The organism is Halovenus amylolytica, from assembly GCA_004015825.1.
Classification (GTDB): Archaea; Halobacteriota; Halobacteria; order Halobacteriales; family Haloarculaceae; genus Halovenus; species Halovenus amylolytica.
The window spans coordinates 1-92,330 of the sequence record SAYS01000019.1 but is presented as its reverse complement, the minus strand read 5'-3'; the positions used below and the strand labels follow the sequence as shown (position 1 = coordinate 92,330).

General features: G+C 60.6%; 94 protein-coding genes, 1 tRNA gene and 1 pseudogene. 47 read left to right on the top strand and 49 right to left on the bottom strand.

Annotated elements, in window-relative coordinates:
• Positions 1-124, top strand: a pseudogene (locus EOW68_RS15060) (IS1595-like element ISHti5 family transposase); the annotation flags it as partial.
• A gap of 49 nt (positions 125-173) precedes the next feature.
• Entirely contained in the window at positions 174-1,238 is a 1,065-nt protein-coding gene (locus tag EOW68_RS15055; protein ID WP_128225984.1) for an A24 family peptidase, read from the top strand.
• On the opposite strand, the gene EOW68_RS15050 is transcribed toward EOW68_RS15055, so the two are convergent.
• The 6 genes from EOW68_RS15050 to EOW68_RS15025 all read right to left on the bottom strand — a co-directional run bounded on the left by EOW68_RS15050 (position 1,134) and on the right by EOW68_RS15025 (position 6,042).
• Positions 1,134-2,906, bottom strand: a complete 1,773-nt coding sequence (locus EOW68_RS15050) for a sensor histidine kinase (protein ID WP_431358965.1) — start codon at positions 2,904-2,906, stop codon at positions 1,134-1,136. The genes EOW68_RS15055 and EOW68_RS15050 overlap by 105 nt on opposite strands.
• 80 nt (positions 2,907-2,986) lie before the next feature.
• Positions 2,987-3,385, bottom strand: coding sequence for an Hsp20/alpha crystallin family protein (locus EOW68_RS15045; RefSeq protein WP_128225983.1), 399 nt, complete (start codon positions 3,383-3,385; stop codon positions 2,987-2,989).
• Between the two features lie 489 nt (positions 3,386-3,874).
• Positions 3,875-4,423: a KH domain-containing protein gene (locus tag EOW68_RS15040; protein ID WP_128225982.1), complete on the bottom strand. Its 549-nt coding sequence runs from the start codon at positions 4,421-4,423 to the stop codon at positions 3,875-3,877.
• 181 nt (positions 4,424-4,604) lie between these two features.
• Positions 4,605-5,084, bottom strand: a complete 480-nt coding sequence (locus tag EOW68_RS18880; protein WP_431358964.1) for a type IV pilin domain-containing protein — start codon at positions 5,082-5,084, stop codon at positions 4,605-4,607.
• Between the two features lie 14 nt (positions 5,085-5,098).
• Positions 5,099-5,560 carry a type IV pilin domain-containing protein gene (locus EOW68_RS15030; RefSeq protein ID WP_128225981.1) on the bottom strand — a complete coding sequence of 154 codons (462 nt, stop codon included), beginning with the start codon at positions 5,558-5,560 and terminating at the stop codon, positions 5,099-5,101.
• Positions 5,561-5,568: 8 nt separating this feature from the next.
• The gene (locus EOW68_RS15025; RefSeq protein ID WP_128225980.1) at positions 5,569-6,042 is read right to left on the bottom strand and encodes a type IV pilin domain-containing protein; all 474 of its coding nucleotides are present in this window, start codon (positions 6,040-6,042) and stop codon (positions 5,569-5,571) included.
• Between the two features lie 380 nt (positions 6,043-6,422).
• On the opposite strand from EOW68_RS15025, the gene EOW68_RS15020 reads away from it, so the two are divergent.
• Positions 6,423-6,842, top strand: a complete 420-nt coding sequence (locus tag EOW68_RS15020; RefSeq protein ID WP_128225979.1) for an SRPBCC family protein — start codon at positions 6,423-6,425, stop codon at positions 6,840-6,842.
• Between the two features lie 199 nt (positions 6,843-7,041).
• A complete protein-coding gene (locus EOW68_RS15015) occupies positions 7,042-9,375 on the top strand; it encodes an alpha-amylase family glycosyl hydrolase (protein ID WP_128225978.1) in 2,334 nt (777 codons plus the stop codon).
• Here EOW68_RS15015 and EOW68_RS15010 read toward each other — a convergent pair whose 3' ends face one another.
• From EOW68_RS15010 to EOW68_RS14985, 6 genes are read right to left on the bottom strand one after another with little or no spacing between them, the layout of a single operon-like run.
• Positions 9,376-10,383: a PhoU domain-containing protein gene (locus EOW68_RS15010; protein ID WP_128225977.1), complete on the bottom strand. Its 1,008-nt coding sequence runs from the start codon at positions 10,381-10,383 to the stop codon at positions 9,376-9,378.
• On the bottom strand, positions 10,383-11,045 hold the full coding sequence (gene phoU / locus EOW68_RS15005) for a phosphate signaling complex protein PhoU (RefSeq protein WP_128225976.1): 663 nt from the start codon (positions 11,043-11,045) through the stop codon (positions 10,383-10,385). The genes EOW68_RS15010 and phoU overlap by 1 nt, the downstream gene beginning before the upstream one ends.
• Positions 11,045-11,911: a phosphate ABC transporter ATP-binding protein PstB gene (gene pstB / locus EOW68_RS15000; RefSeq protein WP_128225975.1), complete on the bottom strand. Its 867-nt coding sequence runs from the start codon at positions 11,909-11,911 to the stop codon at positions 11,045-11,047. The genes phoU and pstB overlap by 1 nt, the downstream gene beginning before the upstream one ends.
• A 5-nt stretch (positions 11,912-11,916) precedes the next feature.
• Positions 11,917-13,635 carry a phosphate ABC transporter permease PstA gene (gene pstA, locus EOW68_RS14995; protein ID WP_431358963.1) on the bottom strand — a complete coding sequence of 573 codons (1,719 nt, stop codon included), beginning with the start codon at positions 13,633-13,635 and terminating at the stop codon, positions 11,917-11,919.
• A gap of 33 nt (positions 13,636-13,668) precedes the next feature.
• Positions 13,669-14,631, bottom strand: a complete 963-nt coding sequence (gene pstC, locus EOW68_RS14990; RefSeq protein WP_128225974.1) for a phosphate ABC transporter permease subunit PstC — start codon at positions 14,629-14,631, stop codon at positions 13,669-13,671.
• Between the two features lie 19 nt (positions 14,632-14,650).
• Positions 14,651-15,682, bottom strand: a complete 1,032-nt coding sequence (locus EOW68_RS14985) for a PstS family phosphate ABC transporter substrate-binding protein (RefSeq protein ID WP_128225973.1) — start codon at positions 15,680-15,682, stop codon at positions 14,651-14,653.
• Positions 15,683-15,865: 183 nt separating this feature from the next.
• Here EOW68_RS14985 and EOW68_RS14980 point away from each other — a divergent pair, with 183 nt between their 5' ends.
• Both EOW68_RS14980 and EOW68_RS14975 read left to right on the top strand, forming a co-directional pair.
• Positions 15,866-16,321: an arsenate-mycothiol transferase ArsC gene (locus EOW68_RS14980; protein WP_128225972.1), complete on the top strand. Its 456-nt coding sequence runs from the start codon at positions 15,866-15,868 to the stop codon at positions 16,319-16,321.
• Positions 16,321-16,671, top strand: coding sequence for a hypothetical protein (locus tag EOW68_RS14975; protein WP_128225971.1), 351 nt, complete (start codon positions 16,321-16,323; stop codon positions 16,669-16,671). Before EOW68_RS14980 ends, EOW68_RS14975 begins: the two co-directional genes overlap by 1 nt.
• Positions 16,672-16,675: 4 nt before the next feature.
• Here the strand turns inward: EOW68_RS14975 and EOW68_RS14970 are convergent, their stop codons facing one another.
• Positions 16,676-17,674: a metallophosphoesterase family protein gene (locus tag EOW68_RS14970; RefSeq protein WP_128225970.1), complete on the bottom strand. Its 999-nt coding sequence runs from the start codon at positions 17,672-17,674 to the stop codon at positions 16,676-16,678.
• Positions 17,675-17,987: 313 nt separating this feature from the next.
• On the opposite strand from EOW68_RS14970, the gene EOW68_RS14965 reads away from it, so the two are divergent.
• Positions 17,988-19,094: a DUF7282 domain-containing protein gene (locus EOW68_RS14965; protein ID WP_431358962.1), complete on the top strand. Its 1,107-nt coding sequence runs from the start codon at positions 17,988-17,990 to the stop codon at positions 19,092-19,094.
• A 96-nt stretch (positions 19,095-19,190) separates the two neighbouring features.
• Here EOW68_RS14965 and EOW68_RS14960 read toward each other — a convergent pair whose 3' ends face one another.
• Together EOW68_RS14960 and EOW68_RS14955 are read right to left on the bottom strand one after the other, a co-directional pair.
• Positions 19,191-19,883 carry an SDR family NAD(P)-dependent oxidoreductase gene (locus EOW68_RS14960; protein ID WP_128225969.1) on the bottom strand — a complete coding sequence of 231 codons (693 nt, stop codon included), beginning with the start codon at positions 19,881-19,883 and terminating at the stop codon, positions 19,191-19,193.
• A 40-nt stretch (positions 19,884-19,923) separates the two neighbouring features.
• Complete coding sequence (locus EOW68_RS14955) at positions 19,924-20,583, bottom strand: class I SAM-dependent methyltransferase (protein WP_128225968.1); 660 nt, start codon at positions 20,581-20,583, stop codon at positions 19,924-19,926.
• 119 nt (positions 20,584-20,702) lie between these two features.
• On the opposite strand from EOW68_RS14955, the gene EOW68_RS14950 reads away from it, so the two are divergent.
• Positions 20,703-21,911, top strand: coding sequence for a PKD domain-containing protein (locus EOW68_RS14950; RefSeq protein ID WP_431358961.1), 1,209 nt, complete (start codon positions 20,703-20,705; stop codon positions 21,909-21,911).
• Positions 21,912-22,027: 116 nt separating this feature from the next.
• Here the strand turns inward: EOW68_RS14950 and EOW68_RS14945 are convergent, their stop codons facing one another.
• Positions 22,028-23,173 carry a hypothetical protein gene (locus tag EOW68_RS14945; protein WP_152035121.1) on the bottom strand — a complete coding sequence of 382 codons (1,146 nt, stop codon included), beginning with the start codon at positions 23,171-23,173 and terminating at the stop codon, positions 22,028-22,030.
• Positions 23,174-23,293: 120 nt separating this feature from the next.
• On the opposite strand from EOW68_RS14945, the gene EOW68_RS14940 reads away from it, so the two are divergent.
• Both EOW68_RS14940 and larE read left to right on the top strand, forming a co-directional pair.
• Positions 23,294-23,899 (top strand): IMP cyclohydrolase, encoded by a 606-nt coding sequence (locus EOW68_RS14940; RefSeq protein ID WP_128225965.1) that lies wholly within the window; start codon positions 23,294-23,296, stop codon positions 23,897-23,899.
• A gap of 284 nt (positions 23,900-24,183) precedes the next feature.
• Positions 24,184-25,038, top strand: coding sequence for an ATP-dependent sacrificial sulfur transferase LarE (gene larE, locus EOW68_RS14935; protein ID WP_128225964.1), 855 nt, complete (start codon positions 24,184-24,186; stop codon positions 25,036-25,038).
• A gap of 141 nt (positions 25,039-25,179) precedes the next feature.
• On the opposite strand, the gene EOW68_RS14930 is transcribed toward larE, so the two are convergent.
• A complete protein-coding gene (locus EOW68_RS14930; protein WP_431358960.1) occupies positions 25,180-25,809 on the bottom strand; it encodes a histidine phosphatase family protein in 630 nt (209 codons plus the stop codon).
• A gap of 85 nt (positions 25,810-25,894) precedes the next feature.
• Between EOW68_RS14930 and EOW68_RS14925 the strand changes: the two genes are divergently transcribed.
• The 3 genes from EOW68_RS14925 to ptsP all read left to right on the top strand — a co-directional run bounded on the left by EOW68_RS14925 (position 25,895) and on the right by ptsP (position 28,387).
• Positions 25,895-26,146 (top strand): DUF8001 family protein, encoded by a 252-nt coding sequence (locus tag EOW68_RS14925; RefSeq protein ID WP_128225962.1) that lies wholly within the window; start codon positions 25,895-25,897, stop codon positions 26,144-26,146.
• Positions 26,147-26,212: 66 nt separating this feature from the next.
• On the top strand, positions 26,213-26,599 hold the full coding sequence (locus EOW68_RS14920) for a helix-turn-helix domain-containing protein (protein ID WP_128225961.1): 387 nt from the start codon (positions 26,213-26,215) through the stop codon (positions 26,597-26,599).
• Positions 26,600-26,680: 81 nt separating this feature from the next.
• Positions 26,681-28,387 (top strand): phosphoenolpyruvate--protein phosphotransferase, encoded by a 1,707-nt coding sequence (gene ptsP / locus EOW68_RS14915; RefSeq protein ID WP_128225960.1) that lies wholly within the window; start codon positions 26,681-26,683, stop codon positions 28,385-28,387.
• Here the strand turns inward: ptsP and EOW68_RS14910 are convergent.
• The 4 genes from EOW68_RS14910 to EOW68_RS14895 all read right to left on the bottom strand — a co-directional run bounded on the left by EOW68_RS14910 (position 28,384) and on the right by EOW68_RS14895 (position 31,357).
• Positions 28,384-28,737, bottom strand: coding sequence for a VOC family protein (locus tag EOW68_RS14910; RefSeq protein ID WP_128225959.1), 354 nt, complete (start codon positions 28,735-28,737; stop codon positions 28,384-28,386). The genes ptsP and EOW68_RS14910 overlap by 4 nt on opposite strands.
• 4 nt (positions 28,738-28,741) lie before the next feature.
• Positions 28,742-29,047, bottom strand: coding sequence for a DUF5779 family protein (locus tag EOW68_RS14905; protein WP_128225958.1), 306 nt, complete (start codon positions 29,045-29,047; stop codon positions 28,742-28,744).
• A gap of 46 nt (positions 29,048-29,093) precedes the next feature.
• Positions 29,094-30,440 (bottom strand): alkaline phosphatase family protein, encoded by a 1,347-nt coding sequence (locus tag EOW68_RS14900; protein ID WP_128225957.1) that lies wholly within the window; start codon positions 30,438-30,440, stop codon positions 29,094-29,096.
• A 383-nt stretch (positions 30,441-30,823) separates the two neighbouring features.
• Positions 30,824-31,357 carry an inorganic diphosphatase gene (locus EOW68_RS14895; protein WP_128225956.1) on the bottom strand — a complete coding sequence of 178 codons (534 nt, stop codon included), beginning with the start codon at positions 31,355-31,357 and terminating at the stop codon, positions 30,824-30,826.
• Positions 31,358-31,567: 210 nt separating this feature from the next.
• Here EOW68_RS14895 and EOW68_RS14890 point away from each other — a divergent pair, with 210 nt between their 5' ends.
• Positions 31,568-31,927, top strand: coding sequence for a PadR family transcriptional regulator (locus EOW68_RS14890; RefSeq protein WP_128225955.1), 360 nt, complete (start codon positions 31,568-31,570; stop codon positions 31,925-31,927).
• On the opposite strand, the gene EOW68_RS14885 is transcribed toward EOW68_RS14890, so the two are convergent.
• Together EOW68_RS14885 and rnhA are read right to left on the bottom strand one after the other, a co-directional pair.
• Positions 31,908-32,528, bottom strand: coding sequence for a DUF7108 family protein (locus EOW68_RS14885; RefSeq protein WP_431358959.1), 621 nt, complete (start codon positions 32,526-32,528; stop codon positions 31,908-31,910). The genes EOW68_RS14890 and EOW68_RS14885 overlap by 20 nt on opposite strands.
• Entirely contained in the window at positions 32,521-33,114 is a 594-nt protein-coding gene (gene rnhA, locus EOW68_RS14880; RefSeq protein WP_128225954.1) for a ribonuclease HI, read from the bottom strand. The genes EOW68_RS14885 and rnhA overlap by 8 nt, the downstream gene beginning before the upstream one ends.
• Before the next feature lie 176 nt (positions 33,115-33,290).
• Between rnhA and EOW68_RS14875 the strand changes: the two genes are divergently transcribed.
• Together EOW68_RS14875 and nreA are read left to right on the top strand one after the other, a co-directional pair.
• Positions 33,291-34,259 carry a transcription initiation factor IIB gene (locus EOW68_RS14875; protein ID WP_128225953.1) on the top strand — a complete coding sequence of 323 codons (969 nt, stop codon included), beginning with the start codon at positions 33,291-33,293 and terminating at the stop codon, positions 34,257-34,259.
• A 168-nt stretch (positions 34,260-34,427) separates the two neighbouring features.
• A complete protein-coding gene (gene nreA, locus EOW68_RS14870; RefSeq protein WP_128225952.1) occupies positions 34,428-35,684 on the top strand; it encodes a DNA repair protein NreA in 1,257 nt (418 codons plus the stop codon).
• A gap of 12 nt (positions 35,685-35,696) precedes the next feature.
• Here the strand turns inward: nreA and EOW68_RS14865 are convergent, their stop codons facing one another.
• Positions 35,697-36,770 (bottom strand): hypothetical protein, encoded by a 1,074-nt coding sequence (locus tag EOW68_RS14865; RefSeq protein WP_128225951.1) that lies wholly within the window; start codon positions 36,768-36,770, stop codon positions 35,697-35,699.
• A 121-nt stretch (positions 36,771-36,891) separates the two neighbouring features.
• On the opposite strand from EOW68_RS14865, the gene EOW68_RS14860 reads away from it, so the two are divergent.
• The 4 genes from EOW68_RS14860 to EOW68_RS14845 all read left to right on the top strand — a co-directional run bounded on the left by EOW68_RS14860 (position 36,892) and on the right by EOW68_RS14845 (position 40,241).
• Positions 36,892-38,271, top strand: a complete 1,380-nt coding sequence (locus EOW68_RS14860) for a geranylgeranyl reductase family protein (protein ID WP_128225950.1) — start codon at positions 36,892-36,894, stop codon at positions 38,269-38,271.
• Between the two features lie 45 nt (positions 38,272-38,316).
• On the top strand, positions 38,317-39,132 hold the full coding sequence (locus EOW68_RS14855; protein WP_431358958.1) for an aldo/keto reductase: 816 nt from the start codon (positions 38,317-38,319) through the stop codon (positions 39,130-39,132).
• Positions 39,133-39,257: 125 nt separating this feature from the next.
• Positions 39,258-39,998: a hypothetical protein gene (locus EOW68_RS14850; RefSeq protein WP_128225949.1), complete on the top strand. Its 741-nt coding sequence runs from the start codon at positions 39,258-39,260 to the stop codon at positions 39,996-39,998.
• A gap of 45 nt (positions 39,999-40,043) precedes the next feature.
• Complete coding sequence (locus EOW68_RS14845; protein ID WP_128225948.1) at positions 40,044-40,241, top strand: DUF7333 family protein; 198 nt, start codon at positions 40,044-40,046, stop codon at positions 40,239-40,241.
• On the opposite strand, the gene EOW68_RS14840 is transcribed toward EOW68_RS14845, so the two are convergent.
• From EOW68_RS14840 to EOW68_RS14830, 3 genes are all read right to left on the bottom strand, one after another.
• Positions 40,207-41,004: an acyl-CoA synthetase family protein gene (locus tag EOW68_RS14840; protein ID WP_128225947.1), complete on the bottom strand. Its 798-nt coding sequence runs from the start codon at positions 41,002-41,004 to the stop codon at positions 40,207-40,209. The two genes, EOW68_RS14845 and EOW68_RS14840, sit on opposite strands and share 35 nt — an antisense overlap.
• Before the next feature lie 2 nt (positions 41,005-41,006).
• Entirely contained in the window at positions 41,007-42,158 is a 1,152-nt protein-coding gene (dnaJ, locus tag EOW68_RS14835; RefSeq protein ID WP_128225946.1) for a molecular chaperone DnaJ, read from the bottom strand.
• Positions 42,159-42,564: 406 nt separating this feature from the next.
• Entirely contained in the window at positions 42,565-42,999 is a 435-nt protein-coding gene (locus tag EOW68_RS14830) for a Rieske (2Fe-2S) protein (protein WP_128225945.1), read from the bottom strand.
• A gap of 107 nt (positions 43,000-43,106) precedes the next feature.
• On the opposite strand from EOW68_RS14830, the gene EOW68_RS14825 reads away from it, so the two are divergent.
• The gene (locus tag EOW68_RS14825; RefSeq protein ID WP_128225944.1) at positions 43,107-44,843 is read left to right on the top strand and encodes a Rieske (2Fe-2S) protein; all 1,737 of its coding nucleotides are present in this window, start codon (positions 43,107-43,109) and stop codon (positions 44,841-44,843) included.
• A 54-nt stretch (positions 44,844-44,897) separates the two neighbouring features.
• Here EOW68_RS14825 and EOW68_RS14820 read toward each other — a convergent pair whose 3' ends face one another.
• From EOW68_RS14820 to EOW68_RS14795, 6 genes are all read right to left on the bottom strand, one after another.
• Complete coding sequence (locus tag EOW68_RS14820) at positions 44,898-45,347, bottom strand: DoxX family protein (protein WP_431358957.1); 450 nt, start codon at positions 45,345-45,347, stop codon at positions 44,898-44,900.
• 155 nt (positions 45,348-45,502) lie between these two features.
• A complete protein-coding gene (locus EOW68_RS14815; RefSeq protein ID WP_431358956.1) occupies positions 45,503-47,263 on the bottom strand; it encodes an amidase in 1,761 nt (586 codons plus the stop codon).
• A gap of 271 nt (positions 47,264-47,534) precedes the next feature.
• A complete protein-coding gene (locus tag EOW68_RS14810; protein WP_128225943.1) occupies positions 47,535-47,822 on the bottom strand; it encodes an amphi-Trp domain-containing protein in 288 nt (95 codons plus the stop codon).
• 56 nt (positions 47,823-47,878) lie between these two features.
• A complete protein-coding gene (locus EOW68_RS14805) occupies positions 47,879-48,316 on the bottom strand; it encodes a methylglyoxal synthase (protein WP_431358955.1) in 438 nt (145 codons plus the stop codon).
• 119 nt (positions 48,317-48,435) lie between these two features.
• Entirely contained in the window at positions 48,436-50,367 is a 1,932-nt protein-coding gene (gene dnaK, locus EOW68_RS14800; RefSeq protein WP_128225942.1) for a molecular chaperone DnaK, read from the bottom strand.
• 180 nt (positions 50,368-50,547) lie between these two features.
• Positions 50,548-51,318, bottom strand: a complete 771-nt coding sequence (locus EOW68_RS14795) for a nucleotide exchange factor GrpE (RefSeq protein WP_128225941.1) — start codon at positions 51,316-51,318, stop codon at positions 50,548-50,550.
• A 147-nt stretch (positions 51,319-51,465) separates the two neighbouring features.
• Here EOW68_RS14795 and EOW68_RS14790 point away from each other — a divergent pair, with 147 nt between their 5' ends.
• Positions 51,466-51,861 carry an ArsR/SmtB family transcription factor gene (locus tag EOW68_RS14790; protein WP_128225940.1) on the top strand — a complete coding sequence of 132 codons (396 nt, stop codon included), beginning with the start codon at positions 51,466-51,468 and terminating at the stop codon, positions 51,859-51,861.
• 137 nt (positions 51,862-51,998) lie between these two features.
• On the opposite strand, the gene EOW68_RS14785 is transcribed toward EOW68_RS14790, so the two are convergent.
• The 3 genes from EOW68_RS14785 to EOW68_RS14775 form a co-directional block, all read right to left on the bottom strand.
• A tRNA-Asp gene (locus EOW68_RS14785) sits at positions 51,999-52,071 on the bottom strand.
• Positions 52,072-52,161: 90 nt separating this feature from the next.
• Positions 52,162-53,472 (bottom strand): plastocyanin/azurin family copper-binding protein, encoded by a 1,311-nt coding sequence (locus EOW68_RS14780; RefSeq protein ID WP_128225939.1) that lies wholly within the window; start codon positions 53,470-53,472, stop codon positions 52,162-52,164.
• Complete coding sequence (locus EOW68_RS14775) at positions 53,469-54,455, bottom strand: S49 family peptidase (RefSeq protein ID WP_431358954.1); 987 nt, start codon at positions 54,453-54,455, stop codon at positions 53,469-53,471. The genes EOW68_RS14780 and EOW68_RS14775 overlap by 4 nt, the downstream gene beginning before the upstream one ends.
• Before the next feature lie 266 nt (positions 54,456-54,721).
• Here EOW68_RS14775 and EOW68_RS14770 point away from each other — a divergent pair, with 266 nt between their 5' ends.
• The 6 genes from EOW68_RS14770 to EOW68_RS14745 are packed head-to-tail and all read left to right on the top strand — an operon-like array spanning position 54,722 to position 62,888.
• Complete coding sequence (locus tag EOW68_RS14770; protein ID WP_128225937.1) at positions 54,722-54,949, top strand: DNA-directed RNA polymerase subunit H; 228 nt, start codon at positions 54,722-54,724, stop codon at positions 54,947-54,949.
• Positions 54,949-56,511, top strand: a complete 1,563-nt coding sequence (locus tag EOW68_RS14765; protein ID WP_128225936.1) for a DNA-directed RNA polymerase subunit B'' — start codon at positions 54,949-54,951, stop codon at positions 56,509-56,511. Before EOW68_RS14770 ends, EOW68_RS14765 begins: the two co-directional genes overlap by 1 nt.
• Before the next feature lies 1 nt (position 56,512).
• Entirely contained in the window at positions 56,513-58,342 is a 1,830-nt protein-coding gene (rpoB, locus tag EOW68_RS14760; RefSeq protein WP_128225935.1) for a DNA-directed RNA polymerase subunit B, read from the top strand.
• Positions 58,343-61,252 (top strand): DNA-directed RNA polymerase subunit A', encoded by a 2,910-nt coding sequence (locus EOW68_RS14755; protein WP_128225934.1) that lies wholly within the window; start codon positions 58,343-58,345, stop codon positions 61,250-61,252.
• A gap of 12 nt (positions 61,253-61,264) precedes the next feature.
• On the top strand, positions 61,265-62,458 hold the full coding sequence (rpoA2, locus tag EOW68_RS14750) for a DNA-directed RNA polymerase subunit A'' (RefSeq protein ID WP_128225933.1): 1,194 nt from the start codon (positions 61,265-61,267) through the stop codon (positions 62,456-62,458).
• Between the two features lie 4 nt (positions 62,459-62,462).
• Entirely contained in the window at positions 62,463-62,888 is a 426-nt protein-coding gene (locus EOW68_RS14745) for a NusA-like transcription termination signal-binding factor (protein ID WP_128225932.1), read from the top strand.
• 39 nt (positions 62,889-62,927) lie between these two features.
• On the opposite strand, the gene EOW68_RS14740 is transcribed toward EOW68_RS14745, so the two are convergent.
• Complete coding sequence (locus tag EOW68_RS14740; protein ID WP_128225931.1) at positions 62,928-63,350, bottom strand: DUF2391 family protein; 423 nt, start codon at positions 63,348-63,350, stop codon at positions 62,928-62,930.
• 89 nt (positions 63,351-63,439) lie between these two features.
• Between EOW68_RS14740 and EOW68_RS14735 the strand changes: the two genes are divergently transcribed.
• From EOW68_RS14735 to EOW68_RS14690, 10 genes are all read left to right on the top strand, one after another.
• Entirely contained in the window at positions 63,440-64,783 is a 1,344-nt protein-coding gene (locus EOW68_RS14735) for a hemolysin family protein (protein ID WP_128225930.1), read from the top strand.
• Between the two features lie 230 nt (positions 64,784-65,013).
• A complete protein-coding gene (locus EOW68_RS14730) occupies positions 65,014-66,072 on the top strand; it encodes a PAS domain-containing sensor histidine kinase (RefSeq protein ID WP_128225929.1) in 1,059 nt (352 codons plus the stop codon).
• 81 nt (positions 66,073-66,153) lie between these two features.
• Entirely contained in the window at positions 66,154-66,390 is a 237-nt protein-coding gene (locus tag EOW68_RS14725) for a DUF8106 domain-containing protein (protein ID WP_128225928.1), read from the top strand.
• A 77-nt stretch (positions 66,391-66,467) separates the two neighbouring features.
• A complete protein-coding gene (locus EOW68_RS14720) occupies positions 66,468-66,896 on the top strand; it encodes a 30S ribosomal protein S12 (RefSeq protein ID WP_128225927.1) in 429 nt (142 codons plus the stop codon).
• Between the two features lies 1 nt (position 66,897).
• Positions 66,898-67,503, top strand: coding sequence for a 30S ribosomal protein S7 (locus tag EOW68_RS14715; protein ID WP_128225926.1), 606 nt, complete (start codon positions 66,898-66,900; stop codon positions 67,501-67,503).
• 184 nt (positions 67,504-67,687) lie between these two features.
• The gene (locus EOW68_RS14710) at positions 67,688-68,272 is read left to right on the top strand and encodes a biotin transporter BioY (RefSeq protein WP_128225925.1); all 585 of its coding nucleotides are present in this window, start codon (positions 67,688-67,690) and stop codon (positions 68,270-68,272) included.
• Positions 68,269-68,982 carry an energy-coupling factor ABC transporter ATP-binding protein gene (locus EOW68_RS14705; RefSeq protein ID WP_128225924.1) on the top strand — a complete coding sequence of 238 codons (714 nt, stop codon included), beginning with the start codon at positions 68,269-68,271 and terminating at the stop codon, positions 68,980-68,982. The genes EOW68_RS14710 and EOW68_RS14705 overlap by 4 nt, the downstream gene beginning before the upstream one ends.
• A gap of 3 nt (positions 68,983-68,985) precedes the next feature.
• Positions 68,986-69,696, top strand: a complete 711-nt coding sequence (locus tag EOW68_RS14700; RefSeq protein WP_128225923.1) for an energy-coupling factor transporter transmembrane component T family protein — start codon at positions 68,986-68,988, stop codon at positions 69,694-69,696.
• 82 nt (positions 69,697-69,778) lie between these two features.
• Positions 69,779-71,527, top strand: coding sequence for an archaeosine synthase subunit alpha (gene arcS / locus EOW68_RS14695; RefSeq protein WP_128225985.1), 1,749 nt, complete (start codon positions 69,779-69,781; stop codon positions 71,525-71,527).
• 62 nt (positions 71,528-71,589) lie between these two features.
• The gene (locus EOW68_RS14690; protein WP_128225922.1) at positions 71,590-72,291 is read left to right on the top strand and encodes a class I SAM-dependent methyltransferase; all 702 of its coding nucleotides are present in this window, start codon (positions 71,590-71,592) and stop codon (positions 72,289-72,291) included.
• A 22-nt stretch (positions 72,292-72,313) separates the two neighbouring features.
• On the opposite strand, the gene EOW68_RS14685 is transcribed toward EOW68_RS14690, so the two are convergent.
• Both EOW68_RS14685 and EOW68_RS14680 read right to left on the bottom strand, forming a co-directional pair.
• A complete protein-coding gene (locus EOW68_RS14685) occupies positions 72,314-73,141 on the bottom strand; it encodes an ABC transporter permease (RefSeq protein WP_128225921.1) in 828 nt (275 codons plus the stop codon).
• Positions 73,138-74,064: an ABC transporter ATP-binding protein gene (locus EOW68_RS14680; RefSeq protein WP_128225920.1), complete on the bottom strand. Its 927-nt coding sequence runs from the start codon at positions 74,062-74,064 to the stop codon at positions 73,138-73,140. The genes EOW68_RS14685 and EOW68_RS14680 overlap by 4 nt, the downstream gene beginning before the upstream one ends.
• Before the next feature lie 168 nt (positions 74,065-74,232).
• On the opposite strand from EOW68_RS14680, the gene EOW68_RS14675 reads away from it, so the two are divergent.
• The gene (locus EOW68_RS14675; protein ID WP_128225919.1) at positions 74,233-75,033 is read left to right on the top strand and encodes an inositol monophosphatase family protein; all 801 of its coding nucleotides are present in this window, start codon (positions 74,233-74,235) and stop codon (positions 75,031-75,033) included.
• Positions 75,034-75,070: 37 nt separating this feature from the next.
• On the opposite strand, the gene EOW68_RS14670 is transcribed toward EOW68_RS14675, so the two are convergent.
• The 5 genes from EOW68_RS14670 to EOW68_RS14650 all read right to left on the bottom strand — a co-directional run bounded on the left by EOW68_RS14670 (position 75,071) and on the right by EOW68_RS14650 (position 81,867).
• Positions 75,071-76,393 (bottom strand): ABC transporter ATP-binding protein, encoded by a 1,323-nt coding sequence (locus EOW68_RS14670; protein ID WP_128225918.1) that lies wholly within the window; start codon positions 76,391-76,393, stop codon positions 75,071-75,073.
• Positions 76,390-77,412 carry an ABC transporter ATP-binding protein gene (locus EOW68_RS14665; protein ID WP_128225917.1) on the bottom strand — a complete coding sequence of 341 codons (1,023 nt, stop codon included), beginning with the start codon at positions 77,410-77,412 and terminating at the stop codon, positions 76,390-76,392. Before EOW68_RS14665 ends, EOW68_RS14670 begins: the two co-directional genes overlap by 4 nt.
• A complete protein-coding gene (locus EOW68_RS14660) occupies positions 77,409-78,872 on the bottom strand; it encodes an ABC transporter permease (RefSeq protein WP_128225916.1) in 1,464 nt (487 codons plus the stop codon). The genes EOW68_RS14665 and EOW68_RS14660 overlap by 4 nt, the downstream gene beginning before the upstream one ends.
• A gap of 1 nt (position 78,873) precedes the next feature.
• Positions 78,874-79,899 carry an ABC transporter permease gene (locus tag EOW68_RS14655; protein WP_128225915.1) on the bottom strand — a complete coding sequence of 342 codons (1,026 nt, stop codon included), beginning with the start codon at positions 79,897-79,899 and terminating at the stop codon, positions 78,874-78,876.
• A gap of 90 nt (positions 79,900-79,989) precedes the next feature.
• Positions 79,990-81,867: an ABC transporter substrate-binding protein gene (locus EOW68_RS14650; RefSeq protein WP_128225914.1), complete on the bottom strand. Its 1,878-nt coding sequence runs from the start codon at positions 81,865-81,867 to the stop codon at positions 79,990-79,992.
• A gap of 150 nt (positions 81,868-82,017) precedes the next feature.
• On the opposite strand from EOW68_RS14650, the gene EOW68_RS14645 reads away from it, so the two are divergent.
• From EOW68_RS14645 to EOW68_RS14620, 6 genes are all read left to right on the top strand, one after another.
• A complete protein-coding gene (locus EOW68_RS14645) occupies positions 82,018-82,491 on the top strand; it encodes a DUF7529 family protein (protein WP_128225913.1) in 474 nt (157 codons plus the stop codon).
• Positions 82,488-83,438, top strand: a complete 951-nt coding sequence (locus tag EOW68_RS14640; RefSeq protein WP_128225912.1) for a metallophosphoesterase family protein — start codon at positions 82,488-82,490, stop codon at positions 83,436-83,438. The genes EOW68_RS14645 and EOW68_RS14640 overlap by 4 nt, the downstream gene beginning before the upstream one ends.
• 117 nt (positions 83,439-83,555) lie before the next feature.
• Positions 83,556-84,341, top strand: a complete 786-nt coding sequence (locus EOW68_RS14635) for a DUF7260 family protein (protein WP_128225911.1) — start codon at positions 83,556-83,558, stop codon at positions 84,339-84,341.
• 93 nt (positions 84,342-84,434) lie between these two features.
• Positions 84,435-84,986 (top strand): AAA family ATPase, encoded by a 552-nt coding sequence (locus tag EOW68_RS14630; RefSeq protein ID WP_128225910.1) that lies wholly within the window; start codon positions 84,435-84,437, stop codon positions 84,984-84,986.
• Positions 84,983-85,390, top strand: coding sequence for an RNA-binding domain-containing protein (locus tag EOW68_RS14625; RefSeq protein WP_128225909.1), 408 nt, complete (start codon positions 84,983-84,985; stop codon positions 85,388-85,390). The genes EOW68_RS14630 and EOW68_RS14625 overlap by 4 nt, the downstream gene beginning before the upstream one ends.
• 57 nt (positions 85,391-85,447) lie before the next feature.
• Entirely contained in the window at positions 85,448-86,341 is an 894-nt protein-coding gene (locus tag EOW68_RS14620; RefSeq protein ID WP_128225908.1) for a CBS domain-containing protein, read from the top strand.
• 18 nt (positions 86,342-86,359) lie between these two features.
• Here EOW68_RS14620 and EOW68_RS14615 read toward each other — a convergent pair whose 3' ends face one another.
• The 3 genes from EOW68_RS14615 to EOW68_RS14605 all read right to left on the bottom strand — a co-directional run bounded on the left by EOW68_RS14615 (position 86,360) and on the right by EOW68_RS14605 (position 90,012).
• The gene (locus EOW68_RS14615; RefSeq protein WP_128225907.1) at positions 86,360-87,766 is read right to left on the bottom strand and encodes a signal recognition particle protein Srp54; all 1,407 of its coding nucleotides are present in this window, start codon (positions 87,764-87,766) and stop codon (positions 86,360-86,362) included.
• Between the two features lie 506 nt (positions 87,767-88,272).
• The gene (locus EOW68_RS14610; RefSeq protein ID WP_128225906.1) at positions 88,273-88,548 is read right to left on the bottom strand and encodes a PadR family transcriptional regulator; all 276 of its coding nucleotides are present in this window, start codon (positions 88,546-88,548) and stop codon (positions 88,273-88,275) included.
• Positions 88,549-88,941: 393 nt separating this feature from the next.
• Positions 88,942-90,012 (bottom strand): asparagine synthase C-terminal domain-containing protein, encoded by a 1,071-nt coding sequence (locus tag EOW68_RS14605; protein ID WP_128225905.1) that lies wholly within the window; start codon positions 90,010-90,012, stop codon positions 88,942-88,944.
• A gap of 195 nt (positions 90,013-90,207) precedes the next feature.
• Here EOW68_RS14605 and EOW68_RS14600 point away from each other — a divergent pair, with 195 nt between their 5' ends.
• The gene (locus tag EOW68_RS14600) at positions 90,208-90,585 is read left to right on the top strand and encodes a helix-turn-helix domain-containing protein (RefSeq protein WP_128225904.1); all 378 of its coding nucleotides are present in this window, start codon (positions 90,208-90,210) and stop codon (positions 90,583-90,585) included.
• The gene (locus tag EOW68_RS14595) at positions 90,582-90,869 is read left to right on the top strand and encodes a DUF7521 family protein (protein WP_128225903.1); all 288 of its coding nucleotides are present in this window, start codon (positions 90,582-90,584) and stop codon (positions 90,867-90,869) included. The genes EOW68_RS14600 and EOW68_RS14595 overlap by 4 nt, the downstream gene beginning before the upstream one ends.
• Before the next feature lie 3 nt (positions 90,870-90,872).
• Here EOW68_RS14595 and EOW68_RS14590 read toward each other — a convergent pair whose 3' ends face one another.
• Complete coding sequence (locus EOW68_RS14590; RefSeq protein WP_128225902.1) at positions 90,873-91,337, bottom strand: transporter; 465 nt, start codon at positions 91,335-91,337, stop codon at positions 90,873-90,875.
• Between the two features lie 69 nt (positions 91,338-91,406).
• On the bottom strand, positions 91,407-92,063 hold the full coding sequence (locus EOW68_RS14585; RefSeq protein WP_128225901.1) for a chemotaxis protein CheC: 657 nt from the start codon (positions 92,061-92,063) through the stop codon (positions 91,407-91,409).
• Between the last annotated feature and the right edge of the window lie 267 nt (positions 92,064-92,330).

Here is a 92,330-nt window from a genome sequence, read left to right as displayed (position 1 = left end):
CTGGTTGCGAAGGTTCCGAGGTGTCTCAAAACACCACTTACAGGGCTATCTGAACTTCCTCAGCCTCACACTCAACACAGACCAGTGGTTCGAGAAAATCCTAAGTACTGACTTCTACAGATGAGCGCAGGCTATTAGTAACAGTTACGTAAGCCCGAGGCGCAACGGCGAATGTGCTCGACGTTGCAACGGTGCCCGATCTCCTGCGGCTTCTCGTCCTCCCGTTTTTCGGCTACGTGGCCTGGCGGGATATCGAAACGCGACGCGTTCCCGACAAAACCTGGCTGCCACTGGCCGCTCTCGCTGTCGTCTTGCTCGTCTGGGAAACGATCGCCATCGTGACTGGCGACGCGACGAGCATCGAGCGCCAGCGGTACTACATCCGTGTTGGGCTCTCGCTTGGATTTATCATCCCGCTGTCGTATCTGTTCTGGCTGATGGGCGGGTTCGGCGGCGCCGACGCGAAGGCATTTTTCATCATCGCTGCGCTGTTTCCGACCTATCCGGAGTACACGCTCGCCGAGATCGGTATCGAAGGAACGTTCGCAACGCTCCCGATCGTCCAGACCACGATTGGGGTGTTCGCACTGACCATCCTGTCGAATACGGTGCTCGCGGGGCTTGGCTACCCGGTCGGACTCGCGATCAAAAACGCGCTCACTGGCTACGTCTCGCCGGGGATGTTCATCGCGAAACCGATCCAGTCCGGAGACGCAATCGAAGAGTACGGCTCCGTTCTCGAATTTCCCGACCGGGGACTGCTCGACGACCTCTCGCTGTCGGGACTGCGGTCGTACTTCTCCTGGCGAGGGCTCGATCTCGACGCGCTCCGGATGTATCTCCAGTGGCGGGGCTGTTCGTTCGCCGAACTGACGGCGGACCCAGCAGCGTTCCGGGACCCTGACTCGCTTCCAGCGGAGCCGAACCCGCCGGGTGATGGCTCCTTCGTCGTCGGTGAGGGCGGCGGCCACTTCGCAACGGATGGCGGGACGGATATCGAGGAAAGGGAGTTCGACGATCCCTGGGGTGCGGCGGCGTTTCTGGACGATATCGAGGGGACGGCCTACGGAACGACGCCAGAGGATCTTCGGGACGGACTCGACCAGCTCACGTCTTCGGATGTCGTCTGGATCTCACCGGGGATTCCATTCCTCGTCCCGCTGTTTGTCGGGCTGCTCGTCTCCTTTAGCTACGGAGATCTGCTCTTTTCCATCCTGGGCGCGGTGGGGCTGGCCTGAGCTGGACGACGCTGTTTCTGGCGGGTGCTGTGTGCGTTCGATGCTCGCATCACGGACAACGACTCGAACACCACCATCGTACGCTGTATCGATCTCGATCGACCAGCCGTGTGCCCGGGCGAACGTCTTCGCACTCGGGAGTTTCATCCCGGCCTCTGCGGAGGGGATCGACTCGCCGAAGGCCAGATAGCCCGCCGGATTCTCTCCCAGTGGTTCACCGTCGCCCCCGACGGCAAAGCCATCGTCCAGCAGTTCGACTGTGACCGTCCTCGCGCCGTTGAGTCGTGAAAAGACGAAGACGTTGCGGAGCAGTTCCTGCAGTCGACCGGCGTCTGCCTCGATGGTTCCCTCGCCGTCGATGAGCAGTTCCATCTCGTCGGGCTCGGCACCGCGCCATGCATCCTCGACTGCCGGCCCGAATTCGACGGGTTCTAGCCGCTCGACTGTCTGTCCGTACTTCGCCAGTGTGGTGAAGTCGTCGACGAGGCCAGTCAATCGCTTACTCGCCTCGTCGGCTTTCCGGATAGATTCGTTCGTTACGGACCCCGGATCGGTCCGCTGTTTGGCGATTCCGAGTCGCCAGTCGATGATCTGCAGCATGTTCCGCAGTTCGTGTGCCAGGGCGGTTGCGAAGCCTTCGAGTTGCTGGTTGTGGCGAGCCAGTTCCCGGCGGCGCTGTTCTGCACTCGTGATATCCGAGAGGAGGAGGACAGTCCCGGCAGAGTCGCCGAGTGTGACTGTACTCCGGCTCGTGAGCAGGTACCGTTGCTGACCGTCGGACTCGTATTCGAGGATCTGTGACTCGCTGTCGGTGATCTCGGCGACGGCGGGGAGGACCGAGTGGAGTGGCTGTCCGCCGGCACCGTCGAGTTCGGGGAAAAATGCGGCTGCTGCCGGGGTGTAATCCCGGACCCGGTCCTCGGCGTCGAGAAAGATCGCCGCGTCGTCGGTCTCACCGGTCGACTGGATGGCGAGAAACCGCCGTTCGTAGACGTAGAGGGCGCCGATGGTGAAGGCTGCGACGCCGAGTGGTGCGTAGATGACGTCGATGACTGCGCCGGTGACAACAGCGAAGATGTCGAGGAGTACGGGTACGCCCAGCAGGACAGTCAGGGCGGCGAGTGGCCGTGTATCGTAGCCCGATTCGGCGTACAGCTCGAACAGCATAAACAGGCCAGTCGTCGCGAGTACGTAGGAGAGCCCGGTCACAGTCCAGTGAAAGACACCGTGCTGGATTGCGAGATACTCGAAGGGCGTCGAGGCGGAGGTTGCCTCGAAGTAGAGCCCGTGGATCGGGTTGGTGAGTTTGACGGCGACGATGCCGAGAAAGATGCCAGCGCCGAGCCGTCGGAGTGTCGTATTCCGGTGGTAGCTCCGGCCAGTGTAGGCCGAACAGAAGTACAGCCAGGCCCAGACTGTCGCGAAGCCGAAGACGAGCCCGACGAGATAGGTTGGGCGTTTGAACGGCTGCGGGAACAGGAAGTAGCCGACTTTGAACAGCGCCCAGAGGCCGGTCGTCGCAAGCAGCCAGACGAGTCCGCGACGGACGTCAGGCGCTTCGATCTGTGTGGCCCGTCCCACTGCGAGAAAACAGACGAGCGCAGCGAAGAGGAATGGGGCCCAGTAGCCGATTGCGACGGGTTCGAACTGCAGTAGCCCGTTGATCATCGGTACAGTGCTCTATTCGAACCATCGGTTCTGACGACTTCAATTTGCCGGTCAATCGGTCTTCGTACAGTGGTTTTCTGTTAGTTCACTGGGATATCTGTGCCCTCGGCCTCGCCCCGGAGTTTCTGGAGGCGGACGGTGAGGACGCCGCGGTCGTAGCTGGCCTCGGTTTCGCCCTCGTCGACGGCGGCAGGCAACGAGACCGATCGGCTGGCCTGCTCCTGGCTTCGCTCGCGGGTCACGTATCGACCCTCGGCAGTATGCTCATCACGCTGGGCCTCTATTTCGAGAGTCTCGTTTTCCGTTAGCTGGACAGAGATGTGGTCGGGGTTGCGGCCCGGAAGGTCGGCGTGAACGACGATCTCATCGCCGGTATCGACGACATCGACGGGCACGTCGCCGGCGAGTGGGCCACCGAGTTCGGAGAACTGTTCGAACACCTTTTCGATCTCACCGAATGGATCGGTTCGTTCTGGCATGTGTGTCAGTTGGATTGCATTGGGTTTAAGAAGTGGTGGTTCAGGGTGGCGTAGGCTGAGCGGGTAGAGTGATCAAGAAGAAAGTCCTCCCGAGATGACGGAGTTGAGAATTCTGCAACGACCAACAAGAAGGCCCCGCGAGACGGCGAAATTGAGAACGCTGCAACAAACAGCAAGAAAGCCCCGGCTGGCTCCAGTCGGGGGACTCGCTGCGCTCCTCGCTACGCTGCGGTGCTTGCATCGTCCTCCTTCCCGGAGCCAGCCGCCCCTTTCAGTCCCGCCCGGCCTGGAAAGTCACGTCGGGCGGGACTGAAAGGGGCCGGTCGCTTGATCCGGCCCGGGCGACGTAAGCACTGGACCGAACGCAGTGAGGGAGGCGCGCAACGAGCCCCGGACGGTCAAGCGACCGGGGGGCTTTCTTGCTGTTCGTACTCACAACTCAAGACCTATATCCACAGTCGAAAACAGCACCCGATCCAAATTGAACTGCTAGCCCTGATACGGGTGGTACTCCATTCCCTTGTGTTTGAGTTCGTCGCGTTTGTCTTCGAGGAAGGAGTAGACAGTGCCGTGGGGAGCACCTTCGAGTAGCATCTCCGCGGCCTCGCGGACGGTCTCGACCTGTCGTGGGCCGCCGATGATGCCGAGTGTAGAGCCGTAGATCGCCACGTTCGCGCCGGAGAGTTCCTCCATGAGTTCGCGTGTACGGCCGCCCTCGCCGATCAGCCGCCCCTTCAGGCGGCGGAGATCGTTCTGGTTACGCGAGGCGGCGTCGATGTCGACGAGATCGAACATCATCATATCCTCGTCGAGGAGTCGCAGCGCAACCTCTGGGGAGAAGCCGCGGCCAATCGCCTTGACGATATCCGGGCCTTTCAGGCCCAGCACTGGGTCGCCAACCTTTTCGATCGTTACTTTACCCGACTCGGAGTCGATATCCAGACGGACCTCCGCCCGGTCCTCGATCTCTCGCATCGTCTCGCCGCCACGACCGATCAGAACGCCGATCCGGTCGTCGGGAACCTTCACGTGCTGCATAATATGTCCATAGGTAGGTGTCAGGGCAGTTAAAATGCTTCGGGTCTGGTAGAGGTATCTTCAGTATTGGTCTGGTGGTGGGTGTCGGATTTGATTGAGTCCTTCGAGAGAACGGCACCCTAGCTTCAGTTGTAACTACCAGATTAGCGCCATAAAAAACGAAGAAATTAGTTATCGAACGCTATGGTTCGGGAATCGTGAATGTCTCAAGTTGATCTGATGTACTATCAGTCTCGAAGACAATGACGATTTCGTCACCGGGACGGAGATCATTACCTCCTCCGAGGTCAATATCAACACCTGTGGCGTTTGCTCCACCGACTCTTACAGATTCACCAGCAGATATCTCTGAAACACTTCCCCAAGTTTCATCGATATTTCCTTCATCGTAGCTACCTCGGATGTAGATGTTATCAGCGTCTGCATCTGCGTCTGCAGTGTTAATTGAAATGACGGTATTATTAGCGTTGGTACTGTAATCACTGATGTTGTAGTCAGCGTCGAACTGAATGTTCGGGCTCACGTCGTCGGTCTGGTCACCCAGCCCGAGGACGAACGATGCGATCACGGCCGCGAGGATCACCGTAATCGCGACCATGAGGATAACCCCGATCACGGGGCTGACTGCGCTATCGTCGTTACGGAATTTTTCGAGTATCATCGATTATACTGAGTTTATGGGATTGTGAATGAATCGAGTTGATCCGATGTGCTATCGGTCTCGAAGACAAGAATGATTTCATCACCACTCTGAAGACTATCTGCCTGGAATGTGCCCGTGGCAGATCCTTCATACAACGTTATAGACTCCCCAGCAGCTATTTCTCTCCCACTATCTCCCCACGTTTCGTTATTACTAGAATCAAGTGGCGCTACATCCCCTCGGATGTAAATGTTATCAGCATCAGTATCGCTGTCGGCGGTACCAATACTGATTGTGGTAGTATTATCACTCGCACTGATATTATAATCCGCGTTGAACTGAATGTTCGGGCTCACGTCGTCGGTCTGGTCACCCAGCCCGAGGACGAACGATGCGATCACGGCCGCGAGGATCACCGTAATCGCGACCATGAGGATAACCCCGATCACGGGGCTGACTGCACTGTCATCGTCACGGAATTTTTCGAATATCATTGTTTATATTACGGCTCTGGAATCGTGAACGAATCCAGTTCGTCTGATGTACTGTCCGTTTCGAACACTATGACAATCTCATTTCCTGGGTTGATGTCAGCGTATTCGACATCACCCGATGCGCCTGACTCATTAATTATCACCGATTCACCAGCAGCGATGTCTGCACCAGCCGCCTCCCAACTACCATCAGTGTTATTCGCGGACACATCACCTCTGATGTAAATATTGCTCGGATCAGCATCACTATCGGCAGTTCCTATGCTGATCTCAACGGAGTCGTTGGCGCCAGCAGTGGTAACATTATAGTCTGCGTCGAACTGAATGTTCGGACTCACGTCGTCGGTCTGGTCACCCAGCCCGAGGACGAACGATGCGATCACGGCCGCGAGGATCACTGTAATCGCGACCATGAGGATAACCCCGATCACGGGGCTGACTGCACTGTCGTCGTCGTGGATTAGTGTTTTGAGTCGCTCCATATCCAATCGGATGCAATGATATACCGTTATATAAATCCCCATGACTGATTTTAAAATTAGATAATTAAACAGCGAGCAGAACCGATTTCTCCGGCTCAGAAAATGATAGCTGGGCACTTTCACAGCGAGAAAACACCCCACTGTCTCGTATTTTCGGGGTATTGAGAGTCTGTAAAGAATGATTTGTGAGCAGCATCTATAATCGCCGATATCAGCCGTAAAAATCAATCCTGAAAACGGAATTGCGGCCCATCCAGTCGGCAGCCGAGATTCTCAAAAATTATCCCGGCCACCCGATTTAGCCGATTTCCCACGCTGGACCGCTCTGAGACTGTAATTACGGACAACAGCGCTTTGTGTTGTCCGCCCGAAGGCAGAATGTGCCCCGACCGAGCGTTGCCCGCACGCGGGATGGCTACCGACTGGAGATCAGCCGTGATATCGACGCCGAGCCGATAGCAGCCTGGGAGCTGCTGGTCGAACCCCGGCGGTGGCCCGAGTGGGGCCCCAGCGTCCGGGCCGTCGACTGCGACGACGATCGCATCCAGGCCGGTTCGACGGGGAGAGTCCGGCTCCCCGGCGGCCTCTGGCTCCCGTTCGAGATCGAAGCGTACACCGAGCTGGCGGGTGAGCAGCCAGGCCACTGGAGGTGGCGTGTGGCGAAGATCCCCGCGACGGGCCACCGGGTCGAATCGAGCGGTGTGAAAACTCGTGTCGTCTTCGAGATCCCCCTCGCTGCGGCTGGCTACGCCCCAGTCTGTCACCGCGCACTGGACCGGATCGAGTCGATAGTTGGCTGAGTCGGGGATTTTGTTGGCTCTGGAACTGCAAACTGGTTTTTCGACAGCAAGAAGCCCCCATCACACGACGGAGTTTACAGAAAACTACATCGTAAACTGCGAGAAGAATGCGACAACCAGTAAAGTTGACAGAAACTGTCACACACGCAACCGCGGGCCGCTGGACTCTTGGCTGCTGGGAGCAATCTAGTAGTATCAAATGCAGGCACCTGAACACGAGAGAGCGGGCCGTGCTGACACGCACCACCCCGGACATCCCCGGTTCGTGGAGGTCGGGGAGGCGATTCTGAATCCAGCCCACGTCGGTGAGTACGGTGTCTTCGGCGTGCGGGACAATCTCGCGCCACGGATACCAGATCCTGAAGCTGATCCAGAGAACTACGAGGCAGATGCCTTCCAGTGGTCCCTGATCGACCGCCCCGCCGACAGCGAGGCCGAACTCCAGTACGCCCAGTCGATCCCCGACGGACGCCCCCGGTGGGACTCCGGTGCCCGGAATACCGCGGATTTCGTCGCAGACACTCCGGGACGGTACGTCTTCGAACTCGACGCGCCGGATGGCACCCACGAGTGGACCTTCCACGCCTTCCCGAACGGCGAGGGCCCACCACCGAGACTCACACTCGATGGCCACTACGAGGAGGCCACAGAGACGTTCCACATCGAAGCCGACGCGAGACTTGCCCCCGATCGAAACGAATCGAACGCAACAGTCGAAACGGTCTATCTCGCCGACGACCGCGACGCACTGTCGACGGTTGCAATCGACACTGACGGACTCGATGCAGAGATTCCAGTCGCGGCACTCGACGGTGAGTCTGCACGCGTCCACGCAGCGGCATGGGACGGACAGCGCCGGAGCATGATGGACACTGTCGAACTCCACCCCGACGGCAGCATCTCCTTGCCGAACCGACCGCCGGAGTGGGCAAAAGACGGTGTCCTCTACCAGCTCTTCCCGCGGTCGTGGGCCGGCGAGCGCGGCGAAACCACGATGGACGATCTAATCGCAGGTGTCGACTATCTCGACGATCTCGGCATCGACATGGTCTGGCTGACGCCAGTCGTCCCCGACGAGGCGACCGCTCGCCAGTTCGACCAGTCACTCGTCCCCGACAGCTACCGCGAAGCGGGAACACTCTCCGGCGGCGGTCCCCACGGCTACGGAACACTGGGCTATTTCGGCATCGCACCGGATCTCGTCCCCGAAGGTGACGACCCGGTCGAGGCCTACCAGGCCTTTGTCGAGGCGTGTCACGACCGGGAGATCAAGGTCGTCTTCGATCTCGTCATCAGCCACTCCGGGCGGAGTCATCCCTTCTTTCAGGATACGATTGCGTCGGAGGGGCGCGATACTCCGACCCCGTTTCTCCGCTATCCGGGGGTGACAGCCTGGAACCGCGACTCGAAGTATTTCGACTGGTACGACCGGATCGATCTGGTCAGAGCAAAAAAGGGACTCGCAATCGAAGCGAGACCGTACGCGACCGGATTCTTCGGTGGCCGGTCACTGCCGAATTTCAACTACAACAACGTCGCAGTCCGTGAGCACATGCTCGCCGTGGCGGATTTCTGGTCCGGCGTCGTCGGCGTGGATGGATTCCGGTGTGATATCGCCTGGGGTGTCCCGATCAGCTTCTGGTCGGAGCTGCGCGACCTCGTCAGAGCCAACGACAGCGAATTTCTCATGCTCGACGAAACCATCCCGAACGATCCGCGGATGGCCGAGAACGCCTTCGATATGCATTTCGACACGAAGGGATTCACCGATCACAGCCAGCGCGTCGCGACTGGAGAGGCGAGCCCGGACGCACTCGTCGACGTCATCAAAGCACGCGCGAACGACGGGATACCCCCACACTCGCTCGTGCTCAACATGACCGAAAACCACGACGAACACCGACTCCTCAACCAGGCTGTCGTTGACCTCTCCGAGCCGAACCACGACGAGGTGACAGACGAACAGTGGGACCGGGGAGCGCGCAGACAGCGACTCTGCTGGGCGGCCGGCCTCCTCTTGCCCGGCGTCCCGGGGATCTACTACGGCCAGGAACGCCAGATCAGCCGCTTCGGCGAGGGACGCCACCTGGGACGCGGAGATCCGAGAGGCAACGGTGACACCGTCGATAGCGGCGCCGATGTCCGCCCAGGTGGTCGCCAGCGTGCCTTTATGAACTGGGAAGCATACTCCGAATCCCACCTGGCATTGTACAGGAATCTCATCACACTCTATCACGACCTGGACGTGCTCAAACCCGACGCAAAACTGCACGAGGTGCGAACCACCGGGACAGACGGCCTGCTCGTGTTCGGTCGGGACGCGGGCCATCTCGACGGCGTGAAGGGGCCGGAGCAGGTAGTCGTCTTCCTCAATTTCAGGAACCATCCTGTCGAAGTAGCCGTCCCGCCATCGGTCGGCGACACCGATCTGGTGACCGGCAACAGTGTGAGGACACAGGCCGAAAACGAGTGGGGGACACTGGTCGAAGTCGAGGGCGTCCTCGTCCTCGAAACGTCCGGGCTCTTCTCCTGACTAATCGCTGTGTTCCGTTCGGTAGTGGGCCTGGAGCGCCGACTCGGCGATGTTCACACCGTACTGTGTCGTCCTGACGATACTGTCGAGTACGACACCGAGGAGATAGCTATCCTCGTGGTCAGTGTGATACAGTTCCTCGTCGAACGCTTCGAACTCGGCGAGCAACTCGTCTGCATCGGCGATGACCGATGCGGGCTCTGGAGAGTCCTCGAACATCCCGGACAGGCTGTCTTCGACGATTTCGCGGGCGTCTCGACCGTAGGATTCGAGCGAGTCAGCGATCGGCTCCGGCGGCGGGGATTCGAGTCGCCCGGCAATCTCTGCAATTTTCTCGGCGTGGTCGGCGACTCGTTCGAGCTGTCTGGCTGCCATGTAGTACTCGAACGATCGCAGCCCGTTTCGAGACATCCCGACGCCCGGATCGACCAGCGAGCGCTGGAAGCCACGCGAGATCAGCGAGAAGAGTCGGTCGACAGTTTCGTCCTGGCGAGCGATCCGGTCACCGAGATCCCCGTCCGTTTCGATCACTGCGGTGATCGCATCCGCGTGCATCTCCATCGTCGTTCGTTCGAGCTGTGCGAGCGTCTGCTCCGGCGAGAGATCGGCAGCGTCGAGCATCGTCCGCGCCGTCAGGCTCCGCTCGTCTTCGGTCATCACTTCCAGTCCGACGAACCGCCGGACTGCCCGCGTCACTGCACGTCGTTCGGTCGTGCTCTCGAATCCGTCGAAGCTAATCTCGTCACAGCCGGCGACGTAGGCGGCACCGACGTCGAGCGCGAGTGTCGCTGGATCACGATCCGCGGCGTCGATCGATGTACTGCGGCTGGTCGTGCTCGCCGACTCGCCGCGAGTGACGACCAGTTTGTCGTCTCGGACGTAGAGTGTGACCGGTGAGCCGGGCTCGATCTGCTGGTCGTTCGCCCACTGCTTTGGCAGTGAGACGGTGTAGGTCGAACCGCCTGTCAACTGCACTTTCCGTTCGATCGGGTCGTGTCTGGTTGTCATCAGTAGATGAGGTCGTCGTCGTTTTCGATCATGTACTGCGTGCGCGCGGCGATGTTGACCGCGTGATCACCGACGCGTTCGATATCCCGAATCGTCACGAGCAGTCGAGAGACGCGCTGGAGGCGCTGGTCGATCGGTTCGGCCCCCACACCGTCGGTCACGAGTTGTCGGACGATCGTCTCACTTGCACGCTTGCACTGTCCGTCTAGCTGTTCGTCCCGTACAACAACCGACCGCGCAGTGTCGGCGTCCGCCGTCGTGTACGCCGCCATCGCCGCCTCGACCATCTCACCTGCCAGCCGAGCGATCGGTTCGACATCGACGTCGGTCGTTCCGCCCAGTTCTCGCCCGTACTCCGCCAGATTACAGGCCAGATCACCGATCCGCTCCAGATCGGTGACGATCTTGAACGACGAGGCGACGAATCTGAGATCGCTCGCGAGTGGCTGCTGGAGCGCGATCAGATCGATACACTCCCGTTCGATGTCGAGATACCAGTCGTTCAACTCCGTATCACCGTCGATGATCCGCTGGGCCTGCTGTGGGTCGCCCGACTCCAACACTTCGACTGCCTCCCAGTACCGGTCGAGAGTTAGATCCGCCATCGCGCCCACCTCACCGCGCAGTGTCGCGAGCTCGTCCTGGTAACTGGTACGGGGCATTATCCGAATTTGCCGGTGATGTAATCCTCGACGCGCGGATCGGCGGGGTTCTCGAAGATCGTCTGTGTGTCGTCGAACTCGACGAGTTCACCACCCGTCAGGAAGACCGCCGTCTTGTCGGAGATCCGGGCGGCCTGTTGCATGTTGTGGGTGACGATGATGACGGTGTACTCCTCGGCGAGGTCGTCGATCAGATCCTCGATTTTCGAGGTCGCGACCGGGTCGAGCGCCGAGGCCGGCTCGTCCATCAGGATAACTTCGGGGTCGGGCGCGATCGCACGCGCGATACAGAGTCGTTGCTGCTGACCGCCGGAGAGTTCCAGCCCCGACTTGTCGAGCTGGTCTTTGACTTCGTCCCACAGCGCTGCGCTGCGGAGTGCCCGTTCGACTTCCGCGTCCAGATCGATATCGTCGGCTTTCCCCTGGACGCGAAGCCCGTAGGCGACGTTGTCGTAGATGCTCTTCGGGAACGGGTTCGGCTCCTGAAAGACCATTCCGATCCGCCGGCGGAGGGCAACAGGATCGACGTCGTCGTCGTAGACGTTCTGACCCAGTAGTTCGACCGTGCCATCGACACGGGCGGCATCAATGAGATCGTTCATCCGGTTGAGACAGCGCAGGAACGTCGATTTGCCACACCCCGAGGGGCCGATGAGTGCGGTAACCTGGCGTTCCGGAATCTCCATCGAGACTGACCGTAACGCCTGGTCGTCGTGGTAGTACACACTCAAATCCCCAACGTCGATGATCGTCGATGCGCCAGCGGGCTGTGTCACCGTTTCGGAAACTGAGACCTCTGTTTCGATGAGTCTGTCGTCCGATTCGGCCGTTTCTTCGGTCGCGGAGTCTGTTGTTGGCTGTGACATTGGTACTACTCTCGTTGATATTTATTTCGGAGCACGATTGCGGTGCCGTTCATGACGAGCAAGACCACGAGGAGCGTGATCACCCCGGCGGCCATGACACCAGTTCGGAACTCCGGTGCCAGTTCGCTCTTCCACGAGAAGATCTGTGCTGGCATCGCGGCAGCGATATCGAAAAAGCCGTCGGGTACCGAGCGAACGCTGTCGGCGACACCGATCATGAGAAGCGGTGCCGTCTCACCGATCGCACGGCCCATCGCGAGAATCGTGCCAGTCAGAATCCCGGGGAATGCCTCCGGCAAGACGACGTGCCGGATCGTCTGCCAGCGGGTCGCGCCCATCCCGTAGGATGCCTCTCGACGTGAATCCGGGACCGCCTTGATCGCCTCCTGTGATGAGATGATGACGATCGGGAGAATCAACAGTCCGATCGTGAGACCGGCGACGATGACGATCCCGTCGCGCAGTCCGACCCCGTTGACGAAGAGTGCGAGCCCGAGTAGTCCGTAGACGATAGAGGGGACACCTGCGAGATTCCCGATGTTGACCTCAAGGAAGTCAACGAAGCGGCCGAGTCGGCCCGAGTCCGGTGCGTACTCTTCGAGATAGATGGCTGCACCGACACCGACCGGAAACGCACTCATTGCGATGACGATGACGATCAGAATAGAGCCAACCAGCGGTGGGTACATACCGGCGTCTTCGGGAGTGCGTGAGGGAGCACTCGTCAGGAACGACCAGTCGAGCCAGGGGTCGGGGCTCGCGAATCCGAGGCTGGTCGCCAGAACCGCTCCCACGAATGTCCCGCCGACGAGAACGACCGGGAACGCAAGTCCCGCGAATCCCTCGCGTCGACGGACCACGCCCTCAAGATAGGTCAGAGTCGGAACGAGAAGCGCCGTCGTGACAAGGATCGTACCTTCCGCGGAGAGGCCGACGAGCGGGCCGATATTCGCCGCGATCGCGACAACAGTGACGGCGACAGCAACGAGTTCGAGCCGTCCGCGCTCGTCATCGCGGCGGGCGGCGATCAGCCGTCCAAAGCCGTAGGCTAGCGGCGCCGTGACTGTCCCGAGCAGCAGTATCCAGCCAGCCGGCAGAATCGGCAGTACAAAGAGGAGTTCACGGACACTCGGCAACAGTGCGGGCGTCGAAAAAGAGAGTGTGAACAGTTCCGTACCCGTAAGCGGCGTCGTAATCGCTCGATCCACCGAGAGAGCCGGAATGCCGTAGAGTGTCAGAATCGGCGTCAGGAACAGAACGAGGAGTCGCTCGAAAGTCGCTTGCGGGCGGTAGCGCTGGTGGGCGCTGATGATTGCGCCTGCAACCACGAGCGCGAAAACGAGTGCCAGCCACTCCTGGGGATCGATCAGCTCCGTGAATACGATGACGAGTCCACCCGCCACGAGGATGCCGATGACGGGAATCCCCGTCGCTGCGTAGGCAACGCTGCCTGCGGCACGGTCACGGACCGCAAAGTACCCGGCCATGCCGAGTGACGGCACTACAAGCGTCCAGAAGAAAACCAGATACCAGCCCGGATCCGCCGCACCCAGCCGGAGCGCATCTCTGGCGACGTAGACCAGCATCCCCATCACGACTGTGATACCGAAGATGGTCGCGCCGGCAGAGATAAGTTCGAAGATCCGACCACGAAGCTGGCTGATCGACATGGTCAGCGTGGGACGGTCAGAAGCAGTACCGCCGTCTGTCGGTTCACTCGCCATTTCTCACCCTCCGTTCGGTACGGTCTGTCCAGATCATTGATACTCCTCCCGGTAGCGGTTTGCGATACGGTTGCTAAGGAAGTTCATAGCGAAGGTCATCACGAACAGCGTCAGTCCGAGCGCGAACAGACTCTGGCCGACGACCGGAGAGACGGCAGCGTCGGCCTCTACAGCCTGAATCATCGCAGAAGTCATCGTCTGTCCCGAGGTTGTCACCGTCTCCATCGGCTGGATGTACGGGATTCCGAACGGACCCGTGGCCGTCGAAGGCATCCGTGGCCGGAGGCCCATCGCCATGGCGACGACCATGGTCTCGCCGATTGCTCGCGACAGCGCGAGGATAAACGACGCGAAGATCCCCGATGCTGCCGCCGGGATGACGACTCCGATCGTCACGTCGAATTTCGTCGCGCCCAGCCCGTAACTCGCCTCACGAAGTGAGTCGGGCACCGAACTCATGGCGTCCTCCGAGAGCGACGACACCATCGGGATAATCAGTATACCGACGAGAATCGACGCACTCAAGATATTGAACGTCCCGGCGTTGATCCCCAGCGTGCGAAGAAATGGCGTGAAATAGACCAGTGCGAGATAGCCGTAGACGACAGTCGGGATGCCGGCGAGAATCTCGAGACCAGGTTTGAGGATCGCGCGTGTACGAGCACTCGCGTACTCGCTAAGATAGGCTGCAGCGAGGACACCAGTTGGAATCGCGACGAGTGCAGAGATCACAGTCACCGCGAGCGTCCCGAAGACGAGAGGCAACACACCGAACTCCCCTCTGCTGACCCGCCAGGTGGTGCCGGTCAGGAAATCGACCGGCGGAACTGTACTGAAGAACTTGACTGCATCCACTGTGAGCGTGACGAAAATTCCGGTCGTGATGAAGACAGTCAACGCTGCACAGCTCAAAAAGATGTACCGATACAGCCGCTCCCGGGCCTTGCGACTCTGTTCCCCACCCGCAAGTTGCAGATCGGTCGACTCGTTACTCATTAGAGATTACTCCGTCGAGTTATCTGCCTGCCGCTTCATCGAGTTTCTGGAGGTTCTCCTCAACCATATCGGCGTTCGACGGAACGTATCCGATTTCCGAGACGAGATCTTTCTCTGCTTCCTCGAGATAGAACCGCATGAACTCGTAGAACTCATCACGCTGGAGTTGCTCCTCGTTCGCGTAGATGAAAAGCGGGCGTGCCATCGGGTAGGTTCCTTCTTTGGCCGTATCGAGTCCAGGAGAGCCACACGGATCGTCTTCGGAGGCTCGTACGTCGAGGGCTTTCACTTCTTCCTCGTTAGAGCTGTAGTAGGCGTATCCGAAATATCCCATCCCGGCGACGTTGTCCCGGATACCCTGGACGATGAGGTCGTCTTCTTCGGTTGGCTCGTGGTTGGTCGTGTGACCGTACTCCTCGCCGATGACGTTCGCATTGAACCAGTCGTATGTCCCGGAGGTGTCGGCCGGCCCGTAGAGTTCGAACGGTTCGTCGGGGAACTCGTCGCGGATATCGGACCAGTTCTCGACACCGTCTTCGCGCCAGATCTGGGACATCTCGTCGAAGGTCATACAGTCGACCCAGTCGTTATCGTTGTTGACCGCCATCGTCAACGCGTCCTGCGCGATCTCGAACTCGACCGGTTGGACGTCGTTGGAGGTACACTGTTCGGTCTCCTGGTCAGAAATCGGGCGAGAGGCACCGTTGAGATCGGATTGTCCGGGACAGAAGTGGTTGTCGAACCCACCACCGCTCCCGGTCGAATCCACGGTCACGTTCACGTCGGGATGCTCGTCCATGAAGTTCTCGGCCATCGTATCCGAAACCGGGAACACCGTACTGCTTCCTGTGATTTCGACAACTCCAGACAGGGAATCGCCACCGTTCGTACTGCCGCCATCGGAACTACTGCCATCGTCGGAACCACTGTCATCGTCGTCACTGCTACTTTCGGTACAGCCAGCCAGTGCAAGTGCACCAGTGCTGCCAGCCACAGTCAAAAATTTGCGCCGCGTTGCACCTGAAACCACCTCGGAGTTTTGGTCTGCCATCACATGCAACAAACGAAGAGATGTATAAATACTGTGCTAATTGATATATATTCCGGATACAAGGTATATATCGAAATATGTAGTACTACGTTCGGATATATAAATCAATCATGAAGGTATTATTCTATTCTGTTACAGTCAGCACATAGAAACAATGAAGCCCAGAACAGCTGTAATGAGCGTATGCGAATTGCCTTTGTCTGTGTGCAGAACGCCGGACGCTCACAGATGTCGACGGCGTTTGCCGAACAGGAACGAAGCGAACGCAGCCTCGACGGTGTCGAGATCGTCAGCGGTGGGACCGATCCAGCCGACGAGGTTCACCCCGAAGTCGTCGAGACCATGCAGCAACTCGGCATCGACCTCTCCGATCGGACACCACAGGCGGTGTCGACCGAGGAGCTCGAAGCCTGTGATATCGTGCTCACGATGGGCTGTTCGACACTTTCGCTCGACGCAGACACAGACGTCCGGGACTGGGCGCTGCCCGACCCCGACGGCGAGTCACCGGAGCGTGTCCGGGAGATCCGCGACCAGATTCGCGAGCGCGTGTGCGAACTGTTCGACGAGATCAGTCAGCAACCGACGAGATCAGTCAGCAACACGACGAGAGTAGCCAGCAACAGTCGGCCTGAATGATGGTCGACACACCAGCGATGCTCCGACTCCGGAGTGCCGGTGTGGGGGTCGTCGTCGGTGGCGTCACACTCGCAGTACTCGGTACTGGACTCTCCTTTTCGCTCGCCGCCGGAGTACTCGTCGTCCTCGCTGTCGCCGGAGCGATCGCGAGTTACGACCGTGAGAGCTGGCTCGTCCAGCTGTTTGTCGGCATCGGTGCACTCGGTGTAATCGGGCTCATCGAAGCGACGACGGCCGCTGGGCTCGGCCTGGGGGCCCAGCAGTTGGGCGGTGCCGCCGTCGTCTTCGGCTTCGTCGATATCGTCGCTGGCTCTGTGATCCATCGGTGGCAGGGCCAGCCCGAAAACTAGTCCGTTACTGTGGCGTCCCGGTCGAGTGAAGGGCCGGTGTGTCGGCAGGGGCCATCGTCTGCTGATCGACGAGCGGAAACTCCCCAAAATAGCCGTCTCTGACTACCTGCTGGATCAAGGACCCACGCAGGTCGTCGTCGAGTGCGTACTCGTAGGCCTCTGCAACTCCATTCGCCCCGGCAAGTGGAACGAGCGAGACAGTCGTCCCCGCCGGGCTGACGTGGACCAGCAGATACGCGGGCGGGAACGAGGCACACCCCGGCGCACCGACGACATTCAGCCCACGGTACTCGGTTGCATAGGGCCAGTGGAGATGACCCGTGAGAACCAGCTCGATCCCCGAATCGGCGAGCACGTCGGCAGTCGAAGCCGGGTTCTCGACACGGTAGTCGACAGCCGCGAGTTCCGACCGGAAGGGCCGTGGAACAGCAGCCAGGGGATGGTGCATCACCGCGATCTGTGGGGCTGCGATCCGCTCTCCGTCGAGTGTCTGGAGGGTCTCGGAACCGACACGACCGCTCCGTGCAGCGGGAGCAGTGGTGTCGAACGCGCGAACCACAAGCGAGTCTAGCGGGTGTGACTGCGGGTAGCTACTGGCTCCCTGCCACGTGGCAAACTCCTCGCCGGAGTCGAAGCCAGTCTCGCCGGCCGGGGTGACGTCGTGGTTCCCCGGCACCGTGACTGTCGGCCGGGGGGCGATCCCCAGCAGATCCCGCGCCAGCGCACGTTCCCTGTCCGTGCCGGCTTTCGTGAGATCCCCGGCAACGACGAAGGCGTCGACGTCGAGTCGATGGGCATCGGCAACTGCCATCTGGAACCGCTGTTTTGCCCGGTGGTACATCTTGAGTGTTCCGTGGGCGGTCGCGGACAGATGTGGATCTGACACGACCATGAGGGTGGTCCCTGTTCCAGTCGGGCGGTCGAAGCGGGCGAGTGTCACACCGTCGGACGGAAACACACCAGCGGAGCCAGCACCGGACTCGGTGCGGTTCTCGGTTGCCATCTGTACGTCCGGGAAGACGGCGACTACGCAAATACTTATATAATTCTCAACAGTTCCGGTACGGCCAGTTATGTGCAGCTATGGAGTCCTGTGGACCCTATCATATGTGGTGATCGACGGTCGAAACAGTGCGCCAGGCGCTATTATTTTCACCAGCCCTGTAGCTGTACGGAGAACGTATCACGAAGGCGCAGTAGCTGTATCGTGCCAATGAGCCACAAACATAGAATTTGATGACTATCCCGATCGGTCACATAAATGACGTTCATGTGACACCCTTTTATATCTCAGTGACACTATATACTGGAATGTAATGCAAGAGCCAGAAAGTCCCCGTCGGCGCAGAGTACTCGCAGGAATCAGCGCGGGAGTCGTCGCAACCAGTCTCGGGATGACCACGGCAGCAGCACAGGAGGGAACGGCGACAGTCGAGTTCAGCGACCAGTCGACAGACGGAACCACTGTCGTCGTCGACTCGACGAGCCTTCCCGAGGGCGGTTTTATTACGATCCACGACAGCAGTCTCGCTGATGGCGACGCTATCGGGAGTGTTCGCGGCACGAGTGAGTACCTCGAAAGCGGCGATCACGAAGGGATCGAGGTCGAACTCGACGATCCGCTGGTCGAGGACGATACGCTCATCGCGATGCCCCACCGCGACACGAACGACAACCAGACCTACGATTTTGTCGACGCTGAAGGGGAGGAAGACGGGCCGTACACGGCAGATGGCGGGCCGGTAACCGACGACGCTGCAGTCCAGGTCGAGGGCGACGCGGCAGTCCTGATGAGCGATCAGGAAACCGCAGGCCAGTCGGTCACGGTCGATTTCGTCCGGATGGCCGACGGCGGCTTCGTCACGATCCACGACAGCAGTTTGTTGGATGGGGAGACGATCCCGAGTGTCGTCGGTGTCTCCGACTATCTCGAAGCTGGCACGAACGAGGATATCGAGATCCAACTCGACGAGGAACTCACAGAAGACGACACCCTCATCGCGATGCCCCACCGGGATTCGAACGACAACGAGACCTACGATTTCGTCGAGACCGAGGGTCAAGAGGACGGACCATACACCACAGAAGAGGGCGCTGTCACCAACAGTGCCTCGGTAACGGTCGCAGACGACGGAATGGACGACGGCGAGATGGACGATAGTGGGAACGAAACTACGGACGACGGAACTGCGGACAACGAGACTGATGACGGTACCATGGACGATGGGACCATGGACAACGAAACCACGGACGACAACGAAAGTGATGACGAGTCAGCCGACGACGGCGGTCCCGGATTCGGTCCGATTGCGGGTGTCGCGGGACTCGGCGGACTGGCAACGTACGCCTACAGACGGCTGAATCTCGACAGTGAACCCCCGGCGCCTGCCGACGACGACCTGGACGAGAAAGCCGAAAAGTAGTCGGGAACGTATACCGGTCGACAGAAATATTGATAACTCATCAGCGACCGCAGATCCGTCGCTGGAAGTATCAAACGTTCTGTCGACCGCTATAGCTTAGCGCGTTGCGCGCCGCCACGCTTTCCGGTCGACGACCTCACCGTCGATCGTCTCCACCGGTGCTTCGGTCGCGGCCCACCGGAACTGTTCGGCGACGTCCGCAGGATCGTGTCCCTCCCCACCCGACAGATCGGTTGCGACCTGTCCGGGATCGACCACGGCGACGACGTTGTCGATATCGGCACCGAAGCCGCGCGCGACTGCTTCTGCGGCCGCTTTGGAGACGGCGTAGGAGCCGTAGCCGGGGTATGGCTCGCGGGCGACCGAGCCGGATGCGACGAGGACGCGTCCGTCGGCATCGAGATGGGGCAACGCTTCACGGATCGTCGCGAAGGTCCCGCGAGCGTTCGTCCGCATGTGGTCGTCGAACGCCGAGTAACTCTCCGCCGACAGCGGTGTCGAGCCAGTTTCGCCGTGATAGACCGCCGCGTTCGCGATGACGTAATCAATCGTCCCACCGATCGCGGCGGCTTTCTCCATCAGTCGCTCGACGTCGAACTGATCGCGAACGTCTGCTCGTGTCGCGGTTGCCTTCCCACCGTTCGCTTCGATCTCGGCTGCGACAGCCTCGATCGCGTCGCCGTCCCGCGCACAGATGACGACGTGTGCGCCCGCCTCCGCGAAGGCGTGTGCGACAGCGTGTCCGATCCCCCTGCTCGCTCCCGTAACGACGGCTGTCTGTCCGTCCATACATCGATCTGGGGGTGGCTACCTCTTAACTCCGATCCCGCTACCAGACCGGCACCCAGTCGAGTATCCAGCGATATAGCTGTGACTCGGGGCGCCGTTCGAGGGTCCCGCGAATCATCGGCATGGTGCGCCCGGACAGCTGGCTGTAATCGACGAGTTCGAACCGCTCGTCTGTTCGGAACATCGTGCCGGTTTCGCGGTTCAGATGACACCCCCCCGCCACGGTGTGCCAGGCCGGTGCGAGCAGATCGTGCAGTTCTCCGACGACCCCGTCGGCTCGCACGTGTTCGAGAAACCGGAACTCACCACCGGGTTTGAGCACGCGCGCTACCTCCGAGAGCGCGGCGGCCGGATCGGGGATCGTACAGAAAACGTAGGAGGCGACGACCGCGTCGAAAGAATCGTCCTCGTAGGGGAGTGACTCGCCACCGGCATCCGAGATCTCGACTGGGAGGCCGAGTGAGTGGGCTTTCGATTCGGCCTGTCGGCGCATCCCGGGGTCAGGTTCGATCGCGTGCAGTTCGATCTCCGGGTGGCCAGCAAAGTAGGGGAACATAGCGCCCGTGCCAGCACCGAGATCGAGAACCCTCCCCGAGAGATCTGCGACGAGATACTCGCGGTGTTCGGGCAACATGGTCCGTTCGGGAATCGCCATAACTGGATCGTACAGACGGGAGACGATGGGGTGGGCGCCGCTCATACTGAACTGTTTGGTCGACGTACAAAAATGACTGCCGGAGAGCCAGCGGTGGTCCGCGCGCCCGCCAGTCGGTCGAAATGCCGAACTTTTTATTCGATGAGAGAGCAATCGCCGGTGAGATGAAGTGCAGACGTGTCGTCATCTTGCTGGTCGTCTGTCTTGGCGTCACTGCCGGGACAGTCGGCGTCGCCGCCGGAACAGCGGAGGAGCCGCTCGCAGACGCCGGGCTGGATCAATCTGTCAAGCAGGGTACCACCGTCTATCTCGATGCCGGCGGCTCGGTTTCCCCCGACAGCGAGATCGTCGGCTTCGAGTGGGAGATCGAACGGCCCGACGGGACCACCACCACGCCAGCGTGTCGCAGCTGCGAGCGGACGAACTTCCGGCCCACAAGAACGGGCATCTATAACGCCACTGTCACCGTCACCGACGAGGAGGGGCGCTCTGCGACCGACACGCTGCGGGTCACCGTCACCGAGTCCGAGCCGCCGGAAGTGACGATTTCGGGGCCAGAGATAGTGCTCGTCGGCGACCGCCCGACGATCAACCTGACCGCCAGCGCTGGTGACGAGCCACTTTCTTCGCTCACCTGGTTCGTCGACGGCCAGCAGTACGACGCCACATTCGTCGACGGCAACCTGACCACGGATGCGATTACGCCGGCAGTGAACGAGCCAGGCGAGGTCGTCGTCGAGGCGCGGGTGACCGACCAGCGAGGGCGAAGCAGAATCGACGAACACACACTCACGGTCGAAGACGGCCAGTTCGGTGTAAATAACGGAACCGTCCGAACACGGTCCGGAGAGTACGATCTGAATTCGCTCGCCGTGGAGTTTACCGGCACGACGTCTGGACTAGAGTCGACGTCAACCGGAGACAAATGGATACGAGCCGGCAAGAGATTCAGCTACTCCATTGGATTACGCACCTACGAAGAAACGACCGGAAAGACAGTTATCAGCCACCCATTCACACAGAGTACTGCCGAATTTCCACACCTGGCACTTGAGAGTGACCCACATGAGTACGGCTGGTGGGGAAGAGAACCAGAAGGGATTGATACTATCTCTATGAGGTCCACAGGAGGGACTGTCGAAGCAACCAACCCGGTCAGCTCCACGTCACTCTCCTTCTGGACGACCGGTACTGGAGAAACGCGAATCTATGGTGCACACACCAAATTTGAAGTCCGCGCAAATCGAGATGAGGGGCCAACAAGAGGGAGTGATGGGAGAAATAGGAAGGATAATAATGAGAGGAATAAAGATGAGAAATCCAATGGTACCAATAGGAGAGGAAATAGTGACGCCGGCCGTATCGCACCTTGAAGACTATTATTTAAAAATCGACTCTTGAATAGAAGGGGAGCATGAATGCCGAGAGCCCGGTAGCTTAGCGACCTCCCGTCCATTCTTAAAAGAGATTATCTACAATTCAAGACAGATTACGGTGGCTCCAGATCCATATCATCTCTCGAAATATCGATTTCCTTTTCGAAGTCATAGAATTCGTAAATCACGTGTCCTGCATTATGATACCAGTCGCTCCCTGCACGGCCATCTGCAAATACGATGCCATCGCTTTCAACCCGAACCACGTAGCCCGTCTGTGAATCAACGTATGCTACAGCATTATTATATAAATTCCCTGCATCGTCCTCTGAATAGTGGCTACTGAGATTTACTTCATACATATCAAGCGTCCGGCCTGCAGTTCTCTCTGTGAGGAATTGTCGCCTTCTGTTCTCCCCTATTTTGATCCTTTTTACGAATGTCCGTTCCTCATACTGATCAAGCCCTTTGAAAACGGGATCGTTGGCTTGAAAATCCACATATCCCCATCCTGGATGATCAAGTTCATTTTCTCCGGTATTACTCAACCCGTAAGTCGTCCGATCCGGTGCTACGTAGTATTCTACTTCTGCTGCATCGCTGCCATCATCGTTCAAAAACTGTACGTAGTAGACTGCTTCTCCATTATCGTACAGTCCCTTCGTTTCGTGCTTTTCACTATTTAGTTCAGTGAGATTCACATAGGCAGAGTACCCGAAAGAGTCGGCACTCCGGAACTCGTAGCCGACGACCACATCCTCCTCGTGATTTTCGCTGGCAGTAAACTCGACCGTCTTTGCGGGCCAGTTCTCGGCTTTCGCACTGATGGTGTAGTTTTCGTCGTAGCTGAGATCCTCGAACGTCGTCGAACTGATTCCGGTGAGACTCTTATTTTCGACTACGCCACCTGACGCATTACGGAGCGAGAGACTGGAGTACAGCAACCGATCGCCGACCGCCTGCTCCCAGAGATCGACCTCGACATCGACCCTCGACGGTGGATCGTCTCTACTGGAATTATCCGGGTCGCTGTCTTCGTCGCCGCCGTCTGCTGGCGGTTCAGTATCCGACCCGTCACCACCCGTTGCTGTCGGTTCCTCAGACCCCCCGTCAGTGAGAACACCGCCGAAAAGGAGAAATCCAACAGCAGCGACGAGTCCGACCGCGAGCAGACCTACCAGGAACGTCCGACCTACTGCACGGGAATCGTCAGCAAGCGATCTCCTCGATGTCATTAGTTGATATCTATCGGAACACAAAACTAACAACGTAAAATTATTTTCGAAAGCAACGCTGGGACGGAACCAGAAACCGCCTGGTGACCCCGTTCCAGCATCGTATCGACACCTACATGCTCACAGACGCGGGAGATTCCCAGCATGTACGTTGGACGCTTTATCGTCGTCAGCCCCGAGGTAGGCGCCTACCGCGTCTCCTCGCGGTCGTTCCCGAACAGGAAGGCAACCACACGCGACGGGACGATCACCGTCGGACCGACTGCCGACGCGCCGGAGACGGACAACCCCTACATCTCCTACAACTGCGTTCGACTCACCGACCGCGGCGCAGTGCTCGGGAACGGCTCGCACGTCGATCCGATTGCCGAGAAACTCGCGCTGGGCTACCCCGCCAAGGACGCACTGGCCGAGCCACTGCTCGCACTGGATTTCGAGAAAGACGACTACGACACGCCGCGGATTGCCGGCATCGTCGGTCTCGAAGACGATCCATCAGCGACTGCAGATGGATCGTCGGCATTCATCGGTACTGTCCGGCGGGATGCACTGCTCGTCGAGGAGGTGGACGAGCCGACGCTCGTCGCAACCTACGAGCGAGATAGCCCCGGAGCGTTCGATCTGGAGGCGACGGATGCCGCTGGAGCGGCCCGTGAGCTGTACGACCACGAGTTCGAACACCAGGTCTGTGCCGCTGGCGTTGCGGCGACGGAGGACGGATTCGAGACGGCAGTCGTCAACGAAGAGTAGTCTGTATCGGGTGGCGTTTGCTTATTTGAAATGATGGTGAGGTGCCTCTGAAGCAGCAAGAAAGTCCTACCCAGTGTGACTTTCCAGGCCGGGTGGGACTGAAAGGGGCGGGACGCTGAACGAAAGCGGACGCCGCAAGCACCTACCGGAGCGCAGCAAGTCCCCCGAGTTCAGCGTCTCGGGGCTTTCTTGCTGTTCTTAACTCGACCAGATATTTCACTCGAAACTCCGAACGATCATCCAGAGTGCGACGTACTTTTGCTCGCCGAGCGGAAAGAAAATCCATGGTCGACGCGAAACTCGACGCCGCCCGGGCAGACCTCGCCGAGAAAGATGGAGTGTTGATCGCCTTCTCCGGCGGTGTGGATTCGAGCATCGTCGCCGCGATTGCACACGACGTGCTCGGCTCGGATGCCGTCGCCTGTACGGCACGCAGCGAGACACTCCCGGCCGAGGAACTGGCCGACGCGAAGCGAGTCGCCGAGGAGATCGGCATCCGCCACGACATCGTCGAGTTCAGCGAACTCGATAGCGAGGCATTCATCGAAAACGACGACAAGCGATGCTACCACTGCCGATCGATGCGACTCGGCGCGATGTTCGACCGGGCCGAAGAACTCGGCATCGAGACGGTCTGTGACGGCACGAACGCCTCGGACCCCGGCGAGGGTCACCGACCGGGGCTGCAGGCCGTCGACGAGCTCGACGCCTACTCGCCGCTGCTGGCCCACGACATCACCAAACAGGAGGTCCGCGAGATCGCAAACCAGTACGACCTCTCCGTCGCAGACAAACCGTCGATGGCCTGTCTCTCCTCGCGGATTCCAACGGGACTCGAAGTGACCGAGGAGCGACTGACCCGCATCGAGAAGGCGGAGCGGCTGCTCCGGACCTGGGGGTTCGAACAGTTTCGTGTGCGCGACCACGACGGCCTCGCACGCATCGAAGTCGGCGAGTCGGAACTCGACGTGGCGCTCGATCCCGAATTCGTCCGGGCAGCGCGGGATCACATCTCCGATCTCGGCTTCGATCACGTCACACTCGATTTATACGGCTATCAGACCGGGAGCGTGAGTCCGGCAGAAACAGACGAAGAGAGTGGCCCCGACCCCCTCGGCGCAGAGTATCCGACCGACTGATAGTGGTTATTGCGAGTCTGTCCCGCCGGGAGATGAACGCTCCCGAGCAGACGGCCGATGGCCGTCGGCGCTCTGGTAACGCAAACTGTGAGTTAGACGCTGTGACACGCCGAGATCTGTGACTCGATCACAATAATCACTTTACGAATCGGACGGATTGTCGAACGGCTGCACGTTCTCTCGGAGAATGTCGTTTTTTGCTGGGCGGACAGCAGTCACAGAGCAGTTCGAAATGTGATGTTCCTCGACAGCAGTAATCAGATCCTGCCCTTTGAGCGCCGCCAGAACGACCGTGATCGGACCGCCGTGTGTGACGACGACGACCGTCTCGCTGTCGGCGTCGTCACAGAGCTGTGACCAGCCAGTCTGAATGCGGTCGTACAGTTCCCCGAACGCTTCGCCGCCCTCGGGAGTTTCTTCGAGGGCAACCGCACCGTTTTCGATCGCGAACGAGGGGAACCGGGCGTGGAGGTCTTCGCGGGTAAATCCCTGGTAGATACCCATGTGGCGTTCGCGCCACGAGCGGTCGAAGACGGGAGTAGCATCGACGCCACCCTGACGGATCTGGGCGGTCGTCTCGCGGGTCCGGGAGAGATCCGACGAGACGAGTCGGTCGATGTCGTACTCGGCAGCCAGCACCTGTCCGAGCCGAGATGCCTGTTGTCGGCCGCGGTCCGTGAGCCGTGTCGGTGCCCAGCCCTGTATCCGGCCGGCGCGGTTCCAGGGGGTCTCGCCGTGGCGGACGAGCAAGATCGTGGTCTCCGCAGTCACACCCGTACCGTGGTCGGCAACAAAGTTTACTCCACCGGCTCCGGGAAGCGGGCCACTGAAATAGGACGTCACACAAAAGGAGAGTATGACTGACCCGCTCGTGATTTCGGCTGGAGAGATGCAGATAAACGAACTCATCGAGGCGATCAACGAGGGTCGCCGCGTCGTCGTCCGAACCGAGTTCCTCGGTTCGGAGCACGAGGTTACGCTCCGCCACGACGGGGAGACGTACTACTGCGATACACCGGCCCGCCTGCACAAACACAGCTCCGAAGCGGAGATGCGGGAGTGTCTTCGCCAGCAGGGGTACGCCAGCACCGATAGCGCGGAGAACTGATCGGGCGCTCCAGGATCCGAACGGCAATATGCGGGTCTTTATTCGGGATGGGGTTCTATGGCGTGTATGGTCGACGCTGATCCCTCACCCGCGCAGTTTCGCGAACTCATGCTGGGCGAGGAGCCGGAACTCGAAGAGGTTCTTGTCTGCGTGTTCAATATCCAGCGCCACGAGGCCCGGACCTACGAGGCACTCCTGACCCAGCCAAACAGCACTGTCGCCGAGCTCGCCGGCGAGCTGGACCGCGACAGGAGCAACGTCAACCGCTCGCTGTCGACGCTCCGGGAGAAGGAGCTGGCGACACGCGAACGACGGCTCCTCGACGGTGGCGGTCACATCTACCAGTATGCCCCCACACCGCTGCCCGAGGCCCGGGAGTTGATGCACGACACACTCGATGCCTGGACCGAGTACGTCCACGGCCGGATCGACGAGTTCGGACAGGATGAATAACAGCCGCGACAGCGCCGGATTTCTTTCGTTCGAGTGGTAAATAACTGCTTTACTCGCTCGCCTCCTACACCGATGTAGACGATGTCATCTGACCAGCCATCGGCACACTTCGAGGGGACGGGGGCAACACCGCTCGCCGGCGTCGGCACTGTTCGCTGGTACGAGCCCGGCAGGGATCTCTCACTCGGGGAGCCACCCGCGGAGTCGGAGACGGACACAGCGACCGAAATGGAGCGATTCGAGACCGCCCGCGAGCAGGCCCGGACGGAACTGGAAACCGAACGTGAGCGCACTGCCGAGGCCATCGGCGAAGAGGAGGCCGCAGTGTTCGACGCGCACAAACAGTTCGTCGACGACCCACAGATTGTCGAGAGCGTCGAAGAAGCGATCGACGGTGGGCTTCCGGCGGAGTACGCCGTCGGGGAAGCCTTCGAGGATCCGATCGCCCAGTTCGAGGGGATGGACGGCCGGATGAGCGAGCGGGCCGACGACCTCAGGGATGTCAGAGACCGACTGCTCCGCCTGCTGACGAGCGGTGAGCGAGTCGATCTCGCCGAACTGCCGGCGGGAACGATCCTGCTCGCCGAACGCCTGACGCCGAGCGAGACGGCACAGCTCGACCCCGACCGCGTCGCCGGATTCGCGACGGTTGTCGGCGGTCGGACCTCCCATGCAGCGATCTTCGCACGCTCACTCGGCATCCCGGCAGTCGTCGGCGTCGGCGACGCACTCGAAACGATCGAGGAGGGCGCGACAGTACTCGTCGACGGCGAAGCTGGGACTGTGACCGTCGATCCGACGGACGCTCAGCGCGAACAGGCAGCGACGAGTCGTGACGTCGAGATCCGAGAACAGCCAGTGGCAACGGCGGACGGCAAAGAAATCGAGGTGGCAGCGAACGTCGGCACACTCGCCGAAGTGGAGGCCGCTGTCCAGCAGGGGGCAGACGGAGTCGGGCTCTTCCGGACCGAGTATCTCTTCCTCGAACGGGACTCGCCGCCGACAGAAGACGAGCAGTTCGAGACCTACCGCGATGCACTCGCGGCGTTTCCCGACGGTCGCGTGGTCGTTCGTACGCTGGATATCGGCGGCGACAAGCAGGTGCCTTACCTCGATCTGCCCGAGGAGGAGAACCCATTTCTCGGGGAGCGGGGAATCCGGCGCTCGCTGGGTCCCGACAGCGACCTCTTCGAGAGCCAACTCCGGGCCTTGCTCCGGGCCGGCGCTGCCGAGGACGGGCGGCTGTCGGTGATGTTCCCGATGGTCGCGACGGTGCCGGAACTGGAGGCCGCTCTCGAAATGGTCGAGTCGGTCGCCGCGGAGCTCGAACGCGAGGGTATCGAGTACGAACTGCCGGAGCTCGGGGTGATGATAGAGACACCGAGTGCAGTCTTTCTCGCCGAAGCGTTCGCCGAGCGGGTCGACTTCCTCTCTATCGGGACCAACGATCTCACCCAGTACGTGATGGCGGCAGACCGGGAGAACGAACGCGTCGCGACGCTGCACGAACCGACCGAGCCAGCAGTGCTCCGGGCGATCGCCCGAACTGTCGAGGCGGGCCACGCCGGTAACGCCTGGGTCGGGATGTGTGGAGAGATGGCCGGCAACCCGGCGTACACCGAGTTACTGGTCGGGCTTGGACTCGACGAGTTCAGCATGAGCGCGGTCACGATTCCAGCAGTCAAAGAGCAGATTACTGCGATCGAAACGGACGACGCCGAAGCGCTCGCAGATCGAATACTGGAAGAAACGACTGTCGACGCGGTACGTGAGCACCTCGAAAACTAGACTGGCGGCGTCGAGTGCAGGAACGTCTGGATCTCGACGGTGCGACCGTCCGGATCCGTCGCGAAGAACTGGTAGATATCGAACGCCTCGTTTTCGTGGGGCTCGTCTGCTGCCACGTCTTCGAGCTCCTCGAACAGCGTGTCCACAGCGTCGCGGTCGTCGACGACGACGGTGACGATACCCTCGGTTTCGGTCGTGTCGCCGTCGCAGAACCCAAGCAGGAGATTGTCTCGTTCGAGGATCGTACACCCCCCGTCCTGTTCGAGCCACTCCTCGAAGTCGAGTCGCTCGGTGTAGAATGCACAGACATCCGTTCGGCTGTCGGTCCGGAAGAAGACGATCCCAGCCATGCAGCTACTCCAGCCGGTCGGTGTCGATCCGAACCCCTGGCGGCGTGACGATGAGAAAGCCTCGGAAATGCATGAGATTCCCGCCGGCTTGGCTCACGTCGCGAGCGAAACCCGAGCCGAGTTCGTTCAGATCACCCTCGACGTTGAGGACGAGCACGGCACCGGAGTCGACCAGATCGACCCACTCTTCTGGGGGTGTAGTTCCATCGAGCACGCCGAGCACGACTTCGTTGCTCCCGCCGGAGCCCTCACCGGGATCGGACAGCTGGTCCTCGACCGACTGGAGATCGAGGCCGTCGAAGTTACCCATGCTCTAGCTCTCTGGCGGAATCGGCAAAAATCTGCTGGGTGTATCGTTATTTCACGAGATTCGCACCGTCGAAGGAGCCGCGGTCGTAGTCGACGTCGAGCAAGGAGAGAATCGTCGGCGCGACGTCGTACAGATCCGCGTCCGTAACCCGTGCATCGGGATCGTCGATATATAGACAGGCGTTGTCGAAGCTGTGCATCCCGTTGCGTGGCCCCTTGCCGAAGACGTCCCCATCGTGGCCGAAGCCGGCCTTGAGATCGAAGCCGTGGTTCGGAATGACGACCAGATCCGGCGCGATATCCTCGTGGTCGCCACGGAAGGCGTTCTCCTTGGTCTCGACTCGCTCTGCGACCGGTTCTCCGTCGGGCCCGGTGAGCGATTCGAGTTCCTCCTTGAGTTCGGCCCGGACCTCGTCGTATTCCTCCTGTGGGACGGAGCCACGTGGCTCTCGACCTTCGAGGTTGAGGTAGAACCGGCCTGGGATAAGTGAGTACGCACGCGTGTCGTCAGAGATATCACCGAGTTCGTCCGGTTCGTCACTGTCGTAGGACAGCCAGCCCTCGTTTTCCAGCCACTGGTTGAAGTGAACCTCGTATTCGAGGGTGGTAAAGCCGTGATCCGAGGCAACCATCAGCGTGACGTCGTCGTCGAGTTGCTGTCGGATCTGGCCGATGTAGTCGTCGAGTTTCCGGTAGAAATCCATGAACTCTTCTTTGTACTCGCCGTCTTTCTCGTAGTCCTCGAACAGGAAGTGGTTCACGCGATCTGTCGTCATGAAGACGCCGAAGAACAGATCCCAGTCGTCCTCGTCGAGGTAGTGTGAGAAGGCCTCGAACCGTTTGTCGATCGTCTCGTGGGCGTCCTCGACGAAGTTGGATTTGTCGTCGTCGTGTCCGAGTTTCGCGTTGACGTCGATCTTGTAGTCGATCCCCTGGAGATACTCACGGATCTCGTCGGGGTACGCCGCCTTGTCGACACCCGGCGAGAGAAAGCCCGAGACCATCCGCTGGATCTCCCGGTCCGGTGGGAAGGTCACGGGGACGTTCATCACCGTCGCCTCGCGGCCGGCGTCGTCGACGCGCGACCAGAGGCGTTTGGCCTGGACATCCTGTCCCATCGGGACGTAGGTGTCGTAGGAGCCAATTTCCCGGTCCTGAAAGCCGTAGACACCGGTCTGTCCAGGATTGACACCCGTCGTCAGTGCCGGCCAGCAGGCACTCGATTCTGGCGGAACGATACTATCGATCGCGTTTGCACTCCCCTCACTGGCGAGTGCGTTGAAGTTCTCGAACTCGTCGGGGTGGTCAGCCAACAGGCTATACGGCACACCGTCGATACCAATGAAGGCAACCCGTGGGCCGCCGTCACCGCGAATCCGATCGAACAGACCCATACCTTCGTTACTCATGTGGGCCACAAGAAGCTTCTTCTTGTGGATGGGGGAAGGTAGCCGCTGTAGACGGTGTCAGAAGAATCGGTAATATCTGTCACTCCGAGTCGTCGGCTGTCTCCTCGGACTCCGACCCAGCCGCAGCCGGCTCGAAGTTCTCCGGAACGATCGTCGTGTGGTCGACACCCAGTGGCTGGTTGCTTGCTGCCATCACGGTTATTGATACGGAAGGAACACTGAAATAATTACCCATGCTCATAACTAATCGGCAACAGTTGCCGACATGAGCGAGAGACATATCCGGTTTGTGCTGGTCGATTCGTCCGACAGAAGTCGCTGTCAGAGCGGTGTGGACACACGTCCACAAAAAGCGGAGAAGCGGAGCGTTAGCCGAACTGCTCTTCGTACAGTTCCTGTGCGTGTTCGATTGCGTCCATCGCTTCCTGTTTGCCGACCCAGCCGAGCGTCTCGGTCTGTTTGCCTTCTTCGAGGTTCTTGTAGGTCTCGAAGAACTCGCTGATCTCGGCTTTGGTCTGGTCGGTGAGATCGTCGACGTCCTCGATGTGATCGTAGCGTGGATCCTCGATCGGGACGGCGATGACCTTGTCGTCTTGCTCGCCGTCGTCGTCCATCTTCATCATCGCGACGGGTCGTGCTTCGATCACACAGCCCGGGAACGTCTGATCCTCGACCAGCACCATGACGTCGAATGGATCGCCATCGTCGTAGTACGACTGCGGAAGGAATCCGTAATCAGAGGGGTAGTGGACGTTGGAGTGAAGGACACGATCCAACTGTACACCTGGGATCTCCTTGTTGTACTCGTATTTGTTTCGCTCACCTTTGAGACACTCCACGACCGCGTAGATCTCTTCCGGCGGATTTGGTCCCGTTTCGATATCTTCCCAGAGATTTACCATCGTTATCGGATATGATTTTTCGGCCAAAAACTACTTTCGGTATACCTCGTAACCTCGGCGTAGGCACAGTCCGATTCGATACGCTCCCGCTGTACGAGTGTATCTGGTGAGACAGATACATCTCTACCCCGCCACTGTCTTGCGGTTTCCTAATATCAAAAATGGATATGTTTGGCAAGGGTTAAGTACATAGATGACATTCATCCAAGTATGTCAGAGGCACAAGCAGTTCCTGACACACCCGGTATCGCACGAGAACTAACCGCGTTCCAGCAGAATATCCTCACCATTCTGGCAGAGGAGCCCCGCTACGGTCTTGCGATCAAGCGGGAGCTGGAGACGTACTACGACTCCGAAGTAAACCACGGTCGACTCTACCCCAACCTCGACGAACTCGTCGAGATGGGTCTCGTCGAGAAAAGTGAGCTTGATAAACGGACGAACCAGTACTCGCTGACTGAAGACGGCTACCAGGCTGTCCTCGACCAGCTCGACTGGACGTTCGACAAGATCGTGACCGACGGCGACCGCGCCGGCGACCTCGAAGAGCTCATCGCTCGCGCCCGGTAACGCGCCGCGCACGCTCGACGGTCAGTCGAACCGACTCCTCGACGACCGCTTTCTGGTCGTCAGAGGGCCACACATTCCGTTTATAATACTCCGTCAGAAACTCCGTTAGCTCGTCGTCCGTCGCGTCCTCGATGGGTTTGGCGTAGTGGTTGGAGAGAAACGTCGCGAGTTCCCGCGCATTCGCCCCGTGGTCCGGGCCGTGTTCGGCAGCGATCTCCTCGGCGATCGCATCGTTGTGCTCGCCGACGACCTCCCAGTCGGCCGGATCGGCAGGCCCCTCCAGCGGCCGCTCGATTCCGCGGTCGATATCCGCGATGCGCTCCGGGCGGACAGTGCCGTCTTCGACCCACTCCGCCGGGTACAGGACGAGTACTGCACGCTCGTCGTCACGGATGCGAGCGGTAAAGTCCTGTTCCGCGAGTAGCTCGTCGCGGGCCTGCCGGTAGGCCGCCGCCTCATTTTCGTCGACGGCCCGCCGTGCTCGCCGGGTGAGTGTCTCTGCCTCCTCTATGATGTCGGCCGGAAGCTCCGCGTCGTCTGCATCGGTCGTCTCCTCCTGGTCGGCATCTTCCGCAGTCGGGGAATCGTGCTCGTTAGCCATCCTCGAACGCCTCGTTTGCCAGTTTATCAGCGCGCTCGTTTATGTCACGCGGTACGTGCGACAGTGACCACTCCTCGAACCGGTCGAGCAGTTCGCGAACCCGAACACGGTACTCACGCAGTTCGGGGTTGTTCGTGTCGTACTCGCCACGCACCTGTTTGACGATGAGTTCGGAATCGCCGCGCACGTCCACCTCGTCGAAGCCGTACTCGTCGGCGATTTCCAGTGCGCGGACGAGTGCCTCGTACTCGGCACGGTTGTTCGTGGTTTTCCCGATCCGGTCGTTACCCTCGGTGACGATCCCGTCGCTGGTGACGATGATCCAGCCGATCGCGGCCGGACCTGGGTTACCGCGCGCGGCACCGTCGAAGTAGACGTGTGCCCGGCCGTTCTCGGAGCCAAGCAATGCCTCCAGCTTCCCGGTATCACCCCCCTGGACGACGACTTTGTCGTCGTAAGCGACGGCCGTTGCTCCACCGTATTCGGCCCGCCAGCGTTCGTGTTCGGTGTTTCCTTCGATGATCTCGACGCCCGCCTCCGCGAGGTGGGCGCGAGCCTGGTCGACGTCGCAGTTCAGTACCGGCATTCACCGAGTACTCACCGGCGAGTGACTGATACAGTTTCGGATACACCCGATAATATACGCCGATAAATGATTAAAAATAGAGCTCCGTCTCCCGGTTTTCCGATCCTGTCGAGACAGCGGCCACAAAATTCTTACCAAGGGTTTAAGTTTGTCGATCCTACTACTATAAAAATGCGATGACACGGTCTAGCCGCCAGCGGGAGCGCGAGCGCGAGTCTACAACTAATCAAGAGACCGAGGAGGAGGGGATCCGGGAGTGTTCGGAGTGCGGCTCGGAGAACCTGATCAAAAGCTCGGACCGGGGAGAGCTCATCTGTGACGACTGTGGTCTCGTCGTCGAGGAGGGGAACATCGATCCAGGGCCCGAGTGGCGTGCGTTCAACCACCAGGAACGCCAGGAGAAGTCACGCGTCGGGGCGCCGACGACGCAGACGATGCACGACAAGGGGTTGACGACGACGATCGACTGGAAGGATAAAGACGCCTACGGTCGGTCGATCTCGTCGAAGAAGCGAAGCCAGATGCATCGGCTGCGCAAGTGGCAGGAACGGATCAGAACCAAGGACGCAGGCGAACGGAACCTGCAGTTTGCCCTCTCCGAGATCGATCGGATGGCATCCGCGCTCGGGGTGCCACGCTCGGTGCGCGAGGTCGCGTCGGTGATCTACCGCCGTGCGCTCAAGGAGGATCTGATCCGGGGACGATCCATCGAGGGTGTCGCGACGAGTGCGCTGTATGCCGCCTGCCGGAAGGAGGGCATCCCGCGCAGTCTCGAAGAAATTTCCGACGTCTCCCGCGTCGAACGAAAGGAGATCGGTCGGACCTACCGCTATATCTCGCAGGAACTCGGCCTGGAGATGGAGCCGGTCGATCCGAAAAAGTACGTACCACGGTTCTGTTCGGAACTCGAACTTTCAGAGGAGGTACAAACAAAAGCAAACGAAATTATCGAAACCACGGCCGAGAAGGGGCTTCTTTCGGGCAAATCACCGACAGGGTACGCTGCGGCTGCGATCTACGCTGCCTCGCTTCTGTGTAACGAGAAAAAAACACAGCGCGAGGTCGCGGACGTGGCCCAGGTCACCGAGGTGACGATCCGGAACCGGTACCAGGAACAGATCGAAGCGATGGGCATCCACAGCTAGGGGCTCCCAGCGGTTTTTGTACGATGACGGGACCAGCCCTGGCTATGCGCTGACCAACGTCCCGACACAGTCCGCGGGAGTGCGACACACTGTGTCGGGCGGCGGCTGTGTCGCCTGTTCGCCCTACGACAGTCAGATTCATGCCCGGCTGTCCCCTACCTCCGGCAGATGCGACTCGACGAGTTCATCGAGGATTTCGAACGCGACGAGGCCGCGAAGCGCCGCCGGCTCGCCCGCGAGAAATCCTACGAGATCACGGATCATCTGGACGACGTCGAGCAACAGTTCGAGCAGGTCGTCCAGGGTGATGCACTGTTTGGCTCGACCGCCCCGGAGATCTTCGTCGGTCGCTCGAACTATCCGGATATTTCGACGGGCGTCCTCTCACCGATGGACCGCGAGGCCGATGCCGACACGTTCGCCACCAGTGGCAACTGGTACCAGCAGGGACTCGACATCGACGACGTCCTCCAGCGCCGGACCGGACTCCTGAACTCGACGCGCTCGACGCAGGTCAACGTCGAGGACGTCTGGGATGGGTTCGTGGGGGTGCAACGAGAGATAGCCATCGCCAACGACCCAGTCGACGTGGAACTCGGACTGGATGGTCGCCCCGAGATCGATCTCTCCCTGGACGATATCTCCACGCCGACGGGACCGCGAGCGCGTGCGACGGATGCGACACTCACCGAGAACCCCTCCGTACCCCGAGCGGTCGAGAAGACACTCGAAGACGACGACTGGCAGGCCGAAGGCGCGATGAACTACCTCTACCGCCGCGGGTTCGACGTCTACGACATCAACACGATTCTCTCCGCGGGTGCGCTCGGCCAGGGGCGGAACCGCCGGCTCGTCCCGACGCGCTGGTCGATCACCGCCGTCGACGACACTGTCGGGAAGTTCCTGCGGGGCCAGATCCGGAACGCGTCGAGCATCGACGAGGTGCAGGTCTGGTACAACGAGTACATGGCGAACGACTACTGGATCGTCCTCGCACCCGGCAACTGGGAGTTCGAGCTGGTCGAACTCAAAGCACCGGGGAGCATCTGGAACCCCGACCCCGAGGGACAGTACTACATGGCCGCCGACAACGAATCCTACGAAGGGCGATCCGCATACGTTGACGAGACGTCGGGTGCGTACTACGCCTCCCGGCTCGGCGTGCTAGAGCATCTCGAATCGATCGACCGGCAGGCGACCTGTCTTGTCATTCGCCACGCCAGCGACGCCTACTGGGCACCCGTCGGCGTCTGGCAGATCCGGGAGGGGATACGCCACGCCTTCGCGGAAAGCGAGCCAGCGATCGCAGAGAGTTTTCACGAGGCGATCACCGAGCTTGCGCCGCGACTGCCCGTCTCACTCGAAGACTTGCGACGCAAATCCAAACTCGTCGCAGGCGTGCAGTCACAGCTGACTGATTTCTAGCGCTGCGACGAGCTAGGTTTTCGGCCGTCTGGTCGGCAGTTTTCCCGGATCGCCGTCACGGTAGATGTACTCGGTCGCGATCCCGGTCAGTGTCGAATCGGCAACCGTCGCCTCCGTACTGGCGCGGTCGAGATACGACTCGCTGATCTCGACGACCGACGATTTCGCTTCTGTGCCCGACGCTGCGAGCAGATACTCGGCGGTGACCGGTGTCAGCTGCCCGTCTCGCAGATCCGACTCGTAGTCGTCGAGGTCGTCGAGCCAGAGCTGTGCGCCGATGATCGCGAGGACGATCGACCGCTTGAACGCGTCGGGAATCTCGAAGCCCGTCTCGCGGTACATCTCGATCATCGCATCGTAGATGACACCGACACGGTCGTACTGGGTTTTGAGGTAGGGCAGTTCGAGTTCGTCCTCGGTAAACACCTCGGGCTGGGCCTCGAAGTCGGCGTATTTGTAGGTGCGTTCGATCTCGTCGAGGGCATCCGCGTCGCCATCCTCTGCCCGACTCATCAGCGTTCGGAACTGTTCGTCTTCGTCCTGGTGGGCTTCGGAGATGTCGACAGCCCAGTCGTAGACCTCGCGAACCTCCGCCGAGTACCGGCTGAACTGCTCCTCGACGCGGGCCTGGAGCAGTTCCTGTGCAAGCTCGGCGATGCGTGCCCGGTCGTCGGCTGTGGTCTCGAAGTCGACGACGAAATCGTCGTACTCCGCGTCGTTGATCGCATCGCGCATATCGCCATCGATCAGCGCCTCGACGGCGAGTCGGGTAACTTCCTCGGCTTCGTAGTGTGCCGGCTCGTCGAGTATACGGTAGAGGTAGCCAAGCGTCAGCTTCGCCGGCATGACGAGTTTCGTATCGTACTGGAAAGAGACGTAGCCGTAGCCAAACTCCGCGGCGATTGCCTCCTCGATCTCGCCGAATGCCTCGCGGATCATCTCCTCGACTGCGTCGTCGGCCCGGAGTTTCAGACGGAGACTCCCCGCATCGAACACACCGGTGTCGGCGTAGTAGCCGAAGACGGCCCGGACCGATGTCGGGAGCGGCTCCGTGTCGGCGATCAGCCCAGCAGCTCGTTTGCGCATCGTTGTCTCTGCTGGCTGGTGGTCCGTTGCAGTCTTTATCCTGTCGGTCCCGAATCGACGCGAAACCGCCGGAAGTGGAGATGTGAGGTTTTTTATGAGATACGGCCCAAAAACCTCCGTAATGACAACGGACACCCGCGATATCGTCGTCGTCGGGGGCGGAACAGCCGGCTGTTTCGCCGCCGCGACGGCAGCGCAGGACGGCCTCGACGTCGCCATCCTCGAACGGAAAAGCGAGGACGAGGGAGGCCATATCGCCTGCGGCGATGCGATCAAAGGAAAGAGTACGTTCCCCGACGTGATCGACCGCGATTATCTCCGTGAAGAGTCGTTCACGAACGAAAACATCCAGCGTGCACACTTCATCAATCCGAAAGGTGACAACTACGATATCCCCTTCGTCGATGACTCCGGTTCGGTGATCGACCGGAAACGGTACGGTGAGGTGTTGCTCGAAGAGGCCGTCCGCGTCGGCGCCGATATTCATTACAACACGGTCGTCACGGACGTCGAACAGAACGGGCGCGTGACCGGCGTCACGGCCAAACACAAGGGCGACACGGTGGCATACGAGGCCGATGTCGTGATCGATGCCGCCGGCGCGCTATCGATTCTCCAGGACAAGGTCGATTTCGCTGGAACGAACTACGATACGAACGTCGATTACTCGCAGTTCTGTTCTGCCTATCGTGAGGTGATCGAGACCGAACAGCCCGTGGACTACGACGACGCTATCGTCTTCAAGCCGACCAAAGAGCTCGGCTATCTCTGGTATTTCCCGCGAACGGATCGCGAGATCAACGCCGGCCTCGGCTTCCAGATGAACAAACCCCCGATGCCGCTGGTCGACGTGCTGAAACGCGATCTGGAAAACCAGCCCGAGTTCGAAAACGCCGAGGTGAAAGACAAACTCGGTGCGGCACTGCCGACGCGGCGACCCTACGACTCCGCTGTCGCACCCGGGTTCATGTCCGTCGGCGACGCGGCCGGCCACGTCAACCCGACCACCGGCGGCGGGATCCCCGGAGCGGCCAAGGCGGGCCACTGGGCGGCCCAGGTTGCGGCCGACGCGATCGCAGATGGCAACCTCGGCGAATCCGCGCTGTGGGAGTACAACCGGCGTGTCCAGACGGACTTCGGGAAACGGTTCGCGGCGATGGATCTGTACAACATCTTCGGTTCGGCCCACGAAGTCGGCGAGTTGACCGATATCGTCACCGCGCTGCCCGGCGAGATGTTGATCGATCTGATGGGGACGAAAGGTGAAACCTCGCTTGGCTGGATCGAGAAAATCAAGACGGGAATCGTCACGGCGATCGAAACGCGCGGGCACTGGGGAACACTGCACGAGGGTTACAAGGTGAGCAACCTCGCCTCGGAGCTCAAATCGGTCTACGACGAGTATCCGTCGACGCCCTCGGAGTTCGAGGGCTGGCAGGACAGACGCGATGGAGTCATGGAGAAAGTCTACGAGACGACAGGGGCGGAGCCCAAATATTAGAATCGCTTCCAAACGCCTATCTGACTCCCGACCCGATACCGTAGTATGTCAGCACCGACAGCGGACGGCATGCCGATGCTAGGACTCGGAACGTGGCAAAACGACAGTCACGATCAGTGTCGCGAGAGTGTGAAAACAGCTCTGGAGATGGGCTACCGCCACATCGACACGGCACAGGCGTACGGAAACGAGGCTGCTGTCGGAGAGGGAATCGAGGCATCCTCGGTCGACCGCGAGGATATCTTCCTCGCCACGAAGGTCTGGATCAGTAATCTCTCACGCGAGGGCGTACTCAGTTCGACCGAAGAGAGTCTGGAGAAACTCAAAACCGACTACGTGGATCTGCTCTACGTCCACTGGCCAGCCAGGGAGTACGACCCTGAACAGACGCTGCCGGCGTTCGACGAACTGTACGAGGACGGTACCATCGACCGGATCGGGGTCTCGAATTTCGAGCCCGAACACATCGACGAGGCACGGGAAATCCTCGACTCGCCGCTGTTTGCCAACCAGGTCGAACTGCACCCACTGCTCCAGCAGCGGGAGCTACGGGAGTACGCCGCCGAGAACGATATCGAACTCGTCGCCTACTCGCCGCTGGCCCGGACGGATATTTTCTCGGACCCCACGCTGGGACAGATCGCCGAGCAGCGAGACAGGAGTGAGGCGCAGGTCACACTCGCCTGGCTGCGCGAAAAGGGCGTGACAGCGATCCCGAAAGCGACCAGCGAGGCACACATCAGGGACAACTGGGGAAGTCTCGATCTCGAACTCGACGAGGAAGAGATCGAGCTGATCGACAGTATCGAACGGCGAACCCGACAGGTCCATCCCGATTTCGCACCGGCCGGCTGGGAGTAGTTTCACCAGCTGATGGACACTTACTGTCGCGTCTGACCCCGGTGTCTCTCCTCGCCGTATCAGAAATAAAAACCAGCTGCCGACGAGTACGAAAACATATATTTGGGGACGTCAAAAGACGGGGCATGGCTGTCGGGAATAAAGGGCTCACTGATGCGATTAGATACGATCTTCGTCTGCTGCACGAGACATGGATGGGCCTGTTCTATCCACGCCAGCGGAATGCCGAAGACACCGTTCTCGGGAAGTACCGACCGGATGGGACGGCGAAGCTGTTCGCCTACCGTGCGTTATCAGCGTTCGGAATTCTCATCGTCGGGATCCTGTACCCGCTGCTTCTGACCGGTTATTTCGTCCGGTTCCAGGCGCGAAAACTGAACGTGACCGCAGCACGCCTCGGACTGATCGGCGTGATCGCTGTCTTCGTCATGCTCTGGGGCGGGCTGGTTGCACTGATCTGGTTTGGTTTCTCGGATACGTTTACGACCGTCGAGATCATCGCCATCGCCGCGGCAGGCGGTGTCGCTGTGGTCTCCTCGGCGCTGTCGTACGCGTTCTGGCGCATCGGCGGCCGGGGCACGACGGTGTTGCTCGCCTATCCGTTCGCGATGACAGCGCTGTTTCTCCCGCCGATCGTCGCGGCGCTGTTGCATCCGGCGCTCGAGGACATCATCATCGCACGGAGCGACGAGATGGCGCGATGGATGTTCCAGAACGGCCCCGACGCACTGACCGAGCCGCTCGACCGGTTCGACCGTCAGGAGAGTCACCACGTGATCATCTGGTTTGCCATCTCGTTCCCGGTCGGCTGGGTCCTCGGCTCGCTCGTGACACTCGCCGATCTGATCCGGCCGAAAGGGGAGTAATCGGAGTTCTGAAGTTTTTTACTCAGAGAGTCCTGACGAGAGGATATGGCAAACCTGAACCTGCCGGTGTCGGTCGGTATCGTACTCGCGATCGTCGCTGCCGGAACTGGAGGACTGATCGCCGCTGGATTTATGGCAGTAGAGACGACGCTGATGATGGTGCTCCCGTCGATGCTCGTCTTCTCGGCGATCGTCTTCCTGATTGGCGTCAAGCACGGCGAGTATCGCGCAAGCGCTCCGTAACTGTCCGAACCTGCATCGTATTTTCCTGCTGATTCTCCGTCTCGGAAGTCACAACCAGATCGCCTGCTCGTGTCCCGTCGTCGCCGGCTATCGACAGGGTTGCGCCGACCGAAAGCGGTGTGAGAACGCCGGCGACGAGTGCACCAGGTTCGGTCAGCGGGGCGTCCAGGACCACACGATCGTTTGATCCAAGATCGTACTCCCCGGCGATTGCTGTCGCGACGTCGAGCAGATTGTCGTGACTGTAGGTCCCATCGGGAGAGCGGAGTGCGGGATCGTCGGCCGCGACGGACTCGGGCGGTTCTGTCGGATTCTCGCTCCACATCTCCGTCTCGAAATGGCTGATGGCGGCATCTTCTGGGGGGCCACCGTACGCGATGATCGAACAGCTCGGTGCTGTCTCGTAACGGTCGACCCAGGCTGCCGGGCAGACGAGCGCCCGCGAGTCGACCGGTTCGACGGGCTGGAGTCTCACTGTCGCACCGACGAGTGTCGCCCCGAGGATCGCAAAGATCGGATCGGCCGAATCGAACCGGCCGACCGAGTCGTCTGCACCACTGGTACCCCCGTCCTGTTCTTTCGGGCCAGCGACGACAGTCACCTCCGCGCCCGGATGGACGCCGTAATGGCCGAACAGATTGCCGGATTTCCAGACGTTCGGCGCGAAATCACTGTAGGTGTACGGCGTTTTCCGGCCCGGGATCTGGATAACTGGGCCGCCGAACTCACGGGAGTCGGCGACGAGCGTTTTCAGGGTCGCCATGGTCAGAAGCTGTTCCGTAGTTTGTCGAAAAAGCCCTGATCGACGTCGATATCCTCACCGCCGGCCTCGGCGAAGGCTTCGAGGGCCTCGCGTTGCTCCTCGTTGAGTGATTCCGGTGTGACGACCTCGACCTGAACGTAGAGATCGCCCTGTCCACGGCGCTGTGGCCGGGGCATCCCTTTACCCTTGAGTCGGAACCGCTCGCCGCTCTGTGTGCCAGCCGGAACCTCGAACTCGACGGGGCCGTCGAAAGTCTCGATTTCGATCTCGTCGCCGAAGACCGCTTGCGGGAACGAGATCGGTTCGTGTTTCTGCAGGTCGGAGCCGTCGCGTTCGAACTCCGGGTGGTCCTCGACGTTGATCTCGACGAGTAGATCACCGTTGCGTGCGCCCTGTTCTCCCGGTGCGCCCTCGCCGCGCATCCGGAGCGTTTGCCCGCTCTGGATCCCAGCGGGGATCTCCACGACGAGTGTCGCATCCTCGCGTACGACACCGTCACCCCGACAGGTCGGACAGGATTCCTCGTAGATCGTCCCCTCGCCCGCACAGCGCCGACAGGTCGCCCGCTGTTGCATCCGCCCGAAGGCAGTCTCCTGTACGCGGGTCGTCTGCCCGCGGCCGTTACACTCCGGACAGGTCTGGGAGTCGGTGCCTGGTGGGTGACCACGGCCGTTACAGTCGCTGCACTCTTCCGGGCGGGTGATATTGATCTCTTTTTCGGTGCCGTGGTAGGCCGTCTCCATATCGATCGTGAGCTGTGTTTTCAGATCCTGGCCTTTCTGCGGTCGGTTACGGGATCGACCGCCACCGCCGAAGAACTGGTCGAAGATATCGCCCATGCCGCCGAAGCCACCACCGCCACCCCCGAAGGGGTCGCCACCCGGGCCGCCGGGGCCGCGTCCGCCGTTTTCGGTCGCACCGCGTTTCTCGGCCTCGATGAACTGCTCGTGGCCCATCTGGTCGTACATCTGGCGCTGTTCCTCGTCTGTCAGCACCTCCTTCGCTTTCTTCGCCTTCTTGAATTTCTCCTCGGCGTCGGGATCGTCGCTGACGTCGGGGTGATACTCGCGAACGGCCTCGCGGTAGGCCTTCTGAATCTCCTCCTCGTCGGCATCCCGCGACACGCCCAGTATATCGTAGAAATCCTCGGTCATCAGTTAAAATCGTATATGCCATTAAGATACTAAAGATAACCGGGTTGGAGCTAGAAGTGTGTTTTTGAGCAGGTGACAAGGTTGTTTTTGTGAACAGCAAGAAAGCCCCGACGCTCTGAACTCGGGGGACCCACGCTGCGCTCCTCACTCCCTCCGGTCGTTCCGGTGCTTGCGAGGTCCACCGTCGTCCAGAGCGTCGCCCCTTTCAGTCCCACCCGCATCGGCTGTCTAATCAAGCTACGCGGGTGGGACTGAAAGGGGCCGTCCGCTTGATCCGTCCCGGACGAAGCAAGCACCTACTGGAGCGCAGCGAGGCCCGGGCGGTCAAGCGGGCGGGGGCTTTCTTGGTGTTCTAAATCCAGTTTGCATCCAGCGCCACGACCAACTCAATCAAAAACACCAGTTCTCAGAACTGCAGATGCGAGGTCGACTGCGGGCCGTCGTCGTCATCGTCGTCGTCGGCCGGCCCATCGCGGAGATAGGTCATATCCTCGTCGATCAGATACACCTGCCCATCTTCGATTTCGAGATCCACCGACAACAGCGTCGAGTCGGCTGCCTCGCCGTTGTCACAGTAGCCCGAACAGGCGTCGAAAATAGAGCCGTGTTTCGGGCAGACGACACCGCCGTCGCGCATGACCGCACCGATATCCTCGCGATACAGTCGCTGGTTCTCGTGCGTACAGCGGTTCACCCACGCCTCGACGGGTGGCTTCGCCTCCGATTCGCACGGGACGAGCAGTACCTCCGTATCCTCACCGCGACCGTTGCGTGCGGTGAACAGCCACGAACCGTCCTGTTGAACGGTCTCGACACTCGTCAGCCGGTACCGAGTTGTCATACCCTCGCTTGGACCGCGAACAATTTAGTATCCGTCAAAGAAATCATATTTGTTACAAAAATTGGTGTCAGGAAATCTTTACAGAGCAGTCACACGTCTGGGTAGCCATGTCCGCCGACAACTACACGCGAGTGACAGAGCTGGACACGCTGCGGACGGACGGTCGGGAGGTCGTTTCCGCAGGGGGAAAGTCAGTCGTTCTCTTTCACCACGAGGGAGAGGTGTACGCCGTCGACAACCGGTGCCCACACATGGGCTTTCCACTCTCGGAGGGGACCGTCGACGACGGAATTTTGACCTGTCACTGGCACCACGCACGGTTCGAACTGGCCTGTGGCGATACGTTCGACATCTTCGCCGACGACGTGCAGACGTATCCGACAGAGATCTGCGACGGCGAGGTCTGGCTCGACCCCGATCCAGAGCCCGACGTCCCACCGGAGACGTACTGGCGCAACCGCCTGATCGACGGGATGAGCGAGAACCTCTCGCTCGTGATGGCGAAAGCGGTCATCAACCTCGACGACCTCGGCGAGGGGTTCGAGACACCACTCGAAACGGCCGTCGAGTTCGGCATCAACTATCGGGCGGATGGCTGGGGACGAGGGTTGACAACGCTCGGGACGATGGCGAACCTCTACGAGTGGGTCGACCATCCCGAGAAGCGGAGAGCGATGTACGTCGGAACGCAGGAAGTCGCAGCCAACTGTGCCGGCGAACCACCACGGTTCGAGCAGTACGCGCTGGACAACGAGCGTCTGGACAAGGAGCGACTCAAAGAGTGGTTCCGGGACAACTGCGAGGTCCGCGACGAAGATGGGGCAGAGCGGACGATCCGCACGGCTGCCGCAGTGCTCCCACCAGAACAGATCGTCGAGGTTCTGGTCGCCGCCGCCACCGATCACCTCTACCTCAATGGAAGCCATACCCTCGATTTCATCAACAAGGCCTGCGAGACACTCGATCATATCGGCTGGGGCCGCGCGCCGGAGGTGTTCGGCGCGATAGTGCCACAGCTGACTGGAGCCCGTCGTGCCGAAGAGCAACAGGCCTGGCGCAAACCCATCGACGTCGCTGAGTTCGTTTTCGACGCCCACGACGCCCTCTCGGAGCTGGTGGCTGCCGGCGAGGATCGAAACTGGGACCGCCCAGACGACTTCGTCGATCGACTGCTCGATGACGACCCCGAAGCGATCATCGACGCGCTCCGGACAGCGATCAGGGAGGGTGCGACCGCCGAACAGCTCACCGATGCCGTCGCGGACGCGGCGACCCGGCGAGTGGCCCAGTTTGCGACCAGCAACGAGTTCTCGGACTGGGATACGGTTCATCACACGTTCAGCTACGCCAACGCGGCCCACGAACTCGCCCACCGGACCGACGCCATCGAGACCTACCGACCTGCGTTCGACGGCGCGATGGCCGTCTATCTCGACCGGTTTCTCAACCAGCCGGCCGCACCGCTGCCCGACCCCGACGGAACCGACCGGACTCCAGAACAGCTCCGGACGGCCTTGCTCGAAACGTTCGACGAGCAGGGGCGGGTCAACGACGCTGGCCGACTCGTCGCCGAGCATTTCGCTGCGGACGGCGACCCCGAAGCGTTGATCGCGACACTTGGAGAAGGCCTACTCCGGGAAGATCCACAGTTCCACACACTCCAGAATCTCGAAGCTGCTGTCCGCCGATACGACCGCGCGACGACAGCCGCTGGTCAGGAACTGGCGCTCGTCGCCACAGCTCGGTACATGGCAGCCCACTATCCGACACGACGCGAGGGCGAGCAGACCTTCGATATCGCCCGCCGACTCCACCGTGGCGAGAGTCTGCACGAGGAGAGCTGAGACTCTGCTGTCGAGTGCCGGAACGGTAACGAAAAAACAGCGGGATACGTCGGGTTAGAAGAAACCGACGCCAGCCGAGTAGGGCCAGTCGACGGCAGCGAGCGCGAGGAAGGCGAGCGAGACACCGAACAGCGCGGTGTTTTTCAGGAAGTTCGTCATCTCGGATTGCTGCTGGTCTTCGGGGGCGTTCCAGAAGTCGTGCATCTTCGGCGTCGTCACGAGCAGGAAGACAGCGAGGGCGCCGGCCGCGATGGCTGGCAGGACACCCGCAGCAACGCCGAGACCACCGAAGACCAGCATTCCACCAGTGAAGGCGACGGCAAGCTGCGGCGCGGGAATGCCTTTCATCTCCGCGTAGCCGGCCATTCCATCGAGGTCGAGGAAGTGATTCAGCCCAGTAAATGCCAGCACGCCACCGAAGAGAATGCGTGCGATCAGGAACAGTTCTCCCGTGAGTGGTTCGTCGAACACCATTGGGACCGCTTCGATCGGAAGTATCGTCATGCAAGCAACTGTAGTATCCGAACTATATTATATTTAATCTGACATTGGCACAATCAGATAACCCCGGTGTTACTCGAACGGAGCGCATCTACTGACGGGTCGTTTTCCGAACACGGAATGCATTCAAAACTGCACCAATTTTTGATCGCTGTCAGCTACTGTTCACAGCCACCCAGTTCTGCGACGGACTCGTTTTTGTGCTGACTTTCGTTCCACTGCTCGATTTCCGCCTGTGACCACTCGACATCTGATTCGACGGAGCCGTATCCATCAGGCATCTGTCGGGCCTGTGAGTTCTGTTCGTAGGCGTACGCGATCTCGAAGAGTTTGGCTTCTTCGTACTCACGGGTCATGAACTCGATGCCGACCGGCATCTCCGTCTCGGCAGTAAACCCGGCAGGAACCGTCATCGACGGGAACTCGAGTGCAGGTGACAGCTGGGCGTTAGAGCCCCAGGGCTCATCACTATCGATGTGTGGCGGCGTCTGGGTGAGAGCGGGATAGACGACCGCGTCGAGGTCGTTATCGACGAAGGTGCTGTGGACGAACTCCTGAAGATCGTCACGCCGGCTCAGCGTCTGGAGGTAGCTAAGATTCTCGTCGACCGCGTCCTCGTCGACTTCCTCCCGCTCGCGCAGGCTACAGATCGCCGGTGAAAATTCGCCAGATTCGGCAATCTCTTCGAGATCTTCCGGCGCGTCGCCTTCCAGCCCCTCTAGATAGGAGTCGATATCCCGGTTGAACTCGTCACCGGACGCGACGTTTGCACTGTAGACGAAGTCCCACGACGGTGCTTCGACCGGATCGACGACCGTCGCACCGGCAGCCTCGATCTCTTCGAGTGCGTGATCGAAAACGTCTGCAACTGCCTCGGCGTCCTCGATGATCGCAGAATCTTCTTCGTCATCACTGGGGCCGACATAGTCTCGGTAGACACCGATCCGCCGGGATTCCAGCCCGTCGTATCGGAGATAATCGGTGTACCGTTTCCCCTCTGCGTGCGGTGTTCGTCCGACGCTCGTGCTCGTCTCCGGATCAGCCGGATCGTATCCAGCCATGACATCCGTAAACCGCGCGGCATCGGCGACCGTGCGGGCCATCGGGCCGGCGGTGTCCTCGGTCAGCGACAGCGGAACGATCCCGTCCCGACTGATGAGTCCTGTCGTAGGTCGGAGGCCGACGAGTGAACACGCCGCCGACGGAACGCGAACGGAGCCACCGGTGTCGGTGCCAGTCCCCATCATTCCGAGATTCGCCGCAATCGTGGCGCCGGTTCCACCACTCGAACCACCCGCGTGTCTCTCGGTGTCGTACGGATTTTTCACCGTCCCGCCGAAGGAACTGATACTATCATAGCTGAAAGCGAACTCGCTGAGGTTGGCTTTGGCGAGAATAACCGCCCCCGCGTCCCGCATCTTCGAGACGATCGTCGCATCGTCCGGCGGCGTCGAGTGATCCAGCGAAACCGATCCCGCCGTCGTCGGGATATCTGCCGTGTCGTTGTTGTCTTTCAGAATGAGTGGAATTCCGTGGAGTGGGCCTGCTAGCTCACCAGATTCGAGCGCCTCGTCCAGTTCGTCTGCCCGCTCCAGGGCCGAGGGGTTGATCCGGATAATCGCATCTAACTCCTCCTCGTAGCTCTCGATCCGGTCGAGATACCCTTCGACCACATCCCGGACGGTCAGTTGCCCAGTCCGGTATTTCCGGTGAACGTCCCCTACTGTCGGCTCGAACGGATCGAATGGCGGTGCCGACTGGGCGGCGTTGTCCGATTGACTCCCGAAGAGGGGTTGCCCGGACCCGAGACTGGCGGCTCCGAGCAGTCCGACAGACCCCAGAAACCCTCGACGTTCCATGGACACTTCTTCAGTATTTTCGAGTTCTTCACCAGATTCACCATCTTGGATCCATTTCATTACATGCTCGTGTGACATTAGATGATATTTAAGGATTATGTAAAAATTAGTTCTATCACCTCTAGCCCATACAGCGTCCTAGAAGTGATATTTGATCTTAATATTTAACTGACACTTATTGAAAATTTTTTCTAATAATACTAAAAATAGCGTTATGATCAGAGCCAGATAGAAACGGTTGGTAAAGGTATGAAAATACTTGCAGCCATACAAGAACTCGATACTATGAACTGACCACGAGGCAAGGAGCGTGTGGTCTGTGACCGTCCAGTTATTCGATCGTCAGATCGCCGCCGGTCCCGTCGGTGCCGTCCTGGTCTTCGTCCCACTCCAGTTCCAGTTCGATGCTACGTTCGTATGGGCCACCCTCCGGCCCCTCGCGTCCGACCTTGACTTCGAACTCGGACTGTGCTGGTGGATCGACCGTCACCGACTCGCTGCCGGACTGCAGTGTGATTTTGTCACCGCTGTCGAGTTTGTCTGCGACCTGCCGGAAGTAGTCCGCGATTTCTCCTCTGCTCTGGTTGCGTTCCATCTCGAAGAGAACAATTTCTGGCATACGAACACTACGGCGCAAGCAATAATAAAAGCGTACGTCGATTCCCGGCAAACAGATCAGGGAATCTCGTGGCCCTCGTCGCGGCCGATGCCTTCGAGGAGGTACTCAGCACCCGACCGACTCGTCACGAGTGGGACGTCGTGGACGTCACAGAGTCGGAGTAACGCAGAAATATCCGGTTCGTGTGGCTGTGCACGGAGCGGATCACGAAGGAAGATGATGCCGTCGATGCGACTCTCGGCGACCTCTGCGGCGATCTGTGCGTCGCCACCGAGTGGCCCCGACTCCTTTCGATCCACGTCTAGCTCTGTCTCGTCCATGATTCGTTGCCCCGTCGTCCCGGTCCCGACAATGTCGAACTCCGAAAGAAGCCGCTCGTATGTCTGAACCAGATCGATCATCTCCGGCTTCTTGTCGTCGTGTGCGATCAACGCGATCCGTGCGGACATACCTGATAGCTGCCAGTCGACGATAATTATGGTTTGGATATCCATCTAATATGTCATTTTGTCAACAGAGTTAGAAGTCCTGTCCGTGGGAGAATCAGCCGCTGCACATCTCTAGATAACTGAAATAAAAGTGGAAATCAGAGACAGTTCAGTCTCGCAATCGCTTATTTCTCGTCGTCTTCTTTCTCGTCGTCGTCGACATCCTCGAAGTCCGCATCGACGTACTCCTCACCCTCTGCACCTGCGCCGGCCGCGCCGGCACCCGGACCGCCTGCTGCACCTGGGCCGCCCGCTGCACCGGCACCTGGGCCGCCAGCCGCACCTGCGCCCGGACCGCCAGCACCAGCCTGGGCCTGCTGCTGGTACATCTGCTTGCCGATCTCCTGGAGTTCCTCGGTCAGCGTCTCCGTCGCCTCCTCGATCTCCTCCCGGTCTGCGTCCTCGTCTTCGAGGACTGCTTCGACGTCCTCGATGTGGCCCTCGATGGTCTCGCGGAGTTCGTCGTCGATCGCATCCTCGTTTTCGTCCATCACCGTCTCGGCGCGCTGGACTGCCGATTCGGCCTCGTTACGGGCCTCGATGCGTTTGCGACGTTTCTCGTCTTCCTCGGCGTGTTGCTCGGCTTCTTCCTGCATCTCCTCGATCTCCTCGTCGGAGAGGCCGACACCACCCTCGATGGTGATGTCTTCCTTGTTTCCGGACTCGCGATCCTCGGCGCTGACGTTGACGATCCCGTTCTCGTCGATCTCGAATGTGACCTCGATCTGTGGGACGCCAGCCGGGGCGGGTGGGATGCCCGAAAGCATGAACGCGCCGAGTAGTTCGTTCTCCTCGGCGATCTCGCGTTCACCCTGGAAGACGCGGATCTGCACCTGTGTCTGGTTCGCCTGCGCGGTCGTGAACACCTTCGACTCCTCCGTCGGAATGGTGGTGTTTTTCTCGATGAGTCGCTCGAAGAGCCCACCTTTGACTTCGACACCCAGCGAGAGCGGCGTCACGTCGACGAGCACGATGTCGTCGACGTCACCCGAGAGCACACCGGCCTGGATGGCCGCGCCGAGTGCGACTGCCTCGTCGGGGTTGACGTTCTTCTTCGGATCCTGGCCGACCAGTTCCTCGACTTTCTCCTGGATCATCGGCATCCGCGTGGAACCACCCACGAGGATGACCTCGTCGATATCCGACTTCGAGAGGCCAGCATCTTCCAGAGCCTGCTCCGTCGGACCGACAGTTCGGTCGACCAGATCGGAGGTCAGCGACTCGAATTTTGCGCGGGTCAGGGAGGCTTCGAGATCCTTCGGGCCGTCGTCGTCGGCTGCGATGAAGGGGAGGTTGATCGTCGTCTCCTTGCGGTTCGAGAGTTCGATCTTCGCCTCCTCGGCGGCCTCGTGGAGGCGCTGGAGGGCCTGGCGGTCCTCGCGGAGGTCGATCCCGTGTTCCTCGGCGAAGTCGTCGGCGAGGTAGTCGATGATCGCCTGGTCCCAGTCGTCACCACCGAGATCGTTGTCACCGTTGGTCGCGACGACTTCGTAGACACCGCCGCCGAGTTCGAGAATCGAGACGTCGAAGGTCCCGCCACCGAGGTCGTAGACGAGGACCGTCTGGTCGGACTCGTCGTCGAGGCCGTAGGCCATCGCGGCCGCAGTCGGCTCGTTGATGATCCGCTCGACCTCGAATCCGGCGATCTCACCGGCGTCTTTGGTCGCCTGGCGCTGGCGGTCGGAGAAGTACGCAGGAACGGTGATGACCGCGCGCTCGATTTCCTCACCGAGATACTCCTCGGCGTCGCGTTTGATTTTCTGGAGGGTCATCGCCGAGACCTGCTCGGGCGTGTACTCCTCACCTTCGAGTTCGACATTGTAATTTTCCTCGCCCATGTGCCGTTTGATCGACTCGACGGTGTTGTCGGGGTTCTGGACGGCCTGGTTTTTCGCGGGTTTGCCGACGATCTGCTCGCCATCGGAGAAGGCGACGACCGAGGGCGTCGTCCGGTCACCCTCGCTGTTTACGATGATCTCCGGGTCGCCACCCTCCATCACTGCGAACGCACTGTTCGTGGTCCCCAGGTCGATACCGAGAATCTTGTTGCTCGTCATGTTGTTTGGCTATATCCGATTCTGCCGGTTAAAAGTTGCTAGATCCGTCGTCCATGATTCGAAGCCACACACCGCAAGCCGGGCCTTTTGTGCTCCTCGTCGCTACTGATCCCTACTTTTATTATCAACCGCAAATCAACCGATCCACCCGTCGAGCGCCCCATCGATCCGCTGAGTTTCCTACGCCTCTTCGCTCTGGCCGTCACCACCTTCTTCGGAGTCGTGTCCCGATCCATCACTCACGGCCACCTGCGCCGGACGGAGTACTTTCCCGGCCATCTCGTAGCCCGGTCGGTGGAGATCGGCGACGGTGTCTTCGGGCTGATCCGAGGCGATCGTTGCGAGCACCTCGTGACGTCGCGGATCGACCTCGCTCCCGACGTCGGGTTCGATCACCGCGACGTTCTCCTTGTCGAGTTCCTGGTTGAACTGTTCGAGGGTCGATTCGACGCCACCGCGGATATCGGTACCTGCATCCTGTTCGAGCGCGCGCTGGAGATTATCCCTGACGTCGAGCAGGCGGCTGACGAGATCTTCCGTCGCCCGCTGTTTTTCCTCTTCCATCCGCTCTTTCTGGCGTTTCTTGTAGTTCTGGAAATCGGCCTGCTTGCGTTTGAGCCGTGATTCGAGGTCGTCGGCGCGCTCGCGCTCTTCTTCGAGTTCGGCTTCGAGTTCGTCGACGTCCTCGTGGAGTGAGGCGAATCCAGCTGCGACGACCTCCGCAGGTGTCGTCTCGATCACACTGACGAGTGACGACTCCGCCTCCTCGTCGGTTTCCGACTCGATCCCGTCGAGTTCCTGCTCCGTGATTTCGGAGAGAAGCTCGTCGATATCCCCCGCTGGCTCTTCGGCGATCTCGTCGAGTGACTCGCCGTCTCCCTGTTCGCCAGCCGTCGAGGGCGCCTCGGTGGCGGCTGTCTCGCCGTCAGAGTCTGCATCCTGCTCGCTCATATCCGTAGCAAGCCCTCTCGTGAATAAAAAGAACGCGACATCGGCGACCGACACCGAGAGTCGTTTCTGTATAGCTAGATACTGGTAGTGGTGGCATCATCATAGCTAGCCTCACATTCCAGGGATGGTTGGATACTTGCCTTTAGTATGGCAAGCCAGACGACGCAGTTCGCTCGACGGTCAGAATCACCCGCAGGAAACGAGTCCGACGACGTAACGCCGGAGTTGCTCGAGTTGCTCGGTGACGAGTACACGCGACGAGTACTGACGGCAGTAACCCAGCAGCCACGCAGTGGCAGTGAAGTGATGGATATCGCCGACGTTTCGAAAGCAACGGCCTATCGTCGGCTGGGAGAACTCGAAGACGCCGGACTCGTCGAGTCGAAGACGGTGTTCGATCCCGACGGCCACCACCACGAGCAGTTCGCGGCGGTCGTCGAGTCGGTGGATGTCCAGTTTGACACCGACGGGCTCTCCGTGAGTATCGAAACCGAAGACAGTTCGGACCAGTCGACACCGGTACTCGCTCTCGCAAACGATTGATTCTCATTTTTCACCTGTTGCACAGTCGGCCAGCTCGCCGCTGGCGATCACAATCAGATTACACGCTGGGCGTACAGAGAATTCAGTCGTGTTCGCGACACGCAGAGCAGTCGCTCACTGATTTGAATTCCAAGAAGCGCCCGGAGCGGGATTTGAACCCGCGTCACGACCGTGACAGGGTCGTATGATGGGCCACTACACCATCCGGGCTTGTTCGCATCACATCGTATCCGGGTTCCAGTATTAAGACTTTCCAAAAGAGTCCGGTACGCGGAGTGTCCACACGGAACGACGACGGACCTATGGCGGCTCTGGATCGCCGACGACGATCACACCGACCATCCCTTCATCCTGATACGGTTCGGAGGTGAACTCGTGGGCGCTCTCCTCCTCGAAGGTGTACTCGTGGACGAAGCCTTCGTCCTGGACCTCCTCGACTCCGTTCCACGGATGGTCCTCTGGCTGTTGCCGGAGCGGAACGAGATTGTGACCGCCTGATTTCCACTCGAAGCGCACGGTCGTCCCGGGTTCGATCTCGGTCACCTGCGGTTCGAAGACGTTCTCGCCGCCTGGTGCGACCTCTACGGTGACGACATCCTCGGCCGTTTCGTTGGTCTGCTCGGTTCGGTCGGTGCTACCGTCGTCTGTCCCACCGCTGGTGCGCTCACCACCGACGAGGAACTCTGCGACGTTGCCGACGAAGACGTCGTTGTCGGCACGCTGGGTGTTCTCTGGAGTCATGAAGCCCGTATCGCCGACGAGTGCTACGTCGCCGTCACGCACGAGGACGGGTAGATCTGTCTCCGCGCGCGTGGTCGAGCGGACACTGCCGTCGATCGGCTCCATTCGCTCGTCACTGCTCGCAGCCTGGACGGGTGTTGCCGTATCGAAGACGACCCGATCGACACCGTCGGTGAGCATCGAACTACCCGCCGGTTCGGCGAAGAGTCGCTGGTAGTTCAGGTCGTTCTCTTCGAGGTTGTAGACGTATCCCGATTCGGTGTACGCACCGAGTTCGCTGTAGAGTTCGGCGTAGCCGCTGCTCGGTGTGAACTCCTGCTGTGGGTTGACCGCGACGAGGGTACGGCCATCGCTCTCGATGAACTCGGTGATGGCGTCGAGATCCTCGTCCTGATAGCTGCTGACACCGACGCTCAGGAAGCCATCCGCATCTGGGAGTTCCTCACTAAGTACCGACTCCTCCTCGCCGCCCGACGGCTGGGGAGCAGGTGGTTGTACGCCCGGTGGCTGCGGACCAGGGCCGATCAAGCCGATGGCAGGCTGGGGACTTCCCTTGGAGACGACGTTCACCTCGGCCCCAGATTCGATCAGCGTGTTGACCACGGGCTCGATATCGCGCTCATTGACACCGCCACCGACACTCACGACGATCGTCTCACCGTTCGCGGAGCTATCCATCTGGATGTTCGCCGTGCCAGGCGTCGCGTCGGGACTGACACGGTCGGCGTCGTACTGGGGGTTCTCGACCTCCGGGAGCTCCGCAGTGTTGCCACCACCGCCGGTGACCGCACTGACGACACCACCGACTGCGACGACGGCGACGAAGGTCACGAGGAATGCAACTGCCGCTGTCTTCTGCGTGGTATTCATCGCTGATCACCCCCCGACTCGGCACCATTAGTAGCGCTGTCCGGGACGTCGGATGCAGACACGGCATCCAGTTCGTCGATGTGCGGGACCGCCGGCTCGTACACCATTGCAATGTCGATCGGTTTGACATCAGCGAGAGATGGATTCTCGTCGTAGATGGCAACCAGACCGTGGTCAGTCTGTGCGAAAATCGGAAGCCCACCTGCTGGCGAGAGCTCCCGCTCGACAGTCCGGTAGTCGTCGAGACCGGCCTCGTCGGCTGCGTCCGCGACGGCGTCGTCGAGCGAGCCGATCTCGTCGGCAAAGCCGTTTTCGACGCTGTTGACACCGAGGAACACTTTCGCCGTCGAGATCTCTTCACGTGAGAGTTCGATCCGGTCACCGCGCTGTTCGACCACCGTCTCGATGAAGACGTTCGCGACCGTCTCTTGGGTCGCCAGGTCGGTGATGACGTTCGAATTGCGCTTGTTCGGGCCACTCGGCCCCTCGACTGGCGGGGTCGGACGTGGCTCACTCGCAGCCAGTCCGACGCTCCCGACCTGGGACGTCGGCAGGACGTAAATCTTCTCTGCCGGCATCATCATGTAGTAGCCAGCAGAGGCACTCAGTCCCTGTACACTCGCGTGCAACGGCATCTGTTCGCTCGTCCGCTGGATCGAGAGATACATGCGCTCTGTCGGCGCAGGCGATCCGCCAGGCGTGTTCATCTCCAGGACGACCGCATCGATCGAGTCGTTCGCCCTGATATCACTCAGTTCCGATTCCAGTTGATCGCCGATCGGCTGTACGATCGGCCCCTCGACCGAGACGACTGCAACAGTGCCATCGGCACCGGAGTCGCTGCCTGTGATGCCAGCCCCGGAGAGGGCAGCCACGACAAAAACACCAGCAATCACGGCAGCAACGACAGCGAGTCCCAGAACGACCGTCCGGTCGCTGTCTGTCGTCCCTGTGGAGGGACCAGGGGTATTTTGAGAACTCATTACGTCCCAGAAATTAATAACTATATATATATTTCTTGTTGAAACTATCTCGCTGCGAAACATTCCCCCTGAATTTATATACTATATCGAAAAATCCGGGGTTTTTATATCATGAACGCGTTAGTATCGGATACAAGACGGCTTCGGGATTGCATACCGAGGTCGGTCGGGTAGCCCTGCTCAGCGAGTTTAATAACTGTTATATATTCGCCGACTGTAGTGTGCTGTAGTATCTCGAACAGCTTCTTAGCGGATAAGCCACACCCATGGTAGATGTAAGCAACCACAAACTCGTACCGGATCATACGGTCCTCGATGCGGAGGAACTCGAGGACGTATTGGAGGAGTACAATATCAGAGAAACAGACCTGCCAAAGATCAAACGTGCCGACCCGGCGCTGCCAGACGACGCCGAGATCGGTGACGTAATCAAGATTACACGCGACTCGCGGACCACGGACCAGGCCGTGGTATACAGACTGGTGGTCGAATAATGAATATCGAAGACAAACGAGAGATTTCACGGGAGTACTTTTCACGCGAACGGCTCGCAGAACACCACTTCAGATCGTTCAACGCCTTCCTCGACCGAGGGATGCAGGAGGTGGTCGACGAGAAAGCGACGATCGATACGGACATCGGCGACAAGGAGGGCGAAGAGCCCGTCTACGTCGAACTTGGGGAGGTCCGGATCGTCACGCCACGAGTCCGGGAGGCCGACGGCAGTGAGGAACTGCTGTACCCACAGGAGGCACGACTCCGGAACATCACCTACTCGGCCCCGGTGTTCATGGAGATGGCCGTCATCAAGGGCGGCGAAGAGGAAGAGGAACGCGTCGTCGACCAGACCGAAACCAAGATCGGCCGGATGCCGATCATGGTCGGCTCGAACAAGTGTAACATCGCCGACTTCAGTCGCGAGGAGCTGATCGACATCGGCGAGGACCCGGCCGACCCGGGTGGCTACTTCATCGTCAACGGCTCCGAGCGCGTGCTGATGACGAGCGAGGACCTCGCACCGAACAAGATCCTCGCAGAGACCGACACGAAATACGGCGACACGATCGAGGTCGCAAAGACGTTCTCACAGCGTCGAGGCTACCGCGCGCTCGTGCTCTGTGAGCGAACCCGCGACGGGCTGCTCGAAGTCTCGTTCCCGTCCGTCTCGGGCAGTGTCAACTTCGTCACGCTCGTGCGTGCGCTCGGGCTCGAATCCGACGAGGAGATCGTCCACCGCGTCTCGGACGACCCCGAAATTGTGAAATTCATGCTGGAGAACCTGGAGGCCGCCGAGGTTCAGTCCACCGAGGAAGCCATCGAGGAACTGGGCAAACGCGTCGCCTCGGGCCAGGGGAAAAACTACCAGCTCAAACGCGCGAACTACGTTATCGATCGCTATCTGCTGCCACATCTCCACGAGGAAGGCGTCGACGAGGAAGACGTCCGAATCAACAAAGCCTACTATCTCTGCCGGATGGCCGAGGCCTGTTTCGAACTCGCCCTCGACCGTCGAGAAGCCGACGACAAGGACCACTACGCCAACAAACGCCTGAAAGTGTCGGGCGATCTCATGCGGGATCTGTTCCGGACGGCGCTGAACAAGCTGGCACGCGATGTCAAGTACCAGCTCGAACGAGCCAACATGCGAAACCGACAGCTCTCTGTCTCGACGGTGGTTCGTTCGGACGTGCTGACCGAGCGGCTCGAACACCCGATCGCGACGGGGAACTGGGTTGGCGGTCGCTCCGGTGTCTCACAGCTCGTCGACCGGACGGACTACATGGGCGTTCTCTCTCACCTCCGGCGACTCCGCTCGCCGCTTAGCCGTTCACAGCCACACTTCGAGGCACGGGACCTGCACGCGACCCAGTGGGGTCGGATCTGTCCCTCCGAGACGCCCGAGGGACCGAACTGTGGACTCGTGAAGAATTTCGCGCAGGCGATGGAGCTCTCACAGAACGTCGAGGACGAACAGGAACTGAAACAGGAACTCGCGCAGATGGGAGTCCAGGGTATCCCAGGCATCGAAAGCGTCGAACAGCCCGCAGACGATTAATATGAGTCAACAACAACGAGAAGCGAAAGTATACGTCAACGGTAGTCTGGTTGGCACACACCCCCAGCCGGAACAGCTCGCAGAGCAGATTCGCCAGGCACGGCGCCGCGGCGATATCAGCGAGATGGTCAACGTCTCGGTCAACGAACGCACCGGCGAGGTCATCGTCAACGCCGACGCCGGCCGTGCCCGACGCCCACTGCTGGTCGTCGAGGACGGCGAGCCACTGATCTCCGACGAGGAGGTCGAGGCACTCAAAGAAGGTGACGTCGAGTTTCAGGATCTCGTCGACCGCGGCTACGTCGACTTCATCGACGCCGAAGAGGAAGGCGACATTCTGGTCGGTGTCGAGGAAGAGGAACTCACCGAGAACCACACCCACCTCGAGATCGATCCCCAGCTCATGTTCGGGATCGGTGCGGGGATGATCCCCTACCCCGAGCACAACGCCAGCCCGCGGATTACGATGGGATCGGGGATGATCAAACAGTCGCTCGGTCTCCCCTCGGCGAACTACCGGATCCGACCGGACACCCGCCAGCACCTGCTGCACTACCCGCAGCTGTCGATGGTCAAAACGCAGACCACCGAACAGATCGGCTACGACGACCGACCGGCGGCACAGAACTTCGTCGTCGCGGTGATGTCCTACGAGGGGTTCAACATCGAGGACGCGCTGGTCATGAACAAGGGGTCGGTCGAGCGCGCACTCGCCCGCTCGCATTTCTTCCGGACCTACGAGGGCGAGGAACGCCGATACCCCGGTGGACAGGAAGACCGCTTCGAGATTCCCGACGAGGAAGTTCGCGGCGCACGCGGCGAGGACGCCTACACTCACCTCGACGAGGATGGGCTGGTCAACCCCGAGACACACGTCGACGAAAACGCCGTGTTGCTCGGCAAGACCTCACCGCCACGCTTTCTCGAAGAGCCGGACGACATGGGTGGACTCTCCGCACAGAAACGCCGGGAGACGAGCGTGACGATGCGCTCGGGCGAATCCGGCGTCGTCGACACGGTGACGCTGATGGAAGGCGAGGACGGCTCGAAACTCTCCAAGGTCTCCGTCCGTGACGAGCGAATCCCCGAACTCGGGGACAAGTTCGCGTCACGGCACGGCCAGAAAGGGGTCGTCGGCCACATCGCACCGCAGGAGGACATGCCCTTCACCGAACAGGGCGTCGTTCCCGACCTGATCCTGAACCCGCACGCACTCCCATCGCGGATGACCGTCGGTCACATTCTGGAGATGATCGGCGGGAAGGTCGGTTCGCTCGAAGGCCGGCGTGTCGACGGGACCGCGTTCACCGGCGAGGACGAAGAACAACTCCGTGGCTCGCTGGAAGACCACGGCTTCAAATCCAGCGGCAAGGAGGTCATGTACTCGGGGATCACCGGCGAGAAAATCGAGGCCGAGATTTTCGTCGGCACCATCTTCTACCAGAAGCTGTATCACATGGTGTCGAACAAGATCCACGCCCGCTCGCGTGGCCCCGTCCAGGTGCTGACCCGCCAGCCGACGGAGGGTCGCGCCCGCGAGGGTGGTCTCCGTATCGGAGAGATGGAACGGGACGTCTTCATCGGTCACGGCGCAGCGATGACACTCAAGGAGCGACTGCTCGACGAGTCAGACCGCGAGTGGATCAACGTCTGTGGCGAGTGTGGGATGTCCGCCGTCGAGAACGTCGAACAGCGCCGTGTCTACTGTCCGAACTGCGAGGAGGAGACAAACGTCCACGAAGTCGAGATGTCCTACGCGTTCAAACTCCTGCTCGACGAGATGAAAGCACTCGGAATCGCACCGCGGATCGAACTGGAGGAAGCTGTATAAATGAGTCAACACGCACCACAGACGATCGGACGGCTCGATTTCGGGCTGATGGATCCCGAAGAGTACCGCGAAATGAGCGCCACGAAGATCATCACGGCCGACACCTACGACGACGACGGCTTCCCCATCGACATGGGGCTGATGGATCCACGGCTGGGCGTCATCGACCCCGGGCTGGAGTGTAAAACGTGTGGCAAACACTCGGGTTCGTGTAACGGCCACTTCGGCCACATCGAACTCGCCGCGCCAGTCATCCACGTCGGTTTCTCGAAGCTTATCCGGCGGCTCCTTCGCGGGACCTGCCGGGAGTGTGCCCGACTTTGCCTGACCGAAGACGAGAAAGAGGAGTTCCGGAGTCAACTCGACCGGACACGCGCACTCGGGCAGGATCTCAACGACGTGACGAAGGCCGCGATCCGCCAGGCCCGGAAGAAGGATCGCTGTCCACACTGTGGCGAACAGCAGTTCGATATCCAGCACGAGAAACCGACGACCTACTACGAGGTCCAGCAGGTGCTGGCCGCGGAGTACTCCGACCGCATCGCAGAGGCGATGGAACCCGGCGAGGATTCGGAGCGCGTCTCCCCGACCGAACTGGCCGAGGAGACCGGGATCGATCCGGGCCGGATCCAGGAGATCCTCTCGGGCGATTTCCGCCCGCGCAAAGAGGATCGCCGCGCTATCGAGTCTGCCCTCGACGTCGATCTGACCGAGGAGGACATGAACAAGCTGATGCCCTCGGATATCCGGGACTGGTTCGAGACGATTCCCGACGAGGACATCGAAGTGCTCGGCATCGACTCCGAGCGCTCCCGGCCGGAGTGGATGATCCTGACCGTGCTGCCGGTCCCGCCGGTGACCGCACGGCCATCGATCACACTCGACAACGGCCAGCGTTCCGAGGACGACCTGACCCACAAGCTGGTGGACATCATCCGGATCAACCAGCGCTTCATGGAGAACCGTGAGGCCGGTGCCCCCCAGCTGATCATCGAGGACCTCTGGGAACTGCTCCAGTATCACGTCACCACGTTCATGGACAACGAAATCTCCGGGACGCCGCCGGCCCGACACCGCTCGGGGCGACCACTCAAGACGCTCTCCCAGCGCCTGAAAGGCAAGGAGGGGCGATTCCGTGGCTCGCTTTCGGGGAAACGTGTCAACTTCTCCGCTCGGACGGTCATCTCGCCGGACCCGACGCTTAGTCTGAACGAGGTCGGTGTCCCCGACCGCGTCGCGACGGAGATGACCCAGACGATGAACGTCAACGAGCGCAACCTGCAGGAGGCGCGCCGCTACGTCAGCAACGGCCCCGAGGCACACCCCGGCGCGAACTACGTCCGGCGTGACGACGGTCGCCGACTGAAGGTCACCGAGAAGAACTGCGAGGAACTCGCCGAAAAGGTCGAGCCAGGCTGGGAAGTCTCCCGGCACCTGATCGACGGCGACATCATCATCTTCAACCGACAGCCATCGTTGCACCGGATGTCGATTATGGCTCACGAGGTCGTCGTGATGCCGTACAAGACCTTCAGGCTGAACACCGTCGTCTGTCCGCCGTACAACGCTGACTTCGACGGCGACGAGATGAACATGCACGCCCTCCAGAACGAGGAGGCCCGTGCCGAGGCCCGGACGCTGATGCGTGTCCAGGAACAGATGTTGAGTCCACGGTTCGGGGAGAACATCATCGGTGCGATCCAGGATCACATCACCGCGACCTACCTGCTCACGAACCAGAATCCGGAGTTCAACGAGACGCAGGCGCTCGATCTGTTGCGTACGACGCGGATCGACGAACTCCCAGAGCCGGATGGCGAGGACAACGGGAAACCGTTCTGGACTGGCCGGACGCTGTTCTCGGAGCTGCTGCCGGACAGCCTCGATCTCGAATTCACGTCCTCTGCTGGCGACACCGTCATCATCGAGGACGGCCAGATGCTCGATGGCACCATCGACGAGGACGGAGTCGGTGCCTTCGGCGGCGAGATTGTCGACACGATCACGAAGCAGTACTCACGCACGCGAGCGCGGATCTTCATCAACGAGGTTTCGTCGGTCGCGATCCGGACGATCATGCACTTCGGGTTCTCGATCAGTATCGACGACGAGTCGATCCCGCCGGAAGCACAGGCCCAGGTCGACGAGGCCATGAGGGAGGCAAACGAACGCGTCGAGGAACTCATCGAGGCCTACGAGCAGGGTGATCTGGAGTCACTCCCAGGCCGGACCATCGACGAGACGCTGGAGATGAAGATCATGCAGACGCTCGGCCAGGCACGTGACAGCGCCGGTGACATCGCCGAGGACCACTTCGGCAACGAGAACCCGGCGGTCATCATGGCCGAATCCGGTGCGCGTGGCTCGATGCTGAACCTGACCCAGATGGCCGGCTGTGTCGGCCAGCAGGCAGTCCGTGGCGAGCGGATCAACCGTGGCTACGAGAACCGGACGCTTTCCCACTTCGAGGAAGGCGACCTCTCGGCAGATGCACACGGCTTCGTCGAACACTCCTACCGTGAGGGACTCAACCCCAAGGAGTTCTTCTTCCACGCGATGGGTGGCCGCGAGGGGCTGGTGGATACGGCAGTCCGAACCTCGAAGTCGGGCTATCTGCAGCGCCGACTCATCAACGCCCTCTCCGAGCTGGAAGCACAGTACGACGGTACGGTCCGAGACACCTCGGATACGATCGTCCAGTTCGAGTTCGGGGAGGACGGCACCTCGCCCGTCGAGGTCTCCAGCGACGAGACCGAACCGGCAGTGGATGTCGAGAACATCGCCGACCGCGTACTGGAAAACGAGTTCGCAGGCGAAAGCGAGAAAGCACAGTTCCTCGGCGAGGAACGGGCACCGACCAACCTCTCCGAGCACGCAGACGACTGGTGGATGGCACAGAGTGACGACTGATCAGGTGATACAATGACAGACTACGACGTAACTGACGACATCGAAGCGATCGTCGAGGACGCTGATCTCCCGCGACGACTGAAAAACGAGGTCTACGGGACCCTCGAAGACCGCGAGGTCACGACCGAACAGGCAGACGAGATCGTCCAGGCGACGGTCGCGGAGTACTACAGCTCGCGGGTCGACCCACTCGATCCCGTCGGCACCGTCTCGGCGCAGTCGATCGGGGAACCCGGAACCCAGATGACGATGAACACCTTCCACTACGCGGGTGTCGCGGAGATCGACGTGACACAGGGGCTGCCGCGGCTGATCGAACTGGTCGACGCCCGGAAGGAGCCGGACACGCCGATGATGACCGTCTACCTCGACGAGGAGTTCGCCGAGGACCGCGAACGCGCCCACGAGGTCGTCTGGAAGATCGAGGCGACGAAGATCCTCCAGCTCGGCGACGTCTCGACGAACGTCGCGGACATGATCGTCCAGATCGCGCTCAACGAGGACACGCTCCGCGAGCGCTGGCCGACCGTCGACGATCCCGTCGCGGTCGCCGAAGAGATCGCCGAGACGATCGAGTCCAGCCTGGGCGTCCAGACCCAGCAGCGCGGACTCGTCATCGAGTTCGGTCCCGAGGAGCCCTCCTACCGGCAGCTGCTCCAGCTCGTCGAGGAGCTCCGTGAGATCGTGTTCAAGGGGATCGAGGATATCAGCCGCGTCGTGATCCGGAAAGAGGAACTCGACGAGGGCGAGGAGTTCGTCCTCTACACCGAGGGCTCTGACTTCGGGAAGGTGCTCGGCATCGAGGGTGTCGACGCCTCGCGAACGACCTGTAACAACATCCACGAGATCTACCGGAATCTCGGCGTCGAGGCTGCCCGGGAGTCGCTGATCAACGAGACGATGAACACGCTCGAAGAACAGGGACTGGACGACGTGAACATCCGGCACCTGATGTTGGTCGCGGATATCATGACCAACGAGGGGACGATCGAATCGATCGGTCGTCACGGGATCTCCGGTTCGAAAGACTCCGTGCTCGCGCGTGCGGCCTTCGAGGTGACAGTCAGTCACCTGCTGGATGCCGCCATCCACGGCGAGGTGGACGAACTCGACGGCGTCACCGAGAACGTGATCGTCGGCAAGCCGATCAAACTCGGCACCGGCGACGTCAACCTCCGGATGACAAGCGGCAAGCAGGCAGACTGATCGCATGACGATCACACTCTCCGACGAGGCACGCCAGCTCGCCGCGCTGTTCGAGACCGAGACAGAGGCGACGGTCAAAGACTGTCTGGTCGACGAGGAGTTCGACCGTGTGATCGTTCTGATCAAAACCGGCGAGATGGGGAAAGCGATCGGATCGGGTGGCGAACACGTCCGCCAGGTCGAAGAGCAGATCGGGAAACCGATCAAACTCGTCGAGGACGCCCCCACCGCAGAGGGCTTCGTCGCGAGTGCGCTCGCACCCGCCGCGGTGTACAACGTCACGATCAGCGAAAACGACGACCGGCTCGCGTACGTCGAAGTCGCAGAGGAAGACCGCGGTGCTGCGATCGGCTCCGACGGTCGGAACATCGACGCTGCCCGACGACTCGCGGACCGCCACTACGGGATCGACGATATCGAACTCACCTGAGCGGGTTCGCAAGTAGCGAACTCACTCGAACGCAACCCTTTAAAAGATACTGTCCGTCGTCACTGCGCCGACCATACTGAACAGCGAGCCGACGCTGATCGCCCGGAACGTGACTGCCAACCGGTCGGCCGGCGGGAGATCACTGAGGAACTGATTGGGTGCAGTAACCGCGAAGGCGAGAATCGCGACAGAGCCGAAGGCGACGAGAACGACCGAGACGAACCGGACCGGAATGCCGAAGAAGGCCGCCTCTGTCCGGGGATCGCGGTCGTTGTCGGCGCCGTAGAGACCACCGTATCCGATAGACATGATGATGCCGACGAGGAAGAGACTGTGAAAGATGGTCATATTCTGTGCCAGCATCCACACCTCCTGTGTGACGACGAAGGGGCCAGCCAGCAGGAATCCGCCGACGATCTGCTGGGCGGTATCCGCGAGTTCGTGCTTTTTGCGTTCGCGCATACCTGGGTAGTGTTCGGTTGACAGCATACATTTTCGGGTCGTTCGCTGAACCCGGCCCTTTACCGGGCTGTTTGCCCTACTGGGGGAACATGCACGAACTCGCAGTGCTGTCGACAGCTATCGGACAGATCTCGGTTCCCGAAATCTCGCAAGGAGTGATCACGGGACTGGGAATTCTCGCGGTGCTGGTCCTCCTCGTCCTCTCTGCATTTTTTGCCTCGTCGGAGATCGCCATCTTCTCGCTTGCCGATCATCGGATCAGTTCGCTCGTCGACAAGAACATACCCGGTGCGAAGACACTCTCCGTACTGAAATCCAACCCGCGGCGCCTGCTCGTGACGATCCTCGTCGGCAACAACATCGCCAATATCGGGATGTCGAGTATCGCAACGGGGCTGCTCGGCTTCTACCTCGATCCGGGCCAGGCCGTCCTCGTCGCGACCTTCGGCGTGACCTCGCTCGTCTTGCTGTTCGGCGAGAGCGCACCCAAATCCTACGCCGTCGAGAACAGCGAGCCGTGGGCGCTCCGGATCGCCCGACCGCTCCGGTTCACACAGAAGGTCATGTACCCACTCGTGGCGTTTTTCGACGCGCTCACTCGCGGCGTCAACAAGCTCATGGGGAGTGAAGGAAACGTCGAGAGCGCCTACGTCACCCGTGCGGAGATCCAGGAAGTGATCCGGGCCGGCCAGCGCGCAGGCGTTTTCACCGACGAGGAACACAAGATGCTCCAGCGACTGCTGCGATTTCGCCACCGGATCGTCAAGGAGACGATGGTTCCACGGCTCGATGTCGTCGCAGTCGAGGCCGACGAGGATCTCGAAACGGCGATCGACACCTGTCTGGAGAGTGGCTACAATCAGCTGCCGGTGTACGATGGCGTCCTGGATACGGTCGTCGGGATCGTCCACATCCAGGAGCTGCTGGAGGCACAGTACCGCGGGGACGGGCAGTCGGTCGGCGATCTCGCTGGAGAGCCCCTCGTCGTCCCCGAAACCAAGGAAGTCGACGATCTGCTGACCGAACTCCGTGCGGAGCGACACCGGATGGCGATCGTCATCGACGAGTTCGGGACGACGGCCGGGATCGTCACCATCGAGGACATTGTCGAAGAGATCATCGGCGAAATACTCGCCGAGGCGGAGTCACCCCCGGTCCGCTGGCTCGACGAGAACACGGCACTCGTCCAGGGGGAGCGTAACATCCACGAGGTCAACGAAGCGCTGGAGACGGACCTCCCGGAAACTGGCGAGTACGAATCCCTCGCCGGATTTCTCATCAGCCGAACCGGTCGCCTCGCCAGCGAGGGTGAGACGGTCAGCTACGACGGAGCGACGTTCACTGTCGAAACAGTCGGTAGCAACCGGATTCTCGAAGTCCGGGTCGAACTTCCGGGCGGAGATCTACCGGACGGCGCCATCGAGACAGAGTGATTCTCCCACGCGCCGGCCCAGCAGCTGTGACATCTCTTCGACCACTGCTTCTCGTCGGCGATTGGTCACTCATCGAATACGAACAAAAGTAACATTAATAAGTAAACAAGTGAGGGAATAGTCAAAACGTAGCAGCGATACCGACATTTAAGTATCCAGCTATCGTCAATCGCAGACGGATCAGCCGTCTGCCGACAGCGCCCACACATCGACCGAGTCCCCAAGCCCCGATGACCGACCATAGTACCCCACCAGCACAGAGACGCGAGACAGTTCACGAGTCACTGCTGGAGATGGCGACCGATCCCCTGTACGTCGTGACAGATGGTGTCCTCGAGACAGTCAACGGCCCGTTCGTCGATCTGACGGGGTACGACCGGTGCGAACTGGTCGGAATGTCGGCCGAGGAGCTCGTCCACGAGGACGATCTGGCCGAGTGGGGCCACCGCTTCGAGCTGTTCGTCGAAAGCGACACCACAGACGAGGAGCGACTCGTCGGCCGAATCATCTCGAAAAATGGGTCGGAGATCCCCGTCGAGTGTCGGCTGTCGCTGCTCGGTAGCGAATCGACAGACGGGAGAAAGGTCGTCGGTCGGGTCCGTGATCTCCGCGAACAGCGACAACAGGACAAAAAGCTCGACGTCCTCAACCGGGCGCTCCGGCACAACATCCGCAACGAGATGAACGTCGTCGTCGGGAAAGCAACACAACTCAAGACCGTCGACGACGAGGGGTACCGGACGGCAGCCGAGAAGATCGAGGAGGTCGGCAGGCGCGTCATCAATCTGAGCGAGAAGGCACGACTCGCACAGGAGCATATCGGCATTCCGGCCGACGAGGACTGCCGGCTGGAACTCGTCGAGGTGGTCGAACACGTCATCATGAAATTTGGGATCGAGTATCCGGACGCGACGATCGAGACCGACCTGCCCGCGGACGTCTCCGCCCGGGCCCCGCCGTCCTTCGAGGTCGCACTGCAGGAACTGCTCGAAAACGCCGTCATCCACCACCCCTCCGGAGATGGCCCCGTCACTGTCGAGATTACGAGCGACGAACAGCACGTCGACATACGGATTATCGACGAGTGTGAGCCGATTCCGAGCCAGATCCAGCGGACGATCAACCGCGGCTCCGAGGAGCCACTCCAGCACAACGACGGACTCGGGCTCTGGATCGTGAAGTGGGCCGTCGAAACTGTCGGTGGCACGCTGTGTTTTCAGCGCCGCACGGATGACCTCGGGAACGTCGTGACGCTCACCTTCGAGCGGATCGGCGAAGAGTCCACGTAACCCAGCGGAACAGTTCGCTGCCCGTGGCTGTGCAACCACTGAAGACGACGGCCTTATTACCGGACAGCATATAGATTACTGATGGGTATTTCTAACCTCTCTCAGCGTCTCTCGGATCAGAAGGCGACTCTTTACTGTACGAACTGCAATCACACCAGTCGGATCAACGGAGACTGGATCATTCATATTCACGCTGCCTCACTCGACTACGAGTGTCCCCGCTGTGGGACGACGATCGATTCTCGCCTGGAGGAAGCAGACCTCACGACCCAGAGCGATGGGGCGTTGCAGTTCAGCGACGGCCCCAAGAATATCTAGGCGGGAGCAGCTGCGGGGTACACTGTCAGGACAAAAAGGTGGCTGTTAAGTAGCTCCGTCGGATAGCGACTTGTACTATGGCAAACGGCAAATATGCCGCGCGCAAGCTCAAGAAGGACCGCCAGCAGCGGCGATGGTCCGACTCGAAGTACGCGCGGCGAGAGCGTGGACTGCGCGAGCAGTCCGATCCCCTCGAGGGTGCCCCGCAGGGTCGTGGGATCGTCCTCGAGAAGGTCGGTATCGAAGCGAAACAGCCCAACTCCGCGATCCGGAAATGCGTGCGTGTCCAGCTGATCAAAAACGGCAAGCAGGTCACGGCATTCTGTCCCGGTGACGGCGCGATCTCCTTTATCGACGAACACGACGAAGTGACTATCGCCGGTATCGGTGGCGCGAAGGGCCGTGCGATGGGCGACCTCTCCGGTGTCAACTACAAGGTCGAGAAGGTAAACGGCGTCTCGCTGATCGAACTCGTCCGCGGCAACGCAGAGAAACCAGTCCGATAATATGTCGACAGACCAACCAGAACCCGACGCGCCGGCGAAAAGCGACGGAAGTAACGCACAGCTGTTCGGCAAGTACGACGTCGAAGAGATCGAGTTCAGCGACGTCTCGACGGAGCGGTATATCACCGTGACGCCGATCGCGAACACGATGGGTCGTCACGCCGACAAGCAGTTCAAGAAAAGCCAGATCAGCATCGTCGAGCGGCTGATCAACCGGCTGATGCAGACCGACGAGAACACCGGCAAGAAACAGCTCGCCACCAAGATCACCCGGGACGCGTTCGAGATCATCCACGAGCAGACAGACGAGAACCCGGTCCAGATCCTCGTCCAGGCCGTGGAGAACTCCGCCCCGCGTGAGGAGACCGTCCGCCTGAAATACGGTGGGATCTCCGTGCCGAAAGCAGTCGACGTCTCGCCACAGCGGCGTGTCGACCAGGCACTGAAGTTCCTCGCCGAGGGTGTCTACGGCGACTCGTTCAAGACCGACACCGACGCTGCGCAGGCACTCGCCCGCCAGCTGATCGGTGCCGCGAACAACGATGTCGGCACCTACGGCGTCTCACAGAAAGAAGAAAAAGAGCGCGTCGCGGCTGCTGCCAGATAACGCTCGCGCTGTTTCGACGGGAGTTGTTTTCCCGATTGTTCGTTGATGAGGTGTATCTATAGGTGGTGTAACATGAAATTGAAAAGCGACCGCTGTCGATAACGTTGATCCACCCACCACAAACTCGAACAACTCGTACCTCGTAAACCGCTACATTAATTTCGGTTGACGGCCCCGCTCCTGTATGGCAAGTGAACAGGTGGACTCCGTAGATCTCGTCGAATCCGACACTGTGAGGCAGTTAGCCGGGGCAGTCCTCATCGCTGCGCTGACAGCAGTGCTCGCCCCGTTCTCGATCGATCTCCCCGGTGGCATTCCCTTCTCTTTCCAGGTGTTCGGTGTGTTCTTTGCCGGACTGCTGCTCGGCGGCGTCTGGGGCGGGTTCTCACTGCTGTTGTACGTCCTCGTCGGACTGGCGGGCGCGCCGGTGTTCTCGAACTTTCAGGCCGGCGTCGGCTACTTTTTCGGCCCGACGGGTGGATTTCTGGTCGGCTTCGTCGTCGCCGCAGCCGTCATCGGCTTCGTCGCACACCGATCACTCACACCACAGGAACTCGACGAGCTATCTCCAGTCTGGATCACGCTCGCGCTGGGGGCTGGACTCGCCGTGATCTATCTGATCGGTCTTCCGTGGCTGGCAAGCGTAAACGGGTGGACGCTCTCGCGTGCCGCCTCGTTCATGGCACTCTTCGCCGTCGGTGACGTCCTGAAAGTCGCGATCACGATCGGGATCGTCACTGGCGGTAACGAGTTACTCGTCGGGCGATGATCACCGTTGACAACCTCACTCACTTCTTCGACGGGGAGCCAGCCCTCGACGGCGTCTCGCTGACAATCGAGGACGGCGAGTGGGTGCTACTCGCGGGCCCGAACGGGAGCGGCAAGACGACGCTGGTTCGGCATTTCAACGCCTTGTTCGAACCCGACAGCGGCGAGGTGACCGTCGACGGAACCCCAGCAGGTGACGATCCCGTCGCAGCCCGGACGAGCGTCGGGATGGTGTTCCAGTCACCCCGTGACCAGTTCGTCGCCGCGACAGTCGGCGCTGACGTGGCCTTCGGACCGGAAAATCTCGGCCTCGACCACGACGAGATCGACCGCCGGGTCGAAGCTGCCCTCGCTGCCGTGCAGATGGCAGGCCGGGAAGACGAACGGATCGATTCGTTGTCGGGTGGAGAGCAGGCCAGAGTCGCTATCGCCGGTGCGCTGGCGATGGAGCCCGACCACCTCGTTCTCGACGAACCCTTCGCTGGCCTCGACTGGCCGGCACAGCGGTCTGTCCTCCGACAACTCGACGACCGCTACGCCGAGGGGATGAGCATCGTCGTCGTCACCCACGACGTGCGAGACCTCCTGAGTCGTGCAGACAGCGTCGTGGGACTCCGTGATGGGTCGGTCGTCTTCGATCTCCCACCCGAACAGGCGCGAGACCGGCTATCTGAAATCGACGTTCGCACACCCGGAGATAGCTCCGACTAATCGATGTTGACCTACACGCCCGGATCGACAGTCGTTCACCGCCTCGATCCCCGGACGAAACTGTGCTTCCAGTTCGGGTTCGCGGTCGCCGCCTTCGCGACGCCGACAGTCCTGCGGCTTGCGGGACTGTTCGTCGTCGGGATAGCCTCGCTCTCCCTCTCCGGACTCGCCATTCGTGAGGCGCTCCGGGCGTACTGGTTCGTCTTGCTCGTGCTTTTGCTCGGACCTCTGATCGCAGCCATAACGCTCGGCTCGCCGTGGCTCCGTCTCGATCCAGCCATCGAATCACTCCGATCGGTCGCTCGTATCGTCCCGATCCTGTTCGTCAGCGCCGCGTACATCCACGCGACGCCGGTCCGTGACACCAGGGCGGCAATCCAGCAAACGATCCCCGGTCGCCCGGGACAGCTCCTCGGTGTCGGTGTCGCACTCACGTTCAGATACATTCCAGTTCTCCGGGACGATCTGCGGCAGATCCGGGATGCAGTCAGCGCCCGTGGCGGGGACACACGGTCGATGCAGGATCGAACTGGTCGCATCGCCACACTCATACTCGCGCGTGCGTTGAGCCACTCCGATCGGCTCTCCGTTGCGCTCCAGACACGGTGTTTCGCCTGGAATCCGACACTCCCCCGGCTCGAATTTGCCCGCCGGGATTACCTGGTTCTGGGAGCGACAGTTCTGCTCGCGGCGACGGTGTTCGTCCCGCTATGAGCACGCGGTATCGATGGACAGATACCAGCGGCTGTGTAATCGAAGCCATGAGCGAGAGCGGACGACGCCGGGGGCCGGCCAGATGACCGAGTATTTCGAGATTCACGACCGCGACGGTCCGGCCAGACGCGGCGAACTGCGGCTGTCCGAGTCGGTCCGAACGCCCGGACTGGTCGACGACTACCTCGTCGATGCGGGCAGCGAGTGGACCGCCGAGCGCGACCTGCCCGAAGGCGACGAGTCGATGCTGACAGTGTTGCCCCACCGGGGACTCCCCGGGGGTACGCCCGACGAAGTGCAAGAAGCGTTCACTGTCGACTATCCTGACGTCGACTTCCCGAGTGCGGCAGTCGTTTCGTCCGACACCGCACAGGAACAGGGAACCGACGCCTACATTCTCTCGAACGCACAGGAACTGGCCGGCCACGCGGCGGCGTTCGTCGAGGCGATCATCGAGACGCGAGCGGCGATCCCGTCAGATACCGCCCTCTATCTATCCGGCGTCGCGACACCGGGCAACGTCGCCACACTCGCCTACGCGGGTGTCGACCTCTTCGATACTGACAAAGCCGTCGTGAAGGGGACACAGGGGAAGTATCTCACCACTGACGGCGAGGCGTTTCTCGAAGACCTCGACGAACTGCCCTGTGCCTGTCCGGCCTGCCAGACCCCGCGTTCGGAGTTCGGTCGAGAAGAGTGTGCCGAGCACAACGAACACGTCCTCCGGGCCGCACTCGGCACGGTCAGGGAGCGCATCCGCGCTGGGCGACTCCGAGACTACATCGAGGGGCAGGCCCGCCACGAGCAGTGGTTGACGGCCACCTTCCGGCGACTCGACCAGCAGTACAGCTACCTCGAACAGCGAACGCCAGTGCTCCGGCGGGCGGAGATCACGGCCGCGACAGACGACACCCTCCGCCGGGTCGAGATCCAGCGCTACGCCGAGCGGGTGACGAACCGCTACCACTGTCGGTTCGACAAACCGCTCGTACTGGTGCCCTGTTCGGCCCGGAAACCCTACAGCGAATCCCAGAGCCACGGCCAGTTCCACGACGCCATCCAGTACCGGGCCCACCTCGTCTCGATGACCTCCCCCATCGGCGTCGTTCCACAGGAACTCGAACTGACCTACCCGGCACAGCACTACGACTCGGTGGTCACCGGCAACTGGACCGCCACGGAGATCGAATTTGTCTCGGACATCCTCGCTGCCTACCTCGAATCGAACGAGTATCCCCGGGCGATCGCCCACCTCCCCGGAGACTACCGGGAGATCGTCGAGCGTGCTGGTGAGACGGCCGGCGTCGAGTTCGAGTATACCGTTTCTGATCATCCGACGACAGCCGACTCGCTCGCGAATCTCGCATCGACACTCTCCGAGGAGACGACGTACATGAAACGGGAGCGCCAGCACAACACCCTCCGGGCGATCGCAGACTACCAGTTCGGCGACGGTGCAGGCGACGATCTGTTCGAGGATCTCGCTGTCGAGAGTCGGTATCCGAAACTCCGGGCGAACAGCACCGACGGCGAGCAACTCGCGATGCTCGTCCCGGAGTACGGGCTGCTCGCACTCACGCTCGCCGGCGGCCGACGGTGGGTCGAAAGCGACGTGCCGACGAAACGCGTCGAGATCGACGCCTTCGTCCCCCACGGCTCCGTGCTCGCGCCGGGTGTCGTCGACGCGAGCGAGGATATCCGTGTCGGCGACGAAGTCGTCATCGAGGGACCGAAGGCCTTCGCTGTCGGTCGTGCCGAGATGTCCGGCCCGGAGATGATCGACAGCACACGCGGGATCGCGAGTACTGTCAGGCACGTCGAGGAGAAATAAGATGCGACTCGGTACCGTCGCTCACTCGATTTTTTGCATGTGGGTCGGAATGGCACAGTACGATGGCAGGCGATCCATTCGGTCGCGCACTCCGCGATCACTACCACGGCGAGCGGACGGAACCGCTCATCCAGCGTGACGGCGAGGAGACGCTCGAACACCCGATCGAGGAGTTCTATTTCGGTGATGGCGACGAACTGACCGAGTGGCTCGGACAGCGCCTCGATGGCCCGCTCCTGGATATGGGTGCAGGTGCCGGCAAACACGCGCTGTTCTTTCAGGAGCGTGTCGAGACTGTCGCGATCGAGGTGAACGAACCCCTCGTCGCGTTGCTCCGAGAACGTGGCGTCGAGGACGCCCGGCAGGGCGATATGTTCAGCCTCCGCGAGCAGTTCGACCGCGACCGGTTCGGATCGGCACTCGCCTACGGCACACAGGTCGGGCTGGCCGGATCGATGCTCGGATTGCGCGAGTTTCTCGGTGATCTCGCCTACGTAACTGGGCCGAATGCACGAGCAGTGATCGACAGCTACGATCCGACTCGGGATGGGACTGCCGACCTGCTCGGCTACCGCGGGGACCCGACACCCGGTCTCGCCTCGCGGGTGATGGCCTTCGAGTACGAGGGAGACCGCGGCGAGATACTGCTCTTTCGGCTGTTCAGTCCGGATCGACTCCGGGAGGCCACCATCGGGACACCGTGGACAGTCGAGACAGTCAGAGCCGACGGTGTCCACTATCTGGCAGAGCTGGCAAAGCAGTGACTGGAAAAGACAGCGTCGTCAGTCAGAGGTCATTGCTGTCGAAGCGGATGTAGCCGACTGCCAGCGGAACCGCGATGAGGACACCCAGGATAACGAAGGCAAACCAGTGTTGCATGTGGATCGGAGCAGAGGTTGCGGACGCCTCCGCGAAGTTGGTTCCGTCGAGTTCGACGACAGAGGCGTTCGGGACGTCCTCCCTGAGCGAGAAGATAGCCGCGAGCATATCGAAAAACAGTGCGAAAAGATAGAACCGGTCGAGGAATGCAGGTAGATCGATATCGAGGATGTTGAAGATCGCAGGCCAGAGATACAGCAGGAAAAAGAGCAACACTCCACCGACAGTTGCCTGTGTCTCACTGTTGACGAGTGCGGAGAAGCCGACACCGATACCAACGAACAGGAGGCCGAGGAAGACTGTCGCAAGCAGGAACGCGAACAGTTCGAAGATCGGTGTTACCTCTGCCTGGACCAAAATCAGCAAACACGCCGGCAGAAACCCGACGATAACCGAGATACTCATCACAGCAGAGCGGCCGACGAACTTGCCGATGACCATATCCCGTCGCGAGTGCGGGAGCGACAGCAACAGGTTGATCGTCCCGGTTTCGCGTTCGCGAACGATCGACTTGATGCTGATAAACAGCCCAGTCAGCGGGACGAAAAGCAAGATTCCGAACAGGAAGGCTCCACCGATAACCGAGACAAATCCGGCGGTGCTGTTGATATTTCCATCTGTCGCGAGATAGGCGAGCAGGAAGATCAACAGGACGAACGCACCGATGATGCCCCACAGTGTCCGTGAACGAACACTGTCCTGGAAATCCTTCTTCGCGATCGTCTGCCAACTCATGCCTGTGCACCTCCGGTGGTCGTGTAGGCGGCAAACAGATCCTCAAGCGACGCCTCCTCTGTCGAGAAATCAGAGACCGTCGCGCCGGTGTCCTCGATCGCGCTCAGGACGGCGGTCTTGCTCGCGGCACTGTTGAGGCTGATCGAGAGCATCTCCCCTGGCTGGCGTTCGTCGACGCTTTCGACGCCCTCCATCGCACGGATCGACGCGACCACGCTGTCGGTGAAGCCGACGCCCTCGACGACGAGACTCTCCCCGCCAGGGACGTTGTCACGCAACCCCTCGATCGAATCGTCGGCGACGAGCCGTCCCTCCCGGAGGATGCCGACACGGTCACAGACCGCCTCGACCTGGCCGAGGATGTGACTCGAAAAGAAAACCGTCGTCCCATTGCGGTTCTCCTCGCGGATGATCTCGCGGATCTGGCGGGCCCCGTTCGGGTCGAGCCCGGTCGTCGGCTCGTCGAGGATGAGCAGATCCGGATCGCCGACGAGCGCCATCGCGAGCGTGAGCCGCTGTGCCATCCCTTTCGAGTATCCGCCGGCTTTCCGGTCGGCCGCATTGGCGATACCGACCCGTTCGAGCAGGCGCTGGGGATCGTTCGTCGCGCTTTTCGACTCGATCGCGAATTCGAGGTGTTGCCGGCCTGTCAGCCGGTCGTAGACGTCGTACCCCTCCGGGAGGACACCGATGCGCTGGCGGAGTTCCTTGCCCTGTGCCTGACAGTTCATGCCGAGCACGCTGGCCTGTCCGGCCGTAGGTTTGACGAAATCCAGGATGATGTTGATTGTCGTCGATTTGCCGGCCCCATTCGGGCCGAGAAATCCGAATATTTCTCCGTTCGGAATCTGCAAATCGAGATTCTGTACCGCAGTCAGATTGCCGTATTGTTTGGATAGTCCGTTGAGTTCGATCGCTGCCATCGGATGCGATTCAAATGGCTCGTATATGTATCTTAATATGGGTATCTCGGTCAGAAACAGGCGACTGGGTATCTCTCGAAAGATCCCTGTACTGGAGGTGTGCCCTATATATCGCTACTAGCAATCTTTTTTGAACGATCTCACTTCGAAAGGGGCGTATCGAGCACAATGGATTCCGAGACGCTACAAACAGTGACCGAGGAAAGCGCCGTCGCAGGAGCAACCGTCGCAGCGAAGCGGTTCCGAACCGAATTCCCGATCGAACACAAGGACGGGAAAACAGATGTGGTAACAGCGGCGGATCGCGACGCACAGCAGGCAGTCATCGACCGCATCAGAGAGACGTTCCCGGACGATCCCGTCTACGGCGAGGAGAAAGGGACAGCGACGACGGTTCCGGCGTCGGGACGAGTCTGGATCGTCGACCCGATCGACGGGACGAACAACTACGTCCGCGGGAACCGCCGGTTTGCGACCAGCGTCGCCTGTCTCATTGACGGCGTTCCAGTCACGGCCGCAAATATCCACCCGGCACTGGACGACCACTACCTGGGAACACCGGATGGGGTTACCAGAAACGGAGAGTCCATATCGGTCAGCGACCGCGTCGATCCGGACCGGTTCGAGGTCGTTCCGACGATCTGGTGGGATTTCGACCGCCGGGCAGAGTACGCTGTGGCCACGAGCACGATTGTCGAACGATTCGGGGACCTCCGTCGGATCGGCTCCGCACAGGCCGCCCTCTCGCTTCTCGCTGCCGGTGGCGTCGACGGCGTGATCACGAACGTCGAGACGAACGCGTGGGATACGGTCGCCGGGAGTGCGATGGTCGAGTGGGCGGGCGGCACCGTAACCGATCTCGATGGCGAACAGTGGACACACGACTCCCGCGGGCTGGTTGCCTCGAACGGAGCAGCACACGAGACGTTGCTCGAAACCGCGAGAGAGATCGAAAACGTCAGAGAGTGACCGGCTGCGAGTCGCCGAATCCGTGTGACTGGATCGGTCAGATTTCGTCGGGGTCGTCGTACTCCTCGCGGTGGCGGAGACACCGACTCGTTCGGCCTGTGTCGTCGACGACGTACTCCGCCGGCGGGTCGCGATCACAGACCGAGGCAAACTCTGTCCTGAGCAATTCGAGTGCCGCCGCTGGGTCGCTCCGAGCGGACGTCCTCGCGTCCTCGATTACCTCGTTCGCTTCCGGCGGGAGATCGAGCCCGGCGAACAGCTCTGTGGCGATCTCGTCAACAGTCCGGACGCTGGTTCCGATCCCGAGGCGCCGTTTGAGCGACGCCGATACCCCACTCGAACTCCGAGCGCGCTCTCTGAGAATCGCCCGGAACGTCTCGATGGCGTCGAACTCCTCGGCCGAAAGATCGGGGTACTTCTCCGGCGGGATTTTTGCTGGACACCGGGTCGCGAACGGACAGCCAGAGGGAGGATACCGTGGGTTCGGCGGCGTCCCGCGAAGCGTGATCTCACCGAGCTCGTCCGGCGCAGGGCTCGCGGAGCCGGGGATCGCCGACAGAAGCGACCGCGTGTACGGGTTCGCCGGCGCGTCGAACAGCCGATCTGTCCGACCGACTTCGAGCAGATTCCCGAGATACATCACCGCAACGCGGTCGGCGACGTGCCGGACCAGAGAGAGATCGTGTGCGACGAAAAGCAGTGTCAGGCCGAGGTCGGCCTGCAGTTCTTCGAGCAGGTTGATCACCCGCGCCTGGACGGAGACGTCCAGCGCCGAGACCGGTTCATCGAGGATCAAAAACTCCGGTTCGAGTGCGAGCGCGCGGGCGATCCCCACACGCTGTCGCTGGCCACCCGAGAACTGGTGGGGGTAGCGGTAGAAATGCTCTTCCTGGAGCCCGACGCGGTCGAGTAACTCGAAGACGCGGTCCTCCCGCTCCTCCTGGTCCTGCCAGTCGTGTGCATCCAGCGGTTCGCTGATTATCTCGCCGACAGTCATCCGGTCGTTGAGACTCTCCTGTGGGTCCTGAAACACCATCCCGACGCGGCGCTGCCACTCGCGGAGCGCGGGTCCTTCCAGTTCCGTCAGGTCCGTCCCGTCCACCAGAATCTCTCCGCTCGTCGCGGATTCGAGTCCGACGAGTGCCCGGCTGAACGTGGTCTTGCCACAGCCTGACTCACCCACGAGCCCCAGTGTCTCGCCGCGGCGGATATCCAGTGAGACGCCGTCGACAGCCCTGACCGGTGGATCGCCACCGATCAGCGAAGAATCATCGTACTGGATCTGGAGGTTCCGGATTTCGAGCAGCGGAGCACGACTCTCCTGGCCGTCGGTCTCCTGGGGTTCGATCGCCTGCGTCATTGTTCTCCCTCCGGTTCGCTCTCGCCGGCCAGCAGACAGGCCGCGGAGTGATCCGTCCCGTTCTCACCGACGGCCACAGCGTCGGGAGGAGTCTCGTGACACTCCTCGACGGCGACTGGACACCGCGGTGCGAACCGACAGGACTCGGCCGGCCCGTCCGGCGTCGGTACCTCGCCGTCGAGGGTCGGCAGCCGCTGATCGGGGGGTGTCCGGCCGGGAATACTGTTCAGGAGTGCCTCGGTGTAGGGATGCTCGGGCGCCGCGAGCAGTCGCTCCGTCGGTGCACGCTCGACGATTTCGCCGGCGTAGATCACGTTGATGCGGTCGGCCGTCTCCTCGATGACGCCCATATCGTGGCTAATAAAGAGGATCGCGAGATCCTCCTCGCGCTGGAGTTCGTCGAGCAGATCCAGGATCTGTGCCTGGATCGTCACGTCCAGCGCCGTCGTCGGTTCGTCACAGACGAGCAGATCTGGATCGCAGGCGAGTGCGATCGCGATGACGGCGCGCTGTTGCATCCCGCCGGAGAACTGGTGTGGATACTCTTTCACCCGGCGTGGCGCGTCCGGGATCCCGACCGCTTCGAGCAACTCGATCGCGCGTTCTCTGGCCGCGCTGCCGCGCAACCCCTGGTGGATTGCGAGGGCTTCGCGGATCTGGTTGCCGACCGTGTAGACGGGGTTGAGCGCGTTCGACGGATCCTGGAAGACGATCGAGAGATCGCCACGGTACTCCGCCCACCCCGTTTCGAGCAGGTCCTCGCCTTTGAACTCCAGTGTCCCCTCCTCGACGACGCCGGGCTCGTCGACCAGCCCAAGCAGTGAGCGGGCCGTCACCGATTTGCCCGAGCCGGACTCACCGACGAGACCGACCGTCTCCCCGGGATAGATGTCGAAGGAGATACCGTCGACGGCGTGAATCGTCTCCTTGTCGGTGTAAAACACCGTCCGGAGATCACTGACCGACAGCAGTGGCTCTCGGCCGGGAGTCCGATCGGTCGAGCCGTCGGGGCGGCTCATGCGCCACCACCCCGTCCAGCCGCCCCGCCAGTCCCGGTGTCTGACTGTGGATCGATCGCGTCCCTGATACCGTCACCGAGGGCGTTGAACCCCGTGACGACGAGCGTGATGAGCAGGCCCGGGATCAGCGAGATGTGCCAGGAGCCGGTGTTGACGTACTCCTGGCCGAGCTGGATCGCACGCCCCCACTCCGGCGTCGGTGGTGCGACGCCGAGGCCGAGATACGAGAGCCCGGCAATCGCGATGATCGCGCCGCCGAGTGTCATCGAACCGTAGACGAGGATATAGCCCGTAATATACGGGAGCATGTGTTTGCGCATGATCGTCCAGGGCCGCTGTCCGAAACTCTGTGCCGCGTCGATCCAGGTCCGCTCGGAGATCTGGAGTGCCGGACCGCGGATCGACCGCCACATGTACGTCCAGCCGGTGAACGCGAAGATCAAAGCGAGAACGAACCCGCCGCTGTAGATCTCACCCACCCAGCTGTCGGAGAGAACGGTGATGAGCATGATCAACAGTAGTAACTGCGGCATCGCCATCACCGCATCCGAGAGGAGGACCGTCCCGAGATCGACACGCCCCTTGTAGTACGCCGAGGTCATAGCGAGTGTCACAGCCAACGCCGCGCTCAGTCCGACAGAGAGCAGCCCGATGACCAGCGAGATACGCGACCCGGCGACGATGAACGTGAACAGATCACGCCCGTTGGGTAACGTTCCGAAGGGATGGAACCGACCGAAGTCGTCGTAGCTCATCGGCATCACACGGGACTGGTCACCGGTCGATTTGGAGTTGAGGTTCGCCTCGCCAGTGAGGATCGTTTCGACCTCCTCCGTCTCCGAATTCCAGTAGGTCGTCTCGTAGTCGTAGGAGGATTCCATGTTCTGCTCGACTGTCGTCGGACCGAGCGTCGGTGCGAAGACGACCATCACGACGAACAGAAAGACGATCGTCGCGCCGAACAGTCCCCAGCCATGCGACCGGAACCGGTCGACGATATCGTCACGGGGTGTCCAGTCGGCCACGCGGTACTGCTCTCTGTAGTACCGATAGCCGAGGACTGCCCACACGACCCACGTAAATGCGTAGGCGTAGACGAGGGTGACACGGATCCCCCAGGAAACCGCCGGCGAGAAGCCCATGAACGTCCCGACCCACCGGTCGCCGTTCCAGTGCCCAGCGTTCGGGACGACATCGCGGGAGAGCAGTGTCGGCAACTCCGCCGCACGCCGCTGGGCAACCTCGAACAGCCCCACGAGACGCCCGAGAACGGAGTTACTGGCCTCCGCGGTCGGGAAGATTCCGAGGAGATCCGCGACCAATCCGGTGAGGAAGTGTGCGACTGCGCCGGCCTGGAGGGCGAACAGAAACAGTCCGACTGCGACCCAGGCAGCCAGCTTCGGATCGTCCTGGAGTGGGGCCAGCAGTCGTCGGTTGTCCGCCGGTGTCGTTGTGGCCATCCTACGATCCCTCCAGTCCGACGCGAGGATCGATTACCGTGTACAGTACGTCCTGTAAGAGGTTGATTCCGACTGTCATGAGTATGAATACGTACATCAACGTCCCGACGAGCGGCAGGTCACCCTGGACCGACGCCTGGTAGAACAGCTGTCCGATGCCGTTGATACCGAACACCGTCTCGACCAGCACGGAGCCACCGATCAGCAGGAACGCCTCGCTGGTGATGATCGGGACCAGCGGGATCAGTGCGTTCCGGAAGATGTGTTTCCAGACGAGCAGCCGGCCGGAGACACCCTTCGCTTTCGCAAAATCGACGTAATCCTCGTTTCGAACCTCGAGAATCGCCGTCCGACCGATCCGCATCTCGTTGCCCATCGACGCCGATCCCAGCACGAGCGCCGCCGGCAGGACCTTCTTCGTCGCGGCGACGAACCCGTCCGGCGTGTCGATACGCGTCATATCCGGGCTGCCGGAGATCGCATCGATACTGACGAACAACGTCTCCCACTCGAACCGGTAGCCAAAGAGTACTGGCGAGGTACTGAGCACGGCGAGCAGGATGATCGCGAGCCAGAAGTTCGGCATCGCTCGCCAGACGATCCCACCGAGCGAGGCGACGTAATCCGCGACCGTGTTCGAGTTCATCCCCGCGTAAAAGCCGAGTGGGACACCGATCAGGATCGCGATGAGGACGGACCACAGCCCGAGCCAGAGCGTCCGCGGGAGGAAGTCGAGGATCAATGCGTTGACACTCGATCCCTCGTAGAGCACCCAGGTCTGTCCCAGATCGAACCGCAGGAGACTCGACATCCAGTCGAAGTAGTGCTGGAGCGGTGGCTGGTTCAATCCCAGCTGTGTCTCTGCGGCCTGGTAGGCGGCTGGGTTGCGTAACTGGCCCTCACTGAGCAGCCGGCTGGCCGGATCGATCGGACCCATGAAGATGATAAACCACGTCATCGACGCGCCGAGCCAGACGACCGGAATCGACAGCAGAAACCGCTTGCCGAGATAGCGGAGTCTACTCACGGGCGATCACCGTGTCGGGGGAATCCGATACCGCGAGACGGTAGCGGGACGTGAGTGAATCTAGATAGAGGTTCATATCGCGTCTCGGAGTTAGCGATCCAGCGTGAGATCGTCGAACGCCTGGTTTTCCATGACACCGTGCATCTCGGCGTCGACATCGTCGTGCCAGAACCGCTGGCTGACCGGATGCAAGAAGGGAAGCTCCTGCACCGAGGCCCAGTTCATCTCCTCGACGGTCTGGAAGGCCTCGTTGTGGTCCGCCTCCGAAGTCCCGTCGGCAGCGTAGTTCTCGTCCCAGGACTGCCGGGCAGTCTGTCGGTACTCTTCGGTCGCGTAGCTCCCCTCGGCACCCCACCGGGTGAACTGGTTGCTGGGATTTTTGCCGTGGAGGAATCGCAGGAAGTTCTGTGGCCCGGGATACTCCATCCCGTCACCGAGGCCGAAGATCTCCATATCGCCGCTGACAGCCCGACTGATAATCGTCCCGAACTCGGCCTCGACGATCTCCATATCGATGTAGGCCGACCGGAGTTTCGACTGCAGCCGTGTGAACACCCGGTTGTAGCCGCTATCGCCCGCAATCGTGGTGGCGGTGACCGAGTACCGGTTGTCCTCGCTGTAGCCGTCTTCTTCCATCACGGCGCGTGCGTCGTCGAGTCTGGTCTCCCCGTAGCCGTAGGGGTAGCCGTCCGCAGCAAACTCGGTGTTCGACTGATAGCCCGATTCGGCGTGGCGATCGTAGCTCTCGGTGTTCGAGACACCGCTCTCGAAGGTCGGGTAGGGCGCAGGCGGCGTAATATGATAGCCCGGCTTGCCGGCACCTTTGTAGACGTTCTCGACGATATCGTGCTGGTTCATCGCGTAGGCGACCGCCCGCCGGACCGAAAGGGGGACTTCGAGACAGTTGAATACGATATATTCGGTGGTGAGTGCCGGAATCTCGCCGTAGGCGACGTCCGTCCCGTCGTCTAGCGTATAGGTTCCCAGCGAACGGGCACCATCTTCCTGCTCGACCGAGACGTTGTCCGGATTGAACGCCGCAGTCGGGATCCCCTCGTCGAGAATGTCGGCATTTTGGTTTTCGAACCGCTGGAGACGCGTGTTTCCGTCACCGACGACGGTGAACCGGATCGCGTCGAGTTCCGGCGCTCCGTCGTAGTACTCCTCGAAGGCTGTGAGTCGGATCTGGCTCCCCTTCTCCCAGGAGTCGACCTGGAACGGACCAGCCCCGGCGAAAGTCGGGCCATCGCCGCTGGTGCTGAAAAATTCGTTGTACTCGTACTCGCCCTCGTACCCCTCGATATCGCCGACCGAGTTCGCCGGGATGATTGCGAACGCGCCGCCAGCGATCTGGAAGAGGGTGTACTGGAACGGCGACGCCAGCGTCATCTCGACGGTGTACTCGTCGACCGCCTCGACTGCGAGACTTTCCGGAACCACGTCCTCCAGAGTCTCTTCGTCCGTCGGCTCCGTCAGCGTCGCGTCCCGTTCGTGTTCGACGGTCAGTGTCTGCCCCACGATGTCGTCTTTGTTCCGGGAGTTTTCCGACTCGGCGAGACGCCGGTAGGAGTAGACCACGTCCTCGGCGGTGACGTCGGTCCCATCGTGAAACGTGGCATCTTCGCGGAGTTCGAACGTATAGGTGCGGCCGTCTTCCGACAGCTCGTACCCCTTCGCGAGCCCGGGCTCGGGCGGATAGAACCCATCCGGGAAGTACATCAACTGCTGGTTGTACTGATTGTAGCCCGCACCGGATCCCTTCGCGTTCGTCGGGTCGAGTGTCTGAATCGATCCTGTCGCCATCAACTGGAGTTCCGCTGTCGAACCGGATTCGCCCGAGTTGCCCGTCGAGTTGTCCCCGGATTCGGGGTCACCTGCGTCCGTGTTGTCCGAACAACCTGCGAGTGCAGCTACGACACCGGCACCGGCAGCGGTCAAAAATCCGCGTCTGGAACTGTCTTCCGACATCAACCCGACGTTCAGAGTCGACACATATGATCGTTGATAATAGTACTATACGCCAAAAATACAGGAATAACGATGAATATAGTCTATATATACGTAAATAAATTTAATTAATCGGAATATATTTGAATAATTAGCAGAAAACGTGAGGCGATGTCAGCAGAGACACCAGACGAGAGGACTGCGTGGGACCGAACGCTCGAAGAGGCAACAGAGATGGCGTCTGATCTCAGGCACAAAAACTGGGAGGTTACTGTCGTTCGTGCGGGGCACGTCGCCGCGGTTGCGCCGGACAGCGGAACAGAGCTTTCGGGGTTGATACATATCGCACCGGACGATACGGGAGCAGACCTCCAGTCGTTTCTCGAACGCGGCTCGCTCGACCAGTACAGCATCTATCGGCGGACGATCGGTCGGAACCTGTTTCTGGTAACACGGATCAGCGATCCCGAGAGCCGGCTCGCAGTGATACTCGTCGGGACGGTCGATCTCGACCGGGCGCGACCGCTGGCCGAGCAGGCCCACACACGCGAGGAGATACAGCTACACGTCAGGCTGCTCGACGGTACCCATCTTGCGACGTTCTACCACGAGAATCCGGAGCATATCTTCCCGGAGGAACGATGACGACGCCGAAACCCGGCCAACTGCTCGCAGACCTCGACCGGCCGGCTCTCTCGACACCGGTTCGGCTGGCCGCCGTCGCCGATCCACACGTCGCCACGCGGGCCGAAGGAACGTCGAAGCTGTTCGAGCACACACCAGATCACTTCCGTGCCGCAGTCGACGATATCGCCAGCCGGGACGTCGACGCAGTCCTGTCGCCGGGCGATCTCACGAAAGACGGCGAGGCGTGGAACGCCAGGGAAGTCGAGACGACCCTGGAGAGACTCGATGTACCGGTCTACGCCGTTCCGGGAAACCACGACGTCCCGAAAACCGGAGACGATCACGACTCGATCCGAGTTGCCGACTTCGCCGAACGGTTCGGCCCCGGGAGGTACCCGTTCCACCAGCGCGTCGGTGGGCTGGATCTACTCGGTGTGAACTCGGCAGGCGATAGCGAACGACTGACCGATACCCACGACGGCTGTGTCGATTCGACACAGCGCGAGTGGCTCGCCGCCAAACTCGAGGAAACTGATACTCCGCTCGTGCTGTGTCATCACAACCTCCCGGCAGTGACAGATCAGCTCCGCAGTCACCGGGAAACGGTCGCTGCGGAGATGGCAGTTCCCCCGACGATGCGAGAGGTAGACGCGCTCGTCGACGTGCTGGCCAGCGGTGGGTCCCCGCTGGTTCTGACGGGTCACTTCCATCTGCCGCTCACCGGTGTCGACCGCGGCGTCCGCGAGATTGCGGTCCCGACGACCTGTTCGTTTCCACAATCGTATCTGTTACTCGATATCACGTCGGCGGGAACCGAGATCCGACTCGTTCCGGTCGCAGACACCGACGGGCTCGAACTGGCACACGAACAGCGGGCGACGGACTCACCGACTGCCCGGGGGCTGACCTCGATCGGGGCGGCACGCCTGGCCGCGTTGCCACTCGTCGAAAGCAGAGGGGAGTGATCCCTCGGTATGTGACCCGACCACATCTCGAATCTGATATATATCGCTCTATCGCAGTTTGCATACCGCAGTAGAACTACTAGAAACGACTAAGAACAGCTCACTGAAGATTAGACTATGACCGGATTAGCTGACCGTTCTCCACCCGAGCGCATCGAGTGTGCACTCGATGCGATCGACAGAGAGGACAGCCGAACGACAGCAGAGCGTGATGCAATGCAAGCGTTTCGTGACCGGATCAGTGATCTCTCTGTCAAGAGTCCGACCACGGAGTTCAGTCCAGTAGCGGTCACGTCGGCTACCGACCGAACACGGGCGGTACGGACAGTTCGGAACCAGTACGAGTCGACGGTTATGGCAGTCCCGCACTACGAGGAGGAGTACGACGAGAGCTATACGGAACATGTCCACCAGGAGTTCGGCCCGGATGTTGCGACGATACTCGTCCACGGCTCGGGATTCGAACGCCGGCACAAACAGGCCCTTCTGGCTGCAGTAAGGGAGTCGATCGCAGTACGAGAGAAGCTATTAGAGACACTCCAGGCGGAGCGTGCGTCGGTGACAGCGTTGCAGAAGCCGGTCTGTTCTCTGGCGAGGGATCTGGAGAATATCGAGACCGCTTCAGTCGCGGACGAACCGGTCCAGCTGCTCGATGGCTACCGATCACGGCTCGACATCCTGAAAAAACGGTGTCACGAGCTGATCGAACGCCGCCAGTCCGAGATGGTCGACAAACGCCGCGAACTACGACTACCGATAAGCGGGCCCGATATCCCCACCTACGTCTACAGTGACCTCCCGGTCAACTATCCAGTTATCAAAATACTGACGGAACTGATCGAGACGGCTGCAACCGCGAGAGCAACACTCGAAACGAGACTGTCACAGCGGTCGCAAGCGTGAACGACGGCGACCGTTCGATTCGGGACCAGCTTCCAGTGATCTGTCACCGTCTCCGAACGCAGTGTTTATCTGCCGTCTCGGCAAACACCGGCCATGAGCGTATTCGGATTCGTGGGGTTGCCGGGCAGCGGCAAAAGCGAGGCTGCAGCAGTTGCCGAGAGACTCGACATCCCCGTCGTGACGATGGGTGACGTGATCCGGGCGGAGTGTCGCGACCGTGGTCTCGATCCGGCCACCGATCACGGCCAGGTCGCACAGGCCCTGCGGGAGGAAAACGGCCCCGCTGCGATCGCTGACCGATCACTCCCGATCATCGAAGCCGAACTCGAAGACGCGGAGACGGTCGTCGTCGACGGCATCCGGTCGGACGTCGAGGTCGACCGGTTCGAAGACGCGTTCGGCGAGCAGTTCACGCTCGTCTGTGTCGAGGCACCGTTCGACGTGCGCGCACAGCGACTGGACGCCCGCGGCCGGGATGCCAGCGCCGACGACGGCGGCGAGACGCTCGCAGACCGCGACCAGCGCGAACTCGACTTCGGGATGGGAGAGGCGATGGAACAGGCCGATCTAACGGTCGAAAACACCGACTCGCTGGCGCAGTTCCACGACACGATCGAGTCGATTCTCGACGGTGAGAAAGCGTGATCTACAGTATCGAGGCCGAAATCACAGCCCCCGTCTACGACACCGAAGTGACGGACAGAGTCGCCGATGCGATGCAGGCACTCTTCCCCGATGCCGAGCCGGAACACCGTAACGGCGAACTGACGGCGACGGTGCACACGCTCGACGAGTTCTCCGAGCAACTGCACCGACAGGCGATTCTCGACAGTGCCCGTGGTGTCTTTTTCGGCAACCAGCGCGGCGACAGTTTCTCGTTTCGGCTCAAAAAGCAGGCTGCCTTCGAGGGAGTCGTGAACTTCGTCGTCGACGAGCCGGGTGAACTGGGAGTCATTACGGTCAGCGTCCGGGTCGAGGAGCCGTCCGTCGAGGAGTTCGTCGATCTGATTGCACCGCCAACCGAAGACGGCGAGCCGATCGAACCCTAGTCGTTACGGTTCTTTGCACTGCATTGATCTGTACGGGAGTCGTCAGTTACTGTACCGATGCTCGCACCAATTACCATCAGAGAGATCATGCAGACACCGGTCGAAACGGTCACACCGGAGCAGTCGGTCCAGCGTGCTGCCAGCCGACTCGTCGGTGGGGAGATCGGCTCGCTGGTGATCTGTGAACACGAGACTCCCATCGGGATCATTACCGACGTGGATCTCACAGAACTCGTCGCCGATGGGAACGACCCGGAGACGACGACAGTCCGGGAGATCATGTCGAGCCCACTGATCACCGTCGACCAGTCGGCATCGATCCAGATAGCAGCCGAAAAGATCCGCGAACACGGGATCAAGCGACTGCCCGTCGTCGGCGAGGCGGGGACACTCGTCGGGATTGTGACGACGACAGATCTCTCGAACTACATCCCCCATCTGGTCCGGCACAAACGCGATCACAGACCCGGGAAAGAGCAAACTCGTCACGACGTTCGTGCAGATACCGCCTACGAGAACGACGACTGGGAGTACGAGTACTTCGGTGACGAGGGACAGATCGACGTCGGTGATACTGTGACCTTCTCGAAAACAGTTGGCGAGGAGGATATCCGGGCGTTTGCAGAGGCGAGTGGTGACACGAACCGACTCCATCTCGAAGCGCCGTTCGGCGAGAAGACGCGGTTCGGTGAGCGGATCGCCCACGGGACACTCGTCGCCGGGCTGATCAGCGCAGCACTCGCACGGCTGCCGGGGCTGACGATCTATCTCTCACAGGATCTCTCCTTTCTCGGCCCTGTCCAGCTCGACGAGCGAATCACGGCGGAGTGTCGCGTGATCGAACATCTCGGTGAGAACCAGTTCCGACTGTCGACGGACGTACTCGGCTCGGACGGGGAGGCAGTAATCGAGGGCGAGGCTGTCGTGATCTCGGATACGATTCCGGAGTAGCGGTCGCAGGTGAACGGATCAGTCGCCGAAGGGGTTGCCGCCGCCACCCATCCCACCGCCGGGGCCACCAGGGCCGCCACCGCCGCCCTGCATCTGTTTCATCATCCGCTCCATGTCGGCGTCGCCCATCCCCTGGAACTGTTTGAGGGTCCGCTCCATCATCTTGTGTTGCTGGAGCAGTTCGCGGATCCGATCTTCAGGTTTGCCGGAGCCACGGGCGATCCGTCTCGTCCGCTGTGCGCCGACGATCCGTGGATTCTCCATCTCCTCGTCGGTCATCGAGTCCATGATGACCTCGAAATCACGCATCCGCTCCTCGGTGACGTCCATCGCGTCGTCGGGGAGTTGATCCTGGATCGAGCCACCCAGCCCAGGAATCATATCCATCACCTGATCGAGCGGCCCCATCCGGTTCATCGCCTCCATCTGCTTGCGGAGATCCTTCAGGGTGAACTGCCCCTCCATCATATCCTCGGGGTCCCAGTCCTCGTCTTCCTCCTGGGCTTCCTCCATCGCGCGTTCGACACGCTCGGTGAGCTGTTTGAGATCGCCCATCCCGAGCAGCCGGGAGACGAAACTGGAAGATTCGAACCGCTCGATGTCCTTGACCGTCTCACCAGTACCCAGGAACGCAATCGTCGAGTCGGTCTCGTTGACGGCAGCCAGCGCACCACCACCTTTCGCCGTCCCGTCGACTTTCGTGACGATCACGCCGTCGATACCGATGGTCTCCTCGAATTCCTGGGCCTGCTCTTTGGCGCTTTGCCCCATCGCCGCGTCGATGACGAGCAGATTTCGGTCGGGGTCGGCCTGGGCATCGATACGCTCGATCTGGTCGATCAGCTCCTGGTTCAGCGCGTCCCGGCCAGCCGTGTCCACGATCTGGACGTCGGCGTCGGCGGTTTCGAGCAGTCCCTCTTCGGCGATCTTGACCGGATCGTCGCTGTCCGGGTCGCCGTAGAAGTCGACCTCGGCGGACTCGGCGAGCTGTTTCGCCTGGTCGTACGCGCCGGGTCGGTCGGTGTCTGTCTGGATGATCGCCGGGCGCAGTCCCTTCTTGGAGAACCACCACGCGATCTTCCCCGCAGTCGTCGTCTTCCCCGAGCCATACAGCCCGGCGAGTAGGACAGTCTGTTCTTCGAGTGGGATCTCCGTCGACTCGCCGAGCAGATCGACGAGTTCCTCGTAGACGATGCGCAACACCCAGTCCCGTAGCGAGGTGCCGGCGGGTGGCTCCTCTTCGAGGGCGCGCTGTTTGATGCTATCCGAGAGTCCCCGGACGAGTTCGATATCAACGTCAGCCTGAATGAGCGACCGCTGAATCTCCTTGACGATGCCGTCGACATCCTCCTCGGAGATCCGCGATTTCCCCCGGAGTTCGTCGAGCGTCCCCCGGAGTGAACTGCCAAGATCGTCGAGTACCATTTGCCGACTCTACGAGACCATCCGGGTAAAGCCTTTTTCTCGCAATCGTTCAGTGTGGGATGGAGAACCAGATGGTGAAATCGAAAGGATTGTTATGGAACTGTAACAGCTCCCTCCGTGAAGACTCGAACTGACCGTTCCAAACGGCAAGAAAGCCCCGAGGGGCTGAACTCGGGGGTCTCGCTGCGCTCCTCACCCTCCGGGTTGCGGTGCTTACGTCGTCGGCCTTCGTTCAGCCCCTCGCCCCTTTCAGTCCCGCCCGATTGGATTTCCAGGCCGGGCGGGACTGAAAGGGGCCGTCCGTTCGTCGAGTGAGACGACGCAAGCACCGCAGACCGAAGGTCGAGGAGCGCAGCGAGTCGCAACCGACGAACGGCCGGGGGCTTTCTTGCTGTTCGTAGAATTGTCTTTGAGTGCTCTACAGCGGACTGATCAATAGATTCAGAGACAGAAGAGCAGATCCGAGTCTCGCAACACCACCGCATCCAGACCCCCCAGAAGACAGATCAGACTTCGACGTACTGGTCTTCCCACTCGCGCCGGGCCTCGATCTCGCGCCGGCCACGCCGTGTGAGACTGTAGAAGTTGGTTCGACGGTCGCGCTGCCCTTTCTCGACGAGCCCTTTGTCGACGAGCGTGTCGAGGTTCGGGTACAGCCGACCGTGGTGTATCTCTTTTTCGTAGTACTCTTCGAGTTCCTCCTTGATCGCGAGCCCGTGGGGCTCCTCCCGCCCAGCGATCACGTATAGCAGGTCACGCTGAAATCCTGTCAAGTCGTACATTTGTAATATACAGCAGTATGTTATTGTCTGATTATATTAAATATTTCGTTCCATATACATCAGGGAACAGTGATTGACAGCAGCGAATAGTATCGGGAAGAGACACCCCGACAGAAAGTCACTAAAATCAAAAACAGCAGCGTAAACACGACGCATATGGCGGCTGTATCACGGTGCAACTGCTCCCGAAACACCGCTTGCGTACGTGTATGTGACGGTGGATCTACAGCGGAATCGGTGCTGCACGACAGAAGGTACCAGGGCACGGTAATCAGATTGATACTACCGGCTGCGTAGAATAGTATCGAATCAAACTAGATCGGGTAGCTGGGTATATCAGACACACAATATATTCGTACATCACTCGATTTAGAGAGATAACGTAGGACGTGACTACAGACACTCGGATTCGATGTACAGTCGGATGTGGTCGTCGCGCCGTCGTTTGAACCCGTGCTGTCGGGCGAGGCGGTCGAGTTCACGCGCGACGAGGCTACCGTACTGGACGGCTTTTTTCTCCCGGAAGACGACCTGATCGGGGAGCCACCGGCGGGCGGCGAGTCGTAGCGCCCACTTTCGCTCGCCGCGGTGGTTGACGAGAAGTTCCCCGGGCAGGGAGAGCGCAGCCTCGACGACCACGTTATCCAGCAGCGGAACGACGGGCTCGACGCCTGCAGCCCGAAGTGCGAGCACGTCGCGTTCGAGCTGGTTCGGCAGTGTCTCGACCATCTCGCGGCGGGCACCACGGACCGTATCGGCGCTGACCCGTGGATCTCCGGATGCCTGGGCGACTTTTTTGTAGCCACCGAACAGTTCGTCCGCTCCCTGCCCGAGTGCGAGACGGTCGAAGCCGTCCCCGCGGACCCGTCGGGCGAGGACGAAAATCGGGAGCGCAATCTCGATATCCATCGCGTTCGTTCGCCCGGTCGCATCGACGACAGCCGGCAGCGCGTCTTCGAGATCCGCCGGTTCGAGTTCCATCACGCGGAGATCGGCGTCGAGCAGCGCCGCAGCGGAGCGAGCAGCCTCGATATCGTGACTCCCGGGAAATCCGACGGTGTACAGTGGTGCATCGAGCCGGGCAGCAAGAATCGCCGAGTCGAGCCCACCGGAAAATGCGATCGCCAGATCGGTGTCGTCGACACGACCGACGGCCTCGTCGACGGCCGCTCTGACGCTGTCGACACCACCGGTCGGTTCGAATTCGGGAAGAGTGATCCACTCCCGGCACTCGTCCCCGTCGTGGACGTGGCCGGCTGGCAGTCGCCGGGGCGTATCGAGATCGGTTCGGTCGTGGCTCCAGCGGGATGGCTCGTCGCGCTCGTAAAAGAGCGGGTAGCGACCGAGGACATCCCTGACGAGTGTTCCATCGATTGCACCCGCGAACCCACCGCGTCCGGCGAGTGGCTCACCCGCCTCGAGTGCAGCACGGACGGGCTCGTCGTCAGCACCTGAAAGCGTCATCAGAACAGCTGCCGCTGGGCGCGGCGGGTTACTGATGCACAGATCGGACGATACGAACCGGACGCGTTACTCTCTACGGCAAGCACAGCAGTGAGTTCGAGCGAGGTTTTCAAAAACAACGCGGTCTCGCCCCGAAAAATACCCGCGCTACAACGGTCAACAGTTTTACTGCGTGAGACGATAGCCTCTAGAGAGATGGGTCCCGGTCCAGAGGGAGACGGCGACCAGTTGGAGCTGGCATCGGTACTCGACGCCCTCAACGACGAGAGCTGCCGGCAGATTGTCGAAGCACTATCCGAACCAATGACCGCCGAAGAGATCTCGGAGGTGACTGATATCCCACTCTCGACGACGTACCGGAAACTCGACCGCCTGACCGACGCCGGGCTGTTAGAGGAGGGTGTCGAGGTACGCAAGGACGGCCAGCACGTCAGCCGATACATACTTGTTTTCGACGAGGTCAGTATCGGACTATCCGACGACCGAAAACTCGAACTGGATCTCTCGCGGAGGGAGACGACCGCTGACGAACGGCTCGCAGCGCTCTGGACGGAGGTCAGAAAAGAAACATGAGTCCACACGTACCCACGACGACGCTCATCCTCGGGTTCAAAACAGTTACACTCGTGCTGGGCGGCCTCATAACGTTGCTCGCGTACAGATCCTACAACCGCACCGGCTCGCGAGCGCTTGGTGCACTCGCGGTCGGCTTCGGCATCATCACGCTCGGTTCGTTTCTCGGCGGTGTCGTCGACCAGTTACTCGACGCGGGCTTCCAGCTCGGGCTCCTGATCGAGAGTGGACTCGTCGCCGTCGGCTTCGCGGTCGTCGTCTACTCGCTGTACACTGACAAGTGACGTTCAAAGGAAGCCGAGCCTGTTCGCCGACAGCAAGCCGGCAACGGAGAGCAACAGCACAGATAACACGGATGCCAGGAGGAAGAACGGACGGGCCTGGCGGGCGGGCTCTCTGACCTTGTCACGACCGCTCCCGTCGGCGAGTTTGCCGGCAGCGACCTCGACGACGCCGATGAGCAAAAACCACAGCGTGAGCATCGACAGGACGAGATAGCCCCCGTTGGTACCGGTCAGCGTCTCACCCGTGTAGACAGTGCCTGCCATATGGCCACCGGTGAGAAAGAGCAACAGGGCACTCGTCCGCGAGACAGTCTTGATCTTGCCAGCAACGCTTCGCAGTGGGGTGGCATCGAGATTGCCCGCCCGGGCGAGGGGAACAACAGCGTAGGTTGCAAACAGGACACTGCCGGTCCAGAGCCCGGCAAACAGTGAGTGTAAAACGTACGCCGCTGCGTTGATCGGTTCCATGGCTGGCTCTCTGGCAGCCACCTACTCAAACGAACCGGTTTGGAACGCAGAACTGCCGTCGTGCCGTCCTCAGAACGCGCGGTCGTCGTTGTGCCGGGCCGTGAGATCGTCGATCTCGCGGATCTCCTCGATATCCAGCTTGTCGATGAGGTTGACAAATGCGCCTGGATCGGGAACCAGGAAGATCCGCAGCTGGAACTCGGTCTCCCGGTCTTTGAGGTCGACGACAGAATCGAGGACGATCGACAGCGAGTCCGAGTGAATGTGCGAGAGTGTCTCCTCGGCGATGACCGCTGCATCGTCGTATTCGAGCTGTGGTGTCTCCATGTTGATCGTCGTTTCGAGCGTGTTCGCGATCCCGTCGATGAATCCGGAGGTGAGGATGTTGCACATCTCCTGGAGTGCACTCTCCTGTAGCTGGTTGAGCTGGCCGTCGTCGACCGCCTGACCAGTCATGTGTTTGGCAATCTCGTGGGCAGTCAGATCGTCGAAGGTCATCAGAAAGACACCGTAGGGCGGTTCCGTCAGGCGAATATTGGCGTGGTAGAACTCGCCGCTACCGATCTCGTGGGGAATATCCTCCGGTTCGACAAAGGAGAGACTCTTGATCTGGATATCGGCCTCGATATTCGCCATTGTCGAGAGTGAATCCGCGACGTTTTTCGCCCCATGTTGAATCAGCTTCCCGATAATTGTTAGCTTCCGAATATCGATCAGGATCGGCATAGCTCATACTGCCGGCTGTAAATTCGTAAAGATATGCGCCACCCCGGGATGGCGCAATTCTTCAGTTTCTTACAGCCGGCAGTATCACCTACCGGAGATGTGGGGTTAGGGTTTACGGCGGAAACACTGTTATCAATGATGTACGTGTTTACCCCGAGGATTCTAGGGTCGGGACAGCAAACTCTCGTGAAACCATCTCGTTGTCTCGGACAACTCGCTTGAGTTCGTCGTAGGGATTGCGTCCCTGCTGGCTCCACGTCGCCAGCA

Excerpts from the sequence above, each read along its gene's own strand:
- EOW68_RS15050 (WP_431358965.1), bottom strand. The coding sequence starts at position 2,906 with ATGATCAACGGGCTACTGCAGTTCGAACCCGTCGCAATCGGCTACTGG.
- EOW68_RS15045 (WP_128225983.1), bottom strand. The coding sequence starts at position 3,385 with ATGCCAGAACGAACCGATCCATTCGGTGAGATCGAAAAGGTGTTCGAA.
- EOW68_RS15040 (WP_128225982.1), bottom strand. The coding sequence starts at position 4,423 with ATGCAGCACGTGAAGGTTCCCGACGACCGGATCGGCGTTCTGATCGGT.
- EOW68_RS18880 (WP_431358964.1), bottom strand. The coding sequence starts at position 5,084 with ATGATACTCGAAAAATTCCGTAACGACGATAGCGCAGTCAGCCCCGTG.
- EOW68_RS15030 (WP_128225981.1), bottom strand. The coding sequence starts at position 5,560 with ATGATATTCGAAAAATTCCGTGACGATGACAGTGCAGTCAGCCCCGTG.
- EOW68_RS15025 (WP_128225980.1), bottom strand. The coding sequence starts at position 6,042 with ATGGAGCGACTCAAAACACTAATCCACGACGACGACAGTGCAGTCAGC.
- EOW68_RS15015 (WP_128225978.1), top strand. The coding sequence starts at position 7,042 with ATGCAGGCACCTGAACACGAGAGAGCGGGCCGTGCTGACACGCACCAC.
- EOW68_RS15010 (WP_128225977.1), bottom strand. The coding sequence starts at position 10,383 with ATGACAACCAGACACGACCCGATCGAACGGAAAGTGCAGTTGACAGGC.
- phoU (WP_128225976.1), bottom strand. The coding sequence starts at position 11,045 with ATGCCCCGTACCAGTTACCAGGACGAGCTCGCGACACTGCGCGGTGAG.
- pstB (WP_128225975.1), bottom strand. The coding sequence starts at position 11,911 with ATGTCACAGCCAACAACAGACTCCGCGACCGAAGAAACGGCCGAATCG.
- pstA (WP_431358963.1), bottom strand. The coding sequence starts at position 13,635 with ATGGCGAGTGAACCGACAGACGGCGGTACTGCTTCTGACCGTCCCACG.
- pstC (WP_128225974.1), bottom strand. The coding sequence starts at position 14,631 with ATGAGTAACGAGTCGACCGATCTGCAACTTGCGGGTGGGGAACAGAGT.
- EOW68_RS14985 (WP_128225973.1), bottom strand. The coding sequence starts at position 15,682 with ATGGCAGACCAAAACTCCGAGGTGGTTTCAGGTGCAACGCGGCGCAAA.
- EOW68_RS14980 (WP_128225972.1), top strand. The coding sequence starts at position 15,866 with ATGCGAATTGCCTTTGTCTGTGTGCAGAACGCCGGACGCTCACAGATG.
- EOW68_RS14975 (WP_128225971.1), top strand. The coding sequence starts at position 16,321 with ATGGTCGACACACCAGCGATGCTCCGACTCCGGAGTGCCGGTGTGGGG.
- EOW68_RS14970 (WP_128225970.1), bottom strand. The coding sequence starts at position 17,674 with ATGGCAACCGAGAACCGCACCGAGTCCGGTGCTGGCTCCGCTGGTGTG.
- EOW68_RS14965 (WP_431358962.1), top strand. The coding sequence starts at position 17,988 with ATGCAAGAGCCAGAAAGTCCCCGTCGGCGCAGAGTACTCGCAGGAATC.
- EOW68_RS14960 (WP_128225969.1), bottom strand. The coding sequence starts at position 19,883 with ATGGACGGACAGACAGCCGTCGTTACGGGAGCGAGCAGGGGGATCGGA.
- EOW68_RS14955 (WP_128225968.1), bottom strand. The coding sequence starts at position 20,583 with ATGAGCGGCGCCCACCCCATCGTCTCCCGTCTGTACGATCCAGTTATG.
- EOW68_RS14950 (WP_431358961.1), top strand. The coding sequence starts at position 20,703 with ATGAAGTGCAGACGTGTCGTCATCTTGCTGGTCGTCTGTCTTGGCGTC.
- EOW68_RS14940 (WP_128225965.1), top strand. The coding sequence starts at position 23,294 with ATGTACGTTGGACGCTTTATCGTCGTCAGCCCCGAGGTAGGCGCCTAC.
- larE (WP_128225964.1), top strand. The coding sequence starts at position 24,184 with ATGGTCGACGCGAAACTCGACGCCGCCCGGGCAGACCTCGCCGAGAAA.
- EOW68_RS14925 (WP_128225962.1), top strand. The coding sequence starts at position 25,895 with ATGACTGACCCGCTCGTGATTTCGGCTGGAGAGATGCAGATAAACGAA.
- EOW68_RS14920 (WP_128225961.1), top strand. The coding sequence starts at position 26,213 with ATGGTCGACGCTGATCCCTCACCCGCGCAGTTTCGCGAACTCATGCTG.
- ptsP (WP_128225960.1), top strand. The coding sequence starts at position 26,681 with ATGTCATCTGACCAGCCATCGGCACACTTCGAGGGGACGGGGGCAACA.
- EOW68_RS14910 (WP_128225959.1), bottom strand. The coding sequence starts at position 28,737 with ATGGCTGGGATCGTCTTCTTCCGGACCGACAGCCGAACGGATGTCTGT.
- EOW68_RS14905 (WP_128225958.1), bottom strand. The coding sequence starts at position 29,047 with ATGGGTAACTTCGACGGCCTCGATCTCCAGTCGGTCGAGGACCAGCTG.
- EOW68_RS14900 (WP_128225957.1), bottom strand. The coding sequence starts at position 30,440 with ATGGGTCTGTTCGATCGGATTCGCGGTGACGGCGGCCCACGGGTTGCC.
- EOW68_RS14895 (WP_128225956.1), bottom strand. The coding sequence starts at position 31,357 with ATGGTAAATCTCTGGGAAGATATCGAAACGGGACCAAATCCGCCGGAA.
- EOW68_RS14890 (WP_128225955.1), top strand. The coding sequence starts at position 31,568 with ATGTCAGAGGCACAAGCAGTTCCTGACACACCCGGTATCGCACGAGAA.
- EOW68_RS14885 (WP_431358959.1), bottom strand. The coding sequence starts at position 32,528 with ATGGCTAACGAGCACGATTCCCCGACTGCGGAAGATGCCGACCAGGAG.
- rnhA (WP_128225954.1), bottom strand. The coding sequence starts at position 33,114 with ATGCCGGTACTGAACTGCGACGTCGACCAGGCTCGCGCCCACCTCGCG.
- EOW68_RS14875 (WP_128225953.1), top strand. The coding sequence starts at position 33,291 with ATGACACGGTCTAGCCGCCAGCGGGAGCGCGAGCGCGAGTCTACAACT.
- nreA (WP_128225952.1), top strand. The coding sequence starts at position 34,428 with ATGCGACTCGACGAGTTCATCGAGGATTTCGAACGCGACGAGGCCGCG.
- EOW68_RS14865 (WP_128225951.1), bottom strand. The coding sequence starts at position 36,770 with ATGCGCAAACGAGCTGCTGGGCTGATCGCCGACACGGAGCCGCTCCCG.
- EOW68_RS14860 (WP_128225950.1), top strand. The coding sequence starts at position 36,892 with ATGACAACGGACACCCGCGATATCGTCGTCGTCGGGGGCGGAACAGCC.
- EOW68_RS14855 (WP_431358958.1), top strand. The coding sequence starts at position 38,317 with ATGTCAGCACCGACAGCGGACGGCATGCCGATGCTAGGACTCGGAACG.
- EOW68_RS14850 (WP_128225949.1), top strand. The coding sequence starts at position 39,258 with ATGGCTGTCGGGAATAAAGGGCTCACTGATGCGATTAGATACGATCTT.
- EOW68_RS14845 (WP_128225948.1), top strand. The coding sequence starts at position 40,044 with ATGGCAAACCTGAACCTGCCGGTGTCGGTCGGTATCGTACTCGCGATC.
- EOW68_RS14840 (WP_128225947.1), bottom strand. The coding sequence starts at position 41,004 with ATGGCGACCCTGAAAACGCTCGTCGCCGACTCCCGTGAGTTCGGCGGC.
- dnaJ (WP_128225946.1), bottom strand. The coding sequence starts at position 42,158 with ATGACCGAGGATTTCTACGATATACTGGGCGTGTCGCGGGATGCCGAC.
- EOW68_RS14830 (WP_128225945.1), bottom strand. The coding sequence starts at position 42,999 with ATGACAACTCGGTACCGGCTGACGAGTGTCGAGACCGTTCAACAGGAC.
- EOW68_RS14825 (WP_128225944.1), top strand. The coding sequence starts at position 43,107 with ATGTCCGCCGACAACTACACGCGAGTGACAGAGCTGGACACGCTGCGG.
- EOW68_RS14820 (WP_431358957.1), bottom strand. The coding sequence starts at position 45,347 with ATGACGATACTTCCGATCGAAGCGGTCCCAATGGTGTTCGACGAACCA.
- EOW68_RS14815 (WP_431358956.1), bottom strand. The coding sequence starts at position 47,263 with ATGAAATGGATCCAAGATGGTGAATCTGGTGAAGAACTCGAAAATACT.
- EOW68_RS14810 (WP_128225943.1), bottom strand. The coding sequence starts at position 47,822 with ATGCCAGAAATTGTTCTCTTCGAGATGGAACGCAACCAGAGCAGAGGA.
- EOW68_RS14805 (WP_431358955.1), bottom strand. The coding sequence starts at position 48,316 with ATGGATATCCAAACCATAATTATCGTCGACTGGCAGCTATCAGGTATG.
- dnaK (WP_128225942.1), bottom strand. The coding sequence starts at position 50,367 with ATGACGAGCAACAAGATTCTCGGTATCGACCTGGGGACCACGAACAGT.
- EOW68_RS14795 (WP_128225941.1), bottom strand. The coding sequence starts at position 51,318 with ATGAGCGAGCAGGATGCAGACTCTGACGGCGAGACAGCCGCCACCGAG.
- EOW68_RS14790 (WP_128225940.1), top strand. The coding sequence starts at position 51,466 with ATGGCAAGCCAGACGACGCAGTTCGCTCGACGGTCAGAATCACCCGCA.
- EOW68_RS14780 (WP_128225939.1), bottom strand. The coding sequence starts at position 53,472 with ATGAATACCACGCAGAAGACAGCGGCAGTTGCATTCCTCGTGACCTTC.
- EOW68_RS14775 (WP_431358954.1), bottom strand. The coding sequence starts at position 54,455 with ATGAGTTCTCAAAATACCCCTGGTCCCTCCACAGGGACGACAGACAGC.
- EOW68_RS14770 (WP_128225937.1), top strand. The coding sequence starts at position 54,722 with ATGGTAGATGTAAGCAACCACAAACTCGTACCGGATCATACGGTCCTC.
- EOW68_RS14765 (WP_128225936.1), top strand. The coding sequence starts at position 54,949 with ATGAATATCGAAGACAAACGAGAGATTTCACGGGAGTACTTTTCACGC.
- rpoB (WP_128225935.1), top strand. The coding sequence starts at position 56,513 with ATGAGTCAACAACAACGAGAAGCGAAAGTATACGTCAACGGTAGTCTG.
- EOW68_RS14755 (WP_128225934.1), top strand. The coding sequence starts at position 58,343 with ATGAGTCAACACGCACCACAGACGATCGGACGGCTCGATTTCGGGCTG.
- rpoA2 (WP_128225933.1), top strand. The coding sequence starts at position 61,265 with ATGACAGACTACGACGTAACTGACGACATCGAAGCGATCGTCGAGGAC.
- EOW68_RS14745 (WP_128225932.1), top strand. The coding sequence starts at position 62,463 with ATGACGATCACACTCTCCGACGAGGCACGCCAGCTCGCCGCGCTGTTC.
- EOW68_RS14740 (WP_128225931.1), bottom strand. The coding sequence starts at position 63,350 with ATGCGCGAACGCAAAAAGCACGAACTCGCGGATACCGCCCAGCAGATC.
- EOW68_RS14735 (WP_128225930.1), top strand. The coding sequence starts at position 63,440 with ATGCACGAACTCGCAGTGCTGTCGACAGCTATCGGACAGATCTCGGTT.
- EOW68_RS14730 (WP_128225929.1), top strand. The coding sequence starts at position 65,014 with ATGACCGACCATAGTACCCCACCAGCACAGAGACGCGAGACAGTTCAC.
- EOW68_RS14725 (WP_128225928.1), top strand. The coding sequence starts at position 66,154 with ATGGGTATTTCTAACCTCTCTCAGCGTCTCTCGGATCAGAAGGCGACT.
- EOW68_RS14720 (WP_128225927.1), top strand. The coding sequence starts at position 66,468 with ATGGCAAACGGCAAATATGCCGCGCGCAAGCTCAAGAAGGACCGCCAG.
- EOW68_RS14715 (WP_128225926.1), top strand. The coding sequence starts at position 66,898 with ATGTCGACAGACCAACCAGAACCCGACGCGCCGGCGAAAAGCGACGGA.
- EOW68_RS14710 (WP_128225925.1), top strand. The coding sequence starts at position 67,688 with ATGGCAAGTGAACAGGTGGACTCCGTAGATCTCGTCGAATCCGACACT.
- EOW68_RS14705 (WP_128225924.1), top strand. The coding sequence starts at position 68,269 with ATGATCACCGTTGACAACCTCACTCACTTCTTCGACGGGGAGCCAGCC.
- EOW68_RS14700 (WP_128225923.1), top strand. The coding sequence starts at position 68,986 with ATGTTGACCTACACGCCCGGATCGACAGTCGTTCACCGCCTCGATCCC.
- arcS (WP_128225985.1), top strand. The coding sequence starts at position 69,779 with ATGACCGAGTATTTCGAGATTCACGACCGCGACGGTCCGGCCAGACGC.
- EOW68_RS14690 (WP_128225922.1), top strand. The coding sequence starts at position 71,590 with ATGGCAGGCGATCCATTCGGTCGCGCACTCCGCGATCACTACCACGGC.
- EOW68_RS14685 (WP_128225921.1), bottom strand. The coding sequence starts at position 73,141 with ATGAGTTGGCAGACGATCGCGAAGAAGGATTTCCAGGACAGTGTTCGT.
- EOW68_RS14680 (WP_128225920.1), bottom strand. The coding sequence starts at position 74,064 with ATGGCAGCGATCGAACTCAACGGACTATCCAAACAATACGGCAATCTG.
- EOW68_RS14675 (WP_128225919.1), top strand. The coding sequence starts at position 74,233 with ATGGATTCCGAGACGCTACAAACAGTGACCGAGGAAAGCGCCGTCGCA.
- EOW68_RS14670 (WP_128225918.1), bottom strand. The coding sequence starts at position 76,393 with ATGACGCAGGCGATCGAACCCCAGGAGACCGACGGCCAGGAGAGTCGT.
- EOW68_RS14665 (WP_128225917.1), bottom strand. The coding sequence starts at position 77,412 with ATGAGCCGCCCCGACGGCTCGACCGATCGGACTCCCGGCCGAGAGCCA.
- EOW68_RS14660 (WP_128225916.1), bottom strand. The coding sequence starts at position 78,872 with ATGGCCACAACGACACCGGCGGACAACCGACGACTGCTGGCCCCACTC.
- EOW68_RS14650 (WP_128225914.1), bottom strand. The coding sequence starts at position 81,867 with ATGTCGGAAGACAGTTCCAGACGCGGATTTTTGACCGCTGCCGGTGCC.
- EOW68_RS14645 (WP_128225913.1), top strand. The coding sequence starts at position 82,018 with ATGTCAGCAGAGACACCAGACGAGAGGACTGCGTGGGACCGAACGCTC.
- EOW68_RS14640 (WP_128225912.1), top strand. The coding sequence starts at position 82,488 with ATGACGACGCCGAAACCCGGCCAACTGCTCGCAGACCTCGACCGGCCG.
- EOW68_RS14635 (WP_128225911.1), top strand. The coding sequence starts at position 83,556 with ATGACCGGATTAGCTGACCGTTCTCCACCCGAGCGCATCGAGTGTGCA.
- EOW68_RS14630 (WP_128225910.1), top strand. The coding sequence starts at position 84,435 with ATGAGCGTATTCGGATTCGTGGGGTTGCCGGGCAGCGGCAAAAGCGAG.
- EOW68_RS14620 (WP_128225908.1), top strand. The coding sequence starts at position 85,448 with ATGCTCGCACCAATTACCATCAGAGAGATCATGCAGACACCGGTCGAA.
- EOW68_RS14615 (WP_128225907.1), bottom strand. The coding sequence starts at position 87,766 with ATGGTACTCGACGATCTTGGCAGTTCACTCCGGGGGACGCTCGACGAA.
- EOW68_RS14610 (WP_128225906.1), bottom strand. The coding sequence starts at position 88,548 with ATGTACGACTTGACAGGATTTCAGCGTGACCTGCTATACGTGATCGCT.
- EOW68_RS14605 (WP_128225905.1), bottom strand. The coding sequence starts at position 90,012 with ATGACGCTTTCAGGTGCTGACGACGAGCCCGTCCGTGCTGCACTCGAG.
- EOW68_RS14600 (WP_128225904.1), top strand. The coding sequence starts at position 90,208 with ATGGGTCCCGGTCCAGAGGGAGACGGCGACCAGTTGGAGCTGGCATCG.
- EOW68_RS14595 (WP_128225903.1), top strand. The coding sequence starts at position 90,582 with ATGAGTCCACACGTACCCACGACGACGCTCATCCTCGGGTTCAAAACA.
- EOW68_RS14590 (WP_128225902.1), bottom strand. The coding sequence starts at position 91,337 with ATGGAACCGATCAACGCAGCGGCGTACGTTTTACACTCACTGTTTGCC.
- EOW68_RS14585 (WP_128225901.1), bottom strand. The coding sequence starts at position 92,063 with ATGCCGATCCTGATCGATATTCGGAAGCTAACAATTATCGGGAAGCTG.